Here is a 115,343-nt window from a genome sequence, read left to right on the forward strand (position 1 = left end):
CCTCGCCTCTCGAACACGGACCGAAACAGCCGGTGCCGCGCACCGAGTTCCGGTCCGAGCCCGTCCGCCCCGTCGGAAGGGCGGCGAAGACTCCGGTCCGGCGCGGCGATCACCCGAAGCCCTTGGACAGCAGCGGCATTCGAGATCTCATCGCGCGCTGCGAGGCCGCAGAGCCCAAAAATCACAGAAAACTTATGTAATATGTAGCTACTCGAGCGCCGCGGCGGCCGATGGCCGGACGACCCACCCAGCGGACCGGCGACCGAGGTGAACGGCCCAACGGCCGAGCCACATCGTGGAAGAGGTTCCCATGAACGGCGCTGTCGATCACATCCCGCCGCACCCAGCGGCGACGGCCGCCGAACAGTCGGCGAACCCGCGCACCGCGGCCCGGTCCCGGATCCGCGGGTTGTCCGCAAGCAAGCACACATGAAGGACAGCAGAAGTGGATGAGTACGACGCACATCTCCTCGCCGAGATCGCCGACAGCACCTCGGTATCCATGTGGGCTGCGGCGGGTCCGGAAGCCGACTACGCCATAAAACTGTGGACTCGTGGCGCCGAGCGTCTGTATGGATATTCGAGCGAAGAAGCCATCGGCGAAAGCTATATCACGCTACTGATAAATGCCCTCGAACACAACCAGGCAATAGCGGATCACAACGATATCGTACGAACCGGCGTCAAAATCCGGACTCTGGTAAATGACGTAATCTACTCCGGCTCGCAGCGATTACTCCTCACGGTTCGATTTCCACTCTACGATAAGCGGACGAATACCCACCTCCTCGCCGAGACGGCAATCGATGTAACGGACGTTTCCCTCGAAGACGCGGCGCAGATCACCAGAACACGCGAAGAAGCGATTCACATCAGCGAGAGCGCGGCCAGAGAAGATCTCTCGGAGCAACTGCGCAGGCTGGTGGGCGCGCTGACATTGTCGGGAACCGGCGAGGACGAGCGCGCCGCGCTCGCCTTGGGCGTGGAACTTCTCCGGCGCGCGATGAATGCGCCGGCCGAATCGAGCGTTTGGCTCGTCGGCCGTAGCGAGCAGTTCAGCGAGGCGTTTCGCAGCAGTGGCTGGAAGGTTCCGCCCGGTTTGGATATCGGGCGCGCACTCGAATGGTTCAGATCGAACCCGAAACCGATTCTCCATGATTCCATGTCCCGTCCGCACCGACTGCTCAAACAGCTCTTCGATACACACCAGGGGCCGGTCGACACGGTTGCCATGATACCGCTGCACGCCGAGGGGGAATTCGTTGGATTACATTTGATGCGGGTGCCTGCCCCGCATACTTTCACCCAACTCGAACGTGACGCGCTACCCGTATTGTCATCGGCCGTACTGGCGAGCGCACGACTCGCGGCCGAAGTTCGCAGGCGGCGGGAGGAGGCGGCCGAGTCGAGGGCCGAGGCGACCAGATTACGACTCAACGGTGATTTCGCTCATCGCATACGCAAAGCGGTGGATCCGATTCTGCGTGACGTGCACGCGATACGCGAGGAGCTGGATCTGCGCGGGGTGAAACTGGATGGCGAACTCGCGCAGTGGATCGACGATATCACCGACGGTTGCACCGAGCTGGCCCGCGCTCCGGAAGAACTTCACCGTGCCCAGATGGTCGCCCGAATCAGCGTGCGCGGCGTCCTGACCGCATTGCGAAATCGGCTCGGTCTGGAATTTCCGGACAGTACCGTCGAGCTCGATATCGACGGCATAGCTGGTGTTCTCGTCCGCGGCGTCAAAGGCGATATCACCGCACTGTTCGAGAACTTGCTGTACAACGCGATCGAGGCGATGGGCAACAGGGGACGTGTGCTGGTGAGCGGGGCGGTATCCGGCAGGTCCGTCTCCGTCATCGTGTCGGATGAAGGCCCTGGTATCAAGCCCGAGGATGTAGCAGGCATTTTCCAACTGGGGTTCTCGAAGAAGGGCAAAGGTCGTGGACTCGGTTTGGCCCGAGCAAAAGAAATTGTCACGGACCTGGGCGGCCAGATAACGGTTGACGTCAAGCGCTCGCCCGGCGCCACTTTTGTAATTGTTCTGCCTATTTGCCGGGAGGGTATAGATGGCGATAATATTGTTGCTCGAGGACAATATTAATTTCGCTCGGGCGGTGCAGCGTGTACTTCAGGGTCACGAGGTAAGACACGTAACCCGGGTCGATGCGGCGATCGATGAACTCGAACGTCCCGATGTGGACTGCGCACTGATCGATCTCAACCTCACGGATGAGGACGACTACTCCGGTTACGAAGTCTTGTCCTACATCCTGCACAACAGACCCGATCTGCCGCGCGCTGTGGTGACAGGCTCACACTTGAAAGGCGCGATCAGCAAGAACATCCTGCTCCGATACGGCGTCGGCGACATTGTCATAAAAGGCGACGTCGATAGAGAGGGCTACGGTACGACAGATCTCATCGATACGGTGAGCGATCTGCTCGTCGGATCGGATCGTCGGCGTCGTGAAATGGCCCGGAATGAAGTCGCCTCGATTTCGCTCGCCGGGCAGAACGAATTACGCCGTCGCATCAACGGGCTACAGCAACTCGCGGACCAACTGCGCAGCGGCAGCGGCACCAGGCGCCGCGATCCGACGGTGAACAGCCGAACCGCATTGACCCGACGTGCCGACAAACTGATCGAACTGGAGGCCGCGGCAAAGGCCAGATGCGATGTGGTGGCTTTGAGTGAGCTGGCGCATGAAGTGGAAATGTTCGAAGCGGAATCAGCAAGGATACTCGGTGATTCGTAGGATCAGCGCCAGCCTGGGTCAGGTCCATCCTGGCGCCTTCTACCTGGCCAGCGCGGTAGTGTTGTCGTTGGCGGCAAATGCGTTCACGCAGGGCTACGGGACAGTGCCCGCTCCACCGAATCAGGTATCGCTTCTGCTGTGCACCCTCGCGGCATTCGCGTCATCGGTGGCACTGTCGACATTGGCCTGGCGAATCGAAACGATCAGATCGCTGGCCATGGAACGTTCCGCGGACGTCGGTTTACCCACGAGGCATCTGATCAATGAAGCGACACAGGCATTCTATGTCGAAGTGTTCGTGAAACTGTCGGTGGGGGTCGCCACCGCGGTTATGTCGGTTGTTTTCATCCTGATTCAATGAGTCGTCCCGGCAGGGACCGGCCTCGCCTCCGCGCACCGAACTCGCCAGAGCTGATCCTCGACGCGGGCCCTGCTGCGGCCCGGCGTCGGCGTGGTGTACGCGCACACACCGAGCATCAATGCCTTCGCCCGCCCTGCCGGCCGCCGCCGCGGCCGGTCACTTCTTCCGGTACCTGGGCGTGCCTCTGCCCTCCGATGCCCAAAGCCCAAGTTACTTCATTAAGATATAATTACCTCTTGAAGACCCGTCTCCCCGGCAGTAAAGTAGGCATAGTAGAGCTCCGTACCCTTACCGACCGGATGAGATAGGAAATCCCATGGTCACGAAAGCCCAGCAGCAGAAATTCGCGAAGCACTTCGAGCGGTACGATGCCGACAACGACGGCAAGATCGACCAGTCCGACATCGACGCGTTGATCAACAAATGGTGCGTCGCATTCCACATCGCCCCCGGCTCCGACAAATGGCGGAACACCATCAAGCGGGCCAACAGACTATGGCAGGACCTGCAGGGGCACGCCGACGCCAACGGTGACAAGGAAATCAGCAGGGAGGAATGGATCGCCGCGCACGAGGATCCCCGTTTCGTCGATGAGGTCGCCATTCCGCTGGCCCAGCTCACCTTCGAACTCGGCGACGTCGACGGCGACGGCAGGCTGTCATTGAGCGAGTGGATGACCCTGCAATCGATCTCCGGAGTAGGCCAGCTCGAGGGGTTGAAGATGTTTCAAGCGCTCGACAGCAACGGTGACGGGTACATCAGCACCGACGAGCACGACGCGGCGCTTCGTGAATTCTTCGGCAGCGAAGACCTCGAAGCCGCGGGAACTCACCTGGCGGGCCGCCTGTAACAGTCGCACCGACCGCGAGAAACGGAACCTGCACGGGGTCGTCGTCCCGTCATGACTTCGGCCCCTGTGCAGAATGCCGTCTCCGTCGACATCACGAGAATATGAACAACCTTCTCGGGTTCTCGCCGTCGCAAAGTCGGTCGACATCGCCGAAACTCACCGACACCAGGCATTGAACCCGGATCTGCCGTCGAAACCGATTCCCTCGGCGGGGCATAGAAAGCGCTGCCTCAGGGCCGCGCTAATTCGCCACAGCAAACATCCTGTCACACACAGTGCGGACCCGCCGAATTACATTTCCTATCGGTGGGCATCTGCCTTCCCGGCGCGATGCCCGACGACGGCAATTCCACGCTGGCGGAGTTCCAGCTCGCCGAGCAAGTCGGAGGTACCCGCCCGCGGGTGATCGAGAGCGCACCTGCGCCGATCCGCCCGACGATGAGCGGGCACAGCGAGTCGAGGACAACTCGCCGAACCGATCCGGCCGCCCACCGCTCGATACTCTGGCCGAGCAGGGCGGCCAGCGCCACGAAATTCACAGGCCGCCTGGCGGTTTCGCAGCAGGCCGGGCCGAACAGCTGACCCTCCCCGAGCATGCGGTACTCGTCACGGTGGCCGCGCACGGCGTGCAGCGCTCCCCGACTCACCCCAACTGGCTATAGATCGTAGTAGTATTTTTCACCGTAGGCAGTGTCGTCAACTCACTAGACCCGCTAACCTGCTACCTGTAGGTTGCACGTCGAGTCGGTCAGGACGATCATGAGCATCGCGGACAAGATCGAGCGTGGCGTAGTCGTTCAGGCACGCAGGCAAGCCGCCACCGAGCGGCTATCTCTCCTCGATTCGGGCACAGCGAAACTCGATCGCACACGCCGATGCCACGGCGAATTCTCGCGCCGATTCCAGCAACAGCGGGCGACCTCGGCTGCTGCCTACGAAAAAAATCGCATCGATGCCTTCGAGCCGGGCATAACGACAATTTCGAACTCTGTCGCGAAAAGATCGGTTACTACCTCATTGTGCGCCGTAAGCCGTCAGGCATCGGCGCAACAACTATATGAACAAGGAGTGTGATCGAGCGTGTCCGAAATCCGACGGCGGCTGTTCAAAGCGACCACCCAGGAAGATCACACCCCTGCCGAACCCGGTGCCGCCAAACGCCTACCCGTCGGTGTGTATGCCCTCGGGGCCAGCGTATTCGCGCTGGGCACTTCGGAATTCATCGTATCCGGGCTGGTCGATCAGATAGCCTCCTCGATTCACGTCTCCGTACCCCAGGTCGGCCAGCTGATCACGGCGTTCGCGCTCGGCATGCTCATCGGCGCACCCGTGATGGCCGTACTGACCCTCGGACGGGACAGGAAGACCGTGCTCTTGGCCGCCCAAATCGTCTTCTGCATCTCGGATTTACTGACCGTGATCCCGGTTCTCGGCCTCATGTTCATCATGCGGCTGATCGCGGCCATGGCTTGCGCGACCGCGCTGACCGTCGCCGAGGTGATGGCCGTCGCCCTCGCCGGCCCCGACCGGATGCCGCGGGCGATCGCGGTGATCCTCGGCGGTATGACGCTGGCGACCGTGGCGGGCGTACCGCTCGGAAGCCTGATCGGCGCGCAGTTCAATTGGCAGGTCATCTTCGTTATGATCGGCGTGATGAGCGCCTTGGGCGCCGTACTCGTCACGATCTTCGTGCCCAGGCTGCCGCGCGACCGCGGCCCGGTGGTCGGACTGCGAACCCTGGTCGCCCGCGAGCTGCGCTCGCTGGTCCAGGTCCGGGTTTTCGTCGCCCTCGCCACCATCGTGCTGTTCGAGATGGCCCTGTTCAGCGTGTACGCCTACGTTCAGCCGCTACTCACCGACGTCAGCGGTATCAGCGTGCATCGAGTTCCGTTCGTACTGTTCCTGTTCGGTGTCGGATTGTTCATCGGCAACACCATCGGTGGCCGACTGGCACAGTGGTCCGCCATGAAAAACGTCATCGGCAGCCTTATCGCGATAATCGTCATGATGCTGGTGCTGCGGGCCGTCGTGCACAACCCGATCGCGGCGTCCGCCGCGGTCACCATCCTCGGCGTGTGCGCGTTCTCGATGACCGCCGCGCTCAGCTCGCGGGTGATCGGATTCGCGGTGGCGGCGCCGACCCTTGCCGTCGCAATTGTCATGTCCTCCTTCAATATCGGCAATGCGATCGGTCCGGCGATCGGCGGCGCCGTCATCGCGCACGCGTCGCTCGCCGATGTCATCTGGGTCGGGGTAATTGTCGACACGCTCGCGTTGGCCACCGCGTTCGCATCCGCCGCCATCGAGCGTCGGCGCGTGTTCACACCGGTTCCATGAGCGCCGGCCGGTAGTAGTCAGATAACTATATAAGATGATAGCATTTGTGAGTTGATCGAGTATCAGCAGCACTCCACCATCCGTTTCGAATACCCGGAGATAACGCGATGACCAGCGCACTGAGAATCAATAAACTCCGAAAGTTGTTCAGCGCATACGATGTCGACCAGGACGGTGTCATGGACGAACTCGATATCACGGCACTGGCCCAAATTTGGTGCGATACATACGAACTTCCACCGCGCTCGGCGGAGTGGAGCAGAATTCATCGACAGGCCCACCGCATGTTCCGGGATATGCCCGGGTCGGTGGACGCCGATGGAGAGAAAAAGGTGACCATCGACGACTGGATGTCCTGGGGCGATGATCCGGAATTCCGGCAGTTCGTCGAATCGTCCGCGATACCGTTCAGCATGGCGGTGTTCGCCGCCGCGGACAAGGATCAGGACAGGCGAATCAACGCGCGGGAAATGATGGCGGCCCAGATCAAAGGCGGGATGTCCGAGGAGGAGACGAACAAGGCATTCGCCCTGTTGGACGCCGACGGCGATGGTTACATCACCACGGATGAATATATTCAAGCCTTGCGAGAATTCTATTTGAGCGACGACCCGGCCGCACGGGGAAATCACATCGCCGGCGAACTGTAGCCGCCGGGGCTGTCCTCGAAGTCCGGCCGGATCGGACTTCGAGGACAGGCTCTAGACTGCCGCGACGGACCTGCGGTGCACCGTCATCGGGAGCGCGTCCACCGGCATCGTGACAGCGGGTTTCGGCCGGGGCTGATGTCCCGGCACGGACACCAGTCGCCAGCGCGCGACGATCGTCGCGAGCACGAGAATCAATTCGGTCCAGGAGAACGTCTCACCGATACAGCCGTGGACACCGGCCCCGAACGGCATGAAAGCGTTGCGCTGTGCCGCGGTCAGTCGCTCGGGTAGCCAGCGGTCGGGATCGAATCGCTCCGGTTCGGCGAAGATATCGGGATTGTGGTTGAGCGCGTAGAAGCTGTAGAGAACCGCCTCACCGCCCGGTATGCGGTAGCCGCCGAGTTCGGTATCTTCGGTCGTCATCCTGGTCTGGAAAAAGCCCTGCGTTCGCAGGCGGAGTGTTTCGGTGAGCACCCGGCGGGTGTACTCCAATCGGCCGACATCATCGAATTGGGCCGCCCGCCCGGCGAGCACACCGTCCACTTCCTCGTGCAGCCGTTTCTCGACATCCGGATGGGTGGCGATCTCGTGGAAGGCCCACGACAGAGTGTTGCTGATGGTATTGCTTCCGGCGATGAAGAAGGTCAGCACCTCGTCGTGTATCTGTTGATCGCTCATGCTCGGGCTGCCGTCATCGTCTCGAGCGAGAAGCATCATCGACAAAAGGTCGCCGCGATCTTCGCCGCTGGCCCGATACTCCCTGATCGTTTCGTGGATGGTCCGCCGCAAATAGTCCTCCGACTCCCGGTATAAGCGATTTCCCGGGGTCGGCAGCTTCGTCAGCAGGCCGGTCGTATCCGTCATGCGCCGGAACAGCCCGCCGAGTACGGCTCCGGTGGCGTCCATGAACCGCCGCTGGTCCAGCGAGGTGCCCGGCGCGAAGATCACCTGGGTCACATTGGCCAGGGCGAGTTCGTCCATTTCCCGCTCGATCCGCATGGTGTCGCCGTCGGACCAGGCATCGATCTTCGCCACGACCAGTGCGCTGATCAGCGTGCAGTAATGGATGATCCGCGTGCGGTGGAACGCGGGCTGCAACAGGCGACGCTGGCGCCGATGGAAATCGCCGTCCGAAATCCCGAGGCCGTTACCGAACATGACGCGGAAACGTTCGGTGATCGGGCCGCCCCTGGCGAATATCTCCGGTGCGCGCATCACCTGCCGCATCAGATCGGCGTCGTTGACGACATACATCGGACGGCGGCCGAGCCGGATCACGGTCACCGGATCCCCGGACTGCAAGGAGAGCAGCAATGGGCCCGGACGTCGCTTCATATCGAGCCCGTGGCCCAGTAGCGGCATACCGCCTGGTGTAACCGCCGGCTGTCGAGAAATAGTGGTCATCGGTTCGCCGCTTTCTGAATCGGACCGCGCGAGCTATTCATGACTCGGAGCGGCATGGGCGGCCGACGGCGCGGTGGCGAGCGGCGCACCGGTTTCCAACAGAGCCTTGAGATTGTTCATGAGCCCGGGCCAGCCACCGCTGCCTTCGAGTTGGCCGCTGATCGCCCGATACATGACGCTGCCCGGTTCGAAGCCGTCGTGGGTCACCGTCAGCCGAACCTTGCCGTCGCTCTCGGGTTCGATGTCGAAGGTGACCTTGGTGCGCGGTTCCTTGACGTACTCGGCGAGTTCCTCATCCGTCCAGCCGAAGCGCATGGCGTGTGCCGGTTGCAGCAGGTGCCAGCTATAGGAAAGAGTTCGATACGGGACGGCCGACAGCACCACCTGACCCAGATCCTGAAATTCCTCCTCCGGCATGTTCTGCCATTTCACCGGCGACCCCACCTGCCAATCGGATTGCATGGCGACGCCGAACCAATATCGGCGGGTGAATTCGGGTTCGGTCAATGCCGCCCACAGCTGTTCAGGTGTCGTCGCGATGCGTGTCGTGTAGGTGAATTCCATGGTGCTCATCTTCTTTACTTCGATAATGCTGTATAGCGAACTGGTTTCGACTGCCCCAGCCTCGGTCGATACGCTCCGGCGCTGTGGCCGCAACCCGCATCGCGACGTCACCCGCTATCCGTACTACTTCACCTGAGAGTTCCCATCAGGGCAGCCGCAGGTTCGGTGGATGCTCGTCCAGCACCACCCGGAGTATGACGTCGTGTTCGAGGGCCGCTTTCAAAGCGCTGAGCAGATAGGTGAATCCGGCCGTGGAATCCCGGACGCTGTCGATCTGGGCTTGGAGGTCGCCCGTGTACCCGGTCTCGGTGATATGCAGATACGTGGTGTCGTTTTCATACGGTATCAGCGAGAATTCGACGGTCGTGGGCTTGTCGGGATTGTAATTGTCCCAGGTGAATCGGATTGTGCGGTCGATTTCGAATTTCTCGACCCGGATCGTGCGCGCCGCGCCGTACATTTCCCACTCCCAGGTGAGTTCGGCGCCCTCGGCCATCCGGCCGCTGCTCTTCGTGTACCAGAATTTGGCGGTTATCGAGGGGTCGGCCAGGGCCTCGAAGACGTCGTGCGGCGGACGGCGGATGAGCATGCCGACATCGACTGACAGCGGTTTGATCGACTGCGGTGCAACCATGGTGTCTCCTGTCACTAAGCGGGTTCGGTAAAGCTTTCGATAGTGTTCGGGATCCACTGTAACGGCGGATGGGTGTCGACGTGGGCCATTCGATCAGGCGAACGCCGAGTTCCCGGTCATCGCTTGCGGCCCTTGAGGTCTCGGTGCCTTTGCTCTACCTTGAGCAGCGGCACGTTCACTATCCGAAACCAAGGGAGAAACCCGGTCATGGGTGAGGTGGATGCCGCGGCGATCGAGCCGATGTGGCCCAAGGGCGCGAGCGAGGAGTACATCGCGGCCCGTATCGAACTGGCGAAGGCCGAGCGCACGTTGCGCGATCAGATCGAGGAGGTGGCCGCCGCGCGCCGACGGATGCCCACCGGCCGCATCCTCGACGATTACTCCTTCACCGAGGGCCCGGCCGACCTCGGCAGGAGCGGACCGGTCCGGACCACCAGATTGCGGGAGCTGTTCGGGCAGCACGACACTCTGGTCGTCTACCACTTGATGTTCCATCCGAACGACGACGAAGCCTGCCCGATGTGCTCGATGTGGGTCGACGGGTTCCAGGGCGTCGCCCATCATCTGGCCCAGCGCACGAGTTTCGCCGTCATCGCCAAGGCTCCCCTGCCGAAGCTGCGCGGCTGGGCCTTGCGGCGCGGATGGGACGGGCTGCGCATTCTCTCCAGCCACGACACAACTTTCAATGCCGATCTGAGCGCCGAGCGACCCAACGGTGATCAGCGACCGATGATCAGCGTATTCACCACCGAGGGCGACCAGGTGCGGCACTCTTACACGCTGCCCGCGAACTTCCTCGACGACGCCCAGCGCGGCATCGATCTGCTGTCCCCGGTCTGGAACGTCCTCGATTTACTGCCCTCCGGCCGAGGCGACTGGTATGCCGAGAACCATTACGCCGGGCGTGAGCGCCGAGCTTGACACACGCCCGAACAATCGCGAATCTCCTGCGGCACAAGGCGATCGGAGCCCGTCCCGTAATCAACTCTGCCACAGCAGCAGCATGAGGCAACCGCCGAAACTCGTTGCGTGAGGGCCGGTCCACGACCATAACCCGGTTACCTCCGACGACCACCGCGAAGCGATTGGACGCCACCCTCGGCCCCATCGGTTACGACGGAATCGACCTGGGGATGACCGTCGCTCAGGCCAGGGACAGTGGGAAGATCTCGTCAAACAACTTACGGGTCGGTAATCGGGCCGGTGAATATCTGGTTTCGGTGTCGAATCGCCGGACGAAAATAAAATTTGCTGCGCCTCGCAATTTCCGCGATATCGTCGAGGGGAATCCGCGGCCCGCACCCCAAAACCTCTCCTCCCCCGCGGTTCCGGCGAGCCAATAGCAACTGAACCGGAGGCTACTTTCTTCGATGAAGTGAGCAACGAGGAAGAAGACCGAACCGGGGTCGGATGCCAACCTTGAATGCAGATCCTGCGAAGGAGGGCATGCGGATGGCTTCGATTCCAGGGCGGTTCCGCCGAACGATCTTGACACCGGATATCCGACAGACATTGTTGAAGGTCCGCGGCTTCCCGGCTCGCAATCCGGAGGCCCAACAATGCCTCGAGGTCGCGGGACGAACCTTCGTGGAAGGATTCGCCGTCGCAGCCGAACAGGGCACGGCGGCCGAGACCGCCGCCATCCTGTCCCGAATCGACAGTGTGCGAAGAGGTTTCGCCTTCGAAGGCGCGGCGATGGCGCTGGCCATCCGGGACGCTCTTCCGCTGGGGCACAACCATCACCTGTCGGACTTTCGCGCCGTCGCCGATGAGCACATTTACATGATCTATGTCGGTGCGGGCTGGGCGCTGGCCAGGCTGCCGCGCCGACTGCACCGTGCCGCGCTGCGCGGGCTCACGGATCCGGTGTTGATCTGGTTGACGCTGGACGGCTACGGCTTCCACCAAACCTACTTCCGCACAGCGCAATACGTGCAGCGCAAGCATATCGACCGGACGCCGCCCATGGTCACCACCCGCCACCCGAGCTATGCGCCGCGGGCAATCGATCAGGGCATCGGACGTGCCCTGTGGTTCGTCTCGGGCGCCGATCCTGATCTGGCCCGTAGGTTGATCGAGGAATTCCCGGAACCGCGCCGCGCCGACCTGTATGCCGGACTCGGGCTGGCCGCCACCTATGCCGGCGGCGCGACCACGGACGAACTGCGCACACTATGCGAGGGCGCGACCGAATACCGTCGCTGTCTCGGTCAGGGCGCGGTCTTCGCCGCCGAGGCCCGCGCGCGGGCCGGAATCATATGCCCCGCAACACGATCCACGCTGCGGACGATCACCGGACTCGACGTCGGCACTGCTTCCGAAATCGCCGTCGCCACCCGCCCGGCGAGCCACACCGTCGACGGTCGGGTCGGCTTCGAGGTCTGGCGGGAACGGATCCGGCGGCAATGCCGCACCGCCGCGGCGTCGACGACTCAGACGGGAGCCGAATCGTGAAGGTGCGCACCAAACTTCTTGTTCCCACGCTCGGCGCGGTGCTCTTGCTGCTGTCCATCTTCCTGATCGGACGCGCGCAGGTCACCACCCCGGATCCGGCGCAGGTCGCCGCGGGCTACCGGCTCGACCCCATGCCGATCGCCATGCCGCCCGGCTACGATCAGATGCCGAAACACACTGTGCGTCAGGTGAATCCGGCATACCAGAATCTGCGCTCCTGGATCTCCTCGGTCGGGGCGTCGATCGCGATCAACGACCTCGTCGGGCACGGGCGATCCGACGGCATGTGCATCGTCGACACCCGCACCGACGCGGTGGTGGTGACCTATGCCCCCACCGCGCCCGCGACCGACCGCTTCACGCCGTTCACCCTCCGGCCGGATCCGCTCATCGTGGATTCGACGATGGCGCCGATGGGTTGCGCCCCAGGCGATTTCACCGGTGACGGGCAGATGGACCTGCTCGTGTACTACTGGGGCCGCACGCCGATCATCTTCCAGCACAACGCCGTTACCACCCTTTCCGCCGCGGCCTATACCCCGGTGGAGGTCGTCCCGTCGGGCAGCACCCGCGATCGCTACAACGGCGAATTATGGAATACCAACGCCATTTCCATCGCCGACTTCGACGGCGACGGGCACCCCGACCTGGTATTCGGCAATTATTTCCCGAATTCCGGTGTGCTCGATCCGAACGGGCATCCCGATGTCGTCATGAACGATTCCATGTCCAATGCCAGGAACGCGGCGGGCGAGCGCGTATTCCGTTGGGCGGGAAACGATCCCGCCGGGCATCCGACTTATTCCGAGCAGAAGGACGCGGTTCCCGTCGAGGACGCCACCGGATGGACGCTCGCGCTCGCGTCGGGCGATCTCACCGGTGATCTGCTCCCCGAACTGTATATCGCCAACGACTTCGGCCACGATCATCTGCTCTACAACCAGTCGGCGCCGGGCCGCATCCGCTTCGGCGCCGCGACCGGCCGGCGCACCTGGACCACCCCCAAATCCTTTGTCCTCGGCAATGATTCGTTCAAGGGGATGGGCGTCGATTTCGCGGATCTGTATCAGCGCGGGAAATTCGACATGCTCGTCAGCAATATCGACACCCCGTGGGGACTGCAGGAAAGCAATTTCGTGTGGCGCAACGACGCGGCGAGCCCCGGGGAAATGCGCGACGATCTCGCGGCGGGCGAGGCGCCGTTCTCCCAGCAGGCCCAGCAACTCGGGCTGGCCTGGACGGGCTGGTGCTGGGATGTGAAGGCCGCCGACCTGCGCAATTCGGGGAACCTCGACGTCTTGCAGACCGCGGGATTCGTCCAGGGCAACGACGCCGACAACCGGTGGGCCTGGCTGCAAGAGCTCGCGACGAGTAACGATGTGCTGCTGCACAATCCGGAGTTGTGGCCGCGGGTGACGCCCGGCGACGATATCGCGGGCAGGCACACCATGGCCCTGTACGCCAAGGGCGGCGACGGCAAATATGTCGATATCACCGCGCAGGCCGGTACCGACGCGGCCATACCGACGCGCGGCATCGCCGTCGCCGACACCACCGGCACCGGAATGCTCGATTTCGCGGTCGCCAGGCAGTGGGGTCCGCCCGCCTTCTTCGCCAACCATTCGCCGAATCCGGGCAGGCCGCTCGAGCTGCGGCTCTACCGGCCGACCCAAACCTCCAGTGCCCCAGTGGTACTCGGCCAGCCCGCCTACAACGCGGCCGTCACGGTGCGCACCGCCGACGGAAAGACCATGCGCGGCCAGCTCGACGGCGGCAGCGGGCACAGCGGCAAACGCGGTTTCGACGTGCACTTCGGCCTCGGCGCCGCCGCCGGTCCGGCGACCGCCGAAATCGAATGGCTGGACACCACCGGCGGCCGCCACCAGCAGACCCTCCAGCTCAGCCCGGGCACCCACGCGCTGATGCTCACCGACACCGCCACCGAGATCGCCAAGGAGGTCACCGCGCCATGACAACGCTCATCCGCAGACGCATCACAGGCGAGCAGGGGTCAACCGTCGCCGCGACCAACGGCGCCCGGCCGAAACCCGAAGCGGCAGTGCGGGATATCCGCTATCTCGCACTGCGGAACTTCGCGATCTCGCTCAGCGCGCTGAATATCGTCGGCTACACCCTGCTCGGTTTCGAACAACCACCGCTGTGGCCGATCCTGGCGATTCTGTCGGCCTATGCGATCGACCTGGTTTTCGAAACCCTCACCGCGTGGTCGCGCGCCACCTCGCCCAGATACCTGGGACGCGGGGCGCGTGGCGTATACGAATTCCTGTTGCCCGCCCATATCACCGCGCTCGCGGTGAATATGCTGCTGTACGCCAACAATCAGTTCTGGCCGATCCTTTTCGCCGTGGCCGCCGCGATCACCAGCAAGTACGTCTTCCAGGCGCCATTCGGCGGGCGAATGCGGCATTTCATGAACCCGTCCAACTTCGGGATCACCTTGGCGCTGCTGTGTTTCAGCACCTGGATCAGTGTCGCGCCGCCGTATGAATTCGGCGAGAACATCAACACGATGTTCCGGATCGCGGTCCCGTTCATTCTGGCCATCGCGGGCACGCTCATCAATGCCACGCTGGTGCGGCGGATTCCGCTGATCGTCGGCTGGCTCGGCGGGTTCGTCATCCAGGCGATCGTGCGGCACGAACTGTTCGATGTCGCGCTGTTCGCCGCGCTGGGCACGATGACCGGCACCGCGTTCATCCTGTTCACCAATTACATGATCACCGATCCGGGTACCACGCCGTTTCCGGCGAAGGCGCAGTTCATGTTCGGTGCGTCCGCCGCGACCGTATACGGGCTGCTGATGGTGTTCAACGTCGTCTACACGCTGTTCTTCGCGGTGACCATCGTGTGCGCGATCCGCGGGACATACGCGTGGATCGCGCACTGGGTGCGGGCCGCCCGCAAGGCCCGGCTCCGAGCCGAGCCCGCGCCGGAGTTGGTGCACGCCGCCGTCCAGCGGGTCTGAACCGATGGCTCGACTGGCAATCGTCGGCATGGCCTGCCGCTTTCCCGATGCGGCCAACCCCGCCGAGCTCTGGGAGAACGTGCTCGCCGGACGGCGCGCATTCCGGCCGATACCGGATGTGCGGTTGAACGCGGCCGATTATTACGACGGTGATCCCGCCGCGGCCGATCGGCACTATGCGACGCACGCCGCGGTGATCGAGGGCTGGACCTTCGATCGGGCCCGACATCGGGTCGCCGCCAACGTTTTCCGATCCACCGATATCGCCCACTGGCTCACCCTCGACACCGCGGCGGCCGCACTCGACGACGCCGGACTGCCCGCGGGCGAGGGCCTCGACCGGGCGCGCACCGGCGTCATCCTCGGCAATACGCTCACCGGCGATATGTCCCGGGCGAACCTCATGCGGCTGCGCTGGCCGTATGTCCGGCGCACCCTCACCGGCGCGCTGCATCGCCGGGGTTGGCAGGCCGAGGAGATCGCGGATTTCCTCGACGAGTACGAGGCCGACTACAAGGCGCCGTTTCCCGAGATCACCGAGGACACCCTGGCGGGCGGGCTGGCCAACACCATCGCCGGGCGGATCTGCAACCATTTCGATTTCGGCGGTGGCGGATTCACCGTCGACGGGGCCTGTTCGTCGTCACTGCTCGCGGTCGCGCAGGCGGGTGACGCCCTGGTCACCGGTCAGCTCGATGCGGCGCTCGTCGGCGGCGTCGACCTCTCGATCGATCCGTTCGAACTCATCGGTTTCGCCAAGACGAAGGCGCTGTCGAGTTCGGGCATGCGCGTCTATGACGAGCTGTCCAACGGTTTCTGGCCGGGCGAGGGTTGCGGGGTGATCGTGCTGCTGCGCGCCGAGGACGCGGATTCCCTTGGCCTGCGGACATATTCGACGATCGCCGGCTGGGGTGTGTCCTCGGACGGCCGCGGCGGTATCACCCGTCCCGACCGCGACGGGCATCTGCGCGCGATCGAGCGCGCGTACCGGATGGCCGGCTTCGGCATCGATACCGTCGACTATCTCGAGGGCCACGGCACCGGCACGGCCGTCGGCGACCGCACGGAACTGGAGGCATTCGATCGGGCGCTGGCGACACGACACGACCGGCGGCCGGTCGCGCTCGGCACGATCAAAGGCAATGTCGGACATACCAAAGCGGCGGCCGGTATCGCGGCGCTGATCAAAGCGGCGCTTGCCGTGCATCGCGGCACCATTCCGCCGGTCACCGGGACCGAGCGAGCGCATCCCGTCCTCACCGATTCGAATCGCATCTACCTCCCCGAGACGGCGACGCCGTGGCCGCGCCCCGAACACCCGCGCCGCGCCGGAGTGTCGTCGCTGGGTTTCGGCGGCATCAACACCCACGTCGTGGTGGAAAGCGGGCAACCGGCGCGACCGCTGCCCCGATCGCTCGACACCCGGCTCGCACACAGCGCCCAGGATGCCGAACTGCTCGTGCTCTCGGCGGCGACGCCGGCACAGTTGCAGACCCGGCTGCGCGAGGTCGCGGGCCTCGCGGCGCGCTGTTCGTTCGCCGAACTCGGTGATCTGGCCACCGAGCTGATCAACGCCGACGCCGAATTGCCGGTCAGGGCGGCCGTCGTCACCGATGCGCGCCAGGCCGCGCGCCGACTGACCGAACTCGCCGACGCGCTCGCGGCGGGCGAGCAGCGCCGGTTCGCGCCGGAGCGCGGCCAATTCCTCGGCGCGCGAACCGAATCCGAGCCACGCATCGGATTGCTGTTCCCGGGACAGGGCGCACCCGGACAAGGCGACGGCGGTGCGCTCGCCCGCCGGTTCACCACCGTGGCCGATCTGTACCGGCAGGTCGGCGTCCGGGACGCGGGTGCGGCGACCGAGGACGCGCAACCGCGCATCATCACCGCGGAGCTGGCCGGGCTGCGCCTCCTCGATGCCGCCGATGTGCACGCGGCCGGCTGTGTGGGGCACAGCCTCGGCGAACTCGCCGCCCTGCACTGGGCCGGTGTCTTCGACGAGATCGAGGTGGTCCGCACGGCGGCCTTCCGCGGCCGGGCGATGCAGCGCGCGGCCACCACCGAAACCGGTGCCATGGCGACGATCCGGACGTCGGCCGAGCGCGTCACGCCGCTCGTCAACGACAGCCCGGTGGTGATCGCCGGATACAACGGACCCCAGCACACCGTGATCGCCGGTCCGGCCGATGCCGTCGACGCCGTGCTCGTCACCGCGCGGGCCGCCGGTCTGCACTGTCAGATGCTGCCCGTTTCGCATGCGTTCCATTCCCCATTGGTCGCACCCGCCGCGCGGGCCATCCGGGACTATCTCGACCAGATCGAGCTCGGCCGGATCAAGCGGCCGGGGATGTTCTCGACCGTCACCGGGGGCCCGCTCGAACCCGGCACCGCGGTCACCGAGTTGCTCGAGCGTCAGGTGCGCGCGCCGGTTCGGTTCGCGGCCGCGCTCTCCCAGCTCGCCGCGGGCTGTGATCTTTTGATCGAGGTCGGTCCCGGCCGGTCGCTGACGACGCTCGCCGCCGACACCTGTCCGATGGTTCCGATCGTCGCCATGGAGACCGACGGCAATTCCGTCGCGGGCGCGCTGCGCACGCTGGCCGCCTGCTACGCCTTCGGCGCGCGTCCCGATCTGCGGACCACCACCGCCGACCGCTTCCACCGCGCCTTCGCACTCGACAAACAGTTCGTCTTCATCGAAAGTCCCTGTGAGCGCGCGCCGGACGACTCGCAGCTGCGCCGGGCCCGGACCACACGGCCGCAGTCCGTCGAAAATGCTTCCGCCGCAACGGATGTCACCTCGTCGTTCGATATGCTGCGCGAACTCATCGCGGCCAGAGCCGAACTGGCGGCCGAGGACATCACCCCGAATCTGCGCCCGATGGACGACCTGCACATGAGCAGCATCACCATCACCCAGCTCGTCGCGGACGCGGCACAGCGAGTCGGCGTCGCGGTCCCCGAACCGACCACCAATGTCGCGACGGCGACGATCGCACAGCTCGCCGAGGCAATCGACGATCTCGCGAATTCGGTCGGCGATCCGGTGCCCGCGCACGACGACCTTCCCGGTGTCGACAGCTGGGTGCGGCCGTTCATCGTCGATCTCGTCGGCATTCCCCTACCGCCCTTACCCACCGCCGATCAACCGGGTCGGTGGCAGGTCCTGGCACCCGCCGATGATCGGATCGCCATGGCCCTGCGCCACCAGCTCGCGACGGCTCACTGCGGCGACGGCGTTCTGCTCCGGCTCGGCGACTCCGCGCGCGAATCGGCCGCGACCGGCGTCGAGCGCATGCTCGCCGCCGCCAGAGCGGCGCTGGACACGCGGACTCGGTTCGTCGTCGTCGATGACGGTGGTCACCGCGGCGCCGCCGCGCTCGCCAGAACCCTGCATCTGGAAGCGCCCTCGGTGCGCACCACCATCGTGCACACCGCGCCCGGCGCGCCGCCGGCCGACACCGCGCGCATGATCTGCGCCGATATCGCCGCGACGACGACCTTCCGCGAGGTCCACTACGACGCGGAAGGTGTTCGGCGCGAACCGGTCCTGCGTGAGCTGACCCTCGGCCGGTCCCGGCTGCCGCTCGACTCGGCGGGCGTACTCGCCGTCACCGGCGGTGCGCGTGGCATCACCGTCGAATGCGCGACCGCGCTCGCACAGCGCACCGGATGCAAACTCGCGATCATCGCGCGAACCCCGGCCACGGATCCCGATGTCACGGCGAATATGGACCGGCTGCGCGAATTCGGTGTCACCGCACGGTATTACGCCGCCGATGTCACCGACCGCAGCCAGGTCGCGGCCGCGGCCGCCGCGGTGCGGCGTGAACTCGGCGTGATCACCGGCATCCTGCACGGCGCCGCGGTCAACACTCCGGCCGCGCTCGGCTCACTCACCACCGATGACGTCATGCGCATTGTCGCACCGAAAATCGACGGTCTGCGCAATCTGCTCGACTGCGTCGACCTCGCCACGCTCGGTCTGCTCGTCGGTTTCGGCAGCATCATCGGCCGAGCGGGGCTGCGCGGCGAGGCGCACTATTCGATCGCCAACGACTGGCTGCGCACCACCATCGATACGGTGGCCGCGGAGCTGCCACGGTGCCGCTGCCTGACCATCGAATGGTCGGTGTGGGCCGGAACCGGAATGGGTGAGCGGCTCGGCGTGCTGGATTCGCTGATCCGCGAGGGTATCGAGCCGATCTCGGCCGATGCAGGTATCGAGGTCATGCTCGATCTGCTGCGCGCCGAGGATTGTCCGACCAGCGTGGTCGTGCTCGGCCGCACCGCGAACCTGCCGACCATCCGCTTCGACAAGTCCGAACTGCCGCTGCTGCGCTTCCTGGAACGGCCGCGGCTGCACTTCCCCGGCATCGAAGTGCTTGCCGAAGCCGATATTTCGACGACGACCGATCCGTATCTCGCCGATCACCGATTCGCCGGTGATGCGCTGTTCCCGGCGGTCATGGGAATGGAGGCCATGGCACAGGCGGCGACGGCACTGTTCGGCGCTGGGCGCAATATCGAATTGCGGGATCTGGAATTCCTGCGGCCGATCACCGTGCACGAGGGCGGCACCACTATCCGGATCGCCGCACTGCGCACCGGCGCGGCGGTGCGGGTCGCGATTCGGTCCGGTACCACCGGATTTCAGCTCGATCATTTTCGCGGAGTGTGCAAACTCGCAGCGCCTGGCGCGGCCGCCGAACCGGTGCGGCAATTCGCCGAAATCGAATCCGCGGACCTCGGCATGGCGATCGATTCCGACTTCTACGACCGAATCATGTTCCACGGGCCGATGTTTCGCGCGGTGCAGGATTACCGGCACCTCTCCGCGAAACAATGCGTCGCACGAATCCGGATGGGCGAGACGCGCTGGTTCTCGCCCATGGTGCCGAATGCGCTGATCCTCGACGACCCGGCGGCACGCGATGCGTTCATGCACGCCATTCAGGTCTGCGTGCCCGATGCGACGCTACTGCCCTCGAAAGTGGCCCGGGTGCGGGCGTTTCCGGTGCCGAGCGAGGTGCGGGCGGTGACGCTGACGGCGGTCGAACGCGCGCACGAAGGGGCGAGATACGTCTACGACGTCCTCGTGCGCGATCCGCACGGCGCGCCCGTCGCGGCCTGGGAGGGTCTCGAACTCACCGCGGTGACGCCGCGACCGCCTACGGCCTGGACACCCGAATTCCTCGGCCCCTACCTGCAGCGTCATTTGGACACCGTGCTGCCGGAACCCATGCGGGTGGCCATCATTCGCGACCGGCCGATGCCATCGGACACCGACGTCCATTCCCCGCGCCGCTCCGCCAGCCGCCGCGCGCTCCTCGCCGCGCTCGGCCGCGTCGTCCCGATTCATTACCGGCCCGACGGCAGGCCGCAGATTCCGGGCGAGCACGCGAGCTTCTCCCACGGCGCGGGTCTCACCATGGCCGTCGTCGGGGCGCGCAGGCTCGGCTGCGATCTCGAACCGGTGCTGCCGCGCACGTCGGGCGAGTGGAACTCGCTGCTCGGCCCGTCGGGTGTCGCACTCGCCGAGGCGTGCGCCAGGGCCGCGGCCGAATCGTTCGCCACCGCGGCCACCCGGGTGTGGAGCGCGCGCGAGGCCGTCACGAAACTCGGTGTCACGGTGGCCAGACCGCGGCTGACGCTCGACGGCGGTCCGTCGGCCGGTGGCTGGCTGACCTTCCGGCACGGGACCGATGTGGTGTGGTCGTTCGGGGCCACCGTCGCCGCCCCGGTTCCGGACCAACCCGTTGTGTTCTCCGTCGTCGAAAAGGGCTGACGCATGCAGGCTTACGAGATGACGCACACTGTCGGCTTCGAGGAGACCAACCTCGTCGGCAATGTCTATTTCGTGCACTACTTCCGTTGGCAGGGCCGCTGCCGGGAAATGTTCCTGATGGAGCACGCCCCCGACATCGTCGACGAGATCCGCCGCGACCTCAAGCTGTTCACCATCAAGTGCGAATGCGAATACTTCGCGGAAGTGACCGCCCTGCAACGACTTACGATCAGGATGACCTTGACCGATCTCACCCAGACGCAGCTCGAATTCGAATTCGCCTATCTCGAGGTGGACGAGGGCTCCGGCGCCGAACGCCTGCTCGCTCGCGGCAGGCAGCGCGTGGCGTGTATGCGCGGCGCGGGCACGCACGTCGAGCCGACGCGCGTGCCGGAGAGCCTGCGGCGCGCGCTCGAACCCTATCGCGCCGGATCCGGCGCGCGGGTCGCGACGACCCGACACTGATATGCGATCAGGACGCGTCGACGACGGCGGGCGCGGCCCCGGTGAGCTCGAGGTCGAGCAGGCGCAGGCAGCGCGCCAGCGAAGTGCTGTCCCCGGTGATCACCACCTTGCCCGACAGCACCGCGTCCAGGACGGCGATCTGCTCGGTGCCGATCCGGATGAACGTCTCCGGATCGGCCGTGACGATCAGCGCGGGTTCGGCGGGCGCGGGTCCGCCGACGACGCGGGCGACGTGGTTCGCGCACTGCACGTGGAACACCTCGTCGCCGATCTGGAATTCGTACGACTCGTCGACCTCGGGCGGTGGGCCGACGGAGATCATCGCCTCGAGTGCGACGCGCCCCCATTCGGCGCGCACCAATCCATCCTGTTCATAGGAGGCGACATGCGACAGGCCCCATGACGCCAGCCCGATGACCACCGGGCGCAACGCCTCGCCGCTCGGCGTCAGCCGATAGCAGACGCCGCGGCCGTCGCCGGACACCGATTCGCGCTGGACGACACCCTGCTCGGTGAGCATCTGCAGGCGCGCGGCGAGCAGATTCGGCCCGATGCCGACCAACGTCTCCTCGAGTAGCTGGTTGTACCGCTTCGGACCGGTCAGGAGGTCGCGAATGATCAGCAGCGTCCAGCGCTCCCCGACGATATCGAGCGCCGCCGCGACCGCACACATCTGCGCGTATCGCTTCGTTCCCATGCTGCTACCTCCGATGTCATGCAAGTGCAACCGTTAGCTACATAGATACATGGTAACCGGTATCCGCCACACCTTCCGGAAGCGACCGTTCGGAACTATTTTCCGCCGCACCTGCACCGGCCCGTGATCTATCACCAGCTGGACGGCCGAATCCAGGCTCGACCACCGCCGGCCGGAACAAGGTCGAAAACCGCAACCCCGACCAGGTTACCCCAGTAAACTACACCAAACTATAGTGTCATCCGCAAAAGCTGGCCCGCACAGGGGGATCGAACCGCGATGGAACGCATCGACAGCCCGGTCGAACCGGAAAATCCGCCCGATACCGCCGCGACGACCGCACGCCCCATGGCCTTCCGCCTCGGATTGGGTCTGACAGTTCTCGGCGTCGCCCTGCATATCCCCATGTTCCTCGAGTCGCGCGAGATGCAATATCACCTCGCCGGAATGCCGATGACCCCGGAAATGATGATCGGCATGGTCCTACTGTTCCTCGGAGTCGGTATATCAATTTACGGCTTGGTTCCACATGAAACCGCCGCGCACCGGCCGCACCGCCGAATCAGCATCGAACCGCTCGACGACACGCCGATCCGCCCCGCGCATATCACCCTGCTGCTCGCACTCGCCGCCGCGGTGACGATCGATGTGATGAAACCGGTCGCGCTGGCTTTTACCGCGCCGGGCGCCGCCGCGGAATACGGATTGAAAGGCCCGTTGAATCCGCACGCCGCCGCATTGCCGATCGCGCTGTATCCGCTTTCCGGCATCACCGGCACGATGATCGGCGCATTCATTTGGGGCTGGCTCGGCGACCGCATCGGGCGGCGGGCCTGCATTCTGCTCGCGGGAATTGTCTTCATCGCGACCTCCACCTGCGGTGCGATGCCCGCCTATTGGCTCAACCTCGTCACGTGTTTCGCCATGGGGCTCGCCGTCGGCGGGATGCTTCCCATCACCTTCGCGCTGCTGTCCGAAACCGTCCCGCGCAGGCATCGCGGCTGGATGATGATCCTGATCGGCAGCGATATCGCCGGTGCGTACATCATCGTCAGCTGGCTGGCGTCCACCTGGGCCGCGCCGGATCGCTTCGGCTGGCGGCTGCTGTGGTTGATCGGCCTGCCGACCGGATTGGCGCTGTTCGTGCTCAACCGATGGATCCCGGAATCTCCACGCTTTCTATTGCGCATGAACCGCGCCGGCGAGGCGGCCGCGGTATTGCGTCGGTACGGCGCGGAAATCATCGAAGCGGATACCCGGCCCGATGCCGAGGACACCGTCCGCAACAGCTCATGGCAATTGCTGCGCAAGCCTTTTCTCGGATTGTCGGTGGCGGTGGCGCTGCTCGCGCTCGGCGTCGGCACGACCCAGTACGGATTTCAACAGTGGATGCCGTCGAATCTGCAGCGGCTCGGTCTCTCGGAGGTCGCCGCGAGCTCGGTGCTGCGCAATGCCGCCATTCTCGGATTTCCGCTGAGCGTTCCGGTGGCCCTGCTGTACGGATTCTGGAGCAGTAAGAAAACCGTCATTCTGATGGTCGCGGCGATTACGGTCGCGCTGTCGGCGTTCGTCGCGCTGGGCGATCGGGTCGGTGACAATCGGGTATTGCTCTACGTACTCCTGGTCATACCGGTGTGGGGCATCAATACTTTGAACGCGACCCTGGCCGCCTTCACCGCCGAGGTCTACCCGACGGTGGTGCGGGCCCGCGGCAGCGGATTCTCCGCGGGCGCGACGAAGGCGGGCGGCGTATTCATCCTCGCCGCCGCCGTCGCCGCGATCGCCGAGCCGTCCATCCGGCTCACCGCGGCGGTCGGCGTGCTACCGCTCGGCCTGGCGGTCCTCGCGCTGGCCGCCTACGGCCCCGAGACGAGGCACCGGCACCTCGAACGCATCACCGCCGCCCAATTGCGGATCGAATCAGCGGCGTAAACCTCACGCGCGCAACGCATTCCGCGCGGCCGCCAGATGCGCGGGCGACGCACCGCAACAGCCGCCGAGAATATCGAGGCCGTAGTCGGCGCGCCACCGGACGAGCAGTTCGGCGAATTCGTCCGGATGCAACGCGCTCGGCAGTCCCCCACCATCGGTGCGCGGCCCGGTGCGGTCCTCGATATTCGGATAGGCGCCGATCAACCCGGCCCTGCCGCGGCACAGCGCACGCATCGCGGCCTCGGTTCCGGCCGGTGACGTGCAATTGACGAGTACGGCCTCGGCCCCGGCACGCTGTACCGCGTGCACCGCACCGGACAGATCCTCACCGGAGAGCACCCTGCCGTCCGCGCCGCAGACGAACGACACCCACGCCCGCCCGCCCACGGCGAGCACCTGCTCCAGCGCGATCCTGGCCTCGCGGATGGTGTTCATCGTCTCCAGCAGGAACAGGTCGACTCCGGCTCGCGAGAGCTCGCGCGCGAGCCACCCGTGTTCCGCGCGCAGTTCCGCGTCCTCGGGCACCAGATCCGGTCGATAGCAGTCCTCGACCGGTGCGATCGAACCGGCGATCCACGCCTCGGGCGCACGGGCCTCCTTGCGCGCGGCGCCCGCGACGCCGACGGCCGCGTGCACCATCCAGGCGCGACCCGCGTCATCGAGCCGGGTTCGGCGCAGCGCACGCAAGTTGGTCCGGAAGGTATCGGCCGTGATCACCTGAGCGCCCGCGGCCAAATAGGCCTCGTGCACCGACTGCAGGACCTGCCGTTTGGCCTCCGTGCGCAGGGCCGCGGTGGTCCACCACGGGTCGGCCATCGGGATGCCCGCCCGCTCCAACTCGCTGGCGACGCCGCCGTCGAGCAGCAGAACTCCTTCTGGGGCATGGGAATTCGTCATCTGTCACCTTCCAGGGCGCACTGCAGATCCTCGATCAGATCGGCCGGATCCTCGATACCGACCGAGAGGCGAATCAGGTCGTCGGTGATACCGGCCGCGATCCGGGTCGCCCGGGGTACCGGCCGGTGCGTCATCAGCGCGGGGCATTCGATCAGCGAACGCACGCCGCCGAGGCTCACCGCGCATGCGAACAGTTCGGTGCGCGCCATGAGCTTCTCCGGATCGCCGAGGTACCGGAAACTCACCATCGAACCGGGCCCCGACATCTGCGCACCGACCAGGTGGTGTTGTGGATGTGCCCGCAGGCCAGGGTATTTCACCTCGCACACGGCCGTCGAGGCACACAGCGCATCGGCGAGCGCCTGCGCGGTCGCCGTTTGGCGGGCCACCCGCAGGGACAGGGTTTTGACGCCGCGATGCACCATGTAGCAGTCCAAACCGCCGGGCACGCCACCGGTTACGGTCCGGTGCTCGACGAACCGCCGATGCAGGTCCGCGTCGCGGCACACCAGTGCGCCACCGAGTACATCGGCGTGGCCCGCGATGAATTTCGTTGTGCTGTAAAGGCTTACGTCCGCACCCAAATCGAGTGGGCGTTGCAGGGCCGGGCTGGCGAAGGTGTTGTCGACCACCAGTACCGCGCCGCGTTCCCGGGCCAGCTCGGCGGCCTCGGCCAGATCGGTCAGCTCGAGCAGCGGATTGCTCGGGGTCTCCACCCACACCATCGCGGTGTCGGCGACGAGCGCCTGCCGCAGCTCGGCCGGATCGGTCGAATCCACATAGTCGACCCGGATCCCGTAGCGGGCAAGGCTTTCGAACAGCGCGTAGGTGCCGCCGTAGATATCGTGCGAGGACACCAGCCGCTGCCCCGGCGACAGCAGCGAAAGCGCCGCGGTCGCCGCCGCCTGCCCCGACGAGAAGACCGCGCAGTATGGCGAGTCCTCCAGCGCCGCAAGGCATTCCTCCAGCGCTTCCCTGGTCGGATTCTCCCCGCGCGAATAGAACAGCCGCGGCGGATCCTGTGCAAAGCGGTCGTAGGTGGTCGCGATGTGGACCGGCGGCACGATATCGCCGCTGCCCGGAGTGGATCGCTGCCCGCTGTGGACCAATCTGGTGTCGAAGCGCATGGCGGTCAGCCGATCGGTGCGACTGCCCGCAGCAACAGGGCGGTACTCGGCAGAGACACCGCGCCGTCCGGCCCGCGATAGGGTTCGACGGCCGCACCGACCGCGGCCCAGGTCCGCGGATCATCCGCGCTGCCGAACCGCTCCCGCAGCATGTCCTTCAGACTGGGCGGGCTGACCACCTTGCTGAATTCGACGTAGCGGTCCGGTGATTCGAGTACGAACGGCACCTGGAAGCGGGTGACGACGACCGCGCCGAAGCCGGCCTCGGTCAGTTCCGCGGTCACCGCCTCCGGGTCGGCCATGCTGAACGGGCCCGGCGCACCCGGCGGGCCCGGCGGCAGGCCGAGTCGTTCGGCGATCACCCGGAAACCGAGCGACATCATCGGCGCCAGCGCCGGTTCGGCCCACACCGCGGCGGCCAGCACCCCCCCGGGCACGAGTACCCGCGCCAGCGTCCGGAACATGGCCACCCGATCGACCGCGAACATCAGCCCCCACCTGCTGAGCACGACATCGAAAGCGGCGGAAGGGAATTCCAGCGTCTCGACATCGCCGACCACGAATTCCACCTGGCCGAGTCCGTCGCCCCGATCCCGGGCGCGGGCGATCATCTCGGGCGCGAGGTCGATACCGATGACCCGTCCGGTGGGACCGACCACGGACGCCGCGGTCAGCGCGGGTTGACCGGTGCCGGTGCCGACATCGAGCACCCGCTGACCCGCACCCACCCCGGCGAGTTCGAGCAGTCGCGCGGTCACCGCCGCGCCACCGGTCTCGAAATCGTCCTGGCACGACAGCCATCCCGCGCTGATCGCGTTCCAGGTGGCGCGCTGGGTTCGCTTGAAGCTCACCGGATCGAAGACCGTTTCCATGCTCGTCCCCTTCATCGATGGCTTTCGGCGGCCGGGTCGACGGCCAGAAACCGTTCGGCGGGATGCTCTTTCGTCCATACACCGGGTTCAACGGTGGTCAGCGCGCGGCGCACCAGATCGATCTCCGCTTCGGTGTTGTAGATCCCGAAGGACAGACGCACGGTGCCGACCACCTCGAAGGTGTCGACGAAGACGTTGGCGCAGTGCACCCCGCTGCGCACCGCGACACCGTGCCGGTCCAGGTGGCCGCCGACGTCGTAGGGGTGGATGCCGTCGACGACCAGCGAGACGATGCCGTTCGGGTCGGCGGCCGGATCGCCGAGCACCTGCACCCGGGGCACGCCCGCCAGTACCTCGACCGCGGTGCGCACCAAATACTCGTCGTGATAACGGATTTCGTCCCAGCCGAGCCCGGCGAGGTAGTCGAGCGCCGCGGCCAGGCCGACGGCACCCGCGACATGCGGTGTACCCGCCTCCAGCCGCGCGGGCGCCGGCACATACGCCACGGGTTCGTCGAGGGTCACGCCCTTCACGGTTCCGCCGCCCACCTGGTACGGCTGGAGTGCGGACAGCAGCTCGGCCCGGCCGTACAGCACGCCGATACCCATCGGGCCGTAGACCTTGTGTCCGGAGAAGCAGTAGAAATCCGCATCCAGTTCGCGGACGTCCACCGGCCGGTGCGGCACCGCCTGCGCGCCGTCGACCACCACCGGTATGCCGTGCCGGTGCGCGTATTCGATCAGCGTCCGGACCGGATTCACCGTCCCGAGGACATTCGACACGTGCGCGACCGCGGCGAGCCGCACCCTGGGGCCGAGCGCGGCGGCGAAGCGCACCGGATCCACTCGACCGTCGGCTTCGACCGCCACCACGACCAGTCGAGCCCCGGTGCGCTCGCAGAGCCGCCGCCACGGCAGCATGTTCGAATTGTGTTCCATACCGGTGACGACCACCTCGTCACCGGCCGTGACCACCGCCCGGCCGAAGGTGTCGGCGAGCAGGTTCACCGACGCCGTCGTGCCGGGGGTGAAGACGATTTCGTGCGGGTACCGCGCGTTGATCGTGCGGCGCACCGTCTCGCGCGCGTGCTCGTACGCGTCGGTGGCGGCCATGCTCAGCTGGTAATAGCCCCGGCCGATATTGCTGTTGACGCCGCTGTAGTAGTCCACCAGCGCATCCAGTACGGCCTGCGGCTTCTGCGTCGTCGCGGCATTGTCCAGATAGGTGAGCGGATGTACGCCGAAGCGCCGCCGCAGAATTGGAAAGTCGTCGCGAATCACCTCGCCCAGTGCCGAGGAACTGATCTTTCCCATATTCATCAGATCGGCCACTAGATCACTATATCTAATTGAACCTAGTTTGCCTAGGAGGTATCCCGGCCCGGTTCTCGGCTCGGTGGAGTGAACAAGTTACGGAACCGATCCAGATAATCCGGCGGGAACTCGAACACCTTCTGGAGCGGGTACCGGCCCTCGTGCGCGCGCGGGCCGTAGAAGTACCAGCAGATCTGTGCGACGTGCTCGGTGAACACCACCGGATGGACCGCCGCGGAATACATTCCCAGATGGCAGAACGCCGCCATGAACTCACCGCGCGGCCCGAATCCGCTGCGGGACAACACATGTCCGAAGATGTCGTGCACGGCCCTGAACAGGTCGTTGTGCCGGAACTCGACACCGTCGACCACGACACCGGACGGTTCGAGCATCGGATGGTCACCCGCTGCGGGGCCGGGCCCGTGCGCCGTAGTCGTCAAATAGACGTACAGCACGGAATCGGCGCGCACCGACTGCCGCAACTGCGCCGAGCCACCGTACGGCTGTCCCGTGCCGAGCCACGGCCGCACGGCGATACCCGAGTCGACGATCATTCGGTACTGCCGCAAATTCTCCCGTTTGAACCGCGCATAACGCTCGGCCAGGCGTGCGTCCCAAGACAAGGGCGGCGCATGCTCGAAATACATGGCGACCCGGCGGCAGAACTGTTCGTCCCAAGACAGCCGGTAGGTGGCGAGCGCCGCGATACCGGGCCCGCTGCCAGGCAGATATCTGTCGATATAGGCCTGTGCGCGATTGCCCAGATCAACGCCCACGAATATCTCCCTCGCCGAACAGGCCACGCATGAGCTGCGGTTTGGCCGCCTCCTGGAAATCCATATCCGGATCGAGCCGCCGGATCGCGCCCTCGATCACCAGCAGCGAAAGCAGCGGAAATACCAGCTCGGGCGCCGCGTGAATGCCGAAGCGGCGCATCAGATCGAACATCTCCATGGCAAACGCGATCAGGCTGAACTCCTGGGCGGACTGACCGTGGCTGCGCATCACCAGATCGGCCATCCTTACAGTGAATCCGTCGAGGTCGGCGTCCTCGGCCAGCCGGGTGGCGCTCTGTATCACGATTTCGGCCGCGTGCGTACCGCGCCCGATCGCCATATTCATGAAGAATTCGGCGAACAATCGGCGCAGCCGGTCGGTGAGCTGCACGCTGAATCCGGCGTCCAACACCACGGCCTGGGCGCTGCGCGTGAAATACAGATTGCCCGGATGCATATCGCAGTGCACGAACCCGTCGACGAACAGCATCTGATACATCGCGGCCATACCGGAGGCGGCCAGACGCTTTCGCGTGGCGGGCGAACAACGCTCGGCGGTATCCACCGCGAGATCCGGAATGAATTCCATGACGATGCAGCGCGGACGGCACGCCTCGGGATAGACCTTGGGCACCCAGACGCGAGGCACCTCGGACAAATTCTTGCGGAGGCGGCGCAGATTGTCGGCCTCCCGTTCGAAATCGAGTTGGCCGAGCACGGCGCCGGCCATATTCGCGACGACCTCCTCCACCGGAACGCCGCGAAATACCGGCAGCCGCGCGACCAAGGCCGCGCCACCCCGGATCAGCGCCAGATCCGCCGACATGGTCCGCTCGATACCCGGCCTGCGCAGTTTGACCGCGACATCCTGCCCCGAACGCAGCCGCCCCCGATACACCGACGCCACGCTGCCCGAGGCGACCGGTTGCGGATCGAGCTCGGCGAAAACGTCGTCGACCTCGGACCCGTACGCCTCGGCCAGCGCGATCGCCGTCTGCTCCGCATCCAGCGGCGCCACCGAATCCTGCAGCAGCGACAGTTCGTCACAGAGTGTGGACGGCAGCAGGTCGCGCCGGGTGCCGAGCACCTGCCCCGCCTTGACGAAGGTCGGTCCGAGCAGCATCAACAGCGCGACCAGCCGGCGCCGGATATGCCGACCGCCCGCCGCGCGACCATGGCGCATCCGCTGAATCAGCCCACCCGGCAGCGCGGTAACCAGCACCGCGACCACGGTGCCGATGATGCGCGCGGCGCGCACCGTGAGCGCGAATCGGGTTCGCATCTCATCACCCCACTCTCTGTTGCCGATCGAAACGCCGACGCGCCTGTGCGAGGTCGCGGTGCAAGTCCCGCGCCAGCCACGGCGGGCAGAACGCGGCATCGATCCCGGATGCGACGATGTCGAACAGGCCGGTCGGCGGAATATCGAATTCCTCGTGGCAGAGCCGATATTCGCGGTTCAGCGAGGTGGCGAACAGCGCGGGATCGTCGCTGCCGAGCGTGATCGGGACACCGGCGGCGAGCAGTGCGGGCAGCGGATGCTCGCCGATGCCCGGCACCGCGCCGGTGCACACATTCGACGACGGGCAGACCTCGAGGGTGATCCCTCGATCCGCCAGATGGTCGAGCAGGGCGCGGTCGCCGACCGCGCGAATCCCGTGCCCGATCCGCTCCGCCCCGAGATCGCAAGCGGCCGACCAGATTTCGCCGGCATCGGAGGTTTCCCCGGCATGCGGAACGGCATGCAGCCCGTTCGCCCTCGCCTTGTCGAACGCGGCGCGGAACAGCCGCCGGGGCGCGCCCGCCTCCGGGCCGCCGAGCCCGAAACCCACCGTGCCATCCGGCTGCTGCCGCAGTATCCAGTCCAGGGTGGCGAACGCTCCGGCGGCGCCGTCGTCGGCGGCCACGTCGAATATCCAGTTCAGGTGAATGCCGTGACGTTCGGCGACGAGGCGGCGGCCCGCCGAAAGCGCCTGCGCGAGTTCGTCATCCGGAATACCCACGCGCAGGTGCGACAGCGGGGTGACCGTCACCTCCGCGTACCGGACGCTATCGGCCGCCAGCTGATCGCCGAGTCCGCACACCAGCGCCACGATCGCCGATCCGCTGGTCACCAATCTGTTTAGCGCGGTATACACCTCGAGGAAATGCGCGAAATCGGTGAACCGGAAGTATCGGCGCAGTTTGTCCGGATCGGCGGGCACCCCCGCCTCCGGCCGGCATGCGGCCAGCCCGGCGACGGCATCCACCGCGGCCGAGCCGAGCAGGTGCACATGCAGTTCCACCTTCGGCAGGGATGCGAGCAGCGCCGACGACGCATCGTCACCGAGCGGCCCTCGTCCGTCAGGGGAATCGGTAAAAACCATCCGGATCCCCCTGAGTGGCAACGGCGTACGAGATCTGGGGTGCGACGAGCCGGTCCAGCTCCGCAATCCTCCGCAACATCAACAATAGCTTTTTAAAGCTAGATTCGCGAGAGAGCGCGCATCTACCCCTCCGAACTCGCCACTTGGGCGGTTCATCGCCGTTGACGGCCTCCCGCAACGTAGAATACGTATGTAATCTGTAGCTAGTTGCACGTCCATGGAAGCCCGCTGATCGGCTGGCCATGGACGGAGGTCACCGGCTCGAACGGCCGAGCCGCATCGTGGAAGAGGTTCCCGTGAACGGCGCTGTCGATTCCCTCTCGTATCCGGCGGCCACGATGACCGCCGAACCGCCGTCGAGCCTGCGCACCGCGTCGTGGGCCGAAATCCGCCGGTTGTTCGCACTGGATCCGGCGGCCATCCATCTCAACACCGGCACCGTCGGCGTCATGCCCTATGCCGTACTCGACACCGTCGACCGGGTGACCAGGCAGTGGGCCGGCGGCATCGGTGACGTGTATCCGCCGGGGATGTATCCGAACCACCGAGCCACCATTGCCCACGCCTACGGTGTCGACCAGGACGAAATGGTGATCACCCACAATGCGACCGAAGGCGTCGCGCGGGTCATCCACGGTCTGGATCTACACGCGGGCGACGAGGTCGTCACCACCACGCACGAGTGCTACTCGGTGCTGTCCAACTTCAACCTGCTGCGCAACCGTTTCGGCATCACGCTGCGCACGATCACCCTGCCGACCGGTTACGACGCGCGCGCCGAGGAGATCATCGATCTGTTCGCGGCGGCGATCACCCCGCGCACGAAAGTCCTTGCCTTCGCCGGGATCACGCTGTTCACCGGCACCAGACTCCCGATGCGCGCGCTGTGCGAACTCGCCCACCGGCACGGGCTGATCACGGTGATCGACGGCGCACTGCTGCCCGGCATGCTCGATCTGGATATGCGCGCGATCGGCGCCGACTTCATCTCCTGCTCCGGCTCCAAATTCCAGTGCGGTCCGCTCGGCACCGGACTTCTCTACGTGCGCAACAAGATTCATCCGGAACACAATCCACTGCCGCTGCCGACGTTCTGGCCGATCATCTCCACCTGGTACCCGATGAAGGGCAGCCCGCCGCCGCGCACCAGAACCGGCGTCGAGAGCGACAATATCGGCGATTACCTGCAGAGCGCGGGCAGCGCGAGCATCGCGCGCGGCGCCGCACTCGCCGCCGCCTGCGATATGTGGGACGAGATCGGCCGCGACCGGATCGAACGCCGGATCATGGCCCTCGCCGAATACGCCCGCGACCGCATCGCCGAACGGTTCGGGCGGGAGGCGATGTACTCCCCCGGCGCCGACCCCCGGCTGCGGTCACCGCTCATCGCTTTCCATCCGTTCCGCCGCCGCGAAGATGCGTGGAACGTCAAGAAGATTCACGAATTCACCATGCGACTACAGCGCGAGCATCGGCTCTTCACCAGGTGGACCGAATTCGACGTCGCCGGGTCGCCGCATCAGTACTACGCCTCGCGTATCACCACCCATATCTTCAACGACCAGGACGATATCGATAAGGCCGTCGGCATCATGGCCCGGCTCGCCGAGGAGATGTCGTGACGGAGCAGAACACGCTGCGTCTGTACGGCCCCGGCGCACTCGACCAACTGGATCCGGTGTGTTCGCACGTGGGCCCGATCGATCGGATCACCCGGCTGTTCGCCCGGCAGCTGTTCACCTACCACGCGCAGCACGACCTACGGAACTGGCAGGCCGTCGTGCCGACGCCCGATCTGGCGACCGAGATCCCGTCGATCTACAACGCCGGAATGGGCGCGAGCTATACGAGTTACGTGGTGCACCTGCGGCCAGATGTCCACTGGGACAGCACCCCCGCGCGTCCCGTCACCACCCACGACGTGGTGCGCGGCTTCAAGCGGCTCGGCAACCCGCTGCACCGGTCCACCCTGCTGACCTATTTCACCGACACCATCAGGGGGATGGCCGAGTTCTGCCGCGGCTACGCCGCCGCGTTCACCACCGCCGAACCGACCGCGCGCGCCCTGTCCGAATACCAGAACTCCCATGACATTCCGGGTCTGCTGGTACTCGACGACCGAACTCTGGTATTCGAACTGCGCAGGCCCGCACTGGATTTCATCGATATGCTGGCGCTGTCCTGCGCCTCGCCCGCGCCGGTCGAATACGACGACTTCCTGCCGGGAAGCCTCGAACTGTGCCGCAACATCCGGTCCACCGGGCCGTATCGTCCGGTTGCCTTCGAGCCAGGGCGGGAACTGCGCCTGGGCCGGAATCCGGTGTGGCGCCGGGAGACCGACCCGGTCCGGGTGCAGTATCTCGATGCCGTGGAGGTCGTCGCGGAACCGGTCACGGCCGGTGTCGTGGCGGACCGAATCCGAACGGGCAGTGCGGATCTGGCATGGGGTGTCCGGATCGACGATCCCGCAACACCTTTGGACCACGATCTCGGATTCGCGCTCGATCCCTACCTGGTCTTCAACATGCGAGGAGCCGATGCGCTGCGCGAAGTGGCCGTGCGCCAGGCGATCTCGTATGCGATAGACAAGTCGGCCATCGCCAGGGCGGTCACCGGCGACGGCTCCGCGATCCGCATCGCGGGCTCGGCCATCCCGCCGCGCAACGACGGCCATCAGGATCTCGATCCCTATGCGACACAGGGCAATCGCGGCGATCCGGCCAGGTGCGCGGCAATGCTCACCACCGCGGGCTATCCGGACGGCTTGACCCTCACCGAGATCCACCCGGCAACCGAGCGCGCCCGAGCGATCGCGCGGTGCTACACCGCGAGCCTGGCCGCGGCCGCGATCACGGTCCGGTCCGTCGAACTGCCCGAATCGGCCCACCTCGAACTGCTGAAAGATCCAGCGCGGAGCACGGATTGGGATATCGCGCTCGCCTCGTGGACCCCGACCTGGCCGCAGCACAACGGCCGGGTCTTCGTGCAGCCGCTGTTCGGTTCCGGCGCGAGCGCCAACTACGGCGGCTACCACAACCCCGAAGTGGACGCGTTGATCGAACAGGCACTGGCCGCCGAGCAATACGAATCGGCCGCCGCGGCCTGGCGCAAGGCGGAGCGGGTCGCGCTCGCCGACGCGCCCATCGTGCCGATCCTGTTCGGGGTCCCCTCCACGCGGGAATTGGCCGCCCACCGAATCAGCTACGCCGCCGTACTCCCCACCCTCGGCCACACGATCGACCTGGCCACCCTGTGGCTCGCCCCGTACTGACCAGAGAAAGGGAGGCCGAGATGACCCTCAGCGATGTCGTACCGAGCGTCAAAACCCTTCCCGCACCGGCCGATTACCTGTGCGGACTCACCTGGGACGGTTCGCGGTTGTGGCACTCCGATCAGAACGCGCGGCGGATCTTCGCCATCGATCCGGCCAACGGCGCGGTGACCCGAACGCTGAGCTGCGCGCGCGTGCGTGCGGATCTCACCTGGGACGGCAGTCGACTGCTCCAGGTCGGCGGGCATCCGAAACGACTGTTGGTCATCGACCCCGAAACCGGCGAGGTCGATGGCGAGCTGCCGGTGCGTCCGCCGAGCGGGCGGCTCACCGGCGTCGAATTCGGGCCGGACGGGCTGTGGATGTGCCTGCGCGGACCGACCGTGGTGCAGCTGCGCGACTACGAAACGATGGAGATCGAACGCGAATATCCGACCGGCGGCGCCTCCCCGTCCGGCCTCACCTGTGCCGACGGCATGGTCGTCCACGGCGATTTCGACGATGCGACGTTGCGCGTGATAGACGCGAAAACCGGTGCGCCCGTTGGGGCTTTCCGCGTCCCCGGCCGCCCGACCGGACTCACCTGGGACGGCAGCCACCTCTGGTATTGCGACTTCCCCGCGCGCCGCCTGCGCGCCGTCGAGCTGGACGCCGCACTCGGCAGGCACTGAACACGTGCAACCCTAGGGTTGCACTTTATGCGCGAAGCGCGCATCCTGATCGCACAGTGTCAGGTAGTTCAGAAAGGAGAAATCCGGTGAGCGCAGCCGACAAGATCGAGCACGAGGTGGATATCGACGCATCCGTCGCGCGGGTGTGGGAGCTGGTGACCGACCCCGGCTGGTGGGTCGGCGACGGCGACCGATCCGGTCAGAACCGTTGGCGTGAAGGCGATTTCGAGATTATCGAGGACCCCAAGTACGGACGTTTCCCGGTCCGGGTCGAGGCGATGGAGCCGCCGCACTACATCTCCTACCGCTGGGCGTCCTCCTTCCCCGGCGCGCTGCCGGGCGAAGGCAATTCGACGCTGGTGGAGTTCCGGCTGGCCGAGCGCGACGGCGGCACCCGGCTGCGGGTGACCGAGAGCGGTTTCGCCGCCCTCAACATGTCCGACGAGGACCGCACCAAGGCGTTCGACGGCAATGTCGACGGCTGGAATATGCAGCTCGGCGTGCTCAAAGCCAGCGCCGAGTAGTTCGGCGTGACCACCGACCAGTCCGCCATCGGCGCAGTACTCGTCGCGCTCGCCGATCCGACCCGGCGCCTGCTGCTCGACAACCTGGCCGAGGCGGGAATGGCCAGCGCGACCACACTCGCCGGCCGCCTGCCGGTTTCGCGGCAGGCGGTGGTCAAACATCTGACCGTATTGGAGGGTGCGGGCCTGGTCACCGGTAAGCGAGCGGGGCGTGAGGTGCTTTACCGGGTCAGCCCGGACCCACTGAACGAATCCGCTCGCTGGCTGGCCGAACTGGCCGGCCGCTGGGAACGCCGCCTGGCCGCGATCAAACGTGCGGCCGAGGAGGGATCCGCGGAAGAGCCCCGAAGGAGTCGCCCCGTCGGTTAAACTCACTACAAATTTATATCCTGATTTCTGGGAGGCTCGAGATGACCGACGAAGTCGCCGAATACTATGACAACGTCGGTGAGCTCGAGCGGCTCGTCGGCGGCAATCTGCACCTCGGGTACTGGGACGACGACCGCGACCAGACGCCCTTTCTCGTCGCCATGACCAGGCTGACCTGGATGATCGCCGAGCGGATCGGGCTGGATCCGGGACAGCGTCTCCTCGATGTCGGCTGCGGCGTCGCCGAACCGGCGATCGGCCTCACCCGCCGCCTCGATATCTCGGTCACCGGCGTCACGGTCAGCGACTGGGAGGTCGCGGCGGCGGCGGCGAATGTCGCCGCCGCGGGTTTGTCCGACCGGATTTCGATCGTCAAAGCCGACGCCGCCGCACTACCGTTCCCGGACGGTGAATTCGATGCCGCGATCGCCTTCGATTCGCTGCCCAATGCGGCCGATAAGCGGAAATGGTGTGGCGAGATATTCCGGGTGCTCCGACCGGGTAGCCGATTCGCCTATTCGGAATATCCGCTGATCGCGCCGGTAAGCCCGGAGCAGGCGGAGATTCTGCGCGCGAATACCGTCACCGACCCGCCGACCAGCATGGAAGCGGCTGCGGCACCGGCGATCTCGGCCGGATTCACGGTGTTGGAGGAGCTCGACTGCACCGATCAGGTGCGCAGGTTCTATGACGAATTCCTGAAAAGACTCGCGGACCAGCGCGACGATCTGATCGCCGCCTATGGGCTGGAGCGCATCGACGCCTTCACATCCGGTATGACGACCATGTTCGAACTCTGCCGCGAAAAGATCGGCTACTACCTCATCGTGTGCCGAAAGTCCTAGGATCGGGCTGCGACCGCGGTGCGCACGTCTTCCTCGATGAGGTCGGCGATCATGGCGACCGCGGTCTCCGCGCCCATCGCCGCCGCGCCGAGCAGCTGCTTGGCCGGATCGGCGACATTGCCCGCCACCCAGACACCCGGCGCCTCGGTGCGCCCCGTGGGGTCGGCGGCGATGTAGTCACCGATTCCGCTCGGGTGCGCGGAGGGCGTGAGCCCGGCCGAAGCGAGCAGGTCGCCGTGCGCGGTGAAGCGCGGACCGATGACCAGCGCTTCCAGTTCGATCACCGCACCATCGCGCAACCGCACACCGGTCAGGCGATCGTCGGTGACCTGCACGGACATCACCTCACCCGCGATGATCTCGATATCGCGGGCGGCCAGCTCCGCCGTCTCGGCCTCGGTCAACGCGGGCCCGGTGTGCTGGAGGAACCGCAGTTTCGCCGACCACTGCCGGAACAACATGGCCTGATGCAGCGCCATCGGGGTGGTGGACAGCACGCCGATGACCTGATCGCGGATCTCCCAGCCGTGGCAGAACGGACAGTGCAGCACGTCACGGCCCCACCGTTCGGCGAGTCCGGGCAGGTCGGGCAGTTCGTCGGTGAGTCCGGTCGCGACGAGTGCGCGGCGACCGCGAATCGTGCGACCACCGGCCAGCTCGACGCGCACGATCCCGTCCGGCACCGTCACGGCCGTCGCCACACCGCTGATGAATTCGACGCCGTACTCCCGCACTTCGGCACGACCGGCCGCCAGGAACTCCCCCGGCGCCATGCCATCCCGGGTGAGGAAGCCGTGCATATGCGCGGCGGGCGCGTTTCGCGGCTCTCCGCTGTCCACGACCGCTACCGAATACCGCGCCCTGGCCAGCATCAGGGCACCGCCCAATCCCGCCGCGCCGCCACCGACGACAACCACGTCGTAGTCGTATTCGGTGTCCTGAATCGTCACAGCGGCCTCCCCACAATGATCACCTGGTTATATGAGACAGTAGCATTCTGCTCGGGGAATGCATCGCGTTGTGCGGCAGAAGGTTTCGCGATATGTGGGACGACGGCCGACCGGTGGCCGTCATTCGTCGGTCAACCACAGATTGGTCAGATCCCCGTTGAGCACCGGATACGGAAGCCAATTCCGCACCCTTTCAGCATGGAACCAGTATTGGTGCGCGAAGAGGATCGGAACTACCGCGCCATCCGCCAGCACCTCGGCCTCCACCGCTCGGAACAGCGTCGCCGCCCGCGTCTCTTCCGAGGTCAGCGCCGCCTCCAGCAGATCGTTCACCTTCGCGCTGTGATAATGACCGAAATTCGAACCCCAGTCGCCGTTTTCGCGCACACCCCTGCTGTCGAACAGCGCTTGCAGATACGTTCTGGCGTTGTTGCCGTACCAGTCCGGCTCCCAGCCGGTCAGCGCGATATCCCAGCGGTGCTGCCCGGCCGGGGAGAAATACTCCGAGAACAGCTCGTTGATCGACACGCCCACCAGCTCGACCCGGATGCCCGATCGGGCCAGCGCGGTCTTGACCACCGCCGCGGTCTCCGGGTGGATATCGCGGTCGCGGAAGAGCAGCCGCAGCGTGAGTCCGTCCGGATAACCCGCCCGTGCCAATAGCTTCCGGGCCTTGTCCGGATCGCCACGACCGCCCGCGGTGCCGTAGGGACGGAACTCCCGGTGCGCCGTGCACAGCGGGGGCAGAATCTGGTCGGCGATATCGTTCAGGCGCGGACCACCCCACACCCGCGACACCGCGGCCTTGTCCACCGCGTAGTGCAGGGCGATCCGGACGTCCCGGTCCGCCACGGCCGGACTCGCGAAATTGACGACGATATAGGGGCTCAACAGTCCGGCGGGATACACCTCCAGCCGCGAATCGCCGGTTTCGAGCAGCGTCGGCAGCTCTTCGGTGAGCGGCTGGATATCCCACAGCATGTCAGCCTCGCCGGCGGCGACAAGATCGTGCGCTCGTCGCTCGGAAAGGCCTTGCCGGACCACGATCCGGTCGACATGGGCCGAGCGCAGCTCGTCCGATGCCGGATTCCATGCCGAATTCCGTTCCAGCACAATCGAATCACCGGGAACGTGACGCACCACCCGATAGGGTCCGTTCGAGGCGAGCACGCCGTCGAACTCCCTGCTGCCCGGCACGAAGGGCAGGTACTCCGGCGGCGCCGGAGTGGCGAACGGCAGTGCCAGCATATTGAGGAAATCGGCGGCCGGATATCGGGTGGTAAAGAGAATTTCCGAATCCCCTTGTGCGCGAACACCACTCACCTCGGACCGGTCGAGCAGCTCGGCGATGTCCGCCGGTGGCGCGGCCGCGAGCCGGTCGCGGAATTCGCTCATACCCTCGATCGTGTCGAGGTAGTAGGCCAGCCCTGGACTGCTCGCGAGCGGATGGGCGAGGCGCTTGATACCCCGGACCACATCGTCCGCCGTCAGCGCGCGCACGCCCGACGACGTCCACCAGCGCAGACCCTCGCGCAGGGTGAACCGATATTCGGTGCCGCCCGCGCCGATCCGGCCGTTGGCCGCCGTCGGAACTTCGGTCGCGAGGTCGGCGACGAGTTTGCCCGCCTCCTCCCGATTCCGGCTCGCGACATATCCGACGAGTTGCCGGGTGTAGGCGCGAACGATGCCGCGGGTCGCCGTGTGATACGCCAGCGCGGGATCGAGATGGTCGACGTCGCCGCCCCCGACCATGGTGAACGTGCCGCCGCGGCGCGGCCTCCGGCGATCGGCCGAACTCGCCGGCTCACGCATCATCTTCCGCACCGCCGCCCTCCCCGCTTTCCGGGACAAATACTACTTACATTACATATAGTGACATAGAGCAACGAGAAAATGGAGGTCGGAGCAATGAGCGGTGATCGACCCCGGTACGGCGGCATCCTGCGACTGTTCGGTCCGGGCAGTATGGATCACGTCGATCCGGCGAGTTCCTATTACATGCTCTCCGGCCAGATCATCCGGCTGTACACGCGGCAGCTGTTCACCTATCGTCCGGTGGCCCGCCTGCACGACTGGACGCAGGTGACGCCGGTACCCGATATCGCGCTGGAGATTCCCACCGTCGCCAACGGCGGGCTCAGCCGCGACCAGCTGACGTACACCATCCGGCTACGCCGGGATGTCAACTGGGACACCACCCCGGAGCGGCCGGTGACGGCGGCGGATTTCCTGCGCGGCTTCAAGAGGATGTGCAATCCGGTGTTGCGGGCCGGGGCGATCCACTACTACACCAGCACCATCAAGGGCATGGCCGAATACTGCGACGACTACGCCGCCGCGGTATCGCACGATCCGAGCGCCGCCGAACTCGCGCGCTTCCAGAATTCCCGCGACATACCCGGCATCACCGCGGTGGACGAACACACCCTGGTCTTCGAATTGACCAGGCCCGCCCTCGATTTCATTCATATCCTGTCGATGATGTTCGCCTCCCCCGCACCGGCCGAATACGACGAATTCATCCCGGACAGCCCCGAATTCCGGCGCAACGTCCGTTCGCTCGGACCGTACCGGCTCAGCCACTACGTCCACGGCAAGGAATTGCGCATGACGCGCAATCCGTCGTGGCGACAGGAGACCGATCCGGTCCGGCACCAATACATCGACGGTGTCGAGATCACCATGGAGATGGCGACACCCGAGCAGGTCGGTGCCATGATCAGCTCCGGGGCGGCAGATCTTTCCTGGGCGTCACCGGTCACCGAACCCTACGATGTCAGCCCGGCGGACCCGGGCAACAACCTCGGCTACGCGCTGAACCCGTACCTCGTATTCAATACGGTCAGCCCCAACGCCGCCGGCGCCATGGGTAAACGCGAAGTGCGCCAGGCGATCTCGTACGCGGTCGACAAGAGGGCGATGGTCGCCATCTTCGACGAATTGAGTGTCGGCACGGTGATGTGGCCCGCCCGTTCGGCGATCCCGCCCGGAAATTACGGATACGAGGATTTCGACCTGTACGCGACACCGGACGATCGAGGCAATCCCGAATTGGCTCGAACGCTCCTCGCCGAGGCGGGCTACCCGGACGGTCTGACCTTGACGATGGCGCACCGGGATGTCGACGCGAATCCCGAAGTCGCCCAGTCACTTGCGATCGACCTCGCAAAGATCGGCATCACGCTGCGGCTCATCGCGATGGGCCACGCCCACTACTATCCGTTCCTGCGCGATCCGGCCAATGCCCGCGCGGGCGCCTGGGATATTTCGGCGCCCGCCTGGACGCCGGATTGGTTCGGCAACAATGGCCGCGCCTTCCTGCAACCGATGTTCCAGACCAATGAGGTGCGCGGCACCGGCAATTACGGTTGCTACAGCAATCCGGCCGTGGACCGGATGATCGACGAGGCCCTTTCCGCCACCGATCCCGCACGCGCGCACGCGGTATGGCACGCGGTGGATCAACAGGTGATGCGGGACGCGGCCATCGTGCCGATCCTGGTGCACGCGCCGACCATCCCGCACCTGCGCGGCGCCCGGGTGCGCAACGCCATCGCGATGCCGACCATCGATCGCTGGTTCGATCTGTCCAATCTCTGGCTCGACCCGGCCGAATGAGTTACGAGCCGATCGTCCGCGACTATCTCCTGCTCGGCCTGCGCCTCGGCAAACTCGTCGACGGGTTCGTGGACAGCTGGTTCGGCGATACCCGGCTGACGCGTCAGGTGGACGGGGAGCCCGCCGCCGATCCGCGCGAACTGGCCACGCACGCGGCCGGATTGCGCGCCGAACTACCCGATTCGGGGCTGGCGGCCGCGCGACAGCGCTTCCTGTCCGCGCAGCTCACGGCCCTGGAATGCACCGCGGCACGGCTGGCGGGCGGGAAAACGCCCTTCCTGCAAGAGGTTCGTCGCTACTTCCAGGTCGAGATCACCCTCGGCGATCCGGAAGAGTATGCGGCCGTTCATGATTCGATCGCCGATCTGCTACCGGGCAGCGGTGGGCTCGCGGCGCGGCTCGACGCGTACTACGCGCGCAACACGATTCCCCCGACCCGCATGCGGCGCGCGGTCCAGGCGGTCTCCGACGAGTTGCGCCTGCTCGCCCGCCCGATGTTCGGCCTACCCGCCGAGGAACGCGTCGATTACGAAGTGGTGCACGGGAAACCGTGGAATGCGTTCAACCGGTACCTCGGCGATTTCCACTCGAAGGTCGCGCTGAACGACGATGCGGGCCGCGCCATCGGCGCCCTGCCGACCCTCGTGACCCACGAGGCCTATCCCGGCCATCACACCGACCACTGCGTCAAGGAGGCCGGTCTGGTACGCGAGCGCGGACACGCCGAACAGCTCATCTCGCTGGTGAATACGCCGCAGTGCCTGATCTCCGAGGGCGCCGCCGAACTCGCGCTCACCGCCGTACTGGGCCGGGGCTGGGGCGACTGGACGGCGAAAATTCTTGCGGCCGAAGGGATCTACCACGAGGGTGAACTGACCGAGCGGATCATGGCCCTGATCAGGCGGCTGCTGCCCGCGCGTCAGGACGCGCTCATCATGCTGCACGACCGCGGGGCGGATGTCGACGAGGTCACCGATTATCTCGAGCACTGGCTGCTGCTCCCCCGCGACCGAGCCGAGCACATGGTGAGTTTCCTGACCGATCCGCTGTGGCGCGCGTACGCGGTCACCTATATCGAGGGTGCGCGGCTGGTGGGCGCGTGGCTGGCCGCCGGGCCGGACGATCAGCCCGTCGCCGAACGCTATCTGTCGCTGTTGCGGGAACCGCTGTTGCCGCTCGATCTCGCAAACGAGCTGAACGCCCTCAACTGCTGACGCCGGGCACCGCGATCGCCCGCAGTTGCAGCGTGGTGTGATCGCAGTACCAGATCCGGCTCCCGTCCCAGGTGAGCCCGGTCGGATTGCCCGCGACATCGTAGGAGGCGACCTCGCGCCTGCTCGCCAGGTCGACCAGGTTGATCATGCCGCCGCGATAGTCGGCATAGACCAGATAATTATCGGAAACGGTGACACCCGCGGGCGCGACCCGCACCGGGATCGCGTCGACCAGGCGCAATCCGTCGGTGGTGCGCAGATCGATCGACCGGCGATCCGCATAGCCGAGCCACACCCCGTGCTTGGTCGCCTCCAGACCCGAAAGTACCGCGCCCGGACGGGGATTCGGCAATTCGGTGACCGTGTCACCGGTCGCCGGATCGATCACCCGCAGCGCGTGGTCCTCGCCCGCGACCTGCACCAGCTGCCCGCCGAGGGTGGTCAGATCCGATCTGATCCGCTCGCAGGGGATCTGGTGTTGTACGGCGCCACTGGCCGGATCGATCGCGATGATCTGGTTCAGCACGCCCTCGGAGAACCACAGGAGATCGCCCGACCAGGTGAGGCCGCACAATTTCAGCGCGTGCACCGGAATATCGCGGACGGTCCCGACGGAGTACGGCATCACGCCCTCGATTCCCTTGTCGCCACCGCACAGTCGAGCCGCCATTCGGTGACCACCCTGGATCTGGCGGCGCCGGACGGCCGGTGCACGGCGATCCGCACATCGTCACCGGCGCGCACCGGGGTGTGCCGCAGCGGCCAAATCCACACCGCCCAATTGCATCCCGGATAAGAGGGGTAATTCGACAGCGAGATATCGTCGGTGAGGTCGGCGGTGAAATAGCCCATGATCGCGTGCAGATTTCCGGGTCGGGTGATGGCCAGCGACAGCCGGTCCACCATCGGCGTCGGTGCGCTCAGCAGCCGCGGCAGGCGTTGGAAGAAGTGCAGCTGCGCGCGCGGTTCGGCGAAATCCTGTACGGCGTCGAGCCGGTAGCCGTGAAAATCGCCGCCCCAGATGCCCCACCCTTCGTCGTCGAATTCGATGGCGGCCAGCGTTGTGGTCAACCGGTGCGGAATCACCTGCCCGCCCGGTCGCAGATTCTTGCGGGCCACGCTCTCGAGCACCCGCATCATATTTTCTTCCGGGCCGAGGTTGCCCATCATCTCCGAGACGATGACATCGGCCTGCCGAGGCAGGCGAACCGCCCGCGCGTCGCCCTGGATCAGGGTTATCTGTTCCTTCAGCTCGTTGTCGGCGATGACGCGCTCGGCCAGCGCCGCCATCTCCGGATCGGCCTCGATCGAATACACGTGTGCGGCACCGTGTTTCAGCGCGAGCAGGGATAGCGCCAAGGTGCCCGCGCCGACGTCGGCGACGATCGAGCCCGGCCGGACGGATTGGGCCAGTGCCCGATCGTAGGCGGCTATGCGCGGTCGGTCGGCGAGCATCACCTGATGCATGAGAAGTACCAGCTGATCCATCGACGCCCTCCCGGGTGTTGGATGCGCGACGTCCGCGGCTCCGGATCGGGCTGACGCGCACGCCGTATCGCTATGGATATTTCAAGGAAACTCAATCGGGTGGCCCGCGTCAAGCGCGGACCACCCGATGAGCGCCCTTAGACGTTGACGGCCGCGTGCTCGCCGACGAACGCGTCCCGCATGACCAGGTTGATACCGGTCAACCGGGCCCTGACCTCGTCCTTGGTGGTGACCAGCGCGGCGTCGGCGCCGTTCATCTGGAGTTCGGTTCCGGTGGCCTCCATGCTGCCCAGCTTGCCGAATACATGCACCGGGTTGGTCGCGTAGAGGGTCGCCTCGGGGGTCACCAGCTCGAACTCGGTGTCGACATGCAGTTCGCTGGGGAAGCGGACGCGACTCAGGCTGTCCTCGGTGCCCTCGCCGAGCGTGCCGCCGGACGGCCGCGGGAAGCTCACCCGCAGCATGACCCGGCCGCCGAGTTCGGCGCAGTGACCCGATACCGCGATGCGCGAGATCTGGGCGAGCACACCGTTGCCCTCGTCGTGCTTCTCCGGCCCGAACAGCAGGATCTCGGTGCCGGCGGCGCGCTTGTAATCGCCGGCCAGGTCGACGAATACTTCCTTGCCACCCACCTCGAGTTTGGCCCGGCCCTCCAACGAGACCTGCATGATCATCGATGGATCGACGAGCATGGAGATGCACGGTCCGGCACTCGGCATGAAGAACATGCTCGGGGTGATGCCGACCGGCTCGTTGTCGTCATTGGCCGGATACCACGCCTCGGGCAGCGTGGTACCGCGCACGACGTTCGGGCCGACGATCACGTCGAACGGCCCGTCACCGCGCGGCTTACCCAGGTACGGGCCGGTCAGCGGCTTCTTGAAGGGCGGAATGTGGTCGACGACGCCGTTGATGTCGATGACGTTGCGGTGCGCCAGCCGCAGCGTGCTCGACTCCAGGATGCCGAACCGGCGAATGTTGAACTCCGCGGGGAAGTTCTTGCCGGGCGTGATTTGGCGTACGTGACCGGTGTTGGGCAGATACGGATTGGACAGCACCTGGATGCGGTCGTTCAACTCGTAACTGAAGCCCTTGATGCCGACCTCGGGAGCCGAGATCAATTCGGTTTCGAATTCCGCGTATCCCTTTTCGTCGACACGATGTTCGAATCCCGGCATGGGCCACTTGTTCAGCTGAACGAAGCCGGAGAGATTGATGGTCTCCCGACGCCCGGCATAGTAATCCTCGCCGAAGGCCACCGTGGCGGCCGCGAGGATGTGCGGACGGATCGGCTTCGGTTCCAGGTTCAGCGACTCGTAAGTCTCCTTGAATGAACTCAATCCAGACACCTCCAGCGTCTGTGTATTGGTTTAACGGTTTAGTTACTATATGTTTTTTAACCTACCAGCGTCAATGGTTGCGCGCCTCCGGATAACGGGGAACATCAAGATTTATTGCGGGCGATACGAATTCCGGAACACGACTTTGCCGCGCAATACGTGGCCGTATTGCGCGGCTTATTTCCGTTCGAATCAGGTCAGCGAAGTCTCCCGGCTTTTTGGTCCGAATATCAATCTCGCCGCATCGATGAGGTCCGGATCCGCCTCGCCGTTCCAGCCTTCGACGTCGACCTTGATGGTTTGGCCTGCGCCGATTTCGCCGAAGAGGATCTTTTCCGAGAGTTGGTCTTCGATCTCGCGTTGGATGGTGCGCCGCAGTGGCCGGGCGCCGAGCACGGGGTCGAAACCACGTTTGGCGAGCAGGTTCTTGGCGTTGGGGGTGAGCTCGATCGCCATGTCCTTGTTCTTCAGCTGGGTGGCGACGCGCCCGATCATCAGATCCACCATTTCCACGATTTGGTCGTTGGTGAGCTGGTGGAACACGATCACGTCGTCGATGCGGTTGAGGAACTCGGGCCGGAAGTGTTTCTTCAGCTCGTCGTTGACCTTCAGCTTCATCCGCTCGTAGTTGGAGCCCTCGTTGTTGGACTGGGTGAACCCCAACCCGACGGCCTTGGAGATATCGGAGGTGCCCAGGTTCGAGGTGAAGATCAGCACCGTGTTCTTGAAGTCCACGGTCCGGCCCTGACCGTCGGTCAGGCGGCCGTCTTCGAGCACCTGCAGCAGGGTGTTGTAGATCTCCTGGTGGGCCTTTTCGATCTCGTCGAACAGCACGACCGAGAACGGCTTGCGCCGCACCTTCTCGGTGAGCTGGCCGCCCTCCTCGTAACCCACATATCCGGGAGGGGCACCGAACAGCCGGGAGGCGGTGAACCGGTCGTGGAACTCGCCCATATCGATCTGGATGAGCGCGTCGTCGTCGCCGAACAGGAAGTTGGCAAGGGCCTTGGACAGCTCGGTCTTCCCGACACCGGAGGGACCGGCGAAGATGAACGAACCGGACGGACGCTTCGGATCCTTCAGGCCGGCGCGGGTGCGGCGGATCGCCTTGGACACGGCCTTGACCGCGTCCTCCTGGCCGATGATCCGCTTGTGCAGCTCGTCCTCCATCCGCAGCAGCCGGGTGGTTTCCTCCTCGGTGAGCTTGAACACCGGGATCCCGGTCCAGTTCGCCAGCACCTCGGCGATCTGCTCGTCGTCGACCTCGGCGACCACGTCCAGATCCCCGGAGCGCCACTGCTTTTCGCGTTCGGCCCGCTTGGCGACGAGCTGCTTTTCCTTATCCCGCAACCGGGCGGCCTTCTCGAAGTCCTGCGCGTCGATCGCCGACTCCTTCTCCCGACGCGCCTCGGCGATCTTGTCGTCGAACTCCCGCAGGTCCGGCGGCGCGGTCATGCGACGGATCCGCATCCGGGCGCCCGCCTCGTCGATCAAATCGATCGCCTTGTCCGGCAGGAACCGGTCGTTGATGTAGCGGTCGGCCAGCGTCGCCGCAGCCACCAGCGCGCCATCGGTGATCGACACCCGGTGATGCGCCTCGTAGCGGTCGCGCAGGCCCTTGAGGATATTGATGGTGTGCTCCACCGTCGGTTCACCGACCTGCACCGGCTGGAACCGCCGCTCCAGGGCGGCGTCCTTCTCGATGTACTTGCGGTACTCATCCAGCGTGGTCGCGCCGATGGTCTGCAGCTCGCCGCGGGCCAGTTTCGGCTTCAGGATCGAGGCCGCGTCGATCGCGCCCTCGGCCGCGCCCGCACCCACCAGCGTGTGCAGCTCGTCGATGAACAAGATGATGTCGCCGCGGGTGTTGATCTCCTTGAGGACCTTCTTCAGCCGCTCCTCGAAATCACCGCGATACCGGCTGCCCGCCACCAGCGAACCCAAATCCAGGGTGTAGAGCTGCTTGTCCTTCAGCGTCTCGGGCACCTCACCGTTGACGATGCGCTGGGCCAGGCCCTCCACCACGGCGGTCTTACCGACACCGGGTTCACCGATCAGCACCGGGTTGTTCTTGGTACGGCGGGAGAGCACCTGCATGACCCGCTCGATCTCCTTCGAGCGGCCGATCACCGGGTCGAGCTTGCCCTCCAGCGCCGCCTGGGTCAGGTTGCGGCCGAACTGGTCGAGCACCAGCGAGGTGGACGGGGTGCCCGCCTCACCGCGCGAGCCGGATTCCACCGGCTCCTTGCCCTGATATCCGGACAGCAGCTGAATGACTTGCTGGCGCACACGATTCAGATCCGCACCCAGCTTCACCAGCACCTGCGCCGCCACACCCTCACCCTCACGGATCAGGCCCAGCAGAATGTGCTCGGTACCGATGTAGTTGTGGCCCAGCTGCAACGCCTCACGCAGACTCAGCTCCAGCACCTTCTTGGCCCGCGGGGTGAACGGGATATGACCGGACGGGGCCTGCTGACCCTGCCCGATGATCTCCTCCACCTGACTACGCACACCCTCCAGCGAAATGCCGAGCGACTCCAACGACTTGGCCGCGACACCCTCACCCTCATGAATCAGCCCCAGCAGGATGTGCTCGGTACCGATGTAGTTGTGGTTGAGCATCCGGGCCTCTTCCTGGGCCAGGACAACGACACGCCTCGCGCGGTCGGTGAACCTCTCGAACATCGGGCACTCCCTCGCATATCCCGAGTGGATTGCTATACTAAACAATAGTAACATTCGGTCGAGCTGAAGCAAGACGCCGCCCACACCACCGTGCTCCGCCGAACGTCGTTGCCACACGCGAACTTCCGCGAGATTGCCCTCTTCCGGCCGATTCGGGCCGCCGCGCCGGGGCCGGGTGCCATCATTTTCCGGCTGTCCCCGGTCACCCGCATCGCGTCGAGAGGATATAGCCATGCCCCTGCCCACCGAACCGATCGGAAGCATCCCCCGACCGGCCGCCCTGCTCGACGCCATCCAGGGCCACACCGCCGGGCGCATCGACGATGCCACGCTCGCCGACCACTACGTGACAGCGGTGAAAGACACTATCGCGCAACTGGAATCGCTCGGATCGCCCGTCGTCACCGACGGTGAACAAAGCAAGCCGAGCTTTGTGACCTATCCCCTGCACGGCCTGCCGAACCTCGCTCCCGATGGCGCGATCATCCCGTTCGCGGACGGCCACACGCGTCAGTTGCCCAGGCTCACCGCCGGACCGTTCCGGTACGCGACCACCGTCGGCGAATATCTGCGCACCGCAAGGCAATTCGCGACGGTGCCGATCAAACAATCGGTCATCGCGCCGTCCGCGCTGAGCCTGATCTACCCGGCGGAGGGCATCGACGGATATCCCAGGGAACAATTCCTCGCCGATCTCCTCGACAACGCCGAAGCCGATATCCGCGCCGCACTCGACGGCGGCGCCGACTCCGTGCAGCTCGACTTCACCGAAGGCCGGCTGTCGCTCGCGCTCGATCCGTCCGGCGCGCTGCTCGACTCGTTCATCGCGTTGAACAACCGCGTGCTCGATCGGTTCACCCCTGCGGAGCGCGGGCGCATCGGAATCCACACCTGCCCCGGCGGTGATCAGGATTCGACCCACAGCCTCGGCGTCGACTACGCGCAATTGCTGCCGCGCCTGTTCAGCCTGCACGCGGGGCGGTTCTATGTGCAGCTCGCCAGTGAAGCCGAACCCGATCGCGTACTCGCGGTCATCGCCGAACACCTGCCGCCGGAGGCCGCGATCTTCATCGGCGTCATCGATCCGATCGATCCGACCGTCGAGACCCCCGAGCAGATTCGCGATCGGGTGCTGGCGGCCGCTCGGCGGCTGCCCGTCGAACGGCTCGGAACATGCGACGACTGCGGCTTCGCGCCGTTCGGCGATGATGTCTCGACATCACGCGATACGGCCTTCGCCAAAATTCGCGCTCGTATCCAGGGGACTGCCGCGGCATCCGAGACGCTCGGAGTGTGATCGCCGTGGCATATATCGATCTCGGCGTCGACGAGGCACAGAATCCCGGCATAACCGGGCTGTTCACTTACCGCTCGGATACCGGACGGCTGCTGGCCGGTTTGGCCGAAGCGCTACTCCGCGAACACAATACGCTCGGCGCCGGCGAACGCGAGCTGATAGCGGCATACGTCTCGGCACGCAACAATTGCACTTTCTGTACCAATTCGCATGCCGCGTTCGCGTCGGCGCAACTCGACGGCGGTCGGTCGTTGACGGACGCGGTATTGCGGGATCCCGCCACCGCACCGATTTCGGAAAAACTGCGCGCGCTGCTCGTCATCGCCGGAGCGGTACAACAATCCGGACGGGAGGTGACAGCCGACATGATCGCGGCCGCCCGCGAAAAGGGTGCGACCGACCGCGAAATCCACGACACGGTTCTCATCGCGGCGGCGTTCTGTATGTACAACCGATACGTCGATGGGCTCGGCACGACCGCACCTGCCGAGCCCGCGGCGTATGTTGGCCGGGCCGAGTCCATTATCGACAACGGTTACCTGCCTGCGGCCGCCCGCGCAGATGCAGAACATTGAGTCGGGCGATCAACCCGAACAGTGGGCCTATTCGTCAATTCCCGCTGGACTCAACGCTTGTGGACGGCTCGTGCTCATGACGAGCACGAGCCGTTCGCATGTCGTTCTGTCCGTGGTCAGCTCGGGAACCGAACGGTACGGAGAAAGGTCGGCAGCAGCCATGGGCGCGGACCTCCGACGATCACCTTGCCGGTGATAGCCGCGCGCGGCCGGCTGATCCGGCCGAACATCATCAGATTCAACGCGACCGGCTCGAAACGCACGCGAACGTCTGCCGGGCCGTTCCGCACGCCGACGGATACCCGACTTCGATCCAGCACCAATGTCACCGGTGCCGTGTACCGGGAACGGAATTCGACCGCGACGCACCGATCGTTCGGCGGGCCGGATTTGTCCAGCAACCGTCCGACACCATGTCGCGCCAGCCCGACTACGAACAGATCCATGAACTGCCCGGAGTACTCCTGCGGCATCACCCACCGGCATCCGGTGGCTCGCGCGATATCGCGTCCGTGAATCTGCAGTTCATTTGTCAGATGAGCGAATAGCCCGGCGACCGGAACATTCGATCCGCCGAGCCAGCGTATCGGCAGATCGGGATCGACGTCGACGGTGGCACGCACCACGTCATCGATATGCCCGAGCAACCGGTCGGCGAGCAACCCGACGTCACGTTCCGGAAACCGTTCCATCGTGTGATCGTTTAGCACGGCGACCGTGTCCACATTGGTGATCCGAATCCGGTCCTCGAGCACATTCCACGGATAGGGAAACTCACCTGTCCGCACCAACGCGGTATCCCACAGCGCGATCGCGGTGACATGGGCAAGCACATCCGCAACCGTCCAATCCTTGGTGGCCATCGCATCCGGCGCGACCGAGCGCACCAATTCGGCGAAACGATCCCCGCTGTCTCGAAGAGCTTCCCGCGCCGCACCCCACTGCCCGGCGGTAATGGCCTCGACCATAACCCCAAGCTAACAATCGTTTCCGCGACAGCGCTTCTTCCTGCTTGCGCAATTCATCGTCGCCGCGACGCCATCGAAATGCCGCTGCACGCGGGATTCGACACCGGCACAACATGATTCGACCTCGCCCCGCGGCGCAGCCCGCGGGCCGACCGCGGCATCGCGTATCACGTCCCCCGCGGTACCGCCGCGTCGATGAGGGCGGTGGCGGCGTCGGTGCACAGTCGGGCCGCGGCTTCGGGAGTCAAGCCGCGGACATCGGTGAGGACGATGAAGGCCTCCCAGCCCACCACCAGCGCCACCTGGGACACCAAGTCCTCGAAAGCGTTGTGCGACAACTGTTCACGTAATGGCTCGAGTGCCCATTCGATCCAGCGCACCCGCCGATAGCCGCGGCGCGGCCTGCTCTCGGCGGATTCGGGAGCGTCGACGGTGAGCTTCACCAACCGTCTGCCCATCGGTAGCGAATCGCCGATATTCCTCGCGAGCGTGTCGACCAGTGCGGCGATTCGGACCCGGGGATCGTCGGAACCGACGCGCCCGAGCGCCTCATCGGCGCCGACGCTGACGAGGCCGACCGTCGCGTCCAGCAACAGCTGATCCAAGGTCGGAAAGTGCAGGTAGACGGTGCGGCGCGCGACATCTGCGGCCTCCGCGATCTCGGCGATGGACGGGTTGTCACCCCTTGCGAGCAACCGCATGGTGGCGTCGACGATCGCCTTGCGAGTGCGGCGGCGCTGCGCCACCCGCCCCGGTCCCTGCGCTCGCGCGGAGGATGCCGCGAGCGGGGCAGATTCGGTCACGCTGACGCCTCCTCGGATTTTGTCTTGACAGGAGTGTAGAACCAGACACACTATATCCGCATGCACTAAATGCACAGGAGTGCATTTAACTCGACGATCGGAACAGAGGCCATGAGCTATCTCGTCGTGGATCAAACAGTGGAGAGCATCGACCGATGGATAGCGGCGTTCTCGGCCGCGACCGAACGGCGCAAAGACGCGGGCGGAGAGTTGGTCATGGCCCTGAACGATCCGGCGCGGCCGGGCCGCCTACTGGTCATCGTGAAGTTCGACTCGCCCGAACATGCCCTGGCTTGGCGCGACCGCCCGGGAGTCGACCACGAAATCGCCCAGGTCGGGGTGGTGCCGGGTTCGGTCACCGTCCGAGTGCTCGAACAACTACCGGTCTAGCGCAAAAGCCCGGGGGCAGAAGATGATCCGAGACGTGCGCAACCGCCCGGTCCGCCGCATCGCCGAGACGATGCAGGTACGGGACCCGAGGGTGTCGAGTCCGGAGGCGCCGGCCGATGTGTTCTGCCGGGTTCTCGGCCCGGTGTCGGTCGAAATCGACGGCGCGCCGGTCGCACTCGGCGGCCCGATACTTCGACGAGTGCTCGCCGCACTGCTGTCGGCCGAGGCCACCCCGGTCTCCGATCACCGGCTGATCGAGCAGGCCTGGGAGCATCGCCCACGGGACGGGGTCAACGCATTGCGGCTCATCATCTGGCGGTTGCGCCGCACACTCGGCCGGACCGGCGGCACGTATCTGCGTCGCACCAGTGCCGGGTACGTATTGGCGATTCCCCCCGAATCAACGGATCACGGCGTCTTCACCGGGCTCGTCGAAAGCGGGCTGTCCGAACTCTTTTACGAGCGATTCGACTCCGCGGCAAGGGCTTTCGGATCGGCACTGGCTCTGTGGCGCGGCGAGCCGTGGTGTGACCTCGACGATTCACCGCATCCGATCGCGCTGCGATCCCGCCTGACCGAACTACGGGATGTCGCCATCGAAGAGCGGTTGGCCGCACAACTGGCCTGCGCACACACCGCCGCGGCCGTCGCCGGACTTCGCGCCGCGATCAGCGCCGCACCGTACCGCGAACGCCGATGGGAACTGCTCGCGCTCGGGCTGTATCGCAGCGGCCAGCAAACCTCGGCCTTGGCCGAATTACGCCGGGTACGAACGCTACTCAGCAACGACATCGGCATCGAACCGGGCCCGGCCCTGCGCCAGCTCGAACAGCGTCTGCTCACCCAAGACCCGGAGTTGGACACCGCGGGCCTACCGAAATCCGCCACGCGGCAATGATGTTCGCAGCACCGCCCGCGCCCGATTCCGCTCGTTCGTCATGCCCCGCGCCACTGGCGGTCGCCGCGCTCATCAGGCCCGTAGGACCGTGATAGCCCGGCCCGCAGGGGATTTCGCCTCGCCAAAGGCGGTGCGGTCGGCGATGGGCAAGGCGGTCGGACGACGGTCGAAGATCACCAGCGTGCCGGTGTCCAAACCCAATCGGTCGAGATAGCCGTCGATTTGGGCCAGTCCCTCGGCGAGTGGATCGGTCTGGTTGGCGGCCCAGACCTTCAACTCCAGCGCCTCGCGCTGTTCCACGCGCTGGCCGTCGGCATTCCGATACGGCTGCCGGATCAACAGGTCGATCCGGCCACGCCCCACCCCGACCTCACGATCAACGAACCCGGCTCCGTTCACAATCCGATGCAGATACGCCATCAACACCAACTGCGCGGCAGCCTCGTGATAGTTATCCCGGGTCGCCAGCACATCACCGTGCTGGATCCAGAACGCCACGAACTCCCGCAGCAATCGCGGGAAATCGATCCGGCCATCAGGGAACCGGAAACTCGACGGTTCGGCCGTGATCACCGATTCGGTGCGCCCACCCAGCACCCGAACAATCACTTCCTGATAGATCGGATTCGCGAACCGCAACTGCTTACCCCGCGCGATCAACCCCAAATCCCGCACATACCCCATATCGTCATCGAAGGTGAGGTCCACGTTCGGCTCGGCACCGGCGATGATCGGCTCGAGTACCCGCTGCACCCTCGGCTCGTTCAACTTATCGATCAACGAATCCAAATGCGTCGCCCGCGCCAGGATCAACCGCTCCTTGGCCTCCTCCACATGATCGATCGTGATCGTCTCCCGCACCCGCATCTTGAAGGTGATCTCCCACGCCAGAGCGTTCACCAACCACGGCTGGCCCTGGGTGTAGTAGAACGCCAGATCGATCGCCTTGTCGTCGAATTCCTGCCCGGTCTCGGCCGTATGCTGCCGATACAGCTGGCACACCTCGGCCTTGCTGAAATCCCCCACCCGAATCGACTCGATCTTGATATTGAACGGACTCGAAGACCCCAACCGCGTCGCGTCCCCACCCGAAGCCGCCTTGTAATCCCGCACATCCCGCAACCCACACAACACCACCGAATGCGGGAACGCCGTACGGCTCTGTGTGAACCCGGCACGCAACTGCCGCAACACGCTGAGTAAGCTCTCACCGCGCAATGCATCGATCTCATCGAAGAACAACACCAACGGACGCGGACATTTCGCCACCCACGCCGTCAACGCCGTATGCAATCGCGATCCCGCCGGGGCATCCGGCCACGGATCCGGCGGCAACAGTTCCGGAGCCAACTTCTGCACCACGGTGACCTGCCGGATCGCCTGCAGTAGCACATCTTCGACCGCGGCCACATCATCACCGAACGGCTCACCGAACTCACACGACACCGGCAACGCAAGAAAATGCCCGGCCGCGGTCAGCTCCCGCGCCAACCCCAGAAGCGCAGTCGTCTTCCCGCTCTGCCGCGGCGCGTGAACGACGAAATAGAACCCGAAATCGATATACGCCCGAGCATCGGGCAACCGCTCATCGGCGGGAATCATGTAATGCAGGTCCGGCAAGCACGGACCAACCGTGTTGAAGTACCTCACCGGCACACCCTACCTGTCCCGGTGACACCGCCCGACCACCATCGCCGACGGAGCGACGGCATCACCGGTCACGATACGGAGTTCCCGCCAGGCAACGGCCAACAGCGGCCGTATCTCCGTCGAATACGGCGTCCGCCGAAGCGGCCGTGAAGTGGTTCACGCTCGATCCGCCGAAACTACTGCCCCCAAGGACAGTATCGGCTCGACCGCACCGGCCAGCGGAGCGATCATCGTTCGGCCATCGCCGCCTCGGACATCGCGCGGATCGTCAGGCACCGACGCTGGCGGCGAAGGTCAACAATGCGACCGATTCGGTCCGCGTTCGGAACCTGTTCGCGGCGATAGCGTTTCCGGTACGAATCCCGCGAACGTGCGAGTATCCCGTCTTCGCGCCGTGATTCATATTGCCTGTCGCCGCGGAAAGGTTGGTTGCCGATGCTCCGGATCCGAAGTTGCACCGCGGTGTTGACGGTGGCGTTACTGTTCTGCGGCACAACGACATTCGCCGCCGCCGATCCGGAGCCTGTCCCCGACACGCCTACCGTGGCGACCGGCGTCGACCCGCTGTACGTCCTGCGGAACCTGGTGATGCTCTTGCAGGGCTACCAGCACGACTGGTCGAATCCGGCGCTGCTCCAATTCTGGCTACAGCATCTCACCAGCCTGCCGGGGCGGGCCGGGCAGAGCCTCGCCCAGCTGGCCGATCCGGCCCAGTATCAGGGACCCGACGGACAGCAGCGGCTCCGCGACAATATCCAGAAGCTCATCGACACCGGCACCCACTTCTTACCGAGCCTCGCCGGGGCCTCACTCGACCCCGCCGACCCCCGGTATCTGCCCAACTGGAGCAACGACGGCGTCTTCGGCCAGCAGGCCGACAGCGCGCTCGACAGCGACGCCCTCGATGTCACCCAGGCCGGAAATGTCGGTCGCGTCGCGAAGTTCCGTTATCCGTGCACCGAACCCGCTGATGTCGTCTTCTACGAAACCCGCAGTGGCGACTGTGTTTCCGGCGATACCCCCGGCGCCGATTTCAAACTGGGCGAAGCCCGCAAGTTCCAGATCGTCGATTCACGCGGATTACGTTTGTCGGCAACGCTTTTCCTACCGGAGGAGGCACTGCACCCGGCACCGGGACAAACCTTCCCGATGACCGTGTTCAGCGATGGCGCCACCGCCATCCAATCCACCTACTACGGCTGGACGATGAACGCGGTGCGCCGCGGCTATCTCGCGCTCACCTACGACGAGGCGGGTCAGGGCGCCAGCGACGGCACGGCGGCGGATCTGGTGGTGCCCTACAACACTGCGCACTGCTTCGCCTCCGGTCCGTGTCGCGACCTCGAGGACGTGATGCGCTGGGTGGTCGGCGACGACATCCTGCCCGCACCCGACACCCAGTCCGTGCTCGCGAACACCACCGATCCCGTATCGTTCTGGAACACCGTGCATTTCCCGCGACTCGGCCAGCGCCGCGACCCCGCATACACACCTGCGGGCGACAATATGCGCAACCCGATCCGCGACCTGATCGACACCTCCCGGATCGGTATCTGGGGCCAATCGATGGGCTCGATTGCCACCGGTCACTATCTCTGGGATGTCGGGCAAGGTCGCGGCATGGACGGCCGACCGGTGCCGAAACCCGCTGCGGCCGTGCTCATGTCGGGCTTCGAGCCATCGCTGGCCGATGTCCCGACCCAGATCCAGACCGCCGATATCGATATTCCGGGTATGACCAGCGGCGGGATCTTCCCCGTCAACGACATCGATATCTTCGGCGCGCACCTGGGCTTCGACCCGACCGATGGCGCGCTCGGCGGAAAGTCCTGGTACGACTGGGTGCGCCGGAACCGCACCGGCAGCGCGCCACTGCAATTCCTCACCCTGGAGGGCGGCAGCCACTTCGACACCGTCGGGGTGGGGATGGTCTTTCCGCGGGCGCTCGAATCATGGCGCAATTCCATCGATTACGGCATCGATTGGTTCGACTGCACTATCCGCGGCGACGATGCCGCGTGCGGGCGGGTCGTCACGCCGGTGCCAGGGCTGTCCCGTGCGGCGGCCGCCGAGGTGTCACCGCAAGGGCCTTCCGGGCCCAGCTACTGTATGACGGTGCCGGACAACGAAACTCTGGTCACCCTGTTACTCGGCCCGCTGAAGCAGCTGCTGTCCGGACTGTACGGCGAACCCACTCCGCAGCCGTGCGTGTCGGGCCAGCCGATTCCCTTGCATCCCTGAGCCATCGCATCAGGCGAATTCCGGGACCGCGGTCCGAGCACCGCGGTTCCGGAATTCCTGTGGCGGACAACCATTCCAACGCCGGAAAGCGCGAATGAACGAGGCGGCCTCCGCATATCCCAACCGAGCGGCCACCTGCTCGGTGGTCATCCCGGTGCGGGCGAGCAACGCCTCGGCCAGCGTTTGCCGCACCTCGTCGAGCAGTGCGCGGAACGAGGTGCCCTCCTCGGCGAGCCGCCGCGACAGCGTGCGCGGACTCATGAACAGTTCCGCGGCGACCGCGGCCTGATCCGGGATATCCCCCGGATCCCGGACCAGCACGGCACGCACCGCACCCGCGATTCCGGCTCGGGACCGCCTGTCCCGCAACAGCTCTCGGCACATCTGCGCACAGGTGTGTCGAGCCCATTCGTTGGCTTGGGGCAGCGGGACAGCCAAATAAGCACTGTCGAACGCTATCTCGTTCACCGGCGCGTCGAATTCCGGTTCGACGCCGAACATTTCGCGATATCTGCCGGTGTCCGCGGGCGCGTGGTGCCGGAAGCGGACGCGACGGGCAGGCACGCCGACGGCGGACAGCTCCCGGCCGATCGTCTGGATTCCGGTCAGCACCCGCTCGGTCAGGAAGGGCCGGACATCCGCGGGCACCTCGTAATCGTCGAGCAGCAGCCGCGCCTCGCCACCGGACTCCTCGAAGGTCAACTGGCCGAATGCGAACGCGAGCTCGATATACCGCAGTGCCACATCGATGGCGTCGCGCAGGGTACTGCTGCTCAGCAGCGCCAGCCCCCACGGCCCGTACATCGAAATGTGGTAGCGGCCGCCGGCCACGACGCCGAGACCGGGTTCGGCGCCGAAGCGCGCCAGCAGATTCCGCACCACGGCCAGTTCCGCCCGTGCGGTGACCTCGGCACTGGGATCGATCACCGATTCGGGTGTCAGCCCGGTGCCCGCCAGACAGTCCGCGGCGGGCATACCCCGCTCCTCGGCCATCAGCATCAGCACGTGCACGCTGGAGGTGTTCCGCAGCAGATCCCAATCGAACATGGCGCACCCGGTCCCCATCGACTACCAACGATCGACCCACGCGAAGCGGCGAGTGTCTCAGTCACCTATACCAAGCACGGCGGCCGGATATGGGCACAATGACGAAAAGCCCGACCATGTCGGCGCGCGGACCGCGCCTACTTGCCCGATCCGCCAACAGATTTGCAGGTTCGGTCAGCGGGTTCCGACAGTCCGCCCAAATGCGGAGATTCCCGGTGGCGGTGGTCCAGGTCACAGAGATAACCGATCATTTGCTGAATTAGCCTTTCGCTTGCACCGCATTCGGACAACTGAAGAGCCGAGCCGAACATTCGAGAAAGGTGCGTCACCATGTCGATCTGGAAGAAGACCGCGGCAACCGCCGCCGTTGCCGCCATCGTCGCCGCCCCGTTCGCCGCCGCGCAGACCGCATCCGCGCAACCGTTCAGCGGCACCTGCACCGCGGGCGACATCAGGTTCGACACCAGCCCGCTCGGCCTTGTGCCGAGCATCGCCAACGGGACGATCAGCGGGAATATCAGCGGCTGCAGCGGATCGGTCGCCGACAGCGGCGTTGTCCACGGAACCTTCACCGCCGACAATGCCAGCTGCTTCAACGTCCCCGCCAACCTCGATGCCACGATCAGCTGGCTGGACGGCCGCACCACGCAGGTCAGCGGACCGTTCGAGGTGCCGGGCGGCGCGGGCGCGCCCGCGACCAACTCGCTGAATATCGTCGGCGGCTCCGGCGCCGGTGGACGTGTGGTCGTCGCCCAGGGACCGGTGAACGGGGCGTCCCAAGTGGGCCCCTGCGTCGCAGGCGCGTCCCGTCAGGGCGAGTTGCCAATCACCAGCGTCAGCATCGGCTGACGGGCCCGGCGACGGGCGCCTCAACCCCTCGGCGCCCGTCGCCGCTTGCCCGATGCGCACTCGAATTATCAAGTCGCACAACCGCAAAGGCGGTCTCGATGACACCGAACGAGCCATCCCCCCGAGCGCGGCGCAGCGCGCGACAGGTCGCCGTTACCGCGACAGAGATAAAGCGACGGCTGGGTGTCCGCCGAAACCGCCTCACCGACACCGAACTCAGCGCCGTCGCCATGGCTATGGCCGAAGCGATTCATGCCACGAATACCCGCCGCCCGAAGCAACTACCGGGCCGGTGACGCTAGTACTGAACCGCCGCCGCGGGTATCGATTGCCGATGCTGCCGGAATTCCTTGGGCGGGCACCCATTCCAGCGGCGGAAGGCCCGAATGAACGATGCCGCATCGGCATAACCCAGCCGCACCGCGACCTGTTCGGTGGTCATATCGGTATTACCGAGTAATTCCTCGGCCAACAGTTGCCGCACCTCGTCGACCAGCGCGCGGAAGGAGGTGCCCTCCTCACTGAGCCTGCGGGCCAGCGTGCGGGAGCTGATGAACAGCTCCGCGGCAACGGCCGCCTGGTCGGGCGGGGCGGCGGGGTTGCGCGCCAACACATCTCGCACCGCGCCCGCGGTGCCCAGCCGGGCCCTGCGGCGTTCCAGCATCTCCCGGCACAGCCGCTCGCAGGTATTGCGCGTCCATTCATCGGCCTGCGGCAACGGAAAATCCAGATAGGCGCTGTCGAAGGCGATGGCATCCGCCGCGGCGCCGAAATCCGGCTCGACACCGAAGATCTCGCGATAACGCGCGGTATCCGCCGGTGCCGGATGCCGATAGGTCACCCGCTCGGCGGGCACGCCCGCGGAGAACAACTCCCTGCCGATGGTCTGGATGCCGGAGGTGATTCGCTCGGCCAGGAACGGCCGCACATCCACCGGCACCTCCGAACCGTCGAATACCAACCTGCTCTGCCGCGGCCCTTCCTCGAAACTCAGGTGGCCGAATACGAACGCCAAATCCAGGTAACCCAGCGCCACCTCGATCACCTGACGCACGGTTGCGCTGGACAGCAGCGCCAAACCCCAAGGGCCGTACAGCGCGATGTGATACCGCCGTCCTGCCTCCGCGCCGAGGCCGGGCTCGTCGCCGAAGCGCCGCAGCAGATTCCGGATGACCGCCACTTCCTGCCGCGCGGTCACCACCGCCGCACCGTCGCACACCATATCGAAGGTCAGTCCCGTCCCGGCCAGCAATTCCGCAGCGCCCATACCGCGCTCCACCGCCAGCTGCGTCATGACATGCACGCTGGAGGTGTTGCGGACCAGATCCCAGTCGAACATGCACATCATCGTGCCTCTAGCACCCGGAACAAACAACATCGCCACGTCCAAAGTGCACAAATTGGCAATTTTCCAGCAATTGCGCTGACCACTTGCCGCCGCCTGCGAGCGACCGCTGCGACCATTCACTACCGGCCTCCCGCATCGTCGATGCCCGTCCGGCTGAATTTCGCCCACCCGACCTCGCGGCACCGCAAACGTGTCCGGACGAACCAGGCGGATGTCACACCTCGATCCCGAACCACGGCACGTCGCCCGGGAGACCCGCCAAGTCGGGGAGACTGCATTTCATGTCGAACAAACATAATCTCGTCTACTTCGAAAGTCCGTCCATGCGCGGGCTGTATGCCGATATGGAGCAGTGGCAGCAGTCCAATGATCAACGCCTGCTGTCGATCAGCGTTCAGCAGGATGGCGGCAACTACTGTTGCATCGCCCTCACCAATCCGGCCGAGGTCGTGATCACCAGCGTCGACGGACATCATCACGCCAGCGTCAGCCGGTTCGGGCTGTTGGCCGTCGATACTCAACAGTGAGTGCACGGGTCGATCCGCAGCGGTCGACCCGCCGGAACGAGCCGCGGTCTGCGGCAACCATGAGAACCGCTGTGCCATAGACCATCCCATGGTCGGGGCGTCCGCTCCTATCGAGCGCGCACCCAGGATTCGTTACCCGTCCGACTGCCGGAAACGGTTCCACCCCAAGGCGATATCGCGACGCCCAGCCCCTCGCGACCGCACCGGATGCCGTCGAGGTCCGCGGCATCCGGATGTCAAGGGATTTCAGGCGGGCTTAACGACACGGCGAATTCACAGCATTCCCACCGCGATTCGCGTACTCTCTACACGAGTTCGATCGCGTATCGGTCATTTGTTTGCAACTATCGGATAACAGGCAGCTCAGCGGTGCTCGGCGCGCTGGCGAGGTCTTACATGTCTATCGAGGTCATTCCTGATGCGCACAGGGGTGCATGCGCATAGTGATGCGCGGTGCCGGGCAATCCGCCACCAGTACAGCGGGCCCAGCTATGCCGAGCGAGTGCGGCATGAGCGGTAGGCCGGTTGACAGCAACGCCGCGGGACCGGGCCCGACCACATGCGCGCGGCGCGACGGTCTCACCACTACCGGCCCGATCACAAACTGGCACAACGCGTTCCGAAGATTCGGCGGGCGCACCGGCATGCTCAGCGGCCCGCCGTTGATCGAGATCAGAGAGCCGGGCCGCGCGGCTCGCAGTCTGATGCTCACCGGTCCGGTGGTCTTCGGCAGCGGCCGCAACGGCGAATCCCTCGCCGACGCAACGGTTTCGCCGCGACATCTGCGGTTGGTGCCGAGTCCCACCGCGCTGTCGGTGGTCGATCTCGGCAGCCGCGACGGCACCACGGTGAACGACGCCCCACTCACCGGACGAATGGCGCTGACGTCGGGTGACCGAATCCGGCTCGGCAGCACGGATATCGTCGTGCTGTACGCCCCGGCGACGGATCCGCAGGGACGCGAGGACACCCAACCCCAAAAGCCGGTCGGCACAAGCACATCCCCGGCCGCCGATCCCCCACCATCCCGGCCGATCTCGATCGCCAACCGGATACTCGGCATCGATCCGACCGGCACCCGCAATCTGTTCCCGGCGTCCACCGAGCTGCCGAGCCGACTGCCCGCATCGCTGTGGCCGCTGGTACGAATCGTGAGCATCGCCGCGTACATCGAGGTGGTCGTCGCGATGTTCTTCGCGCCCGCCGAGGGCTTGTTCATCTTCTTCGGCGTGGTGGTGCCGCTGCTGCCGGGACTGTTCCTGATCGCGCCCGGCGGATGGCGCAACAGCTGCCCGCTGGCCGCGATGAACCAGATCCCACGGGCGTTGCGCTTCACGCGCGGGCACAGTCCGCCCCGATGGCTTTCCGCCCGAAGCTATTTGGTCGCGATGACGCTGTTCTTCGGTATCGCGGGCGCGCGGCTGGCCGGCCTGGACCGCAACGGCGCGGCCTCCGGTATCGTGCTGCTGCTGATCGGTGTTTCCGCGTTCACGGGTGGTGTGCTGTTCAAGGGAAAGAGCGGCTGGTGCAGCAGTATCTGCCCGCTGTTCCCGCTACAGCGCGTCTACGGGCAGACGCCGTTCGTGACGGTGCCCAACGCGCATTGCAAACCGTGTGTCGGCTGCGCCAAGAACTGTTTCGACCTCAAACCGCGCGCCGCCTACCAGGCGGATCTGGCCGACCCCGATGTGGCGTGGAGCGCGCCGCGCAAGCTGTTCGCGGCCGCGCTGCCCGGCTTCGTGCTCGGCTTCTTCACCCTCACCGGACACCTCGAAACAAGTGTGGCACACCGATATTCGGTGCTGGCGCTGTTCATGCTCGTCGCCGTCGGACTGTTCTTCGCCCTCGATGCGATGACATCGCTGAGCACCGTGATGGTCAGCGTCTGCTACGCGGCGGTGGCGCTCAATATCTTCTACTGGTTCGCCGGAGTGACTCTGGCGCGGTCGTTCTCGATGATCACCGGCCTGAACGCGCCGTGGCTGCGCTGGCCGATCAGCGCCGTGATCCTGCTCGCGACGATCCTCTGGATAGCCAGAACCCGGGTGGTGGAACTGCAATTCGCGTTGAGCACGGGCGCCCGCACCGAGCCGGTGCTGCTCCCATTCCCGAAGCGGCGGTCCGAGGATGCCGGAAACCCGAGCGAGCCAACGGTTTCGGTCACCTTCGAACCGAGCGGCGCCGAGGTCGCGGGCGATACCGGAATGAGCCTGCTCGATATCGCCGAGCGCGGCGAACAGCCGATCGAGGCCGGCTGCCGGATGGGCATATGCGGCGCCGATCCGGTCGCGGTGCTCGACGGTATGGCGTGCCTGTCCCCACCCGGACAGGATGAGCGGAATACCTTGCGGCGGCTGGGATTCGGCAACGATGTCCGGATGGCCTGTTGTGCCCGGATCGGCAGCGGAAAGGTCAAGGTCGCGCTGGCGCCGCAGCCGCGGCGCGGAAACGCCGCCAGGCCACGGCGATTCGACCGGTCCATCGTCAGCGTCGCGGTGATCGGCAACGGTATCGCCGGGATGACCGCCGCCGACTTCCTCCGGCGCGGCCACCCGGACTGCGAAATCCACCTCGTCGGCCGGGAATCGCACGCCTTCTACAATCGGATGGGCATCTCGCGGCTGATGTACGGACGCTCGGCCATGCAGGGCCTGTATCTGTTGCCCGAGCAGTGGTGCGACGACCACCAGGTCACCGCCTGGCTGAATACCCTTGCCACCAGCATCGATACATCCGCCCGCCGGGTCTTCCTCGGCACCGGCGACGCACTGCCCTACGACCGGCTGATCCTGGCCATGGGCGCGAGCAGCGCGCTGCCGCCGATCGAAGGTCTCTCGCGGCCCGGCTGTTTCACGCTCCGCGAGGCGGGCGATGCACTGTGGATCCGCTCCTATGTGCAGCAATTCCATTGCGACCGTGCGGTTGTCGCGGGCGGCGGACCGCTCGGGCTGGAGGCCGCCTACGCCCTGCATGAGCTCGGCTTGCAGGTCACCGTGCTGGAGCGCGGGGATCGGCTGCTGCGCAAACAGCTCGACGCGCGCTGCTCGCAGCTGGTGCGGGAACATTTCGCCAGGATCGGGATCCAGGTGCTGCACCGCGCCGAAACCATCACCGTCACCGGCGATCCCGCGGTGCGCGGCGTGATCCTGCGGGACGATCGCCGACTCGACTGCGATATCTTCCTGACCGCCACCGGGATTCGGCCCAATATCGAGTTGGCCCGGGCCGCCGGTGTGCCCGTCGAGCGCGGTGTGCTGGTCGACGACCGGATGCGCACCGGCATACGCGACGTGTACGCCGCGGGCGATGTCGCCGAACATCGCGGTCAGGTGCTCGGGCTGTGGCCGATCGCGGCGGAACAGGCGCAGATCGCCGCCGAGAACGCGCTCGGCGGCAACCGGTCGCACACCGAATCGCTGCCCGCGATGCTGCTGAAAGGCGTTGGGCTGGAACTGTTCGCCACCGGACGGGTGGAACCGGAAACCGGCGACGAGCTGATCGTCCTCGACCAGCCGGAGTCCTACCGCCGGCTGATCCTGTCCGAAGGGCGGGTCGTCGGCGCCACCGTACTCGGCCACCATCCCGGCGATCTGGCGGCGGCACAGCAGGCCATCGCCCTCCGGACTCCGATCCCGGCCACCGCGTTCTCGGCGCTGCGCGCCGGAGACTGGTCCGCGCTCGGATAAGCGCGATGCTACCGCGGTACTACCATGGTGGCATGAAGATCTCCGTCAGCCTTCCCGACGACCGAGTGACCGAACTGATCAAGGCACAACCCAACGTGAGCGAGTTCCTGTACCGCGCCGCGCGACGGATGCTGGTCGCCGAGGAACTGGCCGCGCTCGCCCCGGACACCGAGGCGAAGGCGTTTGCCGAGGCGGCCGAAGCCTCGGCGTCGACGGCGTGGGCCGCCGATGAGTGAACCCGCGGTCCAAGGCGAAATTTGGACACTGCGCGGGATAAAGAATCGCGTGCACACCGTCGTGGTTCTCGATTCGGTGCCGCAGGTGGTGCGCGGTGGCCTGATCGCGGTCGCGATGGTGATCCCGGCGCGTGAAGCGCCCAACCCCCGTGCGTTGCTGACGGTCCCGATCACCGGCACCGAGGACGCCGTTGCGGTGTTCCGCCTCGGCACATTCAGCGCCGCACTGTTCATCGAGAAGGTGGGGATGCTCGATCCGGCGACGCTGGACAACGTCCGGATGGCGCTGCGAGCGCGGTTCGATCTGTAAGGCCGCGAACCTTCATCGATTCGCCGGGAGCCGGGTCAGGGTGATCGCCGGGCTGTCGGTGCCAGGCCCTATCGTTTCGATCTGTCGGTGTCGGGTGGATGGAGGGGGTCGCGGCCATGGGTAAGAATCGGCGGCATCGGGCGGCCGCGCAGCGGGCTCGGGCGGGCGGCGGGCCCGCGGATCCGGCGCTCATCGAGGCGGCGACCGCGGAGCAGATCGAATACGCGATTCTCGCGGGCGCCATGGAGTCCGCGCGCGGAAATCCGCGCGCCGCACAACATTTCGCGACGGAACTGGCCGGACGCGGACCGCTCACACCGGAGCTGGAGCGGGGTGTGGATCTGGCCGCCCGGCACCTCATCACCGAGACATACAAGAACGGGTGGCTGCCCGGGGATATCCATCAGGCGGCCCTGCGGCACGTCGACGAGTTCGCGGTCGGCTATCTGATCGACACCATCGCCGCTCATATCGAGCAGTTCGCTCCCGAAACAGTTGATGCGACGTGGGTTTCGCAGCTCACGGAGATGGGGGCCGCGCGCTGGTGGTCGCCCGAAGCTCCCCATCTGGGTCAATGGGCGGGTAAACAGCTGCTGATCCCGGCCGAAGCGCTGACCACGGTAATCGAGGCGCTGGCCCTACTCTTCCGATTCCCGGAGCTGGCACTCATCCGGCCTTTGCCCGGTACCGCGCAACCACCTACCGCACCGCATCGCGCCGTCGACGAGAAGGTACTGGGCCGAGTTCGGGGTTTGCTCGCGAAGGCGGAGTCCACCGACTTCCCGGACGAGGCCGAGACCTTGTCGGCGAAGGCGCAGGAACTCATGACGAAATACGCGATCGACCGCGCGTTGATCGATGCCGAGACCAGCGCGCCCGATCTGCCGGGCGCGCGCAGGCTTTGGTTGCAGACCCCGTATGTCGACGCCAAGGCCCTCCTCGTCGACGCGGTCGCCGAGGCCAACCGTTGCCGCGCGATCTTCTTCGCCGAATGGGGCTTCGTGACCATCGTCGGCGATGAAGGCGATCTCGATGTCGTCGAGCTGTTGACGACATCGTTGCTCGTCCAGGCGACCAGAGCGATGATCGCCAGCGGGAGTGACACCGGACGCGACAGCCATTCCCGCAGCCGGTCATTCCGCAAATCGTTCCTTATCGCCTACGCCACCCGCATCGGCGAGCGACTGAGCAGGATCAACGAGGACACGATCGCGAAATCCGCCGAGCCCGAACGCTTGTTGCCGGTCCTGGCGTCCCACCAACTGAAGGTGGACGACGCCTTCGACGCCCTGTTCCCCACGGTCGCGGCGGCGCGCGTCTCGGCGGGCAGCGCCGCGGGCTGGGCGGCGGGTCGCGAAGCCGCCGACCGTGCCCAGCTGGTGGCCCGGCGCCCGGTCGGAAAGCAACGCGGGTAATACGATCATTCCGCACAGACGGACATCCGCGTCCAACGTCAACGACATACGCGCTGAGGAGTTCGCCATGTCCTATATCGTCGACTTCGATACCGTATCGACCGTCGGTCTGGAATCCTCGCCGGTCGCGGCCGCGCTCGCCGGTTTGCGGGCGAACGAGGCCCGATACTTCAAGAACAAATACGATCACGTCTTCACGGTGGAACCCGCGAGCGAGGCCCGGACGACCATTGATTGGGTGAACCACATCCTCGAGAAAGAACGCGGCATCGTCATCTCCGCACGCCCGCTCGAGGCCACGGCCTTCCAGGTCGAGAACATCCGGATCGCCTACGTCTTCTACGAAAGCGGCCTCTCGATCAACGTGATGTACACCCTCGACGATGCCAAGAAACGCGCGGTCGGATTCAAACTCTCCGACGGTATGGAAATCCCCGCCGAACTCGCGTCGTTCAAGTTCGCCAGGCAGAAGTCGAAGCTGGCCGGAACCATTCGCGGGTCCTACTTCGTCATCAAGAACGAATACTGACCGGAGTGTCGGCAGGCTCGAACCGGCGTACCGTTTATGCAGGTACACGACCGTTTGTAGCGGCGTCGGGCGAGTGAAGGGTGGCTACGGTGACACTCGACCGGAAACAGATCACCAGGTTCATCGACGATGGATTCATCCGTCTGGAAGCGGTCTTCTCTCGCACGATCGCTCAGCAGTGTGTGGAAACCATCTGGCCCGACACCGGCTGCGATCCGAACAATCCGGTGACCTGGACGAAGCCGCTGGTGCGATTACCCGGATACGACACCGAACCATTCCGCACCGCCGCCCGAATGCCCGTGCTAGAGCAGGCTTTCGACCAATTGGTTGGTCACGGCCGATGGGTGCGCAGGTCCGGGTTCGGGGCCATTCCGGTTCGCTTTCCGCATCCCGATCCGCCGCACGATGATTACTGGCACTTCGAGGGCAGTTATCTACCTGAGGGCTGGACAGGTCATTCGTTCACCAATTACCGTTCCCGGGCCAGGGCACTGTTCATGCTCGTATTGTTCACCGACGTCACCGATCTCGACGCCCCCACCCGGATTCGTGTCGGCTCCCACCTGGCCGTACCCGGCCGCCTGTATCGCTACGGCGATACAGGCATCGATGCCACCCGAATCGACGAGACCGGAATTCTGGACGCCACCAACGATTTACCGGTCGTGCACGCCACCGGCCACGCGGGCGATATCTACCTGTGTCATCCATTCTTGATCCACGCCGCCCAAGCGCACCGCGGCAGCACGCCGCGCTTCATCGCCACACCGACGCTGGAACCGGCGGTGCCGCTGGATATCGACCGCGCCCACTCACCCGTCGAAGCCGCCATCAGACTCGGGCTCGACTCGCGGTGGGCGCCCGCCGGGGACTCCCGGAGCCCAGATGCGGTGCGCCCATAGGCATCTCGGCGCAAGACTGCACCAATCCTATCGATGGGTCAGTCGCGCGGTGAGCCAATCCACCGAGGGCGCGCCGGCGAGGACGGCGGCGAGGTTATGTCCGCTGGCCGAGGCACCGAGCGCCGGTGGCAGCACCGGCGTGTCGATATCGGTCTCGGTGACATCCGCCCCACCCGCACGCCATCTGGCGCCGAGGGCGCGGACGCTATCGTTCGGTACCACATCGTCGTTCGGGCTGGACAACAACAGCACCGGTGCCGCGGGCGGGGTGCCGCCGATGACGAGATCATCCAGAACGGACCGGATTCGGGGATCGGATTGCAATGCGTCGGCAATCGTTGTGCCACCGACCGTGTAGCCGGAGGTCGTGCGGAACCCCTCCTGCACTGCGCTGCCGATGACGCACTGTTGTGCGGTACGGCGGACGAATTCGAGACCTTCCTGGTTGAGCAGGGCGGTGATGCGCGGGGCCAGCTCGGGATAGCTCGCGATCAGACCGTTCACGAAGTATCCGTTCACGCCGACGAGGATCTTCCCCTCGTTGAACCGTAGGGCGGCGACGGGATCACCGGTCGGCGCGCCGGCGACCGTGCCGCGCAGATCGAGTTCGGGCGCGTAATCGCGCGCCTGTTCGGCGGCGGCCGCCGCCGCGCTGCCCCCCTGTGAGTAACCCCAAATCCCAACGGGTGCACCGGGATCGGCGAGGCCGAGCCGGATGGCCGCGCGGGCGGCATCGAGCACGTCGTACGCGGCGGGCCTGGGTTGCAGGTATGGATGCCCGCCGGGCCCTCCCAAACCCTGGTAGTCGGTGATCACCACAGTGATACCGCGGCCGAGCAGGGCGGCGAGATCGAGCAGGGCGTATTCGGCCATCGGAGCCGATGATCCATCCGTCAGCACACCGCTGGACAGCAACTTCGACGGTGCGCAGTTCGCACCGGCGCCGTGCGCGCCGACCGCGAAACTGACCAGTGGGCGCGGGCCCGGCCCCGGCCACGCCACCGCCGGGACCAGCACGGTGCCGGTGACCGCGACCGGCGCGCGGTGCGCGTCCGCACTCGTGTACATCACCTTGCGCGCCTCGGCGATCGGCAGCAATGCGGCGAGCCGGGCGCGCGCGTCCGCCGCGAAAGGTTCGCTGCGCACCACATCTCCACCGCGAGCCCCGGCGACCGGGTTCGGCGGGCGATAGAAGTCCTCCCCTGGATCGGCAACGGCCGATGACGCCGGGCCGAACAATACCGACACCGCCACCAACGCGACCGTCACCACAGCCCCGGCCCCGCGCGAAAAGCGCTTAGACAAAACAACTCCCATTGGTCCGGCTCGGCGCGACACCTCACTCAGCGCCGAGTACACCGCTGACCCCCTTCAAGCCAGCGCCCCAGCGTACTCATGCACGCGGCAGACGCCCTCCGTATTCGGGGCCGGATCCCGTTTCGGCCAAACCCATATCCGCGCTTTAGAGTTGACTCGGATTACGGATCGGACCACGTCGCGCACACGGAGGGGAGCGATGACGACCCCACAACCGCCCCTCGGGGCAGCGACGCGGTTCGGGCATTATCGGCTGGACCGCCTCATCGGCCGCGGCGGGATGGGCGAGGTCTTCGAGGCCTATGACACCGGCAAGGATCGCACCGTCGCGATCAAGGTGCTGCCCGAGCGGCTCGCGCACGATCCGGTCTACCGCGAGCGATTCCGGCGCGAATCGCACGCCGCCGCGCGGCTCAAGGAACCACATGTCATCCCGATCCACGACTACGGCGAGATCGACGGCCGGCTATATCTGGACATGCGACTCGTCGATGGTGTCAGCCTGCGCGCGCTGCTGCGGCCGGACGCCCCACTGGCACCGGAACGGGCGGTGGCGCTCATCCGGCAGATCGCATCCGCGCTCACCGCCGCGCACGCCGACGGCCTGGTCCACCGCGACGTCAAACCCGACAACATCCTGGTCACACCGGACGACTTCGCCTACCTGGCCGACTTCGGGATCGCCTACTCGGGCAACCGTCCGGACCTCACCAACGACGGGACGCCGATCGGGTCGTTCCACTATATGGCGCCGGAACGGTTCGTCTCCGGCACCGTCACACCCGCCGCCGACGTGTACTCCCTGGCTTGCGTCCTATACGAATGCCTCACCGGCACTTGGGCTTATCCCGTCGAGAGCGATGGCGAACTGGTGCGGGCGCATATGTTCGAGCCCGTACCGCGACCGAGCACCGTCCGCGCCGACATACCACCCGCATTCGACGCGGTCGTAGCCCGGGGCATGGCCAAGGATCCGCGAGATCGTTACAGCACGGCGGCCGAACTCGCCGCCGCCGCGCATGCCGCCCTCACGGACACCCCGCCGGTGGCCGAACCCACGCCGGAGTCCGCGCGGACGCATCGGCCCGATGCGCTGACCCAGCCATCGGCACCGACCGTCACCGAATCGCCCGGCGGCACTGTGTTGCCCGGCGGCACCGCATTACCCGGCGGTCCCGAATCACCGCGCGACGCCAAATCACCGGGCGGTGCCAAATCACCCGGCGGCGCCAAATCACCCGGTGACACCACATCATCCGGCGGCACCAAATCACCCGGCAGCACCGAAACACCCGGCAGCACCGAAACACCCGGCGACACCACACCACTCGGCGGCACCAAATCACACGGCGACACCGAAACACGCCGCGACACCACACCACCGGGCGGCACCAAATCACCGCGCGACACCGAGTCGCCCGGCGACACCCCACCACTCGGCGGCACCGAATTACCGGGCGGCGCCAAATCACACGGCGGCACCGAAACACCGCGCGACACCGAATCACCTGGCGGCACCAAACCACCCGGCGGCACCACACCACCCGGCGGCACCAAAGCACCCGGCGGCGCCGAATCACAGCGCGACATCGAATCACCCGGCGGCACCAGTGAATTCGCGAGCCGAGACAACCTCACCGCGCGCACCCCGCGGTACGTGCTGGCACTTGTCGTCACCGTATTCCTCGCCGCCGCAGCCATTTTCGGCGTATGGACGCTGGCGGGCCGACCGGTCGCGGGCACCGCCGTCGCCGACGACACCGCACTGCGCGGCGCCGATATCGATTTGCTCGGCATCGTCGGCCCCGTCGGATACAAGCGCGCCAACTGCGCACACCAGAATCCGGGCGCGTCGGCCATCGCGATCATCTCGTGCACCGCGAACCCGGTCGCCGGGGATCCGGCCGCGCGCTTCTTCCGATTCCGCGGCCCGGACAAACTGCGGAAGTTCTACCGATCGTTCGTCGAGACCTACCGGACCACAAGCTGTCCCGGCGATCCGCCGGGTGCCGATGGACCTTCGATCGTCGACGGCAAGACGGTCGGCAGAAAGGCGTGTTTCGTCGATCGCGCCGACGATCCGAACGTGCCGAAACCGGCGCTCATACTGACCGCCGACGACGGTTCCGCCGCAGCCGTATATACCTGGGCGACACCGGCCGACGCGCCCTTGCGCGATTACATCGCCGCACGGAACGTCTGGCAGTTCGCGACGATGGACGCCCCCCGCGATCCCGACCGGTTCTCCCCGGCGGATCGCGCGGTATTCGCCCAGCTGCCACCCGATTTCGGTCCCGGCAACTGCCTACACACCGAGTTGCAGGCCGGACCGGCGAATGCGCGAGTCGTGTGCAGCACCCGGCTCGGCTATCCGACGGCCGCGTTCTTCGGCTTCCCGGACCACAAATCCGCGACGCGGTTCTATCAAGGCGATCTTGGGCAGTTGGCGGGTCACGCCTGCGACGGTGGCGACGGCCCGGATGCCTTGTGGCTAAAGGATTCCGCTCCCGTCGGCCGCTTCTTCTGCTATCCGGACTACGACACGGACGAGGTGCCGACGACCTGCCTGCTCGCCGTCCACGACGACCGGCTGCTCGGCGTCCTGCTGTGCGCGCTGCGCGCCGACGACGCCGACCCCGGCCCGAAAACCGAGCAGGATCTCCTGCGGTGGTTCCAGCGGAATTTCGGCTGAAACCAAATCCTCGTCGCGGCACACCGGAATTCGGCCGACAGCATCAGCGGCGCAGCGGTGCGCCGACGTGGTGCAGGTGCGTCAATGCCTCGCGGTAAGAGGCGATCAACCCGGTCTCGTGATACGGCACACCGATTTCGGCGCAGTAGTCGCGGACGATCACCTGGGCGTGACGCAGATTCGGCGTCGGCATACTCGGGAACAAGTGATGCTCGATCTGATAATTGAGCCCGCCGAGAACGAGGTCGGTCAACAAGCCGCCCCGGATGTTGCGGGAGGTCAACACCTGACGACGCAGGAAGTCGGGCCGGTCGTCGCCGGTGAGCGTCGGCATCCCCTTGTGGTTCGGGGCGAAGATGCAGCCCATGTACAGGCCGAAAAGCGCCTGGTGCACAACGAGGAACGCGAAGGCCTTGTCGGCGGGCAGCATCACGAACAGCGCGGCCAGGTATGCGACGAAGTGACCGAAGAGCAGCGCACCCTCCCAGCCGCGATGTTTGACCGATCGATTTCTCAGCGCACGCGCACCGGCCACATGGAGATTCAAGCCCTCCAGCATCAACAAGGGGAAGAAAAGGTATGCCTGCGCCCTCCCGATGAGCCGGGCCAGACCACGGCTGGCCCGCGCCTGCCGTTGTGACCAGACCAGAATGTCGGGTGCGACATCGGGGTCGAGTTCCTCGTGATTCGGGTTGGCGTGATGCCGGGTGTGCTTGTCCTGCCACCACCCGTAGGCCAGGCCGATGCCCGCGTTGCCGGCGATTCGGCCCATGAGTTCCGTCGGCCGCCTGCGCCGCAGCACCTGGCGGTGCGCGACGTCGTGCATGACGAGCGCGACCTGAGCGAATGTCACCGCCATGAACGCCGCGACCAGCAGCGTCCACCACGAGTCGCCGACGAGTACGAACGCCGCCCACCCCGCCACGAACGCGATCCCGACGAGACCGAGCCGAACGGCGTAGTAGCCGGGGCGCCGGTCCATCAGCCCGGCATCGGAGACCCGGCGCAACAGGCGGGCGTAATCACCCTCGGCGCCACCACGCCGCGGTGACCGCGAAAATGACTCGGGGACAAGTGTCGTCATATCCCGGAAGCTATCCGCCGAATTCTCAACCGAGGTAACCCCTCGGTATGACACAAAATCGGATCGCGGTGTGCTAGACGACCATTCGTATCCGGCTAGCCGCGCCCCGCGTTGCGGGCGGTGCCGCGGTGAGCGGGCACGGTGGTCGGGTCCTCCGGCCAGGCGTGTTTGGGGTAGCGGCCGCGCAGGTCCGCACGGACCTGGGACCAACCGGTGCGCCAGAAGGATGCCAGATCGGCGGTGATCGCGACGGGGCGTTGGGCGGGCGAGAGCAGGTGCAGTACCACGGGGACCCGGCCATCGGCCAGCCGCGGTGCGTCCGCCCAGCCGAATGCCTCCTGCACCTTGACCGCGAGCACCGGCGGATCGGTCGAGTAGTCGAGCCGGATGCGGCTGCCGGAGGGCACCGGCAAACGTTCGGGCGCCAGATCGTCCAAGCGCGCCGCCTCCGGCCAGGGCAGCAGGCGGCGCAGCGCCTGTCCGGCATCGATGCGTTCGAGGTCGGCGCGGCCGCGGGCGGCGGCCAATTCGGGGCCGAGCCAGGTGTCAGCGGCGGCGAGTAGCGATTCATCGTCGACCGCGGGCCACGGCGCGCCGAGGACGCGGTGCAGGAATTCGAGGCGCTGGCGCAATGCGATCGCGTCCGAATCCCAATGCAGCAGGCCAAGCCCCGTCGAGCTCAGGCCGTGACGCAGGGCAGCACTGAGCAATTCGGGATCAGGGTCACGAATCGGCTTCTCCGACAATACGATCGCCCCCAGTCGTTCGACCCGCCGAGCTATTACATCGCCATCGGTCCACGCCACCTCGTCGACGGTCCGCAGCAGGTTCGACGCGGCCCGCCGGGCCAGCTGCTCATCGGCGACCGCGGCCAACCGGATCCACCCCTCGGACCGGCCCGGATCTCGCGTCGCGACGCCGACCGCCAGCCACTGCGCATCACCCAGCCCGGAGCCGGGCGGCAGCGTCACCGCGGTACCGCCCGCCATGAGATAGCTCGCCGACCCCGGGCCGCGCCGTCGCGCCAGCCGCTCCGGATGAGCCAGTGCGACAACGAAAGCCGGATCGTCGACGCCCTCCGACGCCTCGACCATGCGGGCCAGCCGCTCGACCTCGCGCCGCCAGCGGGCCGGGCGCTCGCGCCGCAGCACCCGCAGACCGGCCGCGAGATCGACTCCGGCGGTGAGGGTTTCGTCGTCGAGGACGGTGACGACCTCGGCGGCGGCCCGCGCACCGACCGTGCGGGCCCCGTCGAGCAACGCCCGAGCCAACCGCGGATGCAACCCGATTTCGGCCATCCGGCGCCCGCGCTCGGTGACCGCACCGTCCGCACTGACTGCCCCCAACGCGCGCAACACATCCCGGCCGGACGCCAACCCACTCGGCGGCGGGGCATCCCACCAGCCGAGACCATGTCCGTCGGCCGTGCCCCAACACGCCAGCTCCAACGCCAACCGGGTGAGGTCCGCCGTCCGGATCTCCGGCTCCGGGTAGGCGGGTAGCGTGCTGTGCTCGTACTCCGGCCAGCATCGCCACACCCGCCCCGCCGCCTCTCGTCCAGCCCGGCCTGCGCGCTGCGCCGCCACGGCGGCCGAAACTCGAACTGTCGCAAGCCCGGACAATCCCCGCCCGCGATCGATGCGCGGCACTCGAGCCAGCCCCGAATCCACGACCGCTCGTACACCGGGCACCGTCAGACTGGATTCCGCCACGGCCGTCGACAACACCACGCGCCGCCGCGGCCCGGGCGATAACGCCGTGTCCTGCTCGGCGGCGGGCAATCGCCCATGCAGCACAACGAGATCCACGTCGATATCGGCCAGAAGCGCTGCCGTCCGGCGGATTTCGGCCGCACCGGGGAGGAAGACCAGCACATCCCCCTCGGTGGCCGCGACCGCGGCCCGGGTGGCGCGCGCCACCTGCGCCTCGACCCGCTCACGTGGCAACGGCGGAACGTAGGTCGTGTCCACCGGATAGGTCCGCCCGTCCACCCGCACCACCGGCGCCGCGCGATCTCCACCCAACAACTCCGAAAGCCGTTCGGCCGCAACGGTCGCCGATGTGGCGAGCACCCGCAGATCCGGCCGCAATCCGGCCCTTGCGTCGAGGAGCAGCGCCAGCAGCAGGTCGGCGTCCAGGTGCCGTTCATGACATTCGTCGAGCACAACCACATCGACCCCCGCCAACTCGGGATCGCCCTGCAACCGGCGCACCAGCAATCCGGAGGTGACGACCTCGACCCTGGTCCCCGGCCCCACGCGCCGATCGCCGCGCACCGAGTACCCGACGGTCTCGCCCACCGATTCCCCCAGCAGAGCGGCCATCCGCCCGGCCGCCGCCCGAGCCGCCAACCGCCGCGGCTCGGCCACCAGCACGCGCCCGGCGGTCCCCGCCGCCAAAGCCAACGGCACCAATGTCGTCTTCCCGGTCCCGGGCGGCGCGACCAGCACCGCGGTCCCCCGCCCGGCCACCGTCTCGACAATATGATCGAGGACGCCGCGGACCGGTAGATCGGGAAATTCGGGAAGTTTCATGACCGACAAGTCTGCGACATCGGCCCCCGTCCGCCCACTCCGGCCGCCTGGATTTCTACCGACCGAGGATCCGGCGCAGCCATCCCCCGCCGCCGGTGTCCGGGTGGCCCTCGCACCATTCGTCCACCGGGACAACGGCTTTCACCTGCTCAATATGCTGGCCGCAGCCGGACCAGGTGGTCTTTCCGCAGCTCTTGCAGCGGACGGGATTACACATCGGTTCTATTCCTTTCGTCGGGCCGGAGTTTCGCCGGTGGTGGCGGCATCACCGAAACGATCACACTGGAGAAGCCGCGCCATCGCGACTCCGAGGAGACGACCATGAAGATCATCGGGCTGGAAGAACATATCGCGACCGAGCGGGTTCTCGACATCTGGCGCACAACCGACCCGCACCTGACCGACCCGGCGCTGCGGCTCACGCTCGGCGGTGTGCTCGGACCCGAAATCGAGGGTCGATTACTCGATCTCGGTGCCGACCGACTGCGCGCGATGGACGAGACCGGCCTCGACGTTCAGGTCCTGTCCCTGACCACGCCGGGTTTATCGGATATGGAGCCGTCCACCGCCCTCGCGCTACAGACCGAGGTGAACGACGCGATCGCCGCGGCCATCCGCGCCAACCCGAACCGCCTCCAGGGCTTCGCCACCCTCGCCACCCAGGTCCCCGCCGCGGCCGCGGACGAATTGCGGCGCGCGGTAACCGAATTGGGGCTCTCCGGTGCCATGCTCTACGGCCGCACCGGCGACCGCCACCTCGATCACCCGGACTTCTGGCCGATTTTCGAGGCCGCGGACGCGTTGCGGGCTCCGCTGTATGTGCATCCGCAGCCGCCACCGGCGCAGGTTCGCGCGTCGTACTACGGCGGATTCGACGAGCTGACCAGCGCGCTGTTCGCCACCGGCGGCATCGGCTGGCACTACGACACCGGCATCGAGATCCTGCGGATGATCGTCGGTGGAGTATTCGACCGCTTCCCGAATCTGCAAGTGATAGCCGGACATTGGGGCGAGGTCGCACTGTTCTACCTCGACCGCCTCGAAATTCTGCACGCCGTGGCGAAACTGCCGCGGCCGATCTCGGATTACTGGCGAACGAATATATCGGTGACACCGGGCGGCATCCTCACCCAGCGATATCTACGCTGGGCCATCGATGTCGTCGGCATCGATCGCATCATGTTCGCCAGCGACTATCCCTACGGATACGCCGGCGGGTCGGCCTGCCGCCGGTTTCTCGCGGAGGCCGATCTCAGCGACACCGACCGCGAAAAGATCGCGTCGGCCAACTGGGAACGCCTCCGCGCCGATATCCGTCGATAGCTGTTCCCGCCGCCGCGAGCAAAGGTCGACGCCGTCGCATTCCGCATCCGCGCGGCGTACCGTTTATGCGGGTAGACGACTCGTGTACCCGCATGCAGAGTGATCAACAGCGAGCGAACCTTCTCCGAAAGGAACAGCCGTGAGTGATACGTTGCAGATCGGTGACGAGCTTGGACTGGGTCAGTCTCTTCAGAACGGCGCATACTCCCTGACCCTGCAGAACGACGGCAACCTGGTGTTGACCGAACCGGGCAACGAGGTGTGGGCCTCCGGTACCCACGGTCGGGATGTCCAGCGAGCCGTCATGCAGGACGATGGCAATTTCGTCCTCTACAAGGCCGACGGCAGCGCCGCCTGGTCCACCGAAACGAATGGCAAGGGCGCCGACCGGCTGACCTTGCAATCGGACCGCAATGTGGTGCTGTACGCGGGTGACAAAGCCGTATGGTCCACCAAGACCGCCACCGACAAACCCATGCCCGAGAGCCGCGCCGACGCGGCGCCCGCGGCGCAACCCCACACCTACACCGTCGAATCGGGTGACACCCTCGAATCGATCGCGGAGCGCGAGCTCGGCGACCGCGCCCGTTTCATGGATATCGTGCGCGCCAACGGGATCAGCGATCCGGACATGATCAATGTCGGGCAGGTCCTGACCATTCCTTGACCGGAGGCCGACACGCCTCGACCGGTTCTACGGTCGAGGCGTGTGGGCAGCGCTCATCTGCGAATCGCCGCGATCACACCCACCATGCCGACCGCCATCAATATGGCCCGCTGCCCGTACGAGAACTGAAAGGTCCGGATAATCGGAATGTAGCGACCGAGGGCATATCGACCAGGGCCGGATATGCCGATTACCACGGCCCCGGCCGCGAACAGCGGCTCGTATTTGACACCCTCCGGAATGAAGAATCCGCCCGCGATGGCGGCACAGTACAGCATTATCGCCGCGGTGACGAATGCGGCGGGCAACACGAGTATGCCCAGCATCATCCCGAGCCCGCCGATGGTTTCCCCGAGACCGACGACGACGGCCAGCCGTCCGGCGTCCTTCGGATAACCCATCTCGGTGAGCTGTTGAGTGGTTGCGGAAAGACCCATACCGCCGAACCAACCGAAGAGTTTTTGCGCACCATGTGCGAAAATCGCCAGCCCGAGCCCGACGCGCGCGAGCAGCAGGGTGATATCGAGCCCGACCGTCCCACTTCCGGGGACCGCGATTTCCGGTACCCGCATGCGAATTTCCGCGGTATTCGATGACAAAGGCACCTCCCGGTCAGATCGAATTCTCCGAACCACCGCGACGAGCAGATATGTCGAGTAGGAGAATAGCATTCGGCTGCCCGGCCGCCGTCGGCTCAGTACCCCGCGGCGGTGAGCCGGTAATCGGCCTCGAGCAGCATCCACCCGCTCAGCTGTACCGAGAGATCGCGGCTCAGGTTCGCGGGCGTCGCGGGCGGAAAGGTTCCGGGATCCTTCGGCGGCGTGACCGCGCGGCTCCAGTCGACCCCGAACAGCGGCAGCCCGTCCACCTCGGCGCGATGTGCCCAGGCCGCCCGCGCGGAGGCGTGCACGATATTCGCCGCGGTGGTGTCGCCCAGGGCCAGCGCGGATTCGGCGAGATATCTGGCGAGGATGCCCATGAACAGCCCGGAGTCGTTGCCGGAGGCCGCGGCGATAACGCCCGCGTCCGTGAGCCGGTGCGCGGTCGCCCGGACGAGTGCCGCCGCGCGGCCGCGATGGTCCGATTCACCTGTGCGCATTGCCAATTCGGTTTCCAGCCCGATGGTGACGCCCTGGCTGTAGGTGTGCACGGTCCGGTCGATGCGACCGCCGGGCTCGTGGATGCCGTCCAGGATCAAGCCGCTGTCGGTGTCGCGCAATCGAGTGTGCAGGAAGTCGGCGAGTTGCCCGGCGCGCGGCAATTCACCCAACCGCGCCATGGCTATTCCGGCCGGGCCGATCGCGGGTGTGTTGTAGAAATCGTCGCCGGAGCGCCAGGGCACCGCACCGGCGGCCGGATTCCAGCCGGCGATCAGGGCGGACCGCAGGTCCCCGATGGCGTCGCCGAACCGCACGCCGAGCAGCCGGTCGGCGCGCTCCAGCGCCAGCACCAGCCACGCCATATCGTCGTAGTACTCGTTGGTCCAGCCGGCGAGATTGCGGGTCCGGATGCCGCGCGCGATGGCGACGACCCGGTCGAGGTGTTCGGGAGTGTGGGCGCGGCATGCTGCGTCCACCGCACAGTCCAGCAGGTGGGCTTGCCACCAGTAGCACCAACGCACGAAGGCCAGGTCCAGCAGGGATGCGGGCCAGACGAGCAGGCCGAGCCGGGTCCGCGGGCGACCCCACAGCGTGCGCACATGTCGCCGCACAATCGCCCGTTCCGCCAGGGCGGCCCGCTGCCCGGCGTCCTCGGGGTCGGCCGATATCCTCCGCGTGATCATCGCGGCCTCTGTCGGCTGCGCCATGGCGGTGAGGACGACCGAGGCACCGGCGGCCATCAGCACACTTCTTCGGCTGACTCTCCTGTTCGGGCGGTCCATCGGCTCGGACTCCCTTTACCGAACAACGATCACCGGAGCCGGAAACCGCACGGCCACATTCTATCCCGCGGTGACCGGCCCGGCGCGCCGGCCGAACCGCCGACGGTCGGATCTCACACCTGTTCGCCGCGTTCGCGGCGGGCGTCGAGATCGCGCTGGCGCGCCTCTTCCTGTCGACGCGCCTCGGCGCGCTGTTGTTCGGCGCGCTCGCGCAGGCCGCGCAGAAACTCCTCGTCGGCCGCCGGATCCTGGGCGACATAGCGACCGGGGCGGTCGTATTCCGCATATCTGGTGGTGGCGCGCGGGCCGGACCCTTCGTGCAGCGGACGGCCGACGAACAACCACAGCAGAGCGCCGACGGTAGGTAGGAAGATGACGACCAGCAGCCACCCCACCTTCGGCAGATGCCGGATACCCGGCTCCGGCGCCGTGATGATGTCGATCAGACAGTAGACCCACAGTGCCAGCGTGAGCAGGCCGATAAACGCGTACGGCATGGAAATCCCCTCGGTGTTCGTGTCGAACTTTCTCGCCGTAGCGCCGAGTCGACAGCAGGCATGAGGCTACCGACCCGCCGAACCGGCCACAAGTTCGATTAATCCCACCGGTGGAGGGTGTAATGGACGCGAACACCGCCCGCGGTGACCCGGAATGTATGACCGATCTCGTTGGCCTTGGATACCAATAGCCCGCAGACTTCCGCCTCATCCTTTCCGGCGACAACGGCGTCCTTGGCGTATGCCTCCAGGGTTTTGCGAATCTCATGCAGGTCGGCGGCGAGAAATTCGGGAAAGAATCCCGCGCCGTTCGTGTACGCCGTATCCGTCGCACCGGCGAGAGCGAACAGCACTGCCTGTTCGCGGGCGGTGCGGTCGACCTCGACGTGCCAGGTCGCCGGGTGTGGGATCACGGCCGTCACCTCCCGGAATTCTCCCGGGCGCAGGCGCCACTGGGTGGGCGGTGAGCCGTTCACGTAGACGTACCAGGTCACCGGATTGCGCTTCTGCGGGGTGTCCCACTGCACGATCGGGGGCGCGTCCGGATGTACGGCTGTCACCATCGCGCCGTAGTTGGCATTCTCCCGGGGCACCGCGAATTCGATGCGTTCCGCGTTCGGAAGGACGGTGCGCGCGAATTTCTCCCAGGTCATCACCACCGGCTCGGCGTCGAGATCGATTGTGCCCCTGCGCTTCTTCGCGGGTACGAGGTGGCCGAAGACTCCGCCCGGCGGCGGCGTGTCCTTTGTCGCGGACCAGATCGGGCACACGTCGGCGAGTTTCGCGAAGCGGCGCTCCAACGATCCGGCGGCACGCAGTTCGGCGATGACTCGCTCGGCGCGCGCGATCATCGCCGCTGTCGGCGCGGCGGTGGGCCGACGGTATTGCAGCGGGTGCATTTTTTCCGCGAACCGCGCTTTGACGCTGTCGTAGGGCAGTCCGTCGGCGAGATCGCGCAGCAGGGTGCCGATCATTCCGCTCTTGACATGACAGTATCCGGCGGGTGCGGTCGCGGCGGCCGACCAGATGAGGTTGTCGCGTCGCCGCTGCGCGGCCTCGCCGCGCCCGCCGGCGGTGTCGATCCTGTTGTGCAGTGCCAGCAGCCAGGATCCGGCGCCGAGTATCGCGTCCGAGCGATACAGCTGCTCCGTACGCAGCAGGGCCACAGCCTTTTTCACGACGTGGTGCGGAAATTCGGCGAGTGCGCGGGCGAGCGTTTCCCGGTCGGCGTTTTTCGCGGCGATGTACTGTCCGGTCGTGGCGAGCGCCGAGGGGGTGTGCACCTGATGCTCGGGCGCGACGACGGCGAGGTGGGTCCACAGCCCGCGTTCGGGAAATCCCCAACTCGTTGCGCTGGAGCGGAATACGGAGATGATGGGCCGCCGTTCGACCTCGTCCGCGATCGCCGCGATGGCCCTCGCGTATTGGGGCGGCGCATCTTTCGCCGACCACAGCGCCGAGGTCGCCTTCCCCTTGGCATCGACGACTACGAGCCCGCCGTAACGCTTCATGAACGCGCGGCACGTGCCGCAGGTGTTCTCCGCGGCCAATTCCGGTGTGAGCGCGGCGAGGAACATGTCGTACAGCCCTCGGCCACCGACGGAGAACAGCGGCGTCCCCACCGCGGCGAGCGCCAGGAACCGGCGCTGAACACCGGCCAGCAGCTCGTCGTATCGGTCGTCGGCGGATGGCGCGGCGCTCTCTGCCGCAAGCATGTTCATGGCGAATACCCCCTCGTCTCGATGGCTGGCCCCGCCTTCAACGTTCGACCGACACCCGTGATTATCGAATCGAGTTGCCGCTCACGCGATTTCGGACGCGAAGTCGAGGAAGCCCCGGGGTGTAGCCTACCCCGGGGCCTCGGGGGCCGCCCAATTGCGGGACACCGACACGTTTAAGAACGGAATGAGTTTCAGGCTAACGTGGCGCTCTTCGATTGAGCTACGGCCGATCGGTGGCTCGGCCGGCGGGAGTTGAACCCGCAACCTCCACGCTGACAATCCGTCCTCTCGATTCGGCGTTCGGCGGCGAATGCTGAAGCTGGAGCGATAATGTGAATTTGCGGGCGGCGGCGCCTCTACCGATTGGGCTACCCCGCCGCGTGTGGCGGGAGGAGGATTCGAACCTCCACTGTGCCGCTGTGCCTTGTCACATTGAACTTCTGATTCAGCTTGCGCTCTTGCGCACTGCCGACTTTAGCCGGTGCCGTGGGCTCAGCCAAACAAATATCCGAAGACGTCCGCGCCGACCTTGTGCTGGGTGATCTCCGCGTTGTTGGCCTCCTCGCGCGCGAATTTCACCGCCTGGGCAAGCTTTTCGACGCGCTCGGTGAGCTCGTTGACGCGCTTGGCCGGCAGCGCGCCGGAGAACTTGATGGTGCGCCAATAACCGACGACCACATCCTCGTGATACACCTCGACCTGCGCCGGATGCTTCTCCGTCGCTTCGGCTTTCACATGGTTGCGCGGAATCTTCTTGGTGCGCACCGTCTGTACCGGCTCGGTGGCGTAGCAGTCCGCGGCGGCGTCGTACTCCCAGGACTCCGCGGCGTCCAGCACCGGCAGCTTGCGCACGAAGGTGTGCAGATCCACCAGCTGCTTCTCCAGGAACAACAGGTAGGTGATGGGCGCGTTCGCGATCAGGGTGCGGCCGTCGACCACCACGTCGGCGGTGGCGGTGCAGTTCGCCCAATCCTTGGTGGCGACAACGATTTTCGCGCAGCGGAGCCCCCGCACCCACCGGCATGTTACGGCTGCCGATTCTGGACAATCGGCGATATCGCGGCAATGATCTCCGGGTTGGTTCCGTTCGATTCGGGGGTTCGATACTCGATGTCCTTGTTGGGAAGGTGCGCGGTGGCCACGGTGACTCCGGCCATGGTGGCGCTGATGGTCGCGGGCGCCGGGACAGCGCACGCGGCCGGTGACCTCTACGGCGCGATCGCCGTCGCGTACTCGTACAACCACAGCGCACCGTTCAGTCATTTCACCGGGGTCGGCGAGGCGGTCGACTATCCAACGCAAGAAGCCGCGAACCAGGCCGCGACGCAGGCGTGCCGAGGCGAGCGATGCGGCGTTATCGTGCTCGTCCACAACGAGTGCGGCGCGGTCGCCGAATACGACGCGTGGGCGGCATGGACGAACTCCGTTCAGCCCGTCTACTCGTGGGGAAAGGGCGCGACGGCCGCCGCCGCGAAGCAGGCCGCGATGGATATGGGAAATCAAGGCCTGACGGCGCCCAGCACGGCCGCGCTGTTCACGGTCGGCCTCGCCCGAATCGACAAGCCGCTGTTCGTCCTCGACACCATCTGCACCGCGAACGCCGGTTGAGTCCGGAAGCCCGGTCGTCGTGGATGATCGCGGTGGCGGGCGCTGAGGACGGAGGTTCGTGTGGGTGAGTTGATCGTCGGTATCGATATCGGCACGACGGCTGTGAAGGTGGCGCTGTTCACCGGCCGTCACGAGCTCATCGACGCCCATGTCACCGAGCATCCGATGACCCGCGGCAAGCCGAGTTGGGCCGAACAGGATCCGCGGGACTGGTGGCAGGGCTGCCTGCGCGGCATCGACGCGGTGACGGCGGGCGCCGCGGCCGGGGCGGTGGGCGCGGTCGGTGTCACCAGTCAGGTCAACACCCACGTATTCGTCGACGCTCGGTTGCGCCCGCTGCTGCCCGCCATCACCTGGCAGGACCAGCGCTGCGCGGAGATCGCGCGCGAGTTGAACCGTACCGTCACCGCCGAGCGAAGGCATGAGATCTGGGGTAGGCCATACGCTTTCGACGCGTCCGGGCTGATACCCCGCGCACTGTGGGTGGCGCGGAACGCGCCGGATACCTGGCGGGCCACCCGCTGGGTGCTGAGCCCGAAGGATTACGTCAACGCGCTGCTCACCGGGGAGATCGCCAGCGATGCGATGTCATCGATCGGGCTTGTCGACACCGACGGCATCGGCTACCTCGACGCGGCGGTCGCACTCGTGGACGGCCTCGGCGACCGGCTGCCACCGCTCGCCCGCCCGACCGATACCGTGGGGCGGACAGGTCTGCCCGGGCTCGCCTGCCATGCGGCGGTCGGCACCATGGACGCGCTCAGCGAGATGCACGCCGCAGGCCTGACCACGCCGGGCCGGGGGATGATCTCTTGCGGCACTTCACTTGTCGTCGCCGGGGCGGCCGAACTGTCCATGCCCGCCAAGGGCATCGTCACCTTCCCGCCCGTCGACGGCCTGCGCATTCACGCCGGGCCGACGCAGGCCGGTGGAGACGCGCTGCGCTGGTGGGCCCGCGCCGGCAGACAACCGATCCAGCAGGTGCTCGCCGATGCGGCCGCGGTCGCGCCCGGCGGATCCGGTGTCGTGTTCACACCGCACCTCATGGGCGAACGAGCACCGCTGTGGGATCCGGATGTGCGGGGCGGTTTCCTGGGGCTCAGCACCGCCACCACCCACGCCGAGTTGGGCAGAGCGGTCCTCGAAGGCGTCGCCATGTCCGGTCGGCAGGTGCTGGCCGAGGTCGAGTCGGCATGCGGAAAACCCTTGGACCCCATCACTTTTTCCGGTGGCGGCGCCAACAGCGAACTGTGGGCGCAGATTTTCGCCGACGTGCTCGGCCGCCCGCTGCACCGGCTGGCCACCCGCGACTACAGCGCCGTCCTCGGCGCGGCGCTGTTCGGCGGCATCGGCGCCGGAATCCGGCCCGACCGGACCGCCCCGCCGATCGACCGGATATTCACCCCCGATCCCGGCCACACCCGGCGATTGGACCCGCTGTTCGAGATCTACCAGGACTCCTATCCCGCGCTGCGCGAAGTCCACGCGAAACTCGAAAAGTGGCGCTCCGCAACGTCATAGGTGGATCGACTCGGGCGAGAAAACGTGCGAGCACCGCCTCGCGTGGACCTCTTTCCGATAAACGCGACAATATCTACGAATATCCCGCGGCCGAGCGCACTGTCCCGAACGACTGGGCCACACCGAGTGGCGATCCGTCCACATATTCATTGGTGCCATTTCCAACAGTGCGACCCGTTGACAAATACCGCGCCGTATGGCCTCCGACGTCCGAACCACTATCCGCCGGAACGATTTTCAAAATCCACGAAGCGTGTATATGATCGGTGCGGCGGGCCGTGGATCACCGGCCGTGCACGAAAATCCGGGAATGCGAGGAGGCTTTATGGCGGGACCGGAATTCGCGACGCTGCGCGAACAGGTGGCCGCGTTGCGGGCCAAGGCGATTTCGGCCACCGAATTGCTGGAGCTGACCATCGCGCGGATCGAGAAGTTCGACGACAAGGTCAATGCTGTCGTGGTGCGGGATTTCGATCGCGCCCGCGCCGCCGCGAAACAAGCCGACATGGCGCTGGCCCGCGGTGAATTCGCGCCGCTGCTCGGTGTTCCGGTGGCGGTGAAGGAATCGCTCAATGTGGCGGGCCTGCCGACCACGTGGGGGTATCCGGATGCGAAGGGTTGGCTGCCCGCCGAGGACGCGGCGCTGGTGACGCGGGTCAAGGATGCGGGCGGTGTCATCATCGGCAAGACCAATGTGCCTCGCTCCCTGCATGATTGGCAGTCCTACAACGACATCTACGGCACGACCAACAACCCATGGGACCTGACGCGCTCGCCCGGCGGCTCCTCGGGTGGTTCGTCGGCCGCGCTCGCGGCGGGCTACGTCTCGCTCGCACTCGGCTCCGATATCGGCGGATCACTGCGGGTGCCTGCGCATTTCTGCGGCATCTTCGCCCACAAACCCTCGCGGACGCTGCTGCCGGGACGTGGAAATACGCCGCCCCGGACACCCGCGCTGCCCGCCCCGCAGGATCTCCCCGTGGTCGGGGCCATGACGCGCAGCGCCGCCGACCTGACCATGGCGACCCTGCTACTCGCCGGTCCCGACGAGGTGGAGGCGGTGGCGTACCAGCTGGCGCTGCCGCGACCGCGCGGCGCCGAATTCGGCGACTTCCGGGTGCTGATCGTCGACACCCACCCGCTGCTGCCGACAGCGACCGTCATCCGCGACGGTTTCGACCGGATCGCGCGAGGGCTGGAAAGAGCGGGCGCCACCGTCGCCAGGCACAGCGAACTGCTGCCCGACCTCACACTGACGGCGAAAACCTATCTGACACTGCTGCTCTCGCAATTCGGCGCGGATCTGCCGGTCGACGCCTATCGAATGCGCCAGACCGCCGCCGCCGAAATTCCGCCGGACGACGAGACGCTGGCGGCGGTCATGGGCCGAGCGTTCGTGGCCAGCCACGGCGACTGGATCAAGGCGGATCGGATCCGCACCGGACTCGCCGCCGAATGGCGACGCCTGTTCGGCGAATTCGACGTGGTGCTGTGCCCGGTCACGCCGACACCGGCCTTCCCCCATGACCATTCGGATATGCACACTCGCACGATCGAAATCGACGGCACCACATACCCATACAATTACCACCTCGTCTGGGCGAGCATCGCGACGCTCATCGGGCTACCGGCCACCGCCGCACCGATCGGCCACACCCCCGAAGGCCTCCCCTACGGCATGCAGATCATCGGCCCCTACCTCGAAGACCACACCACGCTGCGATTCGCGGAACTCGTGGAGCAGGAATTCGGCAGTTTCACCCCACCACCCGGCTTCGCGTAACAGCCGAAGGCGCGCAGCATCCATCGGCAAATCCCGACGACACCCCGAAAGCCACGCACATCAGGAATTGAAAATGTGCTGCGCCGCAACAGTTTCGCTCTGACGACCGTCCCATAAGCGACATGAGGAGCACGACGAATGGGCGATCCGTCGCCCTACTTTCGTGGTGTTGTCAACATCGCAGTCTGTTGACAACCGCCGCAAAATGCGCCCTCACCAAAGGCAAATCACTATCTGCTGGAACGATTTTCAAAATTCTCGACGTGCGCATAGACTGCCATCCGGCACGGCGAGGTGCCTCGGCCACAAGCTCCCGGTGTACGAACCCGGGGGGAATTCAAGGAGATTTTATGCCTGGAATGGAATTCGCGACCCTACGTGATCAAGTGGCCGCGTTGCAGGCCAAGGCGATTTCGGCCACCGAATTGCTGGAGCTGACCATCGCGCGGATCGAGAAGTTCGACGACAAGGTCAATGCCGTCGTGGTGCGGGATTTCGACCGCGCCCGCGCCGCCGCGAAACAAGCCGACACGGCGCTGGCGCGCGGTGAATTCGCGCCGCTGCTCGGCGTTCCGGTGGCGGTGAAGGAATCGTTCAACGTCGCGGGCCTGCCGACCACCTGGGGTTTTCCCGATGCGGAAGGTTGGCTGCCCGCCGAGGACGCCGTACTGGTGACCCGGGTCAAGGATGCGGGTGGCGTCGTCATCGGCAAGACCAATGTGCCACGCGCCCTGAACGACTGGCAGTCCTACAACGACATCTACGGCACGACCAGCAACCCGTGGGACCTGACGCGCTCGCCCGGTGGCTCGTCCGGCGGTTCATCGGCCGCGCTCGCGGCGGGTTACGTCTCGCTCGCACTCGGCTCCGACCTCGCCGGATCGCTGCGGATACCAGCGCATTTCTGTGGTGTCTACGCCCACAAGCCGTCACTGCCCCTGCTGCCGGGTCGCGGAAATACGCCGCCTCGCACGCCTACGCTCCCGGCTCGGCCCGACCTCGCCGTGGTCGGCCCCATGACGCGCAGCGCGGCCGACCTGACCCTGGCGACCCTGCTACTCGCCGGCCCCGACGAGGTGGAGTCGGTCGCCTACCAGCTGGCGCTGCGGCCGCCGCGCGGCGAGGAGTTGCGCGACTATCGGGTACTGGTCATCGATAGCCATCCACTGGTGCCGACCGGGACCGTCATCCGCGACGGACTCGATCGGATCGCGCGGGGACTGGAAAAGGCGGGCGCCACCGTCGCCAGGCACAGCGAACTGCTGCCCGACCTCACACTGACCGCGAAAACCTATCTGGCCCTACTGGTCTCGCAGTTCAGTGCGGAAGTGCCCTCCGACGTCTACCGGGCGGCCCAGGCCACCGTCGCCGCTATTCCGCCGAGCAACGACCCCTTGGAGTCAATCATCCGCGGCCCCTTCGTGGCCAGCCACGGCGATTGGGTCGCCAGCCACGGTGATTGGATCAAGGCAGACCGGGTCCGCGTCGACCTCGCCGACCAATGGCGACGCCTGTTCGGTGAATTCGATGTGGTGCTGAGCCCGATCACGCCGACACCGGCCTTCCCCCACGATCATTCGGATCTCGGCACTCGCACACTCGAAATCGACGGCGCCACATACCCTTACGATCACCACATGATCTGGATCAGCGCCGCCACGGCACTCGGGCTGCCGTCGACCGCGGTCCCGATCGGGCACTCCCCGGAAGGACTGCCCTTCGGCATGCAGATCCTCGGCCCCTACCTCGAAGACCACACGACGCTACGGTTCGCGGAACTGATCGAGCAAGAATTCGGCGGATTCACCCCGCCACCCGGTTTCGCGTAACGGCCGATGCCTCAGCGGCCGAGCGCGCGCAACAGGCGCCTGTAATCGGGGTAGCGAGTGAGCAAGAACTTCTCGCGCCAGCGCTCGGCCGCGGCCAGCGTCGCGATCAACATCCGGAACAGTCCGACAGGCAGCGGCGGGAAATAGAGTCCGAGGGCGAATTCGGTTGTTCCGAACGGACTTTCGAGGCAGCGCTGGCGCTGTGGCGCGGCGAGCCGTGGTCCGAATTCGGTGAGGACGCACCGTTCGTCCGAAACCGGTTGCGGTTGACCGAACTCCGTGACATGGCCGTCGAGGAGCTGTTGGCCGCCCGGCTGGCACGCGGGCATCTCGGCCCGACCGTCGCCCGACTTGCGGGCGGCGGTCGGGGAAGCGCGGTATCGCGAACGCCGCTGGGAACTGTTGGCGCTGGGGCTGTGTCGCACCGGACGGCAGGTGCAGGCGCTGGCCGAACTCCGCCGAGTGCGGGACCTGCTCGCCACCGAAATCGGCATCGAACCGGGCCGAGACTGCGCACACTGCAACAGCGCATGCTCACACACGATCCCGACCTCGCCGCCGACTGTCCGCCGATACTGTTGCGAGCCCGGTGATTCCGAACCGAACGGCCTTCAGCGGCCGGAGCCGTTGCCGGTTCGCGGCGCCGACGGTGTGATGTGGTAGCGGCGGCCCCGGATACGGGCGGGCCGGAATCGTACCGCCGGATCGGTTATCACCGTCCAGTCGTCGGAAGTTCCCGCGATCATTCTGATAGTGCTGGAAATAAACACCGCACCTCCCTCATTCGCCCAGATGGACGATTGGGCCGAATTGTTGTTCATAATTGCTCATGCTGTCGTTGAGTGTCTGCATCAGGCGAAAGATCATCGACGGCGGGAATTTCACGCGCGCCACCACTTGCACGGGCTGCCGCATCAAGGGCCTGCCGCTATCGTCGACACCGGGATCGGTGGGCAGATGTACGACGAAATCCAGCGTGAAATCCGTCCGGTTGTACCAGCAGGTGAAACCGTTGGCGTATACCCCGGCGCTCAGCGCCTCGGGCACGATCACCTCGACGTTCACCGGCGGATTCGTCTCGTCCATTACCGAACCTGTCCCCGACGGTCGGAAGGGCCACCCCTGCGGTGACCCTTCCTGTGCACCCGACTATCGGGCGGCCATCCGTGTTTGATGCCGCATCTGGCTCAGCTGCATCTCCCATTGACCGGCCCGGTCTTGTGCCCGGGTGGCCTGGTCGTCGGCTTGTTGAGCCAATTGGTTGGCTTGGTCGGCCTGGTCCTGAGCCGACTGCGCCCGCTGCTGCGACTGGTTGGCCTCGTTCTGCGCCTGCTGGGCCTGATTCTGTGCCCGGTCGGCTTCGTTCTGGGCCTGCTGCGCCTGGTTCTGCGCCTGAATGGCCTGCTGGCGGGCCTGTTGAGCCTGCTGATTGGCCTGGTTCGCCTCACTCTGCGCCATATTCGCCTGATGCTGGACCTGACGCGCCTGCTGCTGTGCCTGACGAGCCAGATTCTGTGCCTGCTGGGCGGATTGACGAGCGCTCTGCGCTTCCAGGCGCGCGTCTTCGACCTGCATTCTGAGCATTTCGATATCCCGGAGACCCGACACGTCCTCGCGCCCGGTTTCGGCTGTCTCTTGTGCCATCTCGACTTCCCCTACCTCGGTGGGTATGTGGTGTCCGCTGCGTCGATGGAGTTGGGACCAGAAAATCATCACTCCACGGTTGATCCGCACGCAAAGCATTGGAAATATTCCCGAAACAATTAAATGCGAATGCACACCCCGTGGTCCGTGATTCGTCCGACCTTTTTCGCAGCACACCTCCGGCAGTTCCCAACGATCAGGACAGACCCCGATCGAGCGGATCCGGCGCCGAACGGCAAACACCGGGCAGCCGGATCCCGTCGAAACCAATTGCGCTTCTTGCATTTTCAACGGTAATTTTTCCGGTGCGCTCGGGCACGCCCCGCCGGTGGTTCTGGGGGCGCACACACCGCACCCCCGGCCCGAGGCCGACGCCGACGAGCCGCTGACCAGGAAGGCTTGCCCGACCGACCGCGTCAGACGGGAGGTCGCCGGTGGACACCGTCGCGGACACCTAGTCGCCGAACCGGTTAACGGCTGCGAAGATCGGCCGCGCGATCACTGCGCCGACCGCCCCCAGTCGCGATCGATGAAGTCTTCTCGATATCGCAGCATTATTTTCCGAAATATATCGATCATTGTCGATCTTGCGCGCACGGAGTTAGTCTCATTCGGAAACCGCTCTGTTTCACGCTCATTCGACCCGCAGTCCTCATCGACCTACCGGGAAGGCGTGTGGCTGTTATGACGGTGGATGAATTTCCTGATGTCGGCATCTCGGCCGACGACGCAGAGGCAGCCTATAGAAGTAGAGTCGTGGAGCTGTCCGAGGCGTCGGTGACACGACGGTTCAATCCGTACGTCGACATCGACTGGGACGCGCCCGATATGACTGTCGTTCCGGACGATCCGAGGTGGATCCTGCCGGACACCAGCCTGCCGATGGGTCACCATCCCTGGTATGTGAGTCTCCCCGACGAGCGCAAGGCCCAGATCGGTATGTGGCTGCATATCAATACCCTCCGGCGACAGCGGCAACTGGAGCTGCTCCTCGTCAACGGGCTCGCGGAACGCCAGTTCGCACTGCCCGACGGGTCCCCCGAAATTCGCTACATGACCCACGAGATGGCCGAAGAATGCGGCCATACCCTGATGTTCCAGGAAATATGCAAGCGGACCGGACTACATGTCCCCGGCGCGGGCCGACTGGTGCGGCTGCTTTTCCTATTCTCCCCGATCGTCGCGGCCGTGATGCCGTTGACTTTTCTCCTCTCGGTGCTGGCCGCCGAGGAGATCGTCGACTACTACCAGCGCAGTGTGCTTCGGGCCGGGGCGGAAGCCGGGCGCATTCCGCCGATGCTGGACCGGTGTTTCTCCGCGCATATCGCCGAGGAGGCCCGGCACATGTCCTTCGCCAGCGACTATGTCCGGCAGCGGGTCCCTTCGCTGAGCCGGATCGGCCGACTGTGGCTGTCGGTGACGGCGGCGGCCGTCTCCCGGGTGGAAGCCGATATCCAGCTGTACACGCCGAAACAGTTCTTCCGCGACTGCGGCGTGCCCAGGGAGATCGAGCGGGATTTCCGGCTCCGGTCGCCGTTCATCAAAGCGGAACGACGCCGCGCGCTCGGCAGCATGCGCCACCTCGTCGCCGAGCTCGGACTGATGAATCCGGTGGGGAAACTGGCGTGGCGGCTGTACGGCATCTCCGGGCCCCCGACGCGCCATCGGCTGGAACCGAAGCGGAAGGCGGTGTGACCCGATGCCACACGTGGTGACGCAACCCTGCTGCAGCGACGGGTCCTGCGTGTACGTGTGCCCGGTCAACTGCATCCACCCGACCCCCGACGAACCCGACTTCCTCAGTGCCGAAATGCTTTACATCGATCCGGGAAGCTGCATCGACTGCGGAACCTGTATGTCGGCGTGCCCGGTCGACGCGATCGTCTCCGACCGGGACCTGACCACGGCGCAACGTCCGTTCATCGATATCAATGCCGCGTTCTATCGGGAGCCGCGCCCGCGCCCTCGGCTCGCGCCGCTGATCCCGTTGCCCGCCATGAACACTGGCGGGGAACGGGTGCGGGTGGCGATCGTCGGGTCGGGGCCCGCGGCGATGTACGCCGCCGACGAACTGTTGTCGCAGCGCGAGGTTCGGGTCAATATCTTCGACCGCTGCACGGTTCCCTACGGTCTCGTGCAGAACGGGGTGGCACCGGATCAGCGGGAGGTCAAAGAGATTCGGCATCTGTTCGACAAGGTGTCGGCCCGGTCGCGGCTGAATATGTATCTGGGTGTGGAAATCGGCACCGATGTGACCCACGAGGAATTACTCGCCTACCACCACGCCGTCATCTACGCGGTCGGCGCATCGGCGAGCAAACGGCTCGGCATCCCCGGCGAGGACCTGCCGGGCTGCGAATCCGGAATCGACTTCGCGGCCTGGTACAACGGCCATCCCGATTACGCGCGGAGCTCATGTCAGCTGTCGACGCGCCGGGCCGTGATCATCGGCAACGGCAATGTCGCACTCGATGCCGCCCGCATTCTCACGCTCGATCGGGACCAGCTGGACGATTCCGATATCGCGCCTGCCGCGCTGAGCGCGTTGCGGCACAGCAAGATACAGGAAGTGATCATCGTCGGACGACGCGGTCCGGCGGAATCGGCGTTCACCGTACCGGAATTCGTCGGCCTGCTCGGACGCGATATCGATATCGTCGTCGACGCCGAACTGCCCGATCCGCACTCGTACCCCTACGCGACCGAGCAGAAGCTGCTATTGCTGCAGCGCGCGCAACAACGCACGGGCGGCCATCGCAAACGCATCGTATTCCGCTATCAGCTCTCCCCCACCCGGATATACGGCAAAGACCGGGTGACCGGAGTATCGCTGGTGCACAACGAAATTCGCCGCAGCGGCGGCCGCGAACAGGTGGTGCCGACCGACCGGTCCGAGCGATTGTCCTGCGGGCTGATCCTCACCGCCATCGGCAATCGCGGCGTCGGCGTCGCCGGACTGCCCTTCGACGAGCACACCGGCGTCATTCCGAATATTGACGGGCGGGTGCTGGCCGCCGACAGCCGGTCGACATTGCCCGGGGTGTATGTGACCGGCTGGATCAAGCGGGGTTCGGTGGGTTTCATCGGCACCAATCGGAGCTGTGCGCAGGAGACGGTCCGCAAGGTCGCCGAGGACGTCAACAGCGGTCTGCTGCGCAGGCGCACCCTCACCCGGCGCGATCTGGAACAGATGTTGAGCCGCCGCAAACCGACCACGCTTCGCGGCGCTCTGCATCGGTCGTAGCCGAGACAGGAGGTCCCATGGCGGTACTGGCGAAACCTGAACGGCCCGCGGCGTTATCGCGACGCGCGCGGATCGCGGCGCTGGTGGCGCTGTGTCTCGCGGAATTACTTGTCGTCCTTGACAATACGCTGGTCAATGTGGCGCTGCCGACGATGGCGATGCGGCTGCACGCCTACATGAGCGGCCTGCAATGGATCGTCGACGCGTTCACCTTGGCGTTCGCCGGGCTGCTCCTGGCGATGGGTCATCTGGGTGATCGGTACGGGCGACGCCGGATGATGCTGATCGGCTTGTCCGGAGTCGCGGTCATGTCGGCCGTCGGCGCACTGTCCACGGGGCTCGGGCAGGTGATCGCGGCCCGCGCGGGCATGGGGGTCTTCGCGGCCGCGGTGTATCCGTCGACCTTGGCGATGATCACCAATATCTTCACCGATGCCCGCGAGCGCGCCCAGGCCATCGCCGCATGGTCCGCGATGGCAGGTATCGCCATCGCGCTCGGGCCGACCGTCGGCGGTTGGCTGCTCGGCGTGTTCTCCTGGCACGCGGTGTTCTGGATCAACATCCCCATCGCGCTGGTCACCATCGTCGCGATCGTGCTGCTGACGCCGGAGTCCCGAGCCGATCACGGCGGCCGCCTCGATATCGTCGGATTGGCGCTGTCGCTGATCGGGGTGACATCGCTGGTGTACACGATCATCGCCGCGCCGCGGCGGGGCTGGTTGTCGACGGCGAGCCTGGCGGGCTACGCGATATCGGTCGTATTGCTCGTGCTGTTCGTGGCCTGGGAGCTGCGAGTGGCCGCGCCGGTGTTGGATGTGCGGTTGTTCCGGAATCCGCGTTTCGCGGTGCCCGCCTTCGCGATCACCGTTTCCTTCTTCTCCGGGTTGGGATTCCTGTTCCTGTTCACGCAGTACTTCCAGGGCGTCAAGGAATTGTCCGCATTCGAATTCGGCGTGCACTCTTTGCCGTTCGCGGCCGCGGTCTGCGTCGCCGCACCGACCGCGACCCTGCTCGCCCAGCGCGTCGGCGCGACGGCGGTGGTCGTGACCGGACTGGTGCTGATGGCCGCCGCCATGGGGATGATCATGCTGATCACGGTCGACACACCGTATTTGGGGCCGGTGCTCGTCACGATGGTGCTGCTCGGGATCGGCTTCGCCGTGGTGCAGGCGCCTGCCACGGATTCGATCATGGCCTCGGTGCCGGTCGAACAAGCCGGAGCGGGGTCGGCGGTGAACGACACCACCCGGGAGACCGGCGGTGCGCTCGGAGTGGCGGTCCTCGGCTCGGTGATGGCCTCCGTCTACACCGCCCGGGTCGGCGCGCGCATCGATGCCGTGCCGTCCGCGCTCATGACCGCGCAGCAGAAGGATCTCGCCAGGCACAGCCCGATCAGCGTGGTGGATATCGCCACCGCGCGAGTCGGCCCCTTTCTGGCGGGCCCCCGCGACGACCTGGTCCGGGCGATGAAGGTCGCGGCGATGACCGGGGCGCATCTGTCCGCCGCCGTCACCGTCGTCGTTCTGCTCCTCTCCGCGATCACGGTCGCGGTCCTGCTGCCATGGCGGCCGGAGCGCACCGACGATATCGGGGAGCACGCCGTTATGGACCGCGACCGTGAATTCGCCACCGCCGCTGGAGATTCCACGCGCTCGCCGGCGGATCGCCATCTCGTCGCCGACCCGGGACGTTCCGGCCGAGGGTTGCCGAGATCCGCGACCAGGCCCCGTGTCGAAGTCAGGCGCAGGATGGGACTTCGACGCAGGGCCCACAGGTCGAGGAGGCGATCGAATAGGGGGTTGGAGAAGCGGCGGTAGGAGTAGTCACACCGTCAGGGGACCATCGGCCTCCGTCGATGGTGGCGATGTGCCCTCCTGGCCGTGGGCACGCCGGCGGACAGTGAACATGCCGGGCGGTATACCGGTCCCGGCCGTCCCACCGCGGTTACCGAACTCCACTCCAGTATCGAGGTCCGGCATGACAACCACCGAAATTGCTTCCGCGCCACTGTTGTTGCGCGGGGAAGAGCTGATCCTTACGGCCGGAGAAGCCGAATTGGCCGGGCTGCTGCGGATTCCCGAGCAGCCGACCGGCGTCGTCGTATTCGCGCACGGCAGCGGCAGCGACCGGCGCAGCCCGCGCAACAGGTTCGTCGGCGATATTTTCGCCGGGCACGGCCTGACGACGGTGACGATCGACCTGCTAACCCCCACCGAGACAACCGATCTCACGACGATATTCGATATCGACCTGCTCGGCGGCAGGCTCGCCGCGGTGCGCCGCTTGCTGTGGGCGCTGCCCGGCTGCCGCAGACTTCCCGTGGGACTCTTCGGCGTCGGCACCGACGCGCCCGTAACACTCTGGGCGGCAGCCGAACTCGGCGGCGATATCGGCGCCGCCGTGGTGCGCGGCGGGCGGCCCGATCTGGCCGGTGACCGGTTGGCCGACATACTTGCCCCGACGCTGTTCCTGGTCGGCGGGCAGGACCCGCGGGTGCGCGAACTCAATCGGCGTGCGGCGAAATCGCTCTGCTGCGTGCACCGCGTCACCGAACTGACGGGTCTCGGCAGCGGGCCGAACGAATTCCGGATGTCGAGGTCGGCCGCGTATCTGGCGGCGGTCTGGTTCGCCGAGCATCTGACACCGGTGGCGCAACCGTACGACGCGTCGGCGATATCAGCGACGCGATGATCGCGGCGACCAAAGTCTGCGGCGCAGCGGCCGAATTGCTCTCGATTCGAGTGGCCGTTCGGCGGACCGTTCCAGATATGCGGACAACAACGGCATTCGGGGTCGGTGTGGCGACCTACTTCGCGGGACTGGCGCTCGGATATCAGGTTCTGCTGCGCAAGAAGTGTCTGACCTGGGGTGCGAGCGCCGACGAGGCGGCGCGGACCATGCCGGGCGACGAACTGCTCGGCAGGCCCGACATCGTGACCACCAGGGCGATCGAGATCGATGCCGAGCCGGCGCGGATCTGGCCGTGGCTGGTGCAGATGGGCCCAGGGCGCGGCGGCGCGTACACCTACGACTGGGTCGAGAACCTGCTCGGGCTGGATATGCACAGTGCGGACGAGATCCTGCCGCAGTTCCAGGACCTGCGCGAGGGCGACGTTCTCGCGCTCGGCGAGCAGGGTCCGAAAATGCGGGCCGCCATCGTCGAACCGCCGCATATCCTCGTTTTCGCCTCGACGGACGGGAATTGGGTGTGGGCGTTCAACCTCTGTCCGATTGAGCGCGGCACCCGGCTGGTGAGCCGCAATCGCATCGCGCTGCCCGGCGCGAACGTCGCATCCCGCCTGTTCTACCGGCTGATCATGGAGCCGGGCAGCCTGATCATGGAACGAAAGATGTTGCTGGGGCTCAAAGAACGGGCCGAACGAGCGCGGCCGACCGTGCGGGCCACACAACCGGCCGCCGCGGCGCAGAGCTGAATTCGGGATCCGACGTGTACGACTCCGCGCGACCCGCGGCCATCGATCTGCGCGGCACCCGACCGCCTTACGACGCCGTACTTTTCGATATGGACGGCGTGGTCACCGATACGGCGACCATCCACGCGGCGGCGTGGAAGCAGTTGTTCGACGGCATCTTGCCGCGGATCGAAACCCCAACGCCACCACGCCCTTTCGGCGGCGACGACTACAGTAGGCTGATCGACGGCAAGGCGAGGATCGACGGGGTGACCGCCTTTCTCGAGTCCAGGGGCATCACCCTGCCGCCGGGCGCCGCCGACGACCCGGACGACGCGCTGACCGTGGCCGGACTGGCCAATCGCAAGAACACGATCTTCCTGGAAATGCTTGCCCGGCAACCGGTTCACGCCTTTCCCGGCACGGTGGACCTGGTGCGCAGGCTGCGGCGGGGCCGGGTGCGCACCGCACTGGTGACGGCGAGCAAGAACGCCCGCGCCATCCTGCGCTCCGCGGGTCTGAGCGACGACTTCGACACCGTCGTCGACGGCACCGTCGCGGAAGAGCTCGGACTGCGCGGAAAACCCGATCCCGCAGTGTATCTGGAGGCGGCGCACCGGCTCGGCGTGCCGCCGGGGCGCACGGTGGTGATCGAGGACGCGCCGTCTGGGGTGCGCGCGGGCGCGAACGGCGGCTTCGGGCTGGTGGTCGGCGTCGACCGGGTGCACCATCCCGACGTGCTGACCGCCGCGGGCGCCGATATCGTCGTGCACGACGTCAGCGAATTGGATCTCGGTGTGCTGCTGACCGATCCGTGGGTGCTCGGCTACGGCGGCTACGATCCGGCGCACGAGGGCCAGCGCGAGGCGCTCACCGCGCTGTGCAACGGCTACCTCGGCACGCGCGGCGCGGCGCCCGAATTCCGTTGCGACGACGCGCATTACCCAGGAACCTACCTGGCGGGTGTATACAACCGGTGCACCGGTTCCGCCGGCGGCCGGGTCATCGAGGACGAGCACATGGTGAACGCACCGGACTGGTTGCCGTTCGACGTGCGCTTCGGCAATGGCTGGTTGTCCGAAGGGCTGCTCACGGTGCGCGACGAGCGCCGCGACCTCGATCTGCGCACCGGCGTGCTCACCAGGTCCGCGGTGTTGGTCGAACCGCTCGGCCGCGCCCTGCGGCTGACCCAGCGCCGCCTGGTTTCGATGGCCCGGCCACACCTCGCCGCCTTGGAGACGACGCTGCAGGCGCACGGGTGGAGCGGTCGGGTGGAGATACGCTCCGGCGTCGACGGCGGGGTGACGAACGCCAATGTTCCCGAATATCAGGCATTTTCGCATTGCCACCTGACCAGGATCACCGGCGAGGCGGTCGATCCGGCGACGCTGCTGGTCCAGGCGGAGACGAGCAGCAGCCGGATCCGGATCGCGCTCGCCGCCCGCACCAGGGTGCGCGGGCAGCCCGAAATACTGCCGCGGCTCGAAACCATCGGCGTCGCACAGTATTTCCACCGCTTCCCGATACGGTTGCGGGATGGATACCCGGTGGTCGTCGACAAGATCGTCGCCATCGTCACATCGCGCGACACCGCCATCGCCTCCCCCGCGCTCGGGGCCTCCGCCGAATTAGCGCGTGCACCACGGGATTTCGAAGCGCTGCTGCCCGAGCACCGCGCCGCGTGGCGGCAGCTGTGGGACCAGTTCGGGATCGAACTCGACGGCGCCGACACCAGGACCCGGCTGGTGTTCGACCTGCACCTGTTCCACCTGGCGCAGACGATCACCCGGCACACCGCCGACCTCGACGCCGGTGTGCCCGCGCGGGGCCTGCACGGCGAAGGCTATCGCGGGCACGTGTTCTGGGACGAGCTGTTCGTGCTGCCGGTGCTCACACTGTATCTGCCGGAGGTGGCCAAGGCGGTGCTGCGCTATCGGTCCCGGCGGCTGCCCGCGGCCCGATTCGCCGCCGCCGCAGCGGGTTCGGCGGGCGCGCTGTTCCCGTGGCAGAGCGGCAGCGACGGCAGGGAGGAAACCCCGGCCCGACTGTTCAATCCGCGCTCGGGGCGCTGGATCGCCGACAACTCCGCCCGGCAACGGCATGTCGGGCTCGCCGTCGCCTACAACGCCTGGCAGTTCTACGAATGCACCGGCGACCTGGACTGGCTCGCCGAACACGGCGCCGACTTGATCGTCGAGGTGGCACGGTTTTTCACCGCGCTGGCGAGCTACGACCCGATCGAGGACCGGTATCACATCGCGGGCGTGATGGGTCCAGACGAATACCACGACGGCTATCCGGACACACCGGGCAGCGGTGTGCGCGACAACGCCTACACCAATGTGCTCACCGCATGGGTCTGCGGCAAGGCGGTGGAAACCCTGGACCTACTGAACGGGCATGGTCGCGAAACCCTGTGCGCCAGACTGGGAATCGATGACCAACGGGAGTACGCGGCATGGCAGGGGCTCAGCGCCAGAATGACCGTGCCGTTCCACGACGGCGTCATCAGCCAGTTCGACGGCTATGCCGATCTCGCCGAATTCGATTGGCCCGCTTACCGGCAGCGCTACGGCAATATCGGCAGGCTGGATCTGATCCTGGAGGCCGAGGGCGACAGCACCAACCGCTACAAGCTGTGCAAGCAGGCCGATGTGCTCATGCTCATCTACCTGCTCGGCCCGGGAAAGCTGCTGGCCGTGCTCGACCGGCTCGGCTATCCCGGCGACCGCGCGACCCTCGACCGCACCCTCGACTACTACCTGGCGCGCTGCGCGGACGGTTCGACGCTGAGCGAGGTGGTGCACGCCTCGGTGCTGGCCCGGATGCGGCCCGACGCGGCCTGGTCGGTGTTCCAGCAGGCGCTCGTCGCCGATCTGGACGACACCCAGGGCGGCACCACGGCGCACGGCATCCACCTCGGCGCGATGGCGGGCACCATCGATATCGTCATCCGGTCCTTCGCCGGGCTGCGCTGCCACGGCGATCGGCTCACCTTCGATCCGCGCCTGCCCCGCGAGCTGACCGGCGTGCGGTTCGGCCTGCACTATCGCGGCCAGCGCATCGATATCGCGCTCGATCACCACCGGTTGCGGCTCACCAGCAGGCACGGCGCCTCGGTGGCGGATATCGAAATCGATGTCGCGGGCGCCAAGGCCACGCTCGGCGCCGGGCAGGTGCGGGAATTCGACCTGCGCCCGCCGGACGGCGGCTACCCGCTGCCCGCCGAATAGCCCGAGGACGCACGGCCTCCGGACCGGTGACCTTCGCCCGTCTCCGGCGGCGGCGATCCGCGCGAGGCTGGAGGAAACCGATCGACGGAGGTCATCGTGCAGACATTCAGCGGCAGAAGTGCGATCGTCACCGGCGGCGCGCGCGGAATCGGCGCGGTCTCAGCGAATCCACTGCCGCCGCACAGCCTTTGGCCCGTTTCGGCGAACCGGATGAGGTGGCCGCGATGGTCCGCTTCCTGATCACCGAGGCGACCTTCTCCACCGGATCGGAATTCGTACTCGACGGCGGCGCTACCGCGGGCCGAACCCTGCCGCTGCCGAGCTGATCGGCGAACACGACCGACATCGACGATAAGGAACGAATAATGCTCAGCAGGCATCCCGATCACGAAACCATCCGTGCCGCACTGGCATTGGCCGTGCGCGCGCCCTCGGTGCACAATACCCAGCCGTGGCAGTGGCGGGTCGGGGATACCACCGTCCACCTGTACGCCGACGAGACCAGGCGGCTGGCGCTCACCGATCCGGACGGCCGCGATCTGCTGCTCAGCTGCGGCGCGGCGCTGCACCACTTCCGGGTGGCCATGCGCTCGTTCGGCTGGCATACGGTGGTGCACCGGCTGCCGAATCCCGCTGAGCCACAACATCTCGCATCGATCGAATTCAGCGCGGCCACCCCGACCGCCGATGTCGTCGAGCTGACGAGGGCGATCAATCACCGGCGCACCGATCGGCGCCGCACCACCTCGTGGGAGGTGCCGCAATCGCATATCGATGCGATCCGCGCGGCGGGTGACGCCGAGGGCGCGCTGGTATCCGAGATTCCGGGTGGACAGCACCGCACCCGCCTGGTCCGTGCCTTCGAAACGGCCGCCGCACAGCATCGCGACAGCCGCGGCTACCAGGCCGAGCTCGCCGCGTGGAGCGGACGGCACGCGGCGCTGGAGGGTGTGCCATCGCGCAACGCCGTCCTCGCCGACGATCCGCTCACCAGACAGTTCCACGGACCGATCCTCGGCGAGGCCGTGCTGCACGACCTGAACGACCGCGGCGATCTTCTGCTCGTGCACACCGCTTCGGACGACCGGATATCCCGGCTGCGCGCTGGTGAGGCGGCCAGCGCCGCACTGCTCACCGCGACCTCGTTCGGTTTGGCGACCTGTCCGCTCACCGAGCCGTTCGAATTGCCGGGCACCCGCGACCTGGTGCGCTCGGATGTGCTGTCCGACAGCGGTTTTCCGCAGATGATCATCCGGATCGGCTGGGCGGCAACGAGTGCCGCGAAGGTTCCGCCGACGCCGCGGCGGCCGCTCGCCGACGTCGTACGGCCGCTCTGAAGTTCAGGCCTCGGCGGCAGGGCCGATCGCCACCATCGCGCGGGTAGAAGGCCCGCAGGTGGCGGGGGCCGTGCGGAATCGGGGTCCGACGACTCGGCGAGCCGGGGACTTTCTTCCCTGCTGAGCGGGCCGCCCCCGGCGGGATGCTCATATCCGAGAAGGGATCGACACCGCCGGAAAGAGGTGGCCAACATGTCCGCGTATCCGTCGCTCGCGCTGCGCACTTGGCGGATCCTGCCCTGGAGTCCGAATCCGCTGATGCGGATGACCGATCGGCTCGAATCGCTCGTGCGGTGCGCGCTGCTGATCGGCTGTCTGCTCGCCGTTCCGATCGCGGGCGCGGTCGGCACCACGACATATACCGCCACCGCGGCCCGGATCCATACCGAGAACCAGGGCAAGACCGCCGTCGCCGCGACGCTGCTGGCCGACCCCGAATTCGACAAGGCCACCCACGGTTACACCGCGTCCGCCGACTGGACCAGCGCCGGCGGCACCGTCACCGCGCCGGTGCCGACGGTGGCCACCGCGACCCGCGGCGACCGGGTCACGGTGTGGCTCGGCTCCGACGGCAAACCGGTCGCCGACCCGCGCAGGCCCAGCGACGCCGCGGTCGCCGGAATAGGCGCCGCCGCAGCCATTCTCATGTCCGCGCTGATCATCGCCGTCGGCGCCGACCTCGGCATCCACTGGGTCGCCGACCGCCGCCGCCACGCCCGATGGGACCGCGAATGGCGTCAGGTGAATCGCCCGCTGAAGGAGGACAAGCAGTAATGACAACCGCGATGCGCCCCAGAGCCGAAACGATTTCATACGAAGGACTTTCGGCCGTCGGATGGTCGGCGTTGGCCTCTCGTACCCGTGCGTGTGAACCGGCACAGTCGGATCATGGAATTCGTACGTGACATCGCGGACATCCGATTGACCGATGAGGTCGAGGCCGGCGGTAAGGGCGCCAACCTCGGCGAGCTGACGGCGGCGCGACTGCCGGTGCCCGCCGCCTTCGTCGTACTGCGGTCCGGTTACCTGGACGCCATGCGGCGTGGCGGTGTCGCCGAGGATTTGGCCGCCGAACACAAGGCCGCGCTGGCCGCCGTCGGCTCCGACGCCGAACTCACCCACCGCTGCGAGCGGCTTCGGGAGCTGGTCGGAAATGCCGGTATGCCAAAGGATTTGGCAAAGCAGATCCGGCGCGCCTACGCGGCGCTCGGCACCGAGGACGAGCCCGCCGTCGTCGCGGTGCGGTCATCGGCCACCGGTGAGGACAGCGCGTCGGCGTCGTTTGCGGGCATGAATGTCACCGCGACGAATGTGCGCGGGGCCGACGAGGTGGTGGAGGCGGTGCGCGCCTGCTGGCCTCACTGTTCAGCCCGCGCGCCGAAACCTATCGCGCCGAACGGAAATTCGACGGCGCACCGGCCATGGCCGTCGTCGTGCAGGTGATGGTGGACGTGCGTCGCAGCGGCGTCGCCTTCACCGCGGATCCGGCCACCGGCGATACGGATCGGGTGGTCATCGAGGGTGCGCGCGGACAGGGCGAGGTGGTTGTCTCCGGGGCGGTCGAACCCGATCATTACGTGGTCGCCAAGGATGATCTGCGGATTCTGCTGGCGCACACCGGAAATCAGCGCTTCGAGATCGTCCGCGACACCGCGGGCGGCGGTGACAAGACAGTCGAGCTCACCGACCTGAACGAGCGGGTGCTCAGCGACGGCGACGTCCGCGGCATCGCCCGGCTCGCCATCGCGGCCGAAAAGCATTACGGCAGACCGCAGGACGTCGAATGGGCGATCGACGGCGGGCAGATCTGGCTGGTCCAGGCCCGGCCGATCACCACGCTCGGCCCGGCCGCGGCCACCGCGCCCGGGGCGCCGCTACACACCGGAGCCGTCCTGGCGTCCGGACTGCCCGCATCGCCGGGTACCGCCACCGGAACGGTCCGGGTGCTGGCGGGCCCGGAAGAGGGACATCTCTTGCGGGACGGGGAAATCCTCGTCGCCGAACGCACCACACCCGACTGGGTGCCCACCATCCGCCGGGCAGTCGCGCTGGTCACCGACAGCGGCGGCGTCACCTGTCACGCGGCGATCGTCGCACGTGAGCTCGGCGTACCCTGCGTCGTCGGGACCCGCACCGCGACAACGGATCTGCACAGCGGACAGGTCGTCACCGTGGACGGCGGCAGCGGCCGGATCCTCGAGGGCGCGCTGGCGCAACCGGTGCACGTGAGCGAACCCGCGCCGGTCGCGTCCGCGCTCGCACCCACCACCGCCACCAAGATCTACGTCAACCTCGCCATGCCGGACCTCGCGGAACACGTTGCGGCACAGCCGGTCGACGGCGTCGGGCTGCTGCGGGCCGAATTCCTGCTCACCCGTGCGCTCGGCGGCTATCACCCGCACGAGCTGATCAGCCGCGGCGAACAGCGGACCTTCGTCGACCGGATGGCCGACTCGCTCAGCAAGATCGCCGCCGCTTTCACACCCCGTCCGGTGATCTATCGGGCAACCGACCTGCGCAGCAACGAATTCCGCGCGCTCACCGGCGGCGCGAGCCACGAACCGGTCGAGGACAACCCGATGATCGGGTACCGCGGCTGCTTCCGCTACGTGCGCGAGCCGGAGATGTTCCGGCTGGAGCTGGCGGCGCTGGCCCGGGTCCGGGAACGGACGCCCAACGTGCACTTGATGATTCCGTTCGTGCGCACCCGCTGGGAGCTGGAGGCGTGCCTGGAACTGGTCGACGCCAGCCCGCTCGGCAAGGCACGCGGCCTGCACCGCTGGGTAATGGCGGAGGTGCCCTCGGTGGTGCACTGGCTACCCGAGTACGTCGGCCTCGGCATCGACGGCGTTTCGATCGGCAGCAACGACCTGACCCAGCTCATGCTCGGCGTCGATCGCGATTCCCAGTTGTGCGCCGACGTTTTCGACGAGGCCGATCCCGCGGTCCTCGCCGCCATCGAACAAATCGTGCGCACCGCTCGCGCGCACGGCATCACATCGTCGCTGTGCGGCCAAGCCCCTTCCACCCGGCCCGATTTCGCCGAACATCTGGTGCGAATGGGCATCACCTCGATCTCGGTCAACCCCGACGCGATCGAGCAGGTACGCACGGTGGTGGCCGCCGCAGAACGCCGCGTGCTGCTCGACGCGGCCCTCGACCGCCCGCGCGCTCGGTAATCCACATGTCGCACAGGTCACCGCCCGCGCACACCGGCGGCTGCTGGCGCGGCACCGGCTGCTCGAATCCCGAATACTCACGAACCGAACCCGCTGCGCGGCAGGCGGTTCGGCTCGGCCGCCGTCACCGCTGCGGACCTGACCGCGTTCACCGCGGCGCCCACCGTCGCCGCGCTGGGCACTCATCGGCACGACCGCCGTCCAGTCCGAACTCACCGCCGCCCGCATCCGCGCCCAGGCCCTCCGGCACCGCCGCATCCCCGACCTCCGATCCGCCCTCGCCACACTGGAATTCACCCTCGCCGAACGCGAGCGCGCGGAACTGCCGCGCCCCCATACACGGTGAACCGACCTACGGGTGAACCGTCGTCGCCTGCGGCTGCGGCAGGCTCAGTGCACGGGCGATTCCAGCGGACCAGGCGCTGATCGCGGCCCAGTCGCGCAGGTCGCCGTAGCGGGTGCCGCCGAGCAGGCGGAAGAGCGTGCGCGCCTTCAGTGAGACACCGGCCCGCTCGTAATGGCCCGCGAAAGCCGCGTATTCAACGGGTGCGATCGAATCACGCAGCGCCGCGATCTTCTTCGGCACCGTGCGGCCGAGGCGGCGGCCGATCGGGCCGCGCAGCGCCGGGCCGAGCCCGACGCTGAACAGCCACACCCGCGCCGGGGTCAGCTCGGCCCGGTGGTCGCGCACGTAAGCGACGGCGGCGGGCAGCAGGTCCATATTGTGTACGGCGCTGCCGAGCACCACGGCGTCGAAGCGGGACAGTGCCGGTGCGTGTGCCACATCGTGCAGCTCGACCTCGGCGCCGCGGGCGGCGAAGTCGGCGGCGATGAATTCCGCGATATCGCGGGTCGAGCCCTGTGCGGTCGCGTAGATGACCGCGATGCGCGTCCTGTTCGAGTCCATACCATCAGCCTGCGACGCGGGATCCGCGCCATGCAGAGCCATCGGACCCGGGCCCGGAGGACCAACGGCCCGTCCGAGCGCGGCTCCGAGCGACGCTCGGCGAGGGACCGATGACTATTCGGCCGATGCCCTTCGGACCTGTCGCCGCACCGCGCCGGCGGACCATCCTTGACACATGACATCCAGCATGCCCCGTTACCGCACACCGGGTTTCGGTGCGACCGCACTGCTGACGGCACTGCATTCGCCGATCGGCCGCGGCCTGCGCCACAACCTGTGCGAGCTGCGCTATGTGGCGCGAAAATCGGGGCGGGCCATCGCATTACCCGTTTCCTATGCCCGCTCGGACGACAGCGTCGTCGTCCTGGTAGGTCACGCCGGCACAAAGACGTGGTGGCGCAACTTTCGTTCCGAACGGCCGGTGGAGATCTGGCTGGACGGCCGGTGGCATAGCGGGACCGGGCATGTGGCCCAACCGGATTCGCTCGAACACGAGGAGGTGGCCGCGATCTATCAGAAGGCCTTTCCACGCACACCGGCGCCGATCACGGATCCGTTCGTGGTGGTCGACGTGGTGACCGCGCGCCCGGCCGGGTGAAGATCGCCGCCAGATCAGCCTCGGACTCCGGCTCGGCGAGCACAAGCACCTCGTCACCGGGCAGCAGCACGGTTTGGGCGCTGACGTTCACCAGACGGCCCTGCCGGATGATGACGCTGACCCAGAAGTCGGCCGCCGGTATGTCGGCGACGGTGACGCCGTCCGCGGCCGAACCCGCCGCGACGACGAAGCGCCGCAGCCCGTCCGGCTCCTCCTCGAAGCGCGCGCCCAACGCCCACGGCCGCGGGTTCACGATGCGCAACGGAACTCCGAGTCGCCCGGCCAGTGCGGGCACCGCGCCGCCCTGCACGATCACCGAGCAGGCGACGACGACGAAGATGATCTCGTACGCACGTGCCGCGTCGGTGACACCGGCCTGAAGTATGAAGGTGCCCAACAGAATCGGCACCGCACCCTTCAATCCGGTCCACAGCACGAAGGCGCGTTCGCCCCGGGTCAGATCCACCCGCCACAGCACCAGCCCGACCAGCGCGGGCCGGATCACCAGCAGCACTCCCGCCAACCCGAGCCCGATCCACAGCGCATCTCCCGCGAGAACGCCGTGCGGACCGGTGATCTGGATGGTCAGGCCCAGCATCACGAACGCCACGATTTCGGCCAAACTCGCCAGCGCCGAATGGAATCGCTGGATCTCCGGCTTGTACGGCGCCCGCTGGTCGCCGATCACGATCCCGGCCACCAGCACGGCGAGGAAGCCGGACCCACCTGCCAGCGTGGCGACCCCGTAGATCGCCATCGCGCACATCAGCACCCGCACCGAATACAGCCCGGCCGACGGCAGCGGCACCCGGCGCATGAACCACAGCAGGCCGAGCCCGCCCACCGCACCGGCCAGCAGCCCGACCGTCATCTGCAACGCGAACGCACCGAATGCGAATCCCACTGCGCCCAAGTCGAAATGGGTGGTGCCGAGCAGTACCGCAAGCAGGGCGATGCTGACCGGATCGTTCGCGCCGGACTCCCCCTGCAACAGCACACCGCTGCGGCCGCCGATCTCGCGGCGACCCAGTACCGAGAACACCACGGCGGGGTCGGTCGGCGACAGGGCGGTGCCGAGCAACATCGCGATCCGCCAGTCCAGGCCGAAGATCAGATGCGCGGCCAGCGCCAGCGCGACGGCCGTCAGCAGGGTTCCCGCGACGCCGATCAGGACGATAGGCCCGGCGGCGGATCGGAAACTGCGCCAACCGATCTGCATACCGCCGTCGAACAGGATCACCACCAGCGCGACCGTCACCACCCGGCCGACCAGGTCGACCGGCACCGACTCCAGCCACGGCCACGCATCCGAGACCACCGCGGCGCCCAGGAGAAACAGCGCGGGCGCCGGGATGGGGATCCACTCACCGAGCCGGTTCGACAGCACCGCGGCGAGGCCGACCAGCGCGGTGATCAGCAGCGCCACCGCGAACGGCGTCACATCAGCCATCGCGGCCCACGCGATATGGGAGATACGGGCATGGCGATACGAGCACGCGCGGGTCCTCTCGTAGCTCGGGCGAATGCGGAAGTCGCCGACCAGACTTCCCGGCACACCTGTACCAACCTTAACGGGCGGCCGGGGCCGACGCGGACAGGTGAGAGGGTGGCCGCATCAGCCCCGGTGCTCTCTCATACCCGAATACCTTGCGCTCCTCCTTCCCTCGACTGTCCAGTGCCGGTCACAACCCTGTCGGGTACGTCTCCGGCGTCATGCCCGTACTCCATTCGCTCGTCGGCTCCAGCGGTTCCAGCGCGGTCGTGTGATCGATGTGGATGAGCGCGTCGAATTGGTCCGCCACTCGGCTGTGGTAGTAGTGGCTCTGGCGTTCGGTGCCCGGCCGGTAGACCACGCCGATGGCGCGTTGCAGTCGCGGATGCCGCAGCGCTTCGGTCGCTTCGCCCGGAATATCGAAGCGCAGCAGGAATTCCGGCATACCGACGTCGTGCGCGAGCTCCTCGGCGCTGGACGGCAGCGAGGGCCGCACCGATTCGCGGATGGCGGGCCCGCCCCACTCGCTCGACGCGGTCACCGTGCCGATATGGGTGCTGAATCCGATGCAACGGCATGCGGCGCCGTATCTTTCGCGCACCAGCTGGCCGAGGGTCAGTTGATCCTCGGTGCCCATCTCGGTGGCGCGCGCGTCGCCGACGTGGGAGTTGTGCGCCCACACCACGATTCGCGCGGGCGGCCCGGCCCGGTCGACGGCCTGTTCGCCGTAGCGGTGCAGGTGGCCGACCAGCGCGTCGAGGGTATCGTCCATATGCCGGTCCCGCAGGTTCCACGACGACACCCGGTCACCGAACATGGCCCGGTAGTAGACCTCCGCGTCGCGCACCGACCAGGCGTTGCGCAGCGCGTCGAATTCCGCGTCCGCCGCGACGGGTTCGAGCTCGGTATGCGCGAGGCCGGCGCGCTGCATTTCGACGAGTTGCCGGATCGCCTGCGCCGCACAGGATTTGCCCGCGCCGAAGGCCGCGGCGAAACCGTATGCCTCGCCGTCGTCGCCCGCGACGTGATCGAAGCAGGCGTAACGGGTCCTGGCGCGCTGGGCCGCCCGCGGATCCACGCGGTCCAGGTAGTGCACCACCTCCTGCATCGATCGATGCATGCTGTAGAGGTCGAGGCCGTAGAAACCGGTGCGCGGCTTGCTGTTACGGATCTGCTGCCGGTTGTGCGCGTGCAGCCATTCGATGAAGTCGCGCACCACGGTGTTGCGCCACATCCAGGCCGGGAAGCGTTCGAATCCGCGCAGCGCCTCCTCCGCCGAGATATCGCCGCCCCGATCGTGCAGATAGCGGTTCACCCGGTAGGCATCGGGCCAATCGGCCTCGGCGCAGACGGCGGTGAAACCCTTGTGTTCGATCAGCCAACGGGTGATCTCCGCCCGCGCCGCGTAGAACTCGTGTGTGCCGTGCGAACTTTCGCCGATCAACACGATGCGCGCGTCACCGATCAGCTCGTCGAGGACGTGGTCCGGCGGCATCCCGCCGGGCGCCTCGATCGCCGCGGCGCGCACGGTCGCCACGATGTCGAGGGGCGGCACCGCCGTCCCGGTGGTGTCGGTGCCGAGCAGTACGCGCACCTGTTCGTCGGTGACCTGGGTGAAATCCCAGAACGAGTCGCCGACCGCGCGGAACGGGGAAGGCACTGTCGCGCAAACCATTTCGTCGACATAGCCGCCCAGTTCACGGCACGTCGATTCGGGCGCGGCGGGTACCGCGACGACGATCCGCTTCGGCTCGCCCATCCGGATCGCCTCGACGGCGGCGAACATGCTTGCGCCCGTTGCCAATCCGTCGTCGACCAGAATCACCGTCCGGCCCGCGACGGCCAGCGGTCCTCGGCCGCCGCGATAGGCGGCCTCCCGCCGATGCAACTCCTCCGCCTCGGTGTTCGCGATGGACCGCACCTGTTCCGGCGTCAGCCGCAGCGCGCGCACCAGATCGTCGTTGAGCACGATACGGCCGTCGGCGGCCAGCGCGCCGATCGCGAACTCCGGATTGCCCGGCGCGCCCAGTTTGCGTACCACCATGGCGTCCAGCGGCGCGTCGAGCGCCGCGGCGACCTCCCAGGCCACCGGAACGCCGCCGCGCGCCAACCCGAGCACCAGCAGGTCCGGCTCGCCGCGGTAGTGCTCGAGCAGTCCGCCCAGCACCCGGCCCGCCTCGTGCCGGTCCCGGAACACGCGGCGATGCGCGCCGGACCGCACCTCGGTCTCGGTCATAGTTCCTCCTTGCTCGAATGTCTTGTCGGTCAAGCGATTACCGCGCGCTGCTCGTTCGGTCCCCGAGCTGTCCCGCGCGCACCGGCAGGCCGAGCGCGCTGCGGTGGCAGGCCAAGGCCAGATCCGTCGCCGTCACCACCCCGGACAACCGGCCGAAGCGGTCGACGGCGGCGATCAGGTCCAGATCCGGCCGCAGCACGGCCCGTGACGCGGCCTCGCTCAGCAGGGTGTCCTCGTCGACCTTCGCGGCGGGCGGCAGCGGCCGGGCCGTCTTCGCGATCAACGCCGTGGGCCCGGCGGCGGTCATTTGGGCGGACAGATCGGCGTAGGACAGCACCGCGACCGGTCGGCCCGCCGAATCCACCACCGGGAACACCCGGTGGTGGGTGCGCATCGCGGGCGACCCGAGCACGTCGCCGATCGACCAGGCGATCGGAACGGAGACCGGATGTTCGCTCATCACATCGCGAATCCTGATGTCGCCCAACCGGTGTCGCAGTCCGGCCAGCGCCAGCTCACCGTTCGCCGCCGATAGCAGGAACCAGCCGAGCAGGATCAGCCACAACCCGCCGAAATTGACGGAAATGATCAGCTCGGCCGCGCCGAGGAACAGCATGACCATGCCGAGGATCCGGCCGTTGCGGGCGGCGACAGTCGCGGCGCGCAGCCGGTCACCGGTGGAACGCCAGACCAGCGCCCGCACCACCCGGCCGCCGTCCAGCGGGGCGCCGGGCAGCATATTGAACACGGCCAGCACCAGATTCACCGACGCGGCCCACACCAGCATCTGCAGCACCGGTCCTGTCGTGCCGAAGGCGACCAGCCCGGCGAGGCCGAACAGCAGCGCACCGATGCCGACGCTGGTCAGCGGGCCCGCGAGCGCGATCCACAGATCCGAGCGCGCATCCTTCGGTTCGTCGTCGAGTTCGGACACCCCGCCGAGCAACCACAGCACGATCCGCTCCACCCGCACCCCGGATCGGCGGGCCATGATCGAATGCGCCACCTCGTGCGCGACAAGCGAGACGAACAGCGTCACCGCGCCGATCACCGCGATCATCCAGGCGCCCAACGAATTTCCGTTGTCGTGCACCAGCGACTGCCCGAGCAGCAGAGTGAAGATGGCGAGCGTGACCAGCGCACTCCAGTGCGCGCCGATCCGGATGCCCGCGATGCGCCCCAGCGGGATGGTTTCGTGCAATGGCATGGCCTGTCTCCTCATGGCTCGCGGCGCTACTCGTGCGCCATACCCGCTCAGCCTGCGATGTCAACGTCCGCGGCCAAAGGGTCCAAGGTTGCCGACCGATGGGGCGATTGTCATGTCGCCGGATTCGCGCCGCCCGCGACCTTCGACCACCGACCGGGAGAACTAATGCCCTGTGCGCGGTCACCGAATCCGGATCGGATGGATGGCGTCCGCACAGCAAACTCTTTCGAGGAAGGCAGTTCCATGTCCGATCGATCCGATTCGACCGTGTATCTCGTGGGCGGGGGTATCGCGTCGCTGGCCGCGGCCGCGTTCCTGATCCGGGACGCCGGCGTGCCCGGTAGCAATATCCACATACTCGAGCAGTTGCCGATCACCGGCGGCTCGATGGATGGCGCGAAGGCGCCCACCGCCGAGGGCGGATACGTCACCCGCGGCGGCCGGATGTTCGAGGAGGAGCATTACTCCTGCCTGTGGAATCTGCTGGAGACCATTCCGACCATCGAGGATCCGGAGAAGTCGGTGCGTAGGGAGTTCCTGGAATTCAATGCCGCACATCCCACCCATGCGCGCGCCCGGATCATCCGGCGCGACCATTCGATCCCCGATGCCGAGGAATTGGGCCTGAGCCTGCGCGACCGCGCGGATCTGACGCGCCTGCTCGCGCTGCCCGAGCGGGTGATCGGCGCACGGCGCATCGAGGATTTCTTCCAGCCCGCCTTCTTCGACACCAATTTCTGGTGCATGTGGCGGACCACGTTCGCCTTCCAGAACTGGCATTCGGCGATCGAGCTCAAACGCTATTTCCTGTGCTTCGTGCAGGAATTCGAGCGCATCCACACCCTGGCGGGCGTGCGGCGGTCCAGGTACAACCAGTACGACTCGGTGATCGCGCCGATCGAGGCCTGGCTGCGCGGGCACGGCGTGCGGATCGAATTCGGCGTCACCGTCGACGATATCGGATTCGACTTCACCGATCCCGGCGCCCGGCGCGCGATTTCACTCGATCTGACCGAAACCGACGGTGTCGGAAGACATATCGAGCTCGGACGCAACGACTACGTCTTCATCACCAACGGCTCGATGACCGCCGACGCCACCTACGGCGATCGCAACACCGTCCCGGAACTGATCCGGGACAAGCGGGACGGATCGTGGCGGCTGTGGGAGACGCTGGCGAAGAAGGCCGACGACTTCGGCCGCCCGAATGCCTTCTGCGGCAATATCGACGAGAGCAAATGGGAATCGTTCACCCTCACCATGTACGACCGGACGCTGCTGGACCGGATCCAGAAGTACACCGGCAATCCGCCGGGCGAGGGCGCGCTGATGACGTGGAAGGATTCGTCCTGGCTGCTGTCGATCGTGGTGCCCGCCCAGCCGCATTTCCGCGACCAGGAGCTGGGCACCTACACGCTGTGGGGCTATGCCCTGTTCGGTGACGTGCCGGGCGATTACGTCGCCAAGACGATGGACGAGTGCACCGGCTCGGAGATCCTCGACGAACTGCTCGGGCATCTCGGCTTCGACGATATCGCCGACGACGTGCGGGCGGGCACCAAGGTCACCACCGTCCAAATGCCTTATATCGACGCGCAATTCGAGCGCCGGGTGGTGGAGGACCGGCCGCTGGTCGTGCCGGAGGGCGCGGCGAATTTCGCCTTCATGGGCCAGTTCGTGGAGATCCCGGAGGCGGTGGTGTTCACCGTGGAGTATTCGGTGCGGGCCGCCATGCTGGCCGTGTACCACCACTTCGGGGTGGACAAGCCGATCCCGCCGCTCTACCGGGGCCTGGATCATCCCGAGGTCGCCTGGCAGGCGCTGCGCACCGCGTTCCGCTGATCCCTCGAAACGATCAGGCGGGCACCGGATTCCAGTGCCCGCCTGATCCCTGCCGTCGACTATCGAGCAGCCGCGCTCCGGCGTTCCCGCAGTGTCTCCGGGCCCGCGTCCAGTGACCGGCCGAGCCCCTCCAGCGCCCGCACGGTCGCGCCGTGCTGGGCGACGAACCGCTCCCGCGCCGGTCCGCGCCGGAAGGTGATGAGCGCCTTGCCGCTGTGCAGCTGCCACATATGCCAGAACAGATACGGCACCACCAGCACGAAATTGATCGCGCCCCAAACCATCCAGACCTTCTCGTCGAACCATCCGGTGGACGGCATCACCTTCGGGAAGATGTTGTAGATGCCGATCACCAGCATCAGCGCCGCCAGCGTGTAGATCCGCGCGGTGATGTACAGCTCGGGCCTGCGCATGACCAGCGGATAGATCTCGGCCACCGCCAGAATGCAGATGCTGCCCGCGAAATGCTCCTCCTGCGGCGGGTAACCGCCGTAGGTGAAGCACAGATTCCACGAGGTGTAGAGGAAATTCCAGGCCATGGTGGTGAAGGCGATGAGTTCCGCATTGCGATCGCTGCCGATTTCCCAGAACCGCGGCGCGTACGGAATCGTCAGGCACAGGGCCAATCCGACGGCCGCATTCCAGTAATTGCCGATCTGCGCGTCGCGGACGGTGGCCTCGGTGATGTTCAGGAACAGAATTCCGTACGGGAACCACAGCGCCTTCGGATGACGCAGCAACCGCCAGATCGGGCCGTCGCGCAGTTCAGCCATCGAAACCCGCATCGCGCCGACAATGGTCAGCGGGATGAGTACGGAAAGTATTTTGGCCCAGGAGAACCAATTCACCAGGCCGATATGCCGTCCCGGGCCCCAGATCCACAGCGGGAACGTCAGTATCGACAGTCCCCAAACCCACAGCGAGGCCCGCGGATGCAGTTGCATGTAGCGGACCAGCCCCCACAGGATCGCGCAGAACACGATCATCGATAATGCGGTTACCCAGGTGAACGGCGCCGGGTTCCCGGTCACCGCCTCGGACGCGGCCAGCAGCATGGCGAAAACCCTTCGTTAGCAGTGTCGTTTGCTTCAGCAAACTGCGCGCGCATCGATGCCGGACAGGGAATTCGGTCCCCACATATGGCGGCCCGAGGTCCCGATTCGGTCGCGAATAGCACCCTGCCGCCGGATTTGTACAGGGCATCACGCCTCCTCTTTCCGAGGATTTCGGCGTAGCGCGCAAGACGGATCGACCCTTCTGCGGAATACCGCCCCGGCGGTGTGCTGAATGCGCTTCCGGATTCACCGGGTCAAAGGAGCTGCTATGCGTATCGGCCTCATCGCGCCACCGTGGGTTCCCGTTCCGCCGCCCGCATACGGCGGAACCGAAGCGGTGGTGGACAACCTCGCCCGCGGCCTCGCCGCACTCGGGCACGACGTCCGCCTGTTCACCGTCGGGGAATCGACCTGCCCGGTGCGCAAGTCCTTCCTCTACGACGAGGCGTTCACCCCGATCGGCGTCGCGGTGCCCGAGGCGGCGCACGTGCTGGCCGCCTACGAGGCGCTGGCCGATGTCGACATCATCCACGATCACACCGCGCTCGGCCCGCTGATCGGCCCGACCATCGACGGTCCGCCGGTGGTGTCCACCTGCCACGGGCCGTTCGATCCCATGAACGCGCGCAATATCGCCAGCTTCGCCGATCGCGTTGCGGTGGTGTCGATTTCACACAATCAGCGGCGCACGGCCGCACCGATTCCGATCGAGGCGGTGATCCACCACGGCATCGACCTCGACACCTATCGGTATGGTCCCGGCGGCGGCGGATTCCTGCTCTTCCTCGGCCGGATGAACGCCGCGAAGGGCGTGCACCGCGCGGTCGAATTCGCCCGGCTGGCCGGACGAAAGCTGGTGATAGTCACCAAGATTCGCGAGGCCGAGGAACACGCCTACTACGAGGAGCAGGTCCGCCCGCTGCTCGGCCCCGACGATCCGGAGCCACGCGAACTCGCCCTGCCCGACCGGGTCCGGCTGATGCAGGCCGCCGACGCGCTGATCAATCCGATCGATTGGCCGGAGCCGTTCGGTCTGGTGATGGCCGAGGCACTGGCCTGCGGCACACCGGTGCTCGCCTTCCCGAACGGCGCCGCGCCCGAGATCGTGGACCACGGCCGCACCGGATTCCTGTGTGCCGATACCGATTCCATGCTGGAGGCGATCGCGCACATACCCGATATCGACCGCAGAGACTGCCGTGCCGCCGCCGAGCGACGCTTCGACATGCACCGCATGGCCCGCGACCACGCGGCCCTCTACAGCCGCGTCCTGGCCACCACCCGGGCCCGCGAGCTCGCCCTGGTCGCACCCGAAACCGCCACGCTCACAACCGAAACGATCGCGATCGCCGGATGACGCTCGGCTACCACCACTATCTGCGCTGGCTCTACCGCACGGGGCGGCCGAATCTCTTCGCCCGCATCCAGAATCACTGGTCGGCAAGGTTTTTCGCCGCAGGCATCTGGCCGCGCCGGGTGGCCGCGCTCGGCATAAGTGGCCGCCGCAGCGGCCGGACGATCTGGTTCCCGGTGGTGATCACCGAATTCGAGGGCGCCCGCTACATCGTGTCGATGCTCGGCGACAAGGTCAACTGGGTGCGCAACCTGACC

96 protein-coding genes and 3 pseudogenes (1 of these 99 only partly in view) are annotated in these 115,343 nt (G+C 66.4%); 60 read left to right on the top strand and 39 right to left on the bottom strand.

Annotated elements, in window-relative coordinates:
• The first annotated feature begins 445 nt into the window (after positions 1-445).
• The 4 genes from F5544_RS23010 to F5544_RS23025 all read left to right on the top strand — a co-directional run bounded on the left by F5544_RS23010 (position 446) and on the right by F5544_RS23025 (position 3,973).
• A complete protein-coding gene (locus tag F5544_RS23010) occupies positions 446-2,107 on the top strand; it encodes a sensor histidine kinase (RefSeq protein WP_167475113.1) in 1,662 nt (553 codons plus the stop codon).
• Positions 2,073-2,762, top strand: coding sequence for a response regulator (locus F5544_RS23015; RefSeq protein WP_167475114.1), 690 nt, complete (start codon positions 2,073-2,075; stop codon positions 2,760-2,762). The genes F5544_RS23010 and F5544_RS23015 overlap by 35 nt, the downstream gene beginning before the upstream one ends.
• The gene (locus F5544_RS23020) at positions 2,752-3,123 is read left to right on the top strand and encodes a hypothetical protein (protein ID WP_167475115.1); all 372 of its coding nucleotides are present in this window, start codon (positions 2,752-2,754) and stop codon (positions 3,121-3,123) included. Before F5544_RS23015 ends, F5544_RS23020 begins: the two co-directional genes overlap by 11 nt.
• 316 nt (positions 3,124-3,439) lie before the next feature.
• Positions 3,440-3,973, top strand: coding sequence for an EF-hand domain-containing protein (locus tag F5544_RS23025; protein ID WP_167475116.1), 534 nt, complete (start codon positions 3,440-3,442; stop codon positions 3,971-3,973).
• 266 nt (positions 3,974-4,239) lie between these two features.
• On the opposite strand, the gene F5544_RS23030 is transcribed toward F5544_RS23025, so the two are convergent.
• Complete coding sequence (locus F5544_RS23030; protein ID WP_167475117.1) at positions 4,240-4,620, bottom strand: hypothetical protein; 381 nt, start codon at positions 4,618-4,620, stop codon at positions 4,240-4,242.
• 112 nt (positions 4,621-4,732) lie between these two features.
• Between F5544_RS23030 and F5544_RS23035 the strand changes: the two genes are divergently transcribed.
• From F5544_RS23035 to F5544_RS23045, 3 genes are all read left to right on the top strand, one after another.
• Positions 4,733-5,047 (top strand): hypothetical protein, encoded by a 315-nt coding sequence (locus tag F5544_RS23035; protein WP_167475118.1) that lies wholly within the window; start codon positions 4,733-4,735, stop codon positions 5,045-5,047.
• 6 nt (positions 5,048-5,053) lie between these two features.
• Positions 5,054-6,310 carry an MFS transporter gene (locus tag F5544_RS23040; protein ID WP_167475119.1) on the top strand — a complete coding sequence of 419 codons (1,257 nt, stop codon included), beginning with the start codon at positions 5,054-5,056 and terminating at the stop codon, positions 6,308-6,310.
• A gap of 107 nt (positions 6,311-6,417) precedes the next feature.
• Positions 6,418-6,960, top strand: a complete 543-nt coding sequence (locus F5544_RS23045) for an EF-hand domain-containing protein (protein WP_167475120.1) — start codon at positions 6,418-6,420, stop codon at positions 6,958-6,960.
• A 51-nt stretch (positions 6,961-7,011) separates the two neighbouring features.
• Here the strand turns inward: F5544_RS23045 and F5544_RS23050 are convergent, their stop codons facing one another.
• Both F5544_RS23050 and F5544_RS23055 read right to left on the bottom strand, forming a co-directional pair.
• Positions 7,012-8,322 (bottom strand): cytochrome P450, encoded by a 1,311-nt coding sequence (locus tag F5544_RS23050; protein WP_238846590.1) that lies wholly within the window; start codon positions 8,320-8,322, stop codon positions 7,012-7,014.
• Between the two features lie 75 nt (positions 8,323-8,397).
• Entirely contained in the window at positions 8,398-8,937 is a 540-nt protein-coding gene (locus tag F5544_RS23055; RefSeq protein ID WP_167475122.1) for an SRPBCC family protein, read from the bottom strand.
• Here F5544_RS23055 and F5544_RS23060 point away from each other — a divergent pair.
• Entirely contained in the window at positions 8,927-9,064 is a 138-nt protein-coding gene (locus F5544_RS23060; RefSeq protein ID WP_167475123.1) for a hypothetical protein, read from the top strand. The two genes, F5544_RS23055 and F5544_RS23060, sit on opposite strands and share 11 nt — an antisense overlap.
• A gap of 9 nt (positions 9,065-9,073) precedes the next feature.
• On the opposite strand, the gene F5544_RS23065 is transcribed toward F5544_RS23060, so the two are convergent.
• Complete coding sequence (locus F5544_RS23065) at positions 9,074-9,562, bottom strand: SRPBCC family protein (protein ID WP_167475124.1); 489 nt, start codon at positions 9,560-9,562, stop codon at positions 9,074-9,076.
• Positions 9,563-9,769: 207 nt separating this feature from the next.
• On the opposite strand from F5544_RS23065, the gene F5544_RS23070 reads away from it, so the two are divergent.
• From F5544_RS23070 to F5544_RS23095, 6 genes are all read left to right on the top strand, one after another.
• Positions 9,770-10,483, top strand: coding sequence for a DUF899 family protein (locus F5544_RS23070; protein ID WP_167475125.1), 714 nt, complete (start codon positions 9,770-9,772; stop codon positions 10,481-10,483).
• Between the two features lie 531 nt (positions 10,484-11,014).
• Positions 11,015-12,016, top strand: coding sequence for a DUF1702 family protein (locus F5544_RS23075; RefSeq protein WP_167475126.1), 1,002 nt, complete (start codon positions 11,015-11,017; stop codon positions 12,014-12,016).
• Entirely contained in the window at positions 12,013-13,989 is a 1,977-nt protein-coding gene (locus F5544_RS23080) for a CRTAC1 family protein (RefSeq protein ID WP_238846591.1), read from the top strand. The genes F5544_RS23075 and F5544_RS23080 overlap by 4 nt, the downstream gene beginning before the upstream one ends.
• Positions 13,986-15,002, top strand: a complete 1,017-nt coding sequence (locus F5544_RS23085) for an RnfABCDGE type electron transport complex subunit D (RefSeq protein ID WP_167475128.1) — start codon at positions 13,986-13,988, stop codon at positions 15,000-15,002. Before F5544_RS23080 ends, F5544_RS23085 begins: the two co-directional genes overlap by 4 nt.
• 4 nt (positions 15,003-15,006) lie before the next feature.
• Positions 15,007-20,787 (top strand): type I polyketide synthase, encoded by a 5,781-nt coding sequence (locus F5544_RS23090; RefSeq protein ID WP_167475129.1) that lies wholly within the window; start codon positions 15,007-15,009, stop codon positions 20,785-20,787.
• 18 nt (positions 20,788-20,805) lie between these two features.
• Complete coding sequence (locus F5544_RS23095; protein ID WP_238846592.1) at positions 20,806-21,252, top strand: acyl-CoA thioesterase; 447 nt, start codon at positions 20,806-20,808, stop codon at positions 21,250-21,252.
• 7 nt (positions 21,253-21,259) lie between these two features.
• On the opposite strand, the gene F5544_RS23100 is transcribed toward F5544_RS23095, so the two are convergent.
• A complete protein-coding gene (locus F5544_RS23100) occupies positions 21,260-21,949 on the bottom strand; it encodes a winged helix-turn-helix transcriptional regulator (RefSeq protein ID WP_167475131.1) in 690 nt (229 codons plus the stop codon).
• Between the two features lie 279 nt (positions 21,950-22,228).
• On the opposite strand from F5544_RS23100, the gene F5544_RS23105 reads away from it, so the two are divergent.
• Entirely contained in the window at positions 22,229-23,881 is a 1,653-nt protein-coding gene (locus F5544_RS23105; protein ID WP_167475132.1) for an MFS transporter, read from the top strand.
• A 3-nt stretch (positions 23,882-23,884) separates the two neighbouring features.
• Here the strand turns inward: F5544_RS23105 and F5544_RS23110 are convergent, their stop codons facing one another.
• Genes F5544_RS23110 through F5544_RS23140 form a run of 7 tightly spaced genes read right to left on the bottom strand, consistent with a single transcriptional unit; the run spans position 23,885 to position 31,235 of the window.
• Positions 23,885-24,778, bottom strand: a complete 894-nt coding sequence (locus tag F5544_RS23110) for a homocysteine S-methyltransferase family protein (protein WP_167475133.1) — start codon at positions 24,776-24,778, stop codon at positions 23,885-23,887.
• Entirely contained in the window at positions 24,775-25,905 is a 1,131-nt protein-coding gene (locus tag F5544_RS23115) for a trans-sulfuration enzyme family protein (protein ID WP_167475134.1), read from the bottom strand. Before F5544_RS23115 ends, F5544_RS23110 begins: the two co-directional genes overlap by 4 nt.
• 5 nt (positions 25,906-25,910) lie before the next feature.
• A complete protein-coding gene (locus F5544_RS23120; protein WP_167475135.1) occupies positions 25,911-26,777 on the bottom strand; it encodes a class I SAM-dependent methyltransferase in 867 nt (288 codons plus the stop codon).
• An 11-nt stretch (positions 26,778-26,788) separates the two neighbouring features.
• On the bottom strand, positions 26,789-28,108 hold the full coding sequence (locus F5544_RS23125) for an aminotransferase class V-fold PLP-dependent enzyme (protein WP_203217323.1): 1,320 nt from the start codon (positions 28,106-28,108) through the stop codon (positions 26,789-26,791).
• A 32-nt stretch (positions 28,109-28,140) separates the two neighbouring features.
• On the bottom strand, positions 28,141-28,869 hold the full coding sequence (locus F5544_RS23130) for a crotonobetainyl-CoA--carnitine CoA-transferase (RefSeq protein ID WP_238846593.1): 729 nt from the start codon (positions 28,867-28,869) through the stop codon (positions 28,141-28,143).
• A complete protein-coding gene (locus tag F5544_RS23135; protein ID WP_167475136.1) occupies positions 28,859-30,151 on the bottom strand; it encodes an ABC1 kinase family protein in 1,293 nt (430 codons plus the stop codon). Before F5544_RS23135 ends, F5544_RS23130 begins: the two co-directional genes overlap by 11 nt.
• Before the next feature lie 4 nt (positions 30,152-30,155).
• Complete coding sequence (locus F5544_RS23140) at positions 30,156-31,235, bottom strand: adenosine deaminase family protein (RefSeq protein WP_167475137.1); 1,080 nt, start codon at positions 31,233-31,235, stop codon at positions 30,156-30,158.
• Between the two features lie 296 nt (positions 31,236-31,531).
• Between F5544_RS23140 and F5544_RS23145 the strand changes: the two genes are divergently transcribed.
• From F5544_RS23145 to F5544_RS23170, 6 genes are all read left to right on the top strand, one after another.
• Positions 31,532-32,857, top strand: coding sequence for an aminotransferase class V-fold PLP-dependent enzyme (locus F5544_RS23145; protein ID WP_203217324.1), 1,326 nt, complete (start codon positions 31,532-31,534; stop codon positions 32,855-32,857).
• Entirely contained in the window at positions 32,854-34,506 is a 1,653-nt protein-coding gene (locus F5544_RS23150; RefSeq protein WP_167475139.1) for an ABC transporter substrate-binding protein, read from the top strand. Before F5544_RS23145 ends, F5544_RS23150 begins: the two co-directional genes overlap by 4 nt.
• Before the next feature lie 20 nt (positions 34,507-34,526).
• A complete protein-coding gene (locus F5544_RS23155) occupies positions 34,527-35,177 on the top strand; it encodes a hypothetical protein (protein ID WP_167475140.1) in 651 nt (216 codons plus the stop codon).
• 86 nt (positions 35,178-35,263) lie between these two features.
• Positions 35,264-35,701, top strand: coding sequence for an SRPBCC domain-containing protein (locus F5544_RS23160; protein WP_167475141.1), 438 nt, complete (start codon positions 35,264-35,266; stop codon positions 35,699-35,701).
• A gap of 6 nt (positions 35,702-35,707) precedes the next feature.
• Positions 35,708-36,070 (top strand): ArsR/SmtB family transcription factor, encoded by a 363-nt coding sequence (locus tag F5544_RS23165; RefSeq protein ID WP_167475142.1) that lies wholly within the window; start codon positions 35,708-35,710, stop codon positions 36,068-36,070.
• 41 nt (positions 36,071-36,111) lie between these two features.
• On the top strand, positions 36,112-36,915 hold the full coding sequence (locus tag F5544_RS23170) for a class I SAM-dependent methyltransferase (protein ID WP_167475143.1): 804 nt from the start codon (positions 36,112-36,114) through the stop codon (positions 36,913-36,915).
• On the opposite strand, the gene F5544_RS23175 is transcribed toward F5544_RS23170, so the two are convergent.
• Both F5544_RS23175 and F5544_RS23180 read right to left on the bottom strand, forming a co-directional pair.
• Positions 36,912-37,865 (bottom strand): NAD(P)/FAD-dependent oxidoreductase, encoded by a 954-nt coding sequence (locus tag F5544_RS23175; protein WP_167475144.1) that lies wholly within the window; start codon positions 37,863-37,865, stop codon positions 36,912-36,914. The two genes, F5544_RS23170 and F5544_RS23175, sit on opposite strands and share 4 nt — an antisense overlap.
• Positions 37,866-37,985: 120 nt before the next feature.
• Positions 37,986-39,680 carry an ABC transporter substrate-binding protein gene (locus tag F5544_RS23180; RefSeq protein WP_238846594.1) on the bottom strand — a complete coding sequence of 565 codons (1,695 nt, stop codon included), beginning with the start codon at positions 39,678-39,680 and terminating at the stop codon, positions 37,986-37,988.
• Positions 39,681-39,773: 93 nt separating this feature from the next.
• Here F5544_RS23180 and F5544_RS23185 point away from each other — a divergent pair, with 93 nt between their 5' ends.
• A complete protein-coding gene (locus tag F5544_RS23185) occupies positions 39,774-41,483 on the top strand; it encodes an ABC transporter substrate-binding protein (protein WP_167475145.1) in 1,710 nt (569 codons plus the stop codon).
• Positions 41,480-42,697, top strand: a complete 1,218-nt coding sequence (locus tag F5544_RS23190) for a DUF885 domain-containing protein (protein ID WP_167475146.1) — start codon at positions 41,480-41,482, stop codon at positions 42,695-42,697. Before F5544_RS23185 ends, F5544_RS23190 begins: the two co-directional genes overlap by 4 nt.
• Here the strand turns inward: F5544_RS23190 and F5544_RS23195 are convergent.
• The 4 genes from F5544_RS23195 to F5544_RS23210 all read right to left on the bottom strand — a co-directional run bounded on the left by F5544_RS23195 (position 42,687) and on the right by F5544_RS23210 (position 48,213).
• Positions 42,687-43,367 carry a hypothetical protein gene (locus F5544_RS23195; protein ID WP_238846595.1) on the bottom strand — a complete coding sequence of 227 codons (681 nt, stop codon included), beginning with the start codon at positions 43,365-43,367 and terminating at the stop codon, positions 42,687-42,689. The genes F5544_RS23190 and F5544_RS23195 overlap by 11 nt on opposite strands.
• Positions 43,322-44,185 (bottom strand): methyltransferase domain-containing protein, encoded by an 864-nt coding sequence (locus F5544_RS23200; RefSeq protein WP_167475147.1) that lies wholly within the window; start codon positions 44,183-44,185, stop codon positions 43,322-43,324. The genes F5544_RS23195 and F5544_RS23200 overlap by 46 nt, the downstream gene beginning before the upstream one ends.
• 137 nt (positions 44,186-44,322) lie before the next feature.
• Complete coding sequence (locus tag F5544_RS23205; protein WP_167475148.1) at positions 44,323-45,525, bottom strand: DUF6004 family protein; 1,203 nt, start codon at positions 45,523-45,525, stop codon at positions 44,323-44,325.
• Positions 45,526-45,717: 192 nt separating this feature from the next.
• Complete coding sequence (locus F5544_RS23210) at positions 45,718-48,213, bottom strand: ATP-dependent Clp protease ATP-binding subunit (protein WP_167479415.1); 2,496 nt, start codon at positions 48,211-48,213, stop codon at positions 45,718-45,720.
• Between the two features lie 232 nt (positions 48,214-48,445).
• Here F5544_RS23210 and F5544_RS23215 point away from each other — a divergent pair, with 232 nt between their 5' ends.
• Both F5544_RS23215 and F5544_RS23220 read left to right on the top strand, forming a co-directional pair.
• On the top strand, positions 48,446-49,510 hold the full coding sequence (locus tag F5544_RS23215; RefSeq protein WP_167475149.1) for a cobalamin-independent methionine synthase II family protein: 1,065 nt from the start codon (positions 48,446-48,448) through the stop codon (positions 49,508-49,510).
• Positions 49,507-50,085: a carboxymuconolactone decarboxylase family protein gene (locus tag F5544_RS23220; protein WP_238846596.1), complete on the top strand. Its 579-nt coding sequence runs from the start codon at positions 49,507-49,509 to the stop codon at positions 50,083-50,085. Before F5544_RS23215 ends, F5544_RS23220 begins: the two co-directional genes overlap by 4 nt.
• Positions 50,086-50,201: 116 nt before the next feature.
• Here F5544_RS23220 and F5544_RS23225 read toward each other — a convergent pair whose 3' ends face one another.
• Both F5544_RS23225 and F5544_RS23230 read right to left on the bottom strand, forming a co-directional pair.
• On the bottom strand, positions 50,202-51,053 hold the full coding sequence (locus F5544_RS23225) for a maleylpyruvate isomerase family mycothiol-dependent enzyme (RefSeq protein WP_167475150.1): 852 nt from the start codon (positions 51,051-51,053) through the stop codon (positions 50,202-50,204).
• Positions 51,054-51,220: 167 nt separating this feature from the next.
• The gene (locus F5544_RS23230) at positions 51,221-51,856 is read right to left on the bottom strand and encodes a TetR/AcrR family transcriptional regulator (RefSeq protein WP_167475151.1); all 636 of its coding nucleotides are present in this window, start codon (positions 51,854-51,856) and stop codon (positions 51,221-51,223) included.
• A gap of 111 nt (positions 51,857-51,967) precedes the next feature.
• Between F5544_RS23230 and F5544_RS23235 the strand changes: the two genes are divergently transcribed.
• Both F5544_RS23235 and F5544_RS23240 read left to right on the top strand, forming a co-directional pair.
• Entirely contained in the window at positions 51,968-52,246 is a 279-nt protein-coding gene (locus F5544_RS23235; protein ID WP_167475152.1) for a hypothetical protein, read from the top strand.
• Between the two features lie 34 nt (positions 52,247-52,280).
• Positions 52,281-53,144 carry an AfsR/SARP family transcriptional regulator gene (locus tag F5544_RS23240; RefSeq protein ID WP_167475153.1) on the top strand — a complete coding sequence of 288 codons (864 nt, stop codon included), beginning with the start codon at positions 52,281-52,283 and terminating at the stop codon, positions 53,142-53,144.
• Positions 53,145-53,216: 72 nt separating this feature from the next.
• Here F5544_RS23240 and F5544_RS23245 read toward each other — a convergent pair whose 3' ends face one another.
• Positions 53,217-54,794 (bottom strand): ATP-binding protein, encoded by a 1,578-nt coding sequence (locus F5544_RS23245; protein ID WP_203217325.1) that lies wholly within the window; start codon positions 54,792-54,794, stop codon positions 53,217-53,219.
• Positions 54,795-55,229: 435 nt separating this feature from the next.
• Between F5544_RS23245 and F5544_RS23250 the strand changes: the two genes are divergently transcribed.
• Positions 55,230-57,035: a hypothetical protein gene (locus F5544_RS23250; protein WP_167475154.1), complete on the top strand. Its 1,806-nt coding sequence runs from the start codon at positions 55,230-55,232 to the stop codon at positions 57,033-57,035.
• 9 nt (positions 57,036-57,044) lie between these two features.
• On the opposite strand, the gene F5544_RS23255 is transcribed toward F5544_RS23250, so the two are convergent.
• Entirely contained in the window at positions 57,045-58,082 is a 1,038-nt protein-coding gene (locus F5544_RS23255) for an AraC family transcriptional regulator (RefSeq protein ID WP_167475155.1), read from the bottom strand.
• Between the two features lie 330 nt (positions 58,083-58,412).
• Here F5544_RS23255 and F5544_RS23260 point away from each other — a divergent pair, with 330 nt between their 5' ends.
• Positions 58,413-58,931: a hypothetical protein gene (locus tag F5544_RS23260; RefSeq protein ID WP_167475156.1), complete on the top strand. Its 519-nt coding sequence runs from the start codon at positions 58,413-58,415 to the stop codon at positions 58,929-58,931.
• A gap of 298 nt (positions 58,932-59,229) precedes the next feature.
• On the opposite strand, the gene F5544_RS23265 is transcribed toward F5544_RS23260, so the two are convergent.
• The gene (locus F5544_RS23265) at positions 59,230-60,270 is read right to left on the bottom strand and encodes an AraC family transcriptional regulator (protein WP_167475157.1); all 1,041 of its coding nucleotides are present in this window, start codon (positions 60,268-60,270) and stop codon (positions 59,230-59,232) included.
• Positions 60,271-60,560: 290 nt separating this feature from the next.
• Here F5544_RS23265 and F5544_RS23270 point away from each other — a divergent pair, with 290 nt between their 5' ends.
• From F5544_RS23270 to F5544_RS23300, 7 genes are all read left to right on the top strand, one after another.
• Positions 60,561-60,806 (top strand): hypothetical protein, encoded by a 246-nt coding sequence (locus F5544_RS23270; RefSeq protein WP_167475158.1) that lies wholly within the window; start codon positions 60,561-60,563, stop codon positions 60,804-60,806.
• Positions 60,807-61,315: 509 nt separating this feature from the next.
• On the top strand, positions 61,316-64,492 hold the full coding sequence (locus tag F5544_RS23275; protein WP_238846597.1) for an FAD-dependent oxidoreductase: 3,177 nt from the start codon (positions 61,316-61,318) through the stop codon (positions 64,490-64,492).
• A 32-nt stretch (positions 64,493-64,524) separates the two neighbouring features.
• Entirely contained in the window at positions 64,525-64,728 is a 204-nt protein-coding gene (locus tag F5544_RS23280; protein ID WP_167475159.1) for a hypothetical protein, read from the top strand.
• A complete protein-coding gene (locus tag F5544_RS23285) occupies positions 64,721-65,038 on the top strand; it encodes a hypothetical protein (RefSeq protein ID WP_167475160.1) in 318 nt (105 codons plus the stop codon). The genes F5544_RS23280 and F5544_RS23285 overlap by 8 nt, the downstream gene beginning before the upstream one ends.
• A gap of 116 nt (positions 65,039-65,154) precedes the next feature.
• The gene (locus F5544_RS23290; RefSeq protein WP_238846598.1) at positions 65,155-66,453 is read left to right on the top strand and encodes a DUF2786 domain-containing protein; all 1,299 of its coding nucleotides are present in this window, start codon (positions 65,155-65,157) and stop codon (positions 66,451-66,453) included.
• 67 nt (positions 66,454-66,520) lie between these two features.
• Positions 66,521-66,982: a phage tail protein gene (locus F5544_RS23295; protein ID WP_167475161.1), complete on the top strand. Its 462-nt coding sequence runs from the start codon at positions 66,521-66,523 to the stop codon at positions 66,980-66,982.
• 89 nt (positions 66,983-67,071) lie between these two features.
• The gene (locus tag F5544_RS23300; protein ID WP_167475162.1) at positions 67,072-67,887 is read left to right on the top strand and encodes a phytanoyl-CoA dioxygenase family protein; all 816 of its coding nucleotides are present in this window, start codon (positions 67,072-67,074) and stop codon (positions 67,885-67,887) included.
• Positions 67,888-67,914: 27 nt separating this feature from the next.
• Here the strand turns inward: F5544_RS23300 and F5544_RS23305 are convergent, their stop codons facing one another.
• Positions 67,915-69,156 carry an alpha/beta hydrolase gene (locus F5544_RS23305; RefSeq protein ID WP_238846599.1) on the bottom strand — a complete coding sequence of 414 codons (1,242 nt, stop codon included), beginning with the start codon at positions 69,154-69,156 and terminating at the stop codon, positions 67,915-67,917.
• Positions 69,157-69,403: 247 nt separating this feature from the next.
• Here F5544_RS23305 and F5544_RS23310 point away from each other — a divergent pair, with 247 nt between their 5' ends.
• Positions 69,404-71,896: a serine/threonine-protein kinase gene (locus F5544_RS23310; RefSeq protein WP_167475164.1), complete on the top strand. Its 2,493-nt coding sequence runs from the start codon at positions 69,404-69,406 to the stop codon at positions 71,894-71,896.
• A 43-nt stretch (positions 71,897-71,939) separates the two neighbouring features.
• Here F5544_RS23310 and F5544_RS23315 read toward each other — a convergent pair whose 3' ends face one another.
• From F5544_RS23315 to F5544_RS23325, 3 genes are all read right to left on the bottom strand, one after another.
• A complete protein-coding gene (locus F5544_RS23315; protein ID WP_167475165.1) occupies positions 71,940-72,980 on the bottom strand; it encodes a fatty acid desaturase family protein in 1,041 nt (346 codons plus the stop codon).
• Between the two features lie 95 nt (positions 72,981-73,075).
• Positions 73,076-75,514, bottom strand: a complete 2,439-nt coding sequence (hrpB, locus tag F5544_RS23320) for an ATP-dependent helicase HrpB (RefSeq protein WP_167475166.1) — start codon at positions 75,512-75,514, stop codon at positions 73,076-73,078.
• Between the two features lie 55 nt (positions 75,515-75,569).
• Complete coding sequence (locus tag F5544_RS23325; protein ID WP_167475167.1) at positions 75,570-75,731, bottom strand: hypothetical protein; 162 nt, start codon at positions 75,729-75,731, stop codon at positions 75,570-75,572.
• Between the two features lie 104 nt (positions 75,732-75,835).
• On the opposite strand from F5544_RS23325, the gene F5544_RS23330 reads away from it, so the two are divergent.
• Together F5544_RS23330 and F5544_RS23335 are read left to right on the top strand one after the other, a co-directional pair.
• The gene (locus F5544_RS23330) at positions 75,836-76,837 is read left to right on the top strand and encodes an amidohydrolase family protein (protein WP_167475168.1); all 1,002 of its coding nucleotides are present in this window, start codon (positions 75,836-75,838) and stop codon (positions 76,835-76,837) included.
• Positions 76,838-76,976: 139 nt separating this feature from the next.
• Complete coding sequence (locus F5544_RS23335; RefSeq protein WP_167475169.1) at positions 76,977-77,504, top strand: LysM peptidoglycan-binding domain-containing protein; 528 nt, start codon at positions 76,977-76,979, stop codon at positions 77,502-77,504.
• Between the two features lie 53 nt (positions 77,505-77,557).
• Here F5544_RS23335 and F5544_RS23340 read toward each other — a convergent pair whose 3' ends face one another.
• The 5 genes from F5544_RS23340 to F5544_RS23360 all read right to left on the bottom strand — a co-directional run bounded on the left by F5544_RS23340 (position 77,558) and on the right by F5544_RS23360 (position 82,618).
• A complete protein-coding gene (locus F5544_RS23340; RefSeq protein WP_167475170.1) occupies positions 77,558-78,076 on the bottom strand; it encodes a DoxX family protein in 519 nt (172 codons plus the stop codon).
• A gap of 122 nt (positions 78,077-78,198) precedes the next feature.
• Positions 78,199-79,344, bottom strand: coding sequence for a glycoside hydrolase family 76 protein (locus F5544_RS23345; protein ID WP_342760380.1), 1,146 nt, complete (start codon positions 79,342-79,344; stop codon positions 78,199-78,201).
• A 155-nt stretch (positions 79,345-79,499) separates the two neighbouring features.
• Positions 79,500-79,883 (bottom strand): PLD nuclease N-terminal domain-containing protein, encoded by a 384-nt coding sequence (locus F5544_RS23350; protein WP_167475172.1) that lies wholly within the window; start codon positions 79,881-79,883, stop codon positions 79,500-79,502.
• 98 nt (positions 79,884-79,981) lie between these two features.
• On the bottom strand, positions 79,982-81,604 hold the full coding sequence (locus tag F5544_RS23355; RefSeq protein WP_167475173.1) for a hypothetical protein: 1,623 nt from the start codon (positions 81,602-81,604) through the stop codon (positions 79,982-79,984).
• 492 nt (positions 81,605-82,096) lie between these two features.
• Positions 82,097-82,618, bottom strand: a complete 522-nt coding sequence (locus tag F5544_RS23360; protein WP_238846600.1) for a hypothetical protein — start codon at positions 82,616-82,618, stop codon at positions 82,097-82,099.
• 120 nt (positions 82,619-82,738) lie between these two features.
• Here F5544_RS23360 and F5544_RS23365 point away from each other — a divergent pair, with 120 nt between their 5' ends.
• The 6 genes and pseudogenes from F5544_RS23365 (at position 82,739) to F5544_RS47585 (ending at position 89,008) form a co-directional block, all read left to right on the top strand.
• Complete coding sequence (locus F5544_RS23365) at positions 82,739-83,212, top strand: DUF4189 domain-containing protein (protein WP_167475174.1); 474 nt, start codon at positions 82,739-82,741, stop codon at positions 83,210-83,212.
• A gap of 60 nt (positions 83,213-83,272) precedes the next feature.
• Complete coding sequence (locus tag F5544_RS23370) at positions 83,273-84,733, top strand: xylulokinase (protein ID WP_238846601.1); 1,461 nt, start codon at positions 83,273-83,275, stop codon at positions 84,731-84,733.
• A gap of 325 nt (positions 84,734-85,058) precedes the next feature.
• Positions 85,059-86,516, top strand: a complete 1,458-nt coding sequence (locus F5544_RS23375) for an amidase (RefSeq protein ID WP_167475175.1) — start codon at positions 85,059-85,061, stop codon at positions 86,514-86,516.
• Positions 86,517-86,866: 350 nt separating this feature from the next.
• Complete coding sequence (locus F5544_RS23380) at positions 86,867-88,345, top strand: amidase (RefSeq protein WP_167475176.1); 1,479 nt, start codon at positions 86,867-86,869, stop codon at positions 88,343-88,345.
• A 143-nt stretch (positions 88,346-88,488) separates the two neighbouring features.
• A pseudogene (locus F5544_RS47580) lies at positions 88,489-88,626 on the top strand (hypothetical protein); the annotation flags it as partial.
• Positions 88,625-89,008, top strand: coding sequence for a BTAD domain-containing putative transcriptional regulator (locus F5544_RS47585; protein ID WP_167475177.1), 384 nt, complete (start codon positions 88,625-88,627; stop codon positions 89,006-89,008). The pseudogene F5544_RS47580 and the gene F5544_RS47585, both read left to right, overlap by 2 nt.
• A 117-nt stretch (positions 89,009-89,125) precedes the next feature.
• Here the strand turns inward: F5544_RS47585 and F5544_RS23395 are convergent, their stop codons facing one another.
• Positions 89,126-89,410 (bottom strand): DUF3467 domain-containing protein, encoded by a 285-nt coding sequence (locus tag F5544_RS23395; RefSeq protein WP_167475178.1) that lies wholly within the window; start codon positions 89,408-89,410, stop codon positions 89,126-89,128.
• Between the two features lie 108 nt (positions 89,411-89,518).
• Here F5544_RS23395 and F5544_RS23400 point away from each other — a divergent pair, with 108 nt between their 5' ends.
• The 11 genes and pseudogenes from F5544_RS23400 (at position 89,519) to ppsA (ending at position 104,395) form a co-directional block, all read left to right on the top strand.
• Complete coding sequence (locus F5544_RS23400) at positions 89,519-90,112, top strand: hypothetical protein (RefSeq protein ID WP_167475179.1); 594 nt, start codon at positions 89,519-89,521, stop codon at positions 90,110-90,112.
• Between the two features lie 561 nt (positions 90,113-90,673).
• Positions 90,674-91,684: an AurF N-oxygenase family protein gene (locus F5544_RS23405; protein WP_167475180.1), complete on the top strand. Its 1,011-nt coding sequence runs from the start codon at positions 90,674-90,676 to the stop codon at positions 91,682-91,684.
• Between the two features lie 4 nt (positions 91,685-91,688).
• The gene (locus F5544_RS23410; protein WP_167475181.1) at positions 91,689-93,233 is read left to right on the top strand and encodes an FAD-dependent oxidoreductase; all 1,545 of its coding nucleotides are present in this window, start codon (positions 91,689-91,691) and stop codon (positions 93,231-93,233) included.
• 17 nt (positions 93,234-93,250) lie between these two features.
• Positions 93,251-95,050 (top strand): MFS transporter, encoded by a 1,800-nt coding sequence (locus F5544_RS23415; protein WP_167475182.1) that lies wholly within the window; start codon positions 93,251-93,253, stop codon positions 95,048-95,050.
• A 160-nt stretch (positions 95,051-95,210) separates the two neighbouring features.
• Positions 95,211-95,924, top strand: a complete 714-nt coding sequence (locus tag F5544_RS23420) for a dienelactone hydrolase family protein (RefSeq protein ID WP_167475183.1) — start codon at positions 95,211-95,213, stop codon at positions 95,922-95,924.
• 77 nt (positions 95,925-96,001) lie between these two features.
• A complete protein-coding gene (locus tag F5544_RS23425) occupies positions 96,002-96,667 on the top strand; it encodes an SRPBCC family protein (protein ID WP_167475184.1) in 666 nt (221 codons plus the stop codon).
• A 14-nt stretch (positions 96,668-96,681) separates the two neighbouring features.
• Positions 96,682-99,879, top strand: a complete 3,198-nt coding sequence (locus F5544_RS23430) for an HAD-IA family hydrolase (RefSeq protein WP_238846603.1) — start codon at positions 96,682-96,684, stop codon at positions 99,877-99,879.
• 155 nt (positions 99,880-100,034) lie between these two features.
• Positions 100,035-100,205: pseudogene (locus F5544_RS23435) on the top strand (SDR family oxidoreductase); the annotation flags it as partial.
• A gap of 39 nt (positions 100,206-100,244) precedes the next feature.
• Positions 100,245-101,216, top strand: coding sequence for an Acg family FMN-binding oxidoreductase (locus F5544_RS23440; protein WP_167475185.1), 972 nt, complete (start codon positions 100,245-100,247; stop codon positions 101,214-101,216).
• Positions 101,217-101,408: 192 nt separating this feature from the next.
• Entirely contained in the window at positions 101,409-101,990 is a 582-nt protein-coding gene (locus F5544_RS23445; RefSeq protein WP_167475186.1) for an Rv1733c family protein, read from the top strand.
• A gap of 114 nt (positions 101,991-102,104) precedes the next feature.
• A pseudogene (ppsA, locus tag F5544_RS23450) lies at positions 102,105-104,395 on the top strand (phosphoenolpyruvate synthase).
• Between the two features lie 148 nt (positions 104,396-104,543).
• On the opposite strand, the gene F5544_RS23455 reads toward ppsA, so the two are convergent.
• Together F5544_RS23455 and F5544_RS23460 are read right to left on the bottom strand one after the other, a co-directional pair.
• Positions 104,544-104,732: a hypothetical protein gene (locus F5544_RS23455; protein ID WP_167475187.1), complete on the bottom strand. Its 189-nt coding sequence runs from the start codon at positions 104,730-104,732 to the stop codon at positions 104,544-104,546.
• A 15-nt stretch (positions 104,733-104,747) separates the two neighbouring features.
• Entirely contained in the window at positions 104,748-105,302 is a 555-nt protein-coding gene (locus F5544_RS23460; RefSeq protein WP_167475188.1) for a flavodoxin domain-containing protein, read from the bottom strand.
• 175 nt (positions 105,303-105,477) lie between these two features.
• On the opposite strand from F5544_RS23460, the gene F5544_RS23465 reads away from it, so the two are divergent.
• Positions 105,478-105,900 (top strand): nitroreductase/quinone reductase family protein, encoded by a 423-nt coding sequence (locus F5544_RS23465; RefSeq protein WP_167475189.1) that lies wholly within the window; start codon positions 105,478-105,480, stop codon positions 105,898-105,900.
• On the opposite strand, the gene F5544_RS23470 is transcribed toward F5544_RS23465, so the two are convergent.
• The 3 genes from F5544_RS23470 to F5544_RS23480 all read right to left on the bottom strand — a co-directional run bounded on the left by F5544_RS23470 (position 105,848) and on the right by F5544_RS23480 (position 110,835).
• The gene (locus F5544_RS23470) at positions 105,848-107,350 is read right to left on the bottom strand and encodes a cation:proton antiporter (protein WP_167475190.1); all 1,503 of its coding nucleotides are present in this window, start codon (positions 107,348-107,350) and stop codon (positions 105,848-105,850) included. The two genes, F5544_RS23465 and F5544_RS23470, sit on opposite strands and share 53 nt — an antisense overlap.
• Before the next feature lie 232 nt (positions 107,351-107,582).
• Positions 107,583-109,628: an erythromycin esterase family protein gene (locus tag F5544_RS23475; RefSeq protein WP_174867391.1), complete on the bottom strand. Its 2,046-nt coding sequence runs from the start codon at positions 109,626-109,628 to the stop codon at positions 107,583-107,585.
• A gap of 37 nt (positions 109,629-109,665) precedes the next feature.
• Positions 109,666-110,835, bottom strand: coding sequence for a site-2 protease family protein (locus F5544_RS23480; RefSeq protein WP_167475191.1), 1,170 nt, complete (start codon positions 110,833-110,835; stop codon positions 109,666-109,668).
• 198 nt (positions 110,836-111,033) lie between these two features.
• On the opposite strand from F5544_RS23480, the gene F5544_RS23485 reads away from it, so the two are divergent.
• Complete coding sequence (locus F5544_RS23485; protein ID WP_167475192.1) at positions 111,034-112,677, top strand: oleate hydratase; 1,644 nt, start codon at positions 111,034-111,036, stop codon at positions 112,675-112,677.
• 59 nt (positions 112,678-112,736) lie between these two features.
• Here F5544_RS23485 and F5544_RS23490 read toward each other — a convergent pair whose 3' ends face one another.
• Positions 112,737-113,732, bottom strand: a complete 996-nt coding sequence (locus F5544_RS23490; protein WP_174867393.1) for a hypothetical protein — start codon at positions 113,730-113,732, stop codon at positions 112,737-112,739.
• Positions 113,733-114,000: 268 nt separating this feature from the next.
• On the opposite strand from F5544_RS23490, the gene F5544_RS23495 reads away from it, so the two are divergent.
• Together F5544_RS23495 and F5544_RS23500 are read left to right on the top strand one after the other, a co-directional pair.
• Positions 114,001-115,089, top strand: coding sequence for a glycosyltransferase (locus F5544_RS23495; RefSeq protein ID WP_167475193.1), 1,089 nt, complete (start codon positions 114,001-114,003; stop codon positions 115,087-115,089).
• On the top strand, positions 115,086-115,343 hold the 5' portion of the coding sequence (locus F5544_RS23500; RefSeq protein WP_167475194.1) for a nitroreductase family deazaflavin-dependent oxidoreductase. The gene runs 231 nt beyond the window's last position; only the first 258 of its 489 coding nucleotides appear in the window; it begins with the start codon at positions 115,086-115,088; its stop codon lies off the right edge, out of view. The genes F5544_RS23495 and F5544_RS23500 overlap by 4 nt, the downstream gene beginning before the upstream one ends.

Origin of the sequence: Nocardia arthritidis, from assembly GCF_011801145.1 — a bacterium.
Classification (GTDB): Bacteria; Actinomycetota; Actinomycetes; order Mycobacteriales; family Mycobacteriaceae; genus Nocardia; species Nocardia arthritidis_A.

Coding starts and splice junctions, on each gene's coding strand:
- F5544_RS23015 (WP_167475114.1), top strand. CDS start 2,073: ATGGCGATAATATTGTTGCTCGAGGACAATATTAATTTCGCTCGGGCG.
- F5544_RS23025 (WP_167475116.1), top strand. CDS start 3,440: ATGGTCACGAAAGCCCAGCAGCAGAAATTCGCGAAGCACTTCGAGCGG.
- F5544_RS23035 (WP_167475118.1), top strand. CDS start 4,733: ATGAGCATCGCGGACAAGATCGAGCGTGGCGTAGTCGTTCAGGCACGC.
- F5544_RS23045 (WP_167475120.1), top strand. CDS start 6,418: ATGACCAGCGCACTGAGAATCAATAAACTCCGAAAGTTGTTCAGCGCA.
- F5544_RS23050 (WP_238846590.1), bottom strand. CDS start 8,322: ATGCCGCTACTGGGCCACGGGCTCGATATGAAGCGACGTCCGGGCCCA.
- F5544_RS23060 (WP_167475123.1), top strand. CDS start 8,927: ATGGTGCTCATCTTCTTTACTTCGATAATGCTGTATAGCGAACTGGTT.
- F5544_RS23055 (WP_167475122.1), bottom strand. CDS start 8,937: ATGAGCACCATGGAATTCACCTACACGACACGCATCGCGACGACACCT.
- F5544_RS23065 (WP_167475124.1), bottom strand. CDS start 9,562: ATGGTTGCACCGCAGTCGATCAAACCGCTGTCAGTCGATGTCGGCATG.
- F5544_RS23070 (WP_167475125.1), top strand. CDS start 9,770: ATGGGTGAGGTGGATGCCGCGGCGATCGAGCCGATGTGGCCCAAGGGC.
- F5544_RS23075 (WP_167475126.1), top strand. CDS start 11,015: ATGGCTTCGATTCCAGGGCGGTTCCGCCGAACGATCTTGACACCGGAT.
- F5544_RS23085 (WP_167475128.1), top strand. CDS start 13,986: ATGACAACGCTCATCCGCAGACGCATCACAGGCGAGCAGGGGTCAACC.
- F5544_RS23090 (WP_167475129.1), top strand. CDS start 15,007: ATGGCTCGACTGGCAATCGTCGGCATGGCCTGCCGCTTTCCCGATGCG.
- F5544_RS23095 (WP_238846592.1), top strand. CDS start 20,806: ATGACGCACACTGTCGGCTTCGAGGAGACCAACCTCGTCGGCAATGTC.
- F5544_RS23100 (WP_167475131.1), bottom strand. CDS start 21,949: ATGGGAACGAAGCGATACGCGCAGATGTGTGCGGTCGCGGCGGCGCTC.
- F5544_RS23105 (WP_167475132.1), top strand. CDS start 22,229: ATGGAACGCATCGACAGCCCGGTCGAACCGGAAAATCCGCCCGATACC.
- F5544_RS23110 (WP_167475133.1), bottom strand. CDS start 24,778: ATGACGAATTCCCATGCCCCAGAAGGAGTTCTGCTGCTCGACGGCGGC.
- F5544_RS23115 (WP_167475134.1), bottom strand. CDS start 25,905: ATGCGCTTCGACACCAGATTGGTCCACAGCGGGCAGCGATCCACTCCG.
- F5544_RS23120 (WP_167475135.1), bottom strand. CDS start 26,777: ATGGAAACGGTCTTCGATCCGGTGAGCTTCAAGCGAACCCAGCGCGCC.
- F5544_RS23135 (WP_167475136.1), bottom strand. CDS start 30,151: ATGCGAACCCGATTCGCGCTCACGGTGCGCGCCGCGCGCATCATCGGC.
- F5544_RS23140 (WP_167475137.1), bottom strand. CDS start 31,235: ATGGTTTTTACCGATTCCCCTGACGGACGAGGGCCGCTCGGTGACGAT.
- F5544_RS23155 (WP_167475140.1), top strand. CDS start 34,527: ATGACCCTCAGCGATGTCGTACCGAGCGTCAAAACCCTTCCCGCACCG.
- F5544_RS23170 (WP_167475143.1), top strand. CDS start 36,112: ATGACCGACGAAGTCGCCGAATACTATGACAACGTCGGTGAGCTCGAG.
- F5544_RS23180 (WP_238846594.1), bottom strand. CDS start 39,680: ATGATGCGTGAGCCGGCGAGTTCGGCCGATCGCCGGAGGCCGCGCCGC.
- F5544_RS23185 (WP_167475145.1), top strand. CDS start 39,774: ATGAGCGGTGATCGACCCCGGTACGGCGGCATCCTGCGACTGTTCGGT.
- F5544_RS23190 (WP_167475146.1), top strand. CDS start 41,480: ATGAGTTACGAGCCGATCGTCCGCGACTATCTCCTGCTCGGCCTGCGC.
- F5544_RS23195 (WP_238846595.1), bottom strand. CDS start 43,367: ATGGCGGCTCGACTGTGCGGTGGCGACAAGGGAATCGAGGGCGTGATG.
- F5544_RS23200 (WP_167475147.1), bottom strand. CDS start 44,185: ATGGATCAGCTGGTACTTCTCATGCATCAGGTGATGCTCGCCGACCGA.
- F5544_RS23210 (WP_167479415.1), bottom strand. CDS start 48,213: ATGTTCGAGAGGTTCACCGACCGCGCGAGGCGTGTCGTTGTCCTGGCC.
- F5544_RS23215 (WP_167475149.1), top strand. CDS start 48,446: ATGCCCCTGCCCACCGAACCGATCGGAAGCATCCCCCGACCGGCCGCC.
- F5544_RS23225 (WP_167475150.1), bottom strand. CDS start 51,053: ATGGTCGAGGCCATTACCGCCGGGCAGTGGGGTGCGGCGCGGGAAGCT.
- F5544_RS23235 (WP_167475152.1), top strand. CDS start 51,968: ATGAGCTATCTCGTCGTGGATCAAACAGTGGAGAGCATCGACCGATGG.
- F5544_RS23250 (WP_167475154.1), top strand. CDS start 55,230: ATGCTCCGGATCCGAAGTTGCACCGCGGTGTTGACGGTGGCGTTACTG.
- F5544_RS23255 (WP_167475155.1), bottom strand. CDS start 58,082: ATGTTCGATTGGGATCTGCTGCGGAACACCTCCAGCGTGCACGTGCTG.
- F5544_RS23260 (WP_167475156.1), top strand. CDS start 58,413: ATGTCGATCTGGAAGAAGACCGCGGCAACCGCCGCCGTTGCCGCCATC.
- F5544_RS23265 (WP_167475157.1), bottom strand. CDS start 60,270: ATGTTCGACTGGGATCTGGTCCGCAACACCTCCAGCGTGCATGTCATG.
- F5544_RS23270 (WP_167475158.1), top strand. CDS start 60,561: ATGTCGAACAAACATAATCTCGTCTACTTCGAAAGTCCGTCCATGCGC.
- F5544_RS23275 (WP_238846597.1), top strand. CDS start 61,316: ATGAGCGGTAGGCCGGTTGACAGCAACGCCGCGGGACCGGGCCCGACC.
- F5544_RS23280 (WP_167475159.1), top strand. CDS start 64,525: ATGAAGATCTCCGTCAGCCTTCCCGACGACCGAGTGACCGAACTGATC.
- F5544_RS23285 (WP_167475160.1), top strand. CDS start 64,721: ATGAGTGAACCCGCGGTCCAAGGCGAAATTTGGACACTGCGCGGGATA.
- F5544_RS23290 (WP_238846598.1), top strand. CDS start 65,155: ATGGGTAAGAATCGGCGGCATCGGGCGGCCGCGCAGCGGGCTCGGGCG.
- F5544_RS23295 (WP_167475161.1), top strand. CDS start 66,521: ATGTCCTATATCGTCGACTTCGATACCGTATCGACCGTCGGTCTGGAA.
- F5544_RS23310 (WP_167475164.1), top strand. CDS start 69,404: ATGACGACCCCACAACCGCCCCTCGGGGCAGCGACGCGGTTCGGGCAT.
- F5544_RS23315 (WP_167475165.1), bottom strand. CDS start 72,980: ATGACGACACTTGTCCCCGAGTCATTTTCGCGGTCACCGCGGCGTGGT.
- hrpB (WP_167475166.1), bottom strand. CDS start 75,514: ATGAAACTTCCCGAATTTCCCGATCTACCGGTCCGCGGCGTCCTCGAT.
- F5544_RS23325 (WP_167475167.1), bottom strand. CDS start 75,731: ATGTGTAATCCCGTCCGCTGCAAGAGCTGCGGAAAGACCACCTGGTCC.
- F5544_RS23330 (WP_167475168.1), top strand. CDS start 75,836: ATGAAGATCATCGGGCTGGAAGAACATATCGCGACCGAGCGGGTTCTC.
- F5544_RS23340 (WP_167475170.1), bottom strand. CDS start 78,076: ATGCGGGTACCGGAAATCGCGGTCCCCGGAAGTGGGACGGTCGGGCTC.
- F5544_RS23345 (WP_342760380.1), bottom strand. CDS start 79,344: ATGGCCGCCGGTGCCTCGGTCGTCCTCACCGCCATGGCGCAGCCGACA.
- F5544_RS23350 (WP_167475172.1), bottom strand. CDS start 79,883: ATGCCGTACGCGTTTATCGGCCTGCTCACGCTGGCACTGTGGGTCTAC.
- F5544_RS23355 (WP_167475173.1), bottom strand. CDS start 81,604: ATGAACATGCTTGCGGCAGAGAGCGCCGCGCCATCCGCCGACGACCGA.
- F5544_RS23375 (WP_167475175.1), top strand. CDS start 85,059: ATGGCGGGACCGGAATTCGCGACGCTGCGCGAACAGGTGGCCGCGTTG.
- F5544_RS23380 (WP_167475176.1), top strand. CDS start 86,867: ATGCCTGGAATGGAATTCGCGACCCTACGTGATCAAGTGGCCGCGTTG.
- F5544_RS23400 (WP_167475179.1), top strand. CDS start 89,519: ATGCCGCATCTGGCTCAGCTGCATCTCCCATTGACCGGCCCGGTCTTG.
- F5544_RS23405 (WP_167475180.1), top strand. CDS start 90,674: ATGACGGTGGATGAATTTCCTGATGTCGGCATCTCGGCCGACGACGCA.
- F5544_RS23410 (WP_167475181.1), top strand. CDS start 91,689: ATGCCACACGTGGTGACGCAACCCTGCTGCAGCGACGGGTCCTGCGTG.
- F5544_RS23415 (WP_167475182.1), top strand. CDS start 93,251: ATGGCGGTACTGGCGAAACCTGAACGGCCCGCGGCGTTATCGCGACGC.
- F5544_RS23420 (WP_167475183.1), top strand. CDS start 95,211: ATGACAACCACCGAAATTGCTTCCGCGCCACTGTTGTTGCGCGGGGAA.
- F5544_RS23425 (WP_167475184.1), top strand. CDS start 96,002: ATGCGGACAACAACGGCATTCGGGGTCGGTGTGGCGACCTACTTCGCG.
- F5544_RS23440 (WP_167475185.1), top strand. CDS start 100,245: ATGCTCAGCAGGCATCCCGATCACGAAACCATCCGTGCCGCACTGGCA.
- F5544_RS23445 (WP_167475186.1), top strand. CDS start 101,409: ATGTCCGCGTATCCGTCGCTCGCGCTGCGCACTTGGCGGATCCTGCCC.
- F5544_RS23455 (WP_167475187.1), bottom strand. CDS start 104,732: ATGGGGGCGCGGCAGTTCCGCGCGCTCGCGTTCGGCGAGGGTGAATTC.
- F5544_RS23460 (WP_167475188.1), bottom strand. CDS start 105,302: ATGGACTCGAACAGGACGCGCATCGCGGTCATCTACGCGACCGCACAG.
- F5544_RS23465 (WP_167475189.1), top strand. CDS start 105,478: ATGACATCCAGCATGCCCCGTTACCGCACACCGGGTTTCGGTGCGACC.
- F5544_RS23470 (WP_167475190.1), bottom strand. CDS start 107,350: ATGGCTGATGTGACGCCGTTCGCGGTGGCGCTGCTGATCACCGCGCTG.
- F5544_RS23475 (WP_174867391.1), bottom strand. CDS start 109,628: ATGACCGAGACCGAGGTGCGGTCCGGCGCGCATCGCCGCGTGTTCCGG.
- F5544_RS23480 (WP_167475191.1), bottom strand. CDS start 110,835: ATGCCATTGCACGAAACCATCCCGCTGGGGCGCATCGCGGGCATCCGG.
- F5544_RS23485 (WP_167475192.1), top strand. CDS start 111,034: ATGGATGGCGTCCGCACAGCAAACTCTTTCGAGGAAGGCAGTTCCATG.
- F5544_RS23490 (WP_174867393.1), bottom strand. CDS start 113,732: ATGCTGCTGGCCGCGTCCGAGGCGGTGACCGGGAACCCGGCGCCGTTC.
- F5544_RS23495 (WP_167475193.1), top strand. CDS start 114,001: ATGCGTATCGGCCTCATCGCGCCACCGTGGGTTCCCGTTCCGCCGCCC.